At 38.5% G+C, this 115343-nt stretch carries 93 protein-coding genes (2 of these 93 cut by a window edge); 33 read left to right on the forward strand and 60 right to left on the reverse strand.

The genetic code is table 11. The features are described 5' to 3' along the window. The 33 genes from A33Q_RS13685 to A33Q_RS13845 form a co-directional block, all read right to left on the reverse strand. Positions 1-684, reverse strand: the 5' portion of a protein-coding gene (locus tag A33Q_RS13685) for a glycosyltransferase (protein ID WP_009033423.1). It extends 405 nt beyond the left edge of the window; 684 of the gene's 1089 nt are visible here — the first part of the coding sequence; it begins with the start codon at positions 682-684; the stop codon falls past the left edge of the window. 7 nt (positions 685-691) lie between these two features. Next, a complete protein-coding gene (locus tag A33Q_RS13690) occupies positions 692-1837 on the reverse strand; it encodes a glycosyltransferase (RefSeq protein WP_009033424.1) in 1146 nt (381 codons plus the stop codon). 8 nt (positions 1838-1845) lie between these two features. Beyond that, on the reverse strand, positions 1846-2997 hold the full coding sequence (locus A33Q_RS13695; RefSeq protein ID WP_009033425.1) for a glycosyltransferase family 4 protein: 1152 nt from the start codon (positions 2995-2997) through the stop codon (positions 1846-1848). Positions 2998-3010: 13 nt separating this feature from the next. Continuing rightward, positions 3011-4384, reverse strand: a complete 1374-nt coding sequence (locus tag A33Q_RS13700) for a hypothetical protein (protein ID WP_009033426.1) — start codon at positions 4382-4384, stop codon at positions 3011-3013. A gap of 1 nt (position 4385) precedes the next feature. Beyond that, positions 4386-6077 carry an asparagine synthase (glutamine-hydrolyzing) gene (asnB, locus tag A33Q_RS13705; protein ID WP_009033427.1) on the reverse strand — a complete coding sequence of 564 codons (1692 nt, stop codon included), beginning with the start codon at positions 6075-6077 and terminating at the stop codon, positions 4386-4388. Between the two features lie 6 nt (positions 6078-6083). Continuing rightward, on the reverse strand, positions 6084-6785 hold the full coding sequence (locus A33Q_RS13710) for an acylneuraminate cytidylyltransferase family protein (protein WP_009033428.1): 702 nt from the start codon (positions 6783-6785) through the stop codon (positions 6084-6086). Between the two features lie 68 nt (positions 6786-6853). Next, entirely contained in the window at positions 6854-8008 is a 1155-nt protein-coding gene (gene neuC / locus A33Q_RS13715) for a UDP-N-acetylglucosamine 2-epimerase (RefSeq protein WP_009033429.1), read from the reverse strand. Between the two features lie 18 nt (positions 8009-8026). Then, the gene (locus tag A33Q_RS13720; protein ID WP_009033430.1) at positions 8027-9025 is read right to left on the reverse strand and encodes an N-acetylneuraminate synthase family protein; all 999 of its coding nucleotides are present in this window, start codon (positions 9023-9025) and stop codon (positions 8027-8029) included. Continuing rightward, on the reverse strand, positions 9022-10905 hold the full coding sequence (gene asnB, locus A33Q_RS13725) for an asparagine synthase (glutamine-hydrolyzing) (protein WP_009033431.1): 1884 nt from the start codon (positions 10903-10905) through the stop codon (positions 9022-9024). Before asnB (A33Q_RS13725) ends, A33Q_RS13720 begins: the two co-directional genes overlap by 4 nt. Before the next feature lie 5 nt (positions 10906-10910). After that, entirely contained in the window at positions 10911-11948 is a 1038-nt protein-coding gene (locus A33Q_RS13730; RefSeq protein ID WP_016255265.1) for a glycosyltransferase family 4 protein, read from the reverse strand. A 44-nt stretch (positions 11949-11992) separates the two neighbouring features. Further along, the gene (locus A33Q_RS13735) at positions 11993-13795 is read right to left on the reverse strand and encodes an ABC transporter ATP-binding protein (RefSeq protein WP_009033433.1); all 1803 of its coding nucleotides are present in this window, start codon (positions 13793-13795) and stop codon (positions 11993-11995) included. A 30-nt stretch (positions 13796-13825) separates the two neighbouring features. Further along, positions 13826-16105, reverse strand: a complete 2280-nt coding sequence (locus A33Q_RS13740; protein WP_235062804.1) for a GumC family protein — start codon at positions 16103-16105, stop codon at positions 13826-13828. Between the two features lie 83 nt (positions 16106-16188). Further along, a complete protein-coding gene (locus tag A33Q_RS13745) occupies positions 16189-16938 on the reverse strand; it encodes a polysaccharide biosynthesis/export family protein (protein WP_016255266.1) in 750 nt (249 codons plus the stop codon). A gap of 187 nt (positions 16939-17125) precedes the next feature. Further along, positions 17126-18430, reverse strand: a complete 1305-nt coding sequence (locus tag A33Q_RS13750) for a nucleotide sugar dehydrogenase (protein ID WP_009033436.1) — start codon at positions 18428-18430, stop codon at positions 17126-17128. Positions 18431-18698: 268 nt separating this feature from the next. Then, on the reverse strand, positions 18699-19571 hold the full coding sequence (gene rfbA, locus A33Q_RS13755) for a glucose-1-phosphate thymidylyltransferase RfbA (RefSeq protein WP_009033437.1): 873 nt from the start codon (positions 19569-19571) through the stop codon (positions 18699-18701). 104 nt (positions 19572-19675) lie between these two features. Continuing rightward, positions 19676-21076: a UDP-glucose 6-dehydrogenase gene (locus tag A33Q_RS13760; protein WP_009033438.1), complete on the reverse strand. Its 1401-nt coding sequence runs from the start codon at positions 21074-21076 to the stop codon at positions 19676-19678. 97 nt (positions 21077-21173) lie between these two features. Continuing rightward, complete coding sequence (locus A33Q_RS13765) at positions 21174-21983, reverse strand: glycosyltransferase (protein ID WP_009033439.1); 810 nt, start codon at positions 21981-21983, stop codon at positions 21174-21176. 97 nt (positions 21984-22080) lie between these two features. Next, the gene (locus tag A33Q_RS13770; protein WP_009033440.1) at positions 22081-23754 is read right to left on the reverse strand and encodes a capsule assembly Wzi family protein; all 1674 of its coding nucleotides are present in this window, start codon (positions 23752-23754) and stop codon (positions 22081-22083) included. Between the two features lie 22 nt (positions 23755-23776). Beyond that, positions 23777-25180, reverse strand: a complete 1404-nt coding sequence (locus A33Q_RS13775; RefSeq protein ID WP_160169353.1) for a right-handed parallel beta-helix repeat-containing protein — start codon at positions 25178-25180, stop codon at positions 23777-23779. A 164-nt stretch (positions 25181-25344) separates the two neighbouring features. Continuing rightward, on the reverse strand, positions 25345-26217 hold the full coding sequence (locus tag A33Q_RS13780) for a glycosyltransferase family 2 protein (protein ID WP_009033442.1): 873 nt from the start codon (positions 26215-26217) through the stop codon (positions 25345-25347). Between the two features lie 4 nt (positions 26218-26221). Continuing rightward, positions 26222-27343, reverse strand: coding sequence for an O-antigen ligase family protein (locus A33Q_RS13785; RefSeq protein ID WP_009033443.1), 1122 nt, complete (start codon positions 27341-27343; stop codon positions 26222-26224). After that, positions 27343-28506: a glycosyltransferase family 4 protein gene (locus A33Q_RS13790; protein WP_009033444.1), complete on the reverse strand. Its 1164-nt coding sequence runs from the start codon at positions 28504-28506 to the stop codon at positions 27343-27345. Before A33Q_RS13790 ends, A33Q_RS13785 begins: the two co-directional genes overlap by 1 nt. Continuing rightward, a complete protein-coding gene (locus A33Q_RS13795; RefSeq protein WP_009033445.1) occupies positions 28499-29578 on the reverse strand; it encodes a Wzz/FepE/Etk N-terminal domain-containing protein in 1080 nt (359 codons plus the stop codon). The genes A33Q_RS13790 and A33Q_RS13795 overlap by 8 nt, the downstream gene beginning before the upstream one ends. Before the next feature lie 4 nt (positions 29579-29582). Continuing rightward, complete coding sequence (locus A33Q_RS13800) at positions 29583-30503, reverse strand: glycosyltransferase family A protein (RefSeq protein WP_009033446.1); 921 nt, start codon at positions 30501-30503, stop codon at positions 29583-29585. 3 nt (positions 30504-30506) lie between these two features. Then, the gene (locus A33Q_RS13805; RefSeq protein ID WP_009033447.1) at positions 30507-31385 is read right to left on the reverse strand and encodes a glycosyltransferase; all 879 of its coding nucleotides are present in this window, start codon (positions 31383-31385) and stop codon (positions 30507-30509) included. After that, complete coding sequence (locus A33Q_RS13810) at positions 31382-32524, reverse strand: polysaccharide pyruvyl transferase family protein (protein WP_009033448.1); 1143 nt, start codon at positions 32522-32524, stop codon at positions 31382-31384. The genes A33Q_RS13805 and A33Q_RS13810 overlap by 4 nt, the downstream gene beginning before the upstream one ends. A 1-nt stretch (position 32525) precedes the next feature. Next, complete coding sequence (locus A33Q_RS13815) at positions 32526-33881, reverse strand: Coenzyme F420 hydrogenase/dehydrogenase, beta subunit C-terminal domain (RefSeq protein WP_009033449.1); 1356 nt, start codon at positions 33879-33881, stop codon at positions 32526-32528. Next, positions 33881-35296: a lipopolysaccharide biosynthesis protein gene (locus A33Q_RS13820; protein WP_009033450.1), complete on the reverse strand. Its 1416-nt coding sequence runs from the start codon at positions 35294-35296 to the stop codon at positions 33881-33883. Before A33Q_RS13820 ends, A33Q_RS13815 begins: the two co-directional genes overlap by 1 nt. 66 nt (positions 35297-35362) lie before the next feature. After that, the gene (locus A33Q_RS13825) at positions 35363-37999 is read right to left on the reverse strand and encodes a polysaccharide biosynthesis/export family protein (protein ID WP_009033451.1); all 2637 of its coding nucleotides are present in this window, start codon (positions 37997-37999) and stop codon (positions 35363-35365) included. A 161-nt stretch (positions 38000-38160) separates the two neighbouring features. Beyond that, positions 38161-38670 (reverse strand): hypothetical protein, encoded by a 510-nt coding sequence (locus A33Q_RS13830; protein WP_009033452.1) that lies wholly within the window; start codon positions 38668-38670, stop codon positions 38161-38163. A 152-nt stretch (positions 38671-38822) separates the two neighbouring features. Continuing rightward, the gene (locus tag A33Q_RS13835; protein WP_040490462.1) at positions 38823-39197 is read right to left on the reverse strand and encodes a hypothetical protein; all 375 of its coding nucleotides are present in this window, start codon (positions 39195-39197) and stop codon (positions 38823-38825) included. 6 nt (positions 39198-39203) lie between these two features. Next, complete coding sequence (locus A33Q_RS13840; protein ID WP_009033454.1) at positions 39204-41621, reverse strand: penicillin acylase family protein; 2418 nt, start codon at positions 41619-41621, stop codon at positions 39204-39206. Positions 41622-41751: 130 nt separating this feature from the next. Next, positions 41752-42327, reverse strand: a complete 576-nt coding sequence (locus A33Q_RS13845) for a DUF2911 domain-containing protein (protein ID WP_009033455.1) — start codon at positions 42325-42327, stop codon at positions 41752-41754. A gap of 272 nt (positions 42328-42599) precedes the next feature. On the opposite strand from A33Q_RS13845, the gene A33Q_RS13850 reads away from it, so the two are divergent. Further along, complete coding sequence (locus tag A33Q_RS13850) at positions 42600-43943, forward strand: M24 family metallopeptidase (RefSeq protein ID WP_009033456.1); 1344 nt, start codon at positions 42600-42602, stop codon at positions 43941-43943. 345 nt (positions 43944-44288) lie between these two features. After that, positions 44289-45368 (forward strand): endonuclease/exonuclease/phosphatase family protein, encoded by a 1080-nt coding sequence (locus tag A33Q_RS13855; RefSeq protein ID WP_009033457.1) that lies wholly within the window; start codon positions 44289-44291, stop codon positions 45366-45368. On the opposite strand, the gene A33Q_RS13860 is transcribed toward A33Q_RS13855, so the two are convergent. Then, entirely contained in the window at positions 45362-47614 is a 2253-nt protein-coding gene (locus tag A33Q_RS13860; RefSeq protein WP_040490463.1) for an efflux RND transporter permease subunit, read from the reverse strand. The genes A33Q_RS13855 and A33Q_RS13860 overlap by 7 nt on opposite strands. Positions 47615-47691: 77 nt before the next feature. Here A33Q_RS13860 and A33Q_RS13865 point away from each other — a divergent pair, with 77 nt between their 5' ends. Beyond that, positions 47692-48486 carry a thymidylate synthase gene (locus A33Q_RS13865; RefSeq protein ID WP_009033459.1) on the forward strand — a complete coding sequence of 265 codons (795 nt, stop codon included), beginning with the start codon at positions 47692-47694 and terminating at the stop codon, positions 48484-48486. Between the two features lies 1 nt (position 48487). On the opposite strand, the gene A33Q_RS13870 is transcribed toward A33Q_RS13865, so the two are convergent. Continuing rightward, a complete protein-coding gene (locus tag A33Q_RS13870) occupies positions 48488-49306 on the reverse strand; it encodes an aminotransferase class IV (RefSeq protein WP_009033460.1) in 819 nt (272 codons plus the stop codon). A 167-nt stretch (positions 49307-49473) separates the two neighbouring features. Here A33Q_RS13870 and sdaAB point away from each other — a divergent pair, with 167 nt between their 5' ends. From sdaAB to A33Q_RS13885, 3 genes are read left to right on the forward strand one after another with little or no spacing between them, the layout of a single operon-like run. Then, positions 49474-50151, forward strand: coding sequence for an L-serine ammonia-lyase, iron-sulfur-dependent subunit beta (sdaAB, locus tag A33Q_RS13875; protein ID WP_009033461.1), 678 nt, complete (start codon positions 49474-49476; stop codon positions 50149-50151). A gap of 1 nt (position 50152) precedes the next feature. Continuing rightward, positions 50153-51496, forward strand: coding sequence for a TolC family protein (locus A33Q_RS13880; protein ID WP_009033462.1), 1344 nt, complete (start codon positions 50153-50155; stop codon positions 51494-51496). Positions 51497-51505: 9 nt separating this feature from the next. Then, complete coding sequence (locus A33Q_RS13885) at positions 51506-52810, forward strand: efflux RND transporter periplasmic adaptor subunit (protein WP_009033463.1); 1305 nt, start codon at positions 51506-51508, stop codon at positions 52808-52810. An 80-nt stretch (positions 52811-52890) separates the two neighbouring features. On the opposite strand, the gene A33Q_RS13890 is transcribed toward A33Q_RS13885, so the two are convergent. Continuing rightward, positions 52891-53511 carry an AAA family ATPase gene (locus tag A33Q_RS13890; protein WP_009033464.1) on the reverse strand — a complete coding sequence of 207 codons (621 nt, stop codon included), beginning with the start codon at positions 53509-53511 and terminating at the stop codon, positions 52891-52893. A gap of 416 nt (positions 53512-53927) precedes the next feature. On the opposite strand from A33Q_RS13890, the gene A33Q_RS13895 reads away from it, so the two are divergent. Genes A33Q_RS13895 through A33Q_RS21595 form a run of 3 tightly spaced genes read left to right on the forward strand, consistent with a single transcriptional unit; the run spans position 53928 to position 56249 of the window. Then, positions 53928-54758: a BKACE family enzyme gene (locus tag A33Q_RS13895; RefSeq protein WP_009033465.1), complete on the forward strand. Its 831-nt coding sequence runs from the start codon at positions 53928-53930 to the stop codon at positions 54756-54758. Positions 54759-54811: 53 nt separating this feature from the next. Further along, positions 54812-55402, forward strand: a complete 591-nt coding sequence (locus A33Q_RS21590; protein WP_016255273.1) for an acetyltransferase — start codon at positions 54812-54814, stop codon at positions 55400-55402. A gap of 1 nt (position 55403) precedes the next feature. Next, a complete protein-coding gene (locus A33Q_RS21595; protein ID WP_016255274.1) occupies positions 55404-56249 on the forward strand; it encodes a glycosyltransferase in 846 nt (281 codons plus the stop codon). 155 nt (positions 56250-56404) lie between these two features. On the opposite strand, the gene A33Q_RS13910 is transcribed toward A33Q_RS21595, so the two are convergent. Genes A33Q_RS13910 through accC form a run of 3 tightly spaced genes read right to left on the reverse strand, consistent with a single transcriptional unit; the run spans position 56405 to position 59777 of the window. Next, positions 56405-56986 carry a Maf family nucleotide pyrophosphatase gene (locus A33Q_RS13910; RefSeq protein ID WP_009033468.1) on the reverse strand — a complete coding sequence of 194 codons (582 nt, stop codon included), beginning with the start codon at positions 56984-56986 and terminating at the stop codon, positions 56405-56407. Next, positions 56983-58284 (reverse strand): DUF1015 domain-containing protein, encoded by a 1302-nt coding sequence (locus A33Q_RS13915; RefSeq protein ID WP_009033469.1) that lies wholly within the window; start codon positions 58282-58284, stop codon positions 56983-56985. The genes A33Q_RS13910 and A33Q_RS13915 overlap by 4 nt, the downstream gene beginning before the upstream one ends. Next, positions 58284-59777 (reverse strand): acetyl-CoA carboxylase biotin carboxylase subunit, encoded by a 1494-nt coding sequence (accC, locus tag A33Q_RS13920; RefSeq protein ID WP_009033470.1) that lies wholly within the window; start codon positions 59775-59777, stop codon positions 58284-58286. The genes A33Q_RS13915 and accC overlap by 1 nt, the downstream gene beginning before the upstream one ends. Positions 59778-59958: 181 nt before the next feature. Here accC and A33Q_RS13925 point away from each other — a divergent pair, with 181 nt between their 5' ends. Beyond that, complete coding sequence (locus A33Q_RS13925) at positions 59959-61209, forward strand: aminotransferase class I/II-fold pyridoxal phosphate-dependent enzyme (protein ID WP_009033471.1); 1251 nt, start codon at positions 59959-59961, stop codon at positions 61207-61209. Positions 61210-61307: 98 nt separating this feature from the next. After that, positions 61308-61484 (forward strand): histone H1, encoded by a 177-nt coding sequence (locus A33Q_RS13930; protein ID WP_009033472.1) that lies wholly within the window; start codon positions 61308-61310, stop codon positions 61482-61484. A gap of 133 nt (positions 61485-61617) precedes the next feature. Here the strand turns inward: A33Q_RS13930 and A33Q_RS13935 are convergent, their stop codons facing one another. After that, on the reverse strand, positions 61618-63483 hold the full coding sequence (locus A33Q_RS13935; protein WP_040490464.1) for a M1 family metallopeptidase: 1866 nt from the start codon (positions 63481-63483) through the stop codon (positions 61618-61620). 217 nt (positions 63484-63700) lie between these two features. Here A33Q_RS13935 and A33Q_RS13940 point away from each other — a divergent pair, with 217 nt between their 5' ends. Further along, complete coding sequence (locus tag A33Q_RS13940) at positions 63701-66886, forward strand: VPS10 domain-containing protein (RefSeq protein ID WP_009033474.1); 3186 nt, start codon at positions 63701-63703, stop codon at positions 66884-66886. Between the two features lie 101 nt (positions 66887-66987). On the opposite strand, the gene A33Q_RS13945 is transcribed toward A33Q_RS13940, so the two are convergent. The 3 genes from A33Q_RS13945 to A33Q_RS13955 all read right to left on the reverse strand — a co-directional run bounded on the left by A33Q_RS13945 (position 66988) and on the right by A33Q_RS13955 (position 69638). Beyond that, positions 66988-67752 (reverse strand): TIGR02757 family protein, encoded by a 765-nt coding sequence (locus A33Q_RS13945; protein WP_009033475.1) that lies wholly within the window; start codon positions 67750-67752, stop codon positions 66988-66990. Continuing rightward, on the reverse strand, positions 67753-68310 hold the full coding sequence (locus tag A33Q_RS13950) for a hypothetical protein (protein ID WP_009033476.1): 558 nt from the start codon (positions 68308-68310) through the stop codon (positions 67753-67755). 131 nt (positions 68311-68441) lie between these two features. After that, positions 68442-69638: a LysM peptidoglycan-binding domain-containing protein gene (locus A33Q_RS13955; protein WP_009033477.1), complete on the reverse strand. Its 1197-nt coding sequence runs from the start codon at positions 69636-69638 to the stop codon at positions 68442-68444. Positions 69639-69806: 168 nt separating this feature from the next. Between A33Q_RS13955 and A33Q_RS13960 the strand changes: the two genes are divergently transcribed. After that, positions 69807-71165, forward strand: a complete 1359-nt coding sequence (locus A33Q_RS13960) for an NfeD family protein (protein WP_016255276.1) — start codon at positions 69807-69809, stop codon at positions 71163-71165. A 162-nt stretch (positions 71166-71327) separates the two neighbouring features. Here the strand turns inward: A33Q_RS13960 and A33Q_RS13965 are convergent, their stop codons facing one another. Beyond that, the gene (locus tag A33Q_RS13965) at positions 71328-71561 is read right to left on the reverse strand and encodes a hypothetical protein (protein ID WP_009033479.1); all 234 of its coding nucleotides are present in this window, start codon (positions 71559-71561) and stop codon (positions 71328-71330) included. An 88-nt stretch (positions 71562-71649) separates the two neighbouring features. Then, positions 71650-73326, reverse strand: a complete 1677-nt coding sequence (locus tag A33Q_RS13970; RefSeq protein ID WP_009033480.1) for a membrane dipeptidase — start codon at positions 73324-73326, stop codon at positions 71650-71652. Between the two features lie 201 nt (positions 73327-73527). Between A33Q_RS13970 and A33Q_RS13975 the strand changes: the two genes are divergently transcribed. From A33Q_RS13975 to A33Q_RS14025, 11 genes are all read left to right on the forward strand, one after another. Next, positions 73528-73905, forward strand: coding sequence for a globin domain-containing protein (locus tag A33Q_RS13975; RefSeq protein WP_009033481.1), 378 nt, complete (start codon positions 73528-73530; stop codon positions 73903-73905). Further along, positions 73902-74642, forward strand: a complete 741-nt coding sequence (locus A33Q_RS13980) for a lysophospholipid acyltransferase family protein (RefSeq protein ID WP_009033482.1) — start codon at positions 73902-73904, stop codon at positions 74640-74642. The genes A33Q_RS13975 and A33Q_RS13980 overlap by 4 nt, the downstream gene beginning before the upstream one ends. Before the next feature lie 20 nt (positions 74643-74662). After that, positions 74663-74950 carry an Asp-tRNA(Asn)/Glu-tRNA(Gln) amidotransferase subunit GatC gene (gene gatC / locus A33Q_RS13985; protein ID WP_040490465.1) on the forward strand — a complete coding sequence of 96 codons (288 nt, stop codon included), beginning with the start codon at positions 74663-74665 and terminating at the stop codon, positions 74948-74950. Positions 74951-75069: 119 nt separating this feature from the next. Then, positions 75070-77754, forward strand: a complete 2685-nt coding sequence (locus tag A33Q_RS13990) for an APC family permease (RefSeq protein WP_016255277.1) — start codon at positions 75070-75072, stop codon at positions 77752-77754. A 174-nt stretch (positions 77755-77928) separates the two neighbouring features. Next, positions 77929-78651: an ABC transporter ATP-binding protein gene (locus tag A33Q_RS13995; protein WP_009033484.1), complete on the forward strand. Its 723-nt coding sequence runs from the start codon at positions 77929-77931 to the stop codon at positions 78649-78651. A gap of 85 nt (positions 78652-78736) precedes the next feature. Further along, positions 78737-79285 (forward strand): cob(I)yrinic acid a,c-diamide adenosyltransferase, encoded by a 549-nt coding sequence (locus A33Q_RS14000; RefSeq protein ID WP_009033485.1) that lies wholly within the window; start codon positions 78737-78739, stop codon positions 79283-79285. A gap of 143 nt (positions 79286-79428) precedes the next feature. Next, positions 79429-80496: a branched-chain amino acid aminotransferase gene (locus A33Q_RS14005; protein WP_009033486.1), complete on the forward strand. Its 1068-nt coding sequence runs from the start codon at positions 79429-79431 to the stop codon at positions 80494-80496. An 86-nt stretch (positions 80497-80582) separates the two neighbouring features. Further along, entirely contained in the window at positions 80583-81134 is a 552-nt protein-coding gene (locus tag A33Q_RS14010) for a hypothetical protein (protein WP_009033487.1), read from the forward strand. A gap of 48 nt (positions 81135-81182) precedes the next feature. After that, positions 81183-82284 (forward strand): peptide chain release factor 2 gene (gene prfB / locus A33Q_RS14015; protein WP_152527414.1). Its coding sequence is split into 2 segments (ribosomal slippage): positions 81183-81242 and positions 81244-82284, totalling 1101 coding nucleotides; the frame shifts between segments, so codons are not numbered across the junction. Between the two features lie 90 nt (positions 82285-82374). Then, complete coding sequence (locus A33Q_RS14020; protein WP_040490467.1) at positions 82375-83562, forward strand: MFS transporter; 1188 nt, start codon at positions 82375-82377, stop codon at positions 83560-83562. Positions 83563-83914: 352 nt separating this feature from the next. Then, positions 83915-84646, forward strand: coding sequence for a lysoplasmalogenase family protein (locus tag A33Q_RS14025; protein ID WP_009033490.1), 732 nt, complete (start codon positions 83915-83917; stop codon positions 84644-84646). 11 nt (positions 84647-84657) lie between these two features. Here the strand turns inward: A33Q_RS14025 and A33Q_RS14030 are convergent, their stop codons facing one another. From A33Q_RS14030 to A33Q_RS14055, 6 genes are all read right to left on the reverse strand, one after another. Then, complete coding sequence (locus tag A33Q_RS14030; protein ID WP_009033491.1) at positions 84658-86010, reverse strand: M24 family metallopeptidase; 1353 nt, start codon at positions 86008-86010, stop codon at positions 84658-84660. A 15-nt stretch (positions 86011-86025) separates the two neighbouring features. Beyond that, a complete protein-coding gene (locus A33Q_RS14035) occupies positions 86026-86580 on the reverse strand; it encodes an acyl-CoA thioesterase (protein ID WP_009033492.1) in 555 nt (184 codons plus the stop codon). 41 nt (positions 86581-86621) lie between these two features. Continuing rightward, positions 86622-87995, reverse strand: coding sequence for an MATE family efflux transporter (locus tag A33Q_RS14040; protein ID WP_009033493.1), 1374 nt, complete (start codon positions 87993-87995; stop codon positions 86622-86624). Between the two features lie 32 nt (positions 87996-88027). Next, on the reverse strand, positions 88028-88567 hold the full coding sequence (locus tag A33Q_RS14045; RefSeq protein WP_009033494.1) for an NUDIX domain-containing protein: 540 nt from the start codon (positions 88565-88567) through the stop codon (positions 88028-88030). A 64-nt stretch (positions 88568-88631) separates the two neighbouring features. Further along, entirely contained in the window at positions 88632-89114 is a 483-nt protein-coding gene (locus A33Q_RS14050; RefSeq protein ID WP_009033495.1) for an Lrp/AsnC family transcriptional regulator, read from the reverse strand. Between the two features lie 210 nt (positions 89115-89324). Continuing rightward, complete coding sequence (locus tag A33Q_RS14055) at positions 89325-90518, reverse strand: tetratricopeptide repeat protein (protein ID WP_009033496.1); 1194 nt, start codon at positions 90516-90518, stop codon at positions 89325-89327. 76 nt (positions 90519-90594) lie between these two features. Here A33Q_RS14055 and A33Q_RS14060 point away from each other — a divergent pair, with 76 nt between their 5' ends. Continuing rightward, positions 90595-91245, forward strand: coding sequence for a hypothetical protein (locus tag A33Q_RS14060; RefSeq protein ID WP_016255279.1), 651 nt, complete (start codon positions 90595-90597; stop codon positions 91243-91245). A 90-nt stretch (positions 91246-91335) separates the two neighbouring features. Beyond that, positions 91336-93360, forward strand: coding sequence for a M3 family metallopeptidase (locus A33Q_RS14065; protein ID WP_009033498.1), 2025 nt, complete (start codon positions 91336-91338; stop codon positions 93358-93360). 44 nt (positions 93361-93404) lie between these two features. On the opposite strand, the gene A33Q_RS14070 is transcribed toward A33Q_RS14065, so the two are convergent. Both A33Q_RS14070 and A33Q_RS14075 read right to left on the reverse strand, forming a co-directional pair. Then, positions 93405-94853 carry an amidohydrolase gene (locus tag A33Q_RS14070; RefSeq protein ID WP_040490468.1) on the reverse strand — a complete coding sequence of 483 codons (1449 nt, stop codon included), beginning with the start codon at positions 94851-94853 and terminating at the stop codon, positions 93405-93407. Between the two features lie 510 nt (positions 94854-95363). Further along, entirely contained in the window at positions 95364-96356 is a 993-nt protein-coding gene (locus A33Q_RS14075) for a cation diffusion facilitator family transporter (RefSeq protein ID WP_009033500.1), read from the reverse strand. Between the two features lie 137 nt (positions 96357-96493). Here A33Q_RS14075 and A33Q_RS14080 point away from each other — a divergent pair, with 137 nt between their 5' ends. Beyond that, positions 96494-97567: an AI-2E family transporter gene (locus tag A33Q_RS14080; RefSeq protein WP_009033501.1), complete on the forward strand. Its 1074-nt coding sequence runs from the start codon at positions 96494-96496 to the stop codon at positions 97565-97567. Next, positions 97564-98502, forward strand: coding sequence for a tetratricopeptide repeat protein (locus A33Q_RS14085; RefSeq protein WP_009033502.1), 939 nt, complete (start codon positions 97564-97566; stop codon positions 98500-98502). Before A33Q_RS14080 ends, A33Q_RS14085 begins: the two co-directional genes overlap by 4 nt. On the opposite strand, the gene A33Q_RS14090 is transcribed toward A33Q_RS14085, so the two are convergent. From A33Q_RS14090 to A33Q_RS14110, 5 genes are all read right to left on the reverse strand, one after another. Further along, positions 98490-101540, reverse strand: coding sequence for a PAS domain-containing hybrid sensor histidine kinase/response regulator (locus A33Q_RS14090; protein WP_009033503.1), 3051 nt, complete (start codon positions 101538-101540; stop codon positions 98490-98492). The genes A33Q_RS14085 and A33Q_RS14090 overlap by 13 nt on opposite strands. Before the next feature lie 139 nt (positions 101541-101679). Further along, positions 101680-102894 carry a porin gene (locus A33Q_RS14095; RefSeq protein ID WP_040490469.1) on the reverse strand — a complete coding sequence of 405 codons (1215 nt, stop codon included), beginning with the start codon at positions 102892-102894 and terminating at the stop codon, positions 101680-101682. Between the two features lie 211 nt (positions 102895-103105). Beyond that, complete coding sequence (locus tag A33Q_RS14100; RefSeq protein WP_009033505.1) at positions 103106-105367, reverse strand: aconitate hydratase; 2262 nt, start codon at positions 105365-105367, stop codon at positions 103106-103108. A gap of 124 nt (positions 105368-105491) precedes the next feature. Continuing rightward, complete coding sequence (locus A33Q_RS14105; RefSeq protein ID WP_016255281.1) at positions 105492-106790, reverse strand: TIGR00366 family protein; 1299 nt, start codon at positions 106788-106790, stop codon at positions 105492-105494. A gap of 116 nt (positions 106791-106906) precedes the next feature. After that, positions 106907-107920: an acyl-CoA reductase gene (locus A33Q_RS14110; RefSeq protein WP_016255282.1), complete on the reverse strand. Its 1014-nt coding sequence runs from the start codon at positions 107918-107920 to the stop codon at positions 106907-106909. A gap of 149 nt (positions 107921-108069) precedes the next feature. Between A33Q_RS14110 and A33Q_RS14115 the strand changes: the two genes are divergently transcribed. The 5 genes from A33Q_RS14115 to cas6 all read left to right on the forward strand — a co-directional run bounded on the left by A33Q_RS14115 (position 108070) and on the right by cas6 (position 112226). Next, positions 108070-108417: a 4Fe-4S binding protein gene (locus A33Q_RS14115; protein ID WP_009033508.1), complete on the forward strand. Its 348-nt coding sequence runs from the start codon at positions 108070-108072 to the stop codon at positions 108415-108417. A 182-nt stretch (positions 108418-108599) separates the two neighbouring features. After that, positions 108600-108929, forward strand: a complete 330-nt coding sequence (locus A33Q_RS14120) for a DUF3276 family protein (protein ID WP_009033509.1) — start codon at positions 108600-108602, stop codon at positions 108927-108929. 118 nt (positions 108930-109047) lie between these two features. Beyond that, positions 109048-110130, forward strand: coding sequence for an AI-2E family transporter (locus A33Q_RS14125; RefSeq protein WP_040490470.1), 1083 nt, complete (start codon positions 109048-109050; stop codon positions 110128-110130). 17 nt (positions 110131-110147) lie between these two features. Then, a complete protein-coding gene (ychF, locus tag A33Q_RS14130; RefSeq protein WP_009033511.1) occupies positions 110148-111245 on the forward strand; it encodes a redox-regulated ATPase YchF in 1098 nt (365 codons plus the stop codon). A 102-nt stretch (positions 111246-111347) separates the two neighbouring features. Then, a complete protein-coding gene (gene cas6, locus A33Q_RS14135; RefSeq protein ID WP_009033512.1) occupies positions 111348-112226 on the forward strand; it encodes a CRISPR-associated endoribonuclease Cas6 in 879 nt (292 codons plus the stop codon). Between the two features lie 44 nt (positions 112227-112270). On the opposite strand, the gene A33Q_RS14140 is transcribed toward cas6, so the two are convergent. Together A33Q_RS14140 and A33Q_RS14145 are read right to left on the reverse strand one after the other, a co-directional pair. Further along, positions 112271-113533, reverse strand: a complete 1263-nt coding sequence (locus A33Q_RS14140) for a type IX secretion system plug protein (RefSeq protein WP_009033513.1) — start codon at positions 113531-113533, stop codon at positions 112271-112273. A gap of 18 nt (positions 113534-113551) precedes the next feature. Further along, positions 113552-115343, reverse strand: the 3' portion of a protein-coding gene (locus tag A33Q_RS14145; RefSeq protein WP_009033514.1) for an ABC-F family ATP-binding cassette domain-containing protein. 134 nt of this gene lie beyond the right edge of the window; 1792 of the gene's 1926 nt are visible here — the last part of the coding sequence; its start codon lies off the right edge, out of view — the gene reads right to left on this strand; it ends in the stop codon at positions 113552-113554.

The following is a 115343-nucleotide window of genomic DNA, read 5'->3' on the forward strand; positions in this document are numbered from 1 at the left end:
CTTTATTTCCTGGTAAAGCTCCTCATCCATGATCTGTCCGATAAGCTTCAAACGAAAATCAAATTGTTGACTTATCAGAATTTCTACAGCCTTAAGAAGATTTAGGTGACCTTTCTCCTTTCTGAAATTAGCCACATGTAAAATAATTGGAATTCTGTTTGACACTTTTTCCCCCTCAATATTCAAAAATGGGAAATTTTTGATATATCTTATTTTTTTTGGCGAAAAGTCAATCGTCTTTATCCACCAGTCTCTTATCTCAGAGTTTACCGTGATTATTCCATGGAAAAACTTGCTGAGTATCTTCAACTCATTTCTAGGATTTTCTTTAATCACTTCCTCATTCACTCCAAGATGATCATGCCATACCAATTTCAGTTTAGGAAAAAAGAGTCGGACTGCTACTGCCCAATAAATGGAAGTGGAGTGGGCATGAAGCACATCAGGTTCAATATCTTTTACCAGTTTTATCAGTTTTTTGAAAGCTGCAAAATCTAAAGATTTTCTTTTTCCTAGGCAAAAAAAGCCCACTTGTGGCAGCAAAAATTTTGCAAGTGGTCCCTCCTTTCTGGAAACAACCAAAAAAGACGCTAATCCGTCTTCACTAAGTGCATTAGCTATATTGACAGCCATTCTTTCCGCTCCGCCCATTTCCAATGTATCAATAATTTGGAGAATCTTCATGCCTGAATCAGTTACTTAGGATGTTTATTATTTCCGATTCAAACTTTTCAAGGGTAAATTTTCTGGACCATTTCATGGCATCCAGCGCTTTTAAAGTATAGGTTTTAGGAGATTCCAGGTAATTTTCGATTTTTGAGACTATTTCTTCTACATCATCACCTACCAAATCTCCCCTTAGGTCATTTCCCAGCATATAAGGAACGCATGAAACAGGAGAAGTCAATGGGAGACAAGCCCAGAACATAGATTCGGCCACAACTTTTGGCCAACCCTCACTTTCAGATACAAAAATGAGGAAATGAGCATTTTGAAATCCATTTTTCACTTCCCGAGCAGGAACATTTCCATGAAAACTCACTACATCAACCAGTTCGTTTTCTAAAGTATATCTGTTCAAGCGATCTAATTCTGATCCTTGTCCATAAAAATCAAGCAGAACACTATAGCCTTTTTCCACTAAAACTTTACAAGTTCTTAAACTAAGCATAGGGTTCTTGGCTTTTTGTAGCCCACCCACAAAAATCAGCCGAATAGGCAAGTTTTTCTGTAGAATTCTGGGTTTACAGGCTTCCATCTCTTTTTCAGAATATGACGCCGTGAAAAAAGGTATGAGATTGGGGTTTCCCGGTTCCCAATCTCCATAAGTCAACACAGATATGTTCTTGCTCAAGACTGTGTTACTAACCAGTTTCTGCTGAAGTTTGTAGGTGAAAGGCTGGCGACTTTTGGGATCCCAGTTTGCCGCATACTTGACCGTCTTGGACTTCTTGGGGAAAAACAATTGAGCGATTGCCCCAAGCAATCCCATATTTCCTGGACATCTCAGGTGAATATGGTCAGCACTATTCATCTGATAACATAATTTCACCATAATAAAAGGTACATTCAGAAGTGCCTTTAGTATGGACTGAACACCTATTAAGTCAAAACTTTTAACTGACTCAAAATTAATCTGCGCGTGCTGATAGCTCAAATCAATCGGGTCGGGCTCTTCATCATTGCTCAAAGGGGCAACTATGGTAACTCTTTCAACTTGTTTGAGCCAAATATTCATTTCTTTAACATATGGCCCATAAGCCCAGTATTGACCATTTCTCAACACGTGAGGGACATGTGTTACTATCAGAAAATTTGAAACTTGCTTCCCTGCCATGGGAACAATCAGTTTTGTTTGTTTTGAACCAACTTTGAATAATATGCAATGCTCTGGTCGGCTATGGTCTCCAAGGAAAACTCTTTCAAAACCTTTTCTCTGGCATTTTCTCCCAACCGGACTTTCAATGCCTCATCCGACAATATCTCCATAATTTTGGAAGCAAGTTCATCATGGTCCAAGGGGTCTGCCAACAATCCGGAAACCCCATCATCAACCAGTTCAAAAGCAGGGCCTATTTTAGTAGCTACAAACGGTTTACCCATACTCATTACCTCAATCCATGCCAAAGGCATAGCTTCCATATGTGAGGGGTAGACACAGATTTCACTTGACTCTATCCATTGGGGCACATCTAAATTGGGCAATACTCCTAAAAAATGGATGGAAGACTTGATATCCTCCTCAATAATCTCTTTGATTTTTTCAGTATATGAGCTACCGTCAGGATAAGTCCAATCCCTTCCAGCCAAGTAAAGTTCTGTATGTGGAAATTTTCTTTTTACCTGATGGAATGCTTTGATGATTTGCCGGACTCCCTTCTTTTCACAAATAGTCCCTGCAAAAAAGAGTCTTCCGGAGACTGCCTTTTCGGGATCTGCTTTGTAAAAATTTGTAAAATTGGCTGGGTTAAAAATCACTGGGCCTTGCTTTTCTGAAAAATCAATATAATTTTTAGTATGCTCTATTACATAATTACTCACCCCGCAAACTGCATCTGCATTCTCAAATGACCTTTTTTCTTGATAGGCCTTCCACCTGTCTACCCTCCTTTTCTCAGCCTCGGAAAAAAAATGATGGCCGCCGTTCATCCTGATCAGATACGTTACACCCGGTATTTTTCGAATGAATGAAAATGACATTTCAGGTCCTTCGACCACATCTATTTTCAATTGTCTGTGAATTTCTTCCAAGGCATTGTTGATTTTTTTGAAATTAAACAGAGCCTTCACTTTAGGTGTTTTAGAGAAAGGAATGGTGATTACCTTTACGCCTTCCACTGTAACTGACCGAGTCTGAGAAACATCTCCAAGACCCAAAACTGTTACCTCATGCCCTCTTCGTGCAAGCTCGGGACAAAGAAGTTTTAAAAAAGTACCAACTCCTCCATGAATGACACCTTCAAGCGGATATTCATTCGACAGAAAAACTATATGCATAATGCGTGATAAATTACTGTGTTAGTGATCGGACAATCCTTTCGGAAGAAGTATGATTATTATCAGGCTCCACAATTCTATGAAACCACTTTAATCTGTCGGGACCGATACTTTCGGGCCTCTCTAATGCTGAATTGACTTTAGAAAGAATATCCTCTTCAGCATCTATCCAACCTACGGGATCTAAGCCCTTCATGGTCGAAAAATGCTCGTAATTATAGATATGTTTTACAAGCCTTTCTTTTTCATATGGCTGGTCATATCTCAGATAAAGTCCATTGCTATTGAAAACTGCAAAATCCAGTGCCATTGTAGATCCTAGGTTGATGACTACATTACAGTGATAGGCTAAGTTTACCAAAAGCCTGATATCACTAGGCATAGGAAAAAAGCTGCCCCATTGAGAACTTTTTACCCATTCAGGAGATATATTAATGATTTCAGGATGCTTTTCAAAAACTTTTTGAAACCTTTTATTGGATTCAACTGGGACCTCTCTAAAAATCAATTGCACATTTTCATTCTGTCTAAGAGCGCGTGCTATCTGCTCCAGGTAATCCGGATCATGGGGAGAAGAAATACTATCGGAACCAGAATAACACACCCATTTTCTGGTAGGATTTAAGCCATACTTCTGGGCAAATTCTTCCCTGGAATAAATTAGTTCTTTTTTTCTATAAAAATCAAACTGGGGAGTACTTGTAATTTCAATTTGATTTTCATTGATATCTGGATAATAAGTAAGCAACTCATTTTTCATATACTGAGACCAGACCAAATATTTATCAGTTCTGAAAGGCAGTCGAGCTTTGGGGAGATTATCCCAGGAGAAAATTGCTGTGTAGGTTTTAATGCCTATCGCTTTGGCTGCCATCAATGCTGAGGTAACAGAAGGTACTCTTTGGTGGGTACAGAAAAGTATATCAGGCTTTTGCTCTTGAAGAAAAGATTTTGCCTCCTGAAAGGAAATGCCTGTTTTCGATTTTTCAAAACCATATTCCTCCCATCTACTGATTGCTGAAAAATCCTTGAGGTAGTTTGAGACAATCTCAACACCCTTATAAAAAATTTTGTTTTTCCAGCCCTTTTTGGAAGGGTTCCAGTTACTTAAAATAGTCGGGTTTGACCTTATTTCCCTGTTTTTCCTCAGTCTTGCTAAAACTGCTGATTCCCTGATGAACTTGACTATAGGTGCTTCAGGTCTGTGGATGAAGTCGAAATCCTCAAAATCCACATCAATATATTTCTTTACTTGAAGGATAAGATCTTTGCCCAGACTATGCCACACAATAACCTCATGGCCTTGTTCAATAAGCCCCTTTACAACGTCGCTGTACAAATAATTCCGGATACCTACCCCGTCGGGGATTAAAAAACAAACTTTCATACTAAATACAATGTGCTGCGTTCACCAGTTGCCAAAGAAAATAACTATTTTCCTGATCACCTTTCATGTAACTGTCCACGGCAGCTTCTGTCTGATTTTTATTAAGCCAACCAGTTTTGTACAGCAAGTTGACATGGTCCATTACCCAAGGGGACAATTCATTTCCCAGCCATTCTCTCTGAGGTGTCTGAAGAGGTCTCTTTGGTGCATAAGAAATCTGATTGTTTAAAAATTTGGAAGAAATATCCCTTAAATAAGATTTTTGCACACCATCCTTAATCTTAAAGTCCATAGGTAGATTGAATACAAACTCCATAAGTTCATGGTCAAGAAAAGGCTCTCTCAATTCCACAGAATTAATCATACTTGCCATATCATTGTATTTCAGAGCTCTGGGCAATTTTGAAAAGAAAATGTCTCTATACTGAAGATTTAAAATACGGTTTTCAAATGGCTTGACGGTATCTGGATATTCAGAATGCATCAAAAACTCTTTTTGAAGCAATTCCGGCTTTACCGGTGACTTTTTACTCCCCTGCACCAGTTTATCCTCGGGTTGCAGGTAATAATCATAACCTGCCCAAACCTCATCAGAACCTTGACCGTCCAAAAGCACCAAAACCCCCGATTCTCTTGCAATGGAGAATAGCTTGGAATAAGCTAGTGTGGGAATTCCGCCAAATGGTTCACATAAATGATCGGACATTTTTTTTGTTAATGCTGGAACCTCTTCACTTTTCAAAAGGCATTTATTAAGCTGAAAACCAGTATTTTCCAGCATTTTTTCAACCCAGACTAACTCATCATACCTTTCATCTCCTGTAAAGAAAGTAAAAGCTTGGATATTTTCCTTTCCATAAAACTTCAAAACCATTGAAAGCAAAAAACTGGAATCAACACCCCCGCTTAAATTGAAGCCTACTGGTACATCAGCACGAAACCTGAGTCTAATAGTTTCTTCATAAAGCTCCATTAATCTCTCTGTCACATCATCGCTTTTGGCAGATATACCTTTTTGGTTGACGTTTTGAACAAAGTCATACCATCTCTTAATCCGTAACTCCTTGTCTTTGTATATCAAGTATGATCCCGAGGGAAGTTGATAGACATCTTTCCAAAATGAATCCTTGCCTGTCCCATTAAAGCCGTATGCAAAAAAAGTACTCCAGACTTTCTCATTGGGGTACTTATGTATGCCCGCTTCAAACAGAGCTTTGATCTCAGAGGCAAAATAAAAACAGTCGTCTTGTCGCGAAAAGTAAAAAGGCTTGACACCAAATCTATCTCGCGCAGCAAAAAGCACTTTTTCATGGCTGTCCCATACTGCGAAGGCAAACATTCCCTTCAGTTTATCCAAGCATGCTTCACCCCACTCCAAATAAGCATAAAGCAAAACTTCTGTATCGGATTGTGTTTTGAAAGTGAATTTATTTTTAAGCTTAGATCTCAGTTCAATATAATTATATATCTCTCCGTTAAAAGTCAGGAAGTAACGCCCATCATCAGATACAAAGGGCTGGTTTGCAGCCTCTGTTAAATCCAAAATACTTAATCGGTTATGTCCCAATGCACAGACTCCGTTCACAAAAAAGGTCCCGGTATGATCTGGACCTCTATGATTTTGGACTTTGAGCATTGATTCTAAGGCGTGAATATTGGCCCTGTGACCAATAATTCCTGCAATTCCACACATATGATATTATGAATTATTGATTTTTTTGATGATTTTTTCTGCCTCATCCCAGTCTTCCAATGTATCTAAATTGACATGGAATTTTGGGTCCCCCAAGATGTAAGTTAACTTTTCCCCAAATATTGAGTGCCTTTCCTTTATTACTGATGATTTGGTTAAATAGATTGCTCCGTCCCTGAAGAATGCTTTTGGTAATTTTTGCCTTTGTGAAATCAAAGCTTCATCTCCCGTAGATATGAAAAGAAAGCCCTCTTCATTTTCCTCAAAAATCCAATGTGGGTTATATTCATGCGGGACAGGAAGCACTGAAACCAAAGTATCTGCACCCGAACTGCTGAATTTATGAATCGCTTCATCTATCATCCCTCTTCTTCTAAATGGGCTGGTAACCTGTAGGATGCATACTGCATCAAAAGTTTCTCCTTTATTTTCAAAGTAATCCAGACAATGTATAATCACTCCCAATGTAGGCGCCTGATCATCTGCCAGAGATGATGGTCTTTTAAAAGGCACATCCAAACCCAAGTCCAGAGCAACTTTACTGATTGCGTCATCATCTGTACTTACCACAACCTTACTGAGTAAAGAGGATTCGTCTATGGATCTTTTTGTATAAGCAATCAAAGGTTTCCCTCCCAGTAATTTAATGTTTTTGCCAGGAATCCCTTTTGAACCTCCCCTAACTGGAATTATGCCAAGGATTTTCATTCTTTATTTTTGATTTTTCGGATTTGATCAGAGTCTTATATGTTGATCGCAATATTTCACAGCGATTCCTAAAATGTAATGGTCTTATGGAACACCAAAGGAAGTGTTGACAACAGTTTGGCAATTTGTTTACCTGCATCTCCCCCACCGTAAATATGGGAAGTTGATGGCTTATGACGGGTATGGGCTTTTATAGCATGAAGTATTTCATCTTTTGAATAACCAACATCTATGACGTTGTTCCCCCTGTCTCTTTTGTTTTGCCTACTTCCAATATTGACTACAGGGACACCTAAAAAAGCACATTCCCTGATACCTACACTGCTATTGCCGATTAATCCCTTGCTATTGCATAAAACACGTAGAAAGTCTAAAGGCTCCATATTTTTGAAAAAATGGAAATGATCCAGCTTGTGGGTTTCCCTGAAAGATCGGATACCTGTACTTGTCCCATCTGCTCCAGCATCTACATTTGGCCAAAACATCAAAACTGGTTCCTTGATTTCGTACATGGCATGCAAAGTTTCCTCAATCTGTTTTCTAGAAAGCGACACTTCTGTAGTAACCGGATGCTGCATGACCACCCAATACCCATTTTTCAAATCAGGAGCAGCTCCTACTCCACCATACTTTTGATAAGGCTCAAAATCCAGGCGGGGATTTTCTTTTACACCCGCAGCCAAATCTATACTTGGGCAGCCCGTATTGAATACAAATTCAGGGTTCTCCCCGAGCTTCACTACCCTTTCGTAAGCTCCATTAGAGGCCACAAAGTGGTAATCGGCCAATTTAGTGATAGAATGTCTTACTTTTTCATCAATATTACCTGTAACCTCACCACCCTGTATGTGGGCAAGTGGAATATTCATATAAGATGCGGCAATAGCAGTAGCCATAGTTTCAAACCTGTCTGCTACGGTGACCACTATATCAGGAGCTAGGTTGTCAAAGACAGTGGAGAGCTCAAGTATCCCAATTCCTGTAGTCTTTGCTGCGGCAGTCAAATTTTCACCTTCAAGGATGTTGAAAACTTTTGCTGAGATTTCAAAACCATCTTTAACCATATAATTGACTGCTGAACCATACCTGTCCAACAATGCAGAGGCAGCAACTACGAGCTGAAGTTCAAGATCAGGGTGTTTATTGATTGCCTCTAGGGCAGTTTTTATCCGTGAATAAGACGGCCTAGCTGTAATTACGACACAGATTTTTCTTTTTGCCATTGTTGAATTTTTTTAGGATCAATTTCCTGAAAGCATTTCACTGGTGATAAATTCCCATTGTTGAATATCTCTTAAAGCTTTCTTACCAACAACAGAAGCATAGTTACTGGCAGGAATACCTCTATTTCCGGGTTTTTTTGCTTCTAAATCTTCTATTAAAATCCGTTCTCCTTTTCTTTTGGCCTTGTTGAGGGATAGACTTTTTTCAAAAATCTGTTTCAACTCTGAAAATTTAGAATTATCATTTTTATCTATTGGGTTTTGGGTAGCCATTTGAATCTGCTTGATTCCCCGACAGAGTTTTGCCACATCATCAACCTGAAGGCTAGATGCAGAATCAGGGCCAAACTGCCTCTTGTCAAACACAACATGAAACTCAAATATAGTGGCCCCCAAGCTGGCAGCAGCAAGGCATGCAAAAATATCTCCACTATGGTCTGAAAAACCCACAGGAACATTGTACCTTGAAGAGAGTTCATTGATAACATTTAGCCCCCAAAGACCCGGGGATGTTGGATAAGCTGTTGTACATTGAAGAATACTTATATCTGCACCTCTATTTTTGAGGAATTCAACGCTTTGGTCTAATTCTGCGTAGGAACTCATGCCCGAACTCAGCATAACAGGTTTTCCTGTTTGTGCTATTTTTTCCAGCATCAAAAAATTACTAACTTCCCCAGAGCCTATTTTGTATCTTTTAACCCCAAGTTTTTCCAATAATTCAACAGCCTGAATACTAAAAGGTGATGAAATGAACTCCATCGCTTTTTCTTCACAGTGCGCTTTGAGCCCTGACCACTGGTCAAAGCTAAACTCCATTCTTTTCCAGTAATCGAACCTGGTAGCGTCCTGATAGCTGAATTTTACTCTGAAAGGTTCATACGGAGAACTCTCTGCCTCAGCAATATGGGTCTGGAATTTAACAGCATCAACCCCTGTGCCTGCAAGGGCGTCAATAAATGCATGAGCCTGACCAAGGCTTCCGTCATGAGCCTGTCCTATTTCTGCTATTATCATATTTTTTGGGTTAAGAAATCATGAGGTACCTTGAGGTGAAATACTCTTAGCCAAATTTCCAATACCAATATTCCGAACAAAACCCTAGCTAGTGTTGGTGTAGGCGAGGTTCGGTGCTGCTTGATCAAGCTTATTATACCCTCCCTATTAAAATCAAAATATATGGAAGATACTCCTTCAAGAATCATGCTTTCAAGCAGCTCTCCCCATTCATTTTGCATAAAACTTGCATAGGGTATAGAGAAACCCTTTTTAGGACCATGCTTTACCTTTCCTGTAAAATCCTCCAAAATTGATTTTGTAAGTTCTTTGTCAATCCGGTTCGGCATCATAGAATCCACAGGAACTGACATCAAGTAATCTACTAGTGTATGGTCTAAAAAAGGGGCTCTAACCTCAACGCTACTGTGCATGGCCGCAGAATCAATCTTATACAGAAATGCACCTGGAAGTTTGGTCGCATAGTCTACATGAAAGCTGATTTTGGAGTGATTTTCACCTAGCTCTTTCTCCAATTCTACGAATTTCTGCCAAGTCGCATGAATATTTTTACTTTTGTTAAAAACTTTGGAAACAAGTGAGTTATTCAAGTTGTGTCTTCTGTAATAACCACTCCATCCACCAAGGGTCATTCTGTTTCGGTCATTTAGCCGTGTTGCAAACTGCTTTTCAACCCAAGAATTGTGATTCCCAAGAACCTTTTCTATAACTTTATTACCTCCTAGAATACCACGGAATTTCACACTCTGGTAAAGGTTTGTCCTGTTGTAAGAACCGAATAATTCATCCCCTCCATCCCCGGACAACATGACTTTATACCTGCTTTTTATTTGATCAGTCACCATAAATGAGGGAATTAGCGAAGCATCTGCAAGCGGCTGAATATCCTTCAAAATATTTCCAAGCCTACTCAGTGAATCAATATCAACGGGAACGACCTCATGATTAATGTTCAGTTTTTTGGCAAATTCCTTCGCACCTGAGGTTTCATCCATATTTTTATCACTGGTTCCCATTGTAATGGCCTGAATTCCTGGCTTTAGGTCATTTGCAATAGCTGTAATGAGAGAAGAGTCAATTCCAGAGCTCAAAAAGGAGGCTACGGGAACATCAGCATGCAGTTCTCTTTGTATGATTTTATAGAGTTTATCTTTGGTGTGCTTTTTAAGCACATCAAAAGGGATATTTTCACCCAACTCCGAAGGAAGTTTATAGTATTGCGATAATTCAAACTTATGCTTTCCTAAAAGATAATGTGCCTTAGGGAATTGATTAACTTCTCTGTAAATCGTATGGAAATCACTGATATAAAGGTTTTCAATAAGGTCTACCACAGCATCTTGATTTATGGTAAGATCTCTTGGGTAAATGCTTGCCAATGCAGAAAGTTCGGAGGCTAGGTAAATTTTGTCTTCTCTGTCAGAAATGTAAAAAATAGGTTTTTCTCCAAACCGGTCTCTTGCAACAAAAATCGACTTCTGCTTCTCATCGTAAATCAAAAAGGCAAACATGCCTATTAGTTTGCTGCAGACTTTATTCCCATACGCTTTGTAGGCCACTAAAATTACTTCAGTGTCTGAGTCGGAATGAAATTCAAACCCCTTTTGTATCAACTCCCTCTTAAGCTCGCGATAATTGTATATCTCTCCGTTGAAGATTATTCTGTAACCTAAATCAGGTCTGTAAAATGGCTGGTTGGAACTATCTGAAAGATCAATAATGGAAAGTCTATTGTGCCCCAGAACCACGTGATCATCACTAAAAACACCTGTTGCATCTGGCCCCCTGTGATTTTGGAGCAAGATCCCCCTATCCATCCTTTCCTTATCTCTTGATGAGATGTTTCCGGAAGCCGAGAAAATTGCAGCTATTCCACACATATATCTTAAGCCTCTATAGCCGATTTAAATTTCAACTCCCAATTTTCATAGTTATGGAAATTATTCAATTCTTCATTTGATAGCACTTCAAATTCCATTTCCCTGAGTTTTTCAAATGATTCGACCCACGCCTGCACTTTGTTAGGTTCATTAACCTTCAAAACGCCCTTGGAGCCTTCAATCACTTCTTCTATTCCTCCATTAATTGAAGTGAGAACCTTCAACCCACACTTTATAGCCTCCACTAGAGATAAACCGAAACCTTCTTTCCAAAGGGAAGTAAAGAAGTAATAGTCTGAAATCTGTAAATAAGTAGACAATCGGTCATGAGAGACTTTACCAATCTGATAGATTTTTGCATTCCCTGTATTTATCTCTCCTGTATTGCCTATGATTATAAATTTGAGCTTTGGATACATTTCTCCAAGTTTCTCTATCACTTTTAGAAAAATATGAAGTCCTTTTGCTGGTCTGGCATTAGCCATCCAGACAACCAATTCATCTTCAGGTTCAAAACCCATTTCTTTTTTAAGCTGAAGTTTTTGCTTGGTTCCCAAAGGAAAAAAGAGATCAGATTTTACACCATTGCCAACAATAAATACTTCCGGGGAAAATATTTTATTTACGGCCATGGATTCCAGATAACCTAAGTTGGTCAAAAAGAAAACTTTGTCAATTTTATGTCCGAATCTTTCAGGTAATTGTAGCTGATGCCCATGATATGAAAATATCAATTCTATGGGACAGGACATTTTGTATTTAAGGCTAGCCAAAGCCTCGCATAGCACTAAATCATCCATCACTACCAGTTTGATGCTTTTTACTCCTTTACCAAGCTTTTGAACCGCACGGATAAAATCCTTTGCTACCCAGTTGCCTAGCTGAAAATCATAGAAAAAAGGATGATACGTAATCCATTTTCTTTTTACACAGACCACATTCTTTTGAGGAATTGAATCCCCTGGGGAAAGAATAAAATCGAAGAATTCAGGGTCATTCTGGATCAAAACAGAAATTCTGTTATTCCAACTACCTAGTTTCACGGAAGGAATTTCAACATTTGAAACAAGAATTTTTAAATCCCTTTTCAAAACTCCTGTAATTCTACCATCCTTTTAAATTTCTTGCTTTTATCAATCAGCTCATCGAATGTCCCCTCATCCTTGATATTACCTTTTTCCATAAGATAAATGGTATCGGCTTTTCTGATCGTACTCAACCTATGAGCGATAATGATTATAGTAAACTTGCCCATCAGGTTGTCAATATTTGTCTGAATTGCCTTTTCTGTTTCGGAATCTAAGGCCGAAGTTGCTTCGTCAAATATCAAAACATCAACATTTTTATACAGCTCCCTAGCAATCGAAACCCGTTGTTTCTGTCCTCCACTGATCAAGACTCCGTTATCCCCAAGGTAGGTATCTTCTCTTTCAGGGAGTCCTGATAAAAATTCTTGCAGGTTTGCCAACTGAATTGCTTCCCCGAAACGTTTTAAATTTAAAGGAGACTTCTCGGCCCATAAGGTGACATTATTAAAAATTGTGTCATTGAAAATGACCGGCTCCTGGGTGATATATCCAAAACGTTTCCTATAAGTGGAAATATTTACATTCTTTCTTGCTGCTCCGTTTACTTCTATTAAGCCATCGGTAGGATTAATCAAGCCAATAATTAAATTGACCAAAGTTGTTTTACCGCTACCGCTTTCTCCAACAAAAGCATATGTACTCAAAGGCCTTAAGTTGATGTCAACATTTTCAAGCACACGAAAACCATTTGGATAGGAAAAAGAGATGGATTTCAATTGCAGACTTTGAATTTGATCTACAGTTGGCTGTTCTTTGATTTGCTCTCTTCCTAGTTTAAAATCTCTTATCAGGTCTACTGAAGCCAGCAGTCCGCCAATATTTGAAATGAAACCTTGCCAACTTCCCTGCAAGGTGACAATGTAATTCAGCGCCCTATAAAGGAAAATTAAACTTAGAAGAATAGATGACATAGTTCCTCCTAATACATTTACCTGAATTAGAATAATCAGAACCACAACTGCAAGAATAATAGGTTCTCTTGCACTGGACATGATAGCGGAGTAAATTCCTATTTTTCTCTGATTATGTTCAATTTTATCTATGACATCCTTCAATTTCAATTTATAGGATGAAAAATAATCAGTAGCCTTAAGGTACTTGAAATTGTATACAGCCTGTACCAAGAATGATTGGAAAGTATTTCCAAGTTTTGATAGACCTATTGATGCTTTTTCAGTATTGGTAAAAAGGTATTTAAATACCAGGTTGGAAAGATATCCGCCAATACTAACCAAAATCGCAAACTGGAAGTTAGAAAGCATAGCCAAACCAATATAAACCAATAGCAAAATTGCATGCTGTAAAGAGTTGAAATAAGCTAAAAAACCGTAGGTAAGTTTGATTCCCTCCGATGCGAGTGTATTTTGGATTTTGCCCGAGTCAAAATTCAAAAACTCCTTGTACCCCAGGTCACTTAGTCCATCTACAAGCTGGTACCTTAACTTTTTCACAAATTGATTCTGAAGTTTGATTTTAAAATAACCATCCAAAAATCTCATAATTGCTTTTAAAACAAAAAGAATGACCATAAATGTAATGACAACATTCAGATTGAGATCAAAACCTAGGCCTTCTATCCAGGTCAGCAAAAACCGGAGTTCACCCATAGAGTCAGCTTCCGCCCCGGTTATGTCGGAACCATCAGCTGCTATTTGGAAAACAGGTATAAAAAGGGCCAGTCCAAAACCATCCAGCAAACCTACCAATAAACTTGATACAAGCAGAATGATGATTTTGTACCCTAAAAAAGAATAAAAAAATAGAAAATGCCGGAAATACTTTTCGAAAATTCTCTTGATCATCTTGGAGATATGTAAACTGAAAATTCTCTCTTATTTTTTATCATCTTCATAGTAGCCATAACCATAGCCATAAGTATACCCATAGCCATATGTAACTTTACTTGAATCTACACCATTAAAGACAGCATAAATATTTTTTAAGTTTTTACTTGATTTTAAACCATTCAATGCCTCTACGAAGGCTCTCTGACTGTAATTTTGCCTAAACAAGAACAGTGTAAAATCAACATGGGCCAAAAGGTCTAATGTTTCACTTACCAAGCCCACAGGAGGGGTATCCAGAATGACAACATCATATTGTTCTTTTAGCTCCTTCATTAGAATGTCAAACCTTTCCGTAAATAGCAACTCCGCAGGGTTTGGTGGAGTTGGCCCCGACACAAGAATATCAAGATTATCAAATTCAGTATGATTGATGACTTTTTTCCAATCCTTTTCTTGCCCACTCAGGTAAGTGGAAAGTCCTTGATTATTAGAGACTTTAAAATCTCCAAAAATCTTGGGTTTTCTCATATCACAGCCAACCAAAATCGTTTTCTTACCGGTCAGAGAGTAAACGGAAGCTAAGTTAATAGCACAGAAAGTTTTTCCTTCACCTGAAATGGTAGATGTCACCATCAGGGAAATTTTATCCTCGTTGGGCTGTAAAAATCTCAAGTTTGCTCTTAATGATCTGAAGCCTTCAGCAATTCCGGATTTCCCATGCTTGAGAACTACCAAATTGTCTGCAGTTTTGTTAAGTAAGATTGTAGCCACCACAGAAGTTTTCAAAAACTTCTCTAGGTATTTGACATCCTCAATTTTTGTTCTGAAAAACTCTCTGGAAAGTACAATTAAAACTGGAAACAAAAATCCCAAAAGAATGGAAGCCATATAATTTCTTACTGGTCTTGGAGCCAACTGAAACCCTCCATCAGCCGGTTCAATGATCTTATTATTAGCTGTATTTGAAGCTTTGGTTATTGCAGCCTCTGATCGCTTTTCCATTAGAAAAGTATACAGGTTTTCATTTAATGTGAATTGTCTTTCAATTCTTATAAGGTTCTGTTCTGTCTGTGGTAGGTTCCTAAAAGAGCCTTCTATTTCTGTAATTCTTCTTTCTAGCTCTGAAATCAGTCGTTGGGCGTTTTGATCAACATTAGTAAGCACCTCTCGGATTGAACTATTAAGGTTATCAATTTTCCTGTTGACTTCTCTAACTGCTGGAGAAATTTCCTTTTGGGTAGCCAGGAGTCTTGATTTTTCAACCTGAAGAGAAAGCAAATTTTCTATTTGTGCATTGAGAATAGGATCTTCAATACCTATACCAGAAGGCACTACCAAATCCCTGTAATTTTCTCTTACTAGATAGTCTTTTAAGCTTTGATAATAAGTCCTTTTGAATTTCTCCTCGCTTAATTGTGATTCAAGTTCGGATAGCTGTCCAAACACAGCAGAACCTTCTGCACTCAAATCAAAAAACCTATTCTGGGATCTAAAGCTTTCCAGTTGTCTTTCGAAAAACCTCAATGAATCAGCTATTCCCGAAACCTGACTGTCTATAAAAGATATGGTATTGGCATACACTTCATTTTTTTCCTGAAGCTCTTTAGCTAAATAAGTCTGCATTAGAGTATTCAAATAAACTTCACCAACAGCTACATTGGTGGTGTTAATGGAGAGGTTCATAATTGAGGCTCCCCTTTCGACCGCAGAAACCTTCAAGGCACTTGAGAACTGATTGGTAAGTGATTTCAGATCTCTTACTTTAAATAGGATGCTCCCTGATTTTTCAGGATCTACTTTGGCGATGTTCAACCTAAAGTGATTTGTCTCAATCCATTCTCCAAATGGAAACTTTTCGGGTTCGGGAATATTTTTAAAAGCGGTTGAAGTTCCATCAGGGAGATATTTGGTATAATTATCATCGTCAAAGGTGAGTGTAAAATGAGTATCATTTTCCCATGATAAATTGACTAGCCCATTGGTCACCTGGGCACTATTCCAGTCGACCTGGATTAGTACAGGGGTATTTTTATAGAGTCTATGATCTATAAAAGTCCCTCTTCTAAAATATTCAACATCAAAATCCAGATTTTTCAAAGTAGCTTCTGCTGTAGGCTTGGATTTCAGAATGATTACTTCGTTTTGAAGTCCTACATTTCCCACCTCTGTGATGCTTGGTTTTTCGAAAAGCGCTAATGCTGATTCCTTCTCTTTAATAAAGAACTTTGAAGTAACATTATACGTGGGTACAGTGGTCTTTGTCCAATAATAACCCGAAAAGAAAAAAACAACTATAGAAAGTAGAATCCAAGGCCATATTTTCATGACTTTTGGTATCAGGCTTTTAATATCAAACGAGCTTTCTGACCGTTCAGAAAATTCGTTTTCATCGAATTCATTCATATAAATTAATTTCTAACAAGTGTTGCTGTAATTGCAATTGCCGTAATGGTAGATGTAATTAAAGTGAGGGTTTGAATAAAGTTGGTGGCAGTACCAACTTCTCTAACTCTCAATGGCTCTGCATAAAGTACATCATTGGGTCTTATAAAATAATACTCAGAACCTAAAATATTTTTATCGTTTAAATTTATTCTATGGATTTGGGATCCATCTGGATATTGCCTAACCAAAACAAGTTCATTTCTCTTAGCAATAATGTTCATATCCCCTGCAGCAGCGATTGCTTCAAAAATAGTAACTCTGTTTTGCAACACAGTCAGCTTTCCGGGGACATTAAACTCCCCCAAAGCACTAAATCTAATTCCTCCGAGTCTTACTCTAACAAAGAACTCATCCTCATTTACATATTTCTTCACCTCTTCTTCTATCAGCTCCTTAGCTTGTTTGGTAGTATACCCTACTAGACTAAGTTCTCCTATTAAGGGCAATTCGACTTTTCCTTCATCATCAAGTGTATAACCATTCATGAAAAAGATATCCCCTCCTCCTTGTCCTCCTCCCATCATTCCCATATTGTTATTGCCATCACCACCAGTTACCACTGCGAAAAGTTCATTCAATTCTGGACTTGTGGTTTTAATATTTATCTCAATGATATCATAGGACTGTAATAAATATTCATCAAATTGATATCTGATTTTCTCACCTGTGAAGATCATTGGATCAGAGTCATCTCCAAAGTCTTGCATGTACATGATTCTTTTGTTGGAAATGCACGAACTGATCAAAAGGAGTACCAAGAAGTGAAGGAATAGGGCTCTACTATTTTTTCTTAACATTTTTTCAAACAAGAATTAGTCGTCTTTGATTTAGATCGTTTCAAATATATGTATTTTTTTCACAAAGAAACTTAATGCTACACTCAGTTAAAACTGCACCAATTTAAAGTCTGGCATCAACTTGGTTTTTATTCAGAAACCCTTTGACATCGAATACTACACAATTCTCACTTTTTTGAATTTGCAGTTTGGAAAACTCTTTATGAGCTACTGCCAAAATAATTGCAGAATACTCATCTAGATTTGGTCCAATTTTACCGCCTAGTATGGTTATTCCATATTCATGCTTTACTTCTGCTTCACTTGCCCAAGGATCATAAACATCAACATCCATGTCAAAAGCCTTCAATTCCTTATAAATGTCAATTACTCTGGTATTGCGCACATCCGGGCAGTCTTCCTTGAAAGTGAAGCCTAGAATCAAAACCTTGGAATCAATGACCTTAAGGTCCTTCCTCATCATATGCTTGATGACCTCAGTAGCCACATGCTTCCCCATACTGTCATTCAGCCTTCGTCCAGCTAGGATAATTTCTGGATGATAGCCAACTTCCTGAGCCTTTTGTGCCAAATAAAAGGGATCTACACCTATGCAATGCCCCCCAACTAAACCTGGCTTAAATTTAAGGAAATTCCATTTTGTACCTGCCGCTTCCAATACTTCATGGGTATCAATACCTAGGAGGTTGAAAATTTTTGACAGTTCATTTACAAATGCAATATTTATATCTCTTTGAGAATTTTCTATCACTTTTGCTGCTTCTGCAACTTTTATGGAAGAAGCCTTATGGGTACCTGCTGTAATAACTGACTTGTACAAAGCATCTACATAGTCTGCCACCTCAGGTGTACTGCCTGAAGTTACTTTGAGAATTTTTGCCACAGTATGCTCTTTATCCCCTGGATTGATTCTTTCTGGAGAATAACCCGCATAAAAATCTTCATTGAACTTAAGACCGGAAAATTTTTCAAGAACTGGTACACACTCCTCTTCAGTCACCCCTGGGTAGACAGTTGATTCATAAATCACCACATCCCCCTTTTTGAGCATTTTCCCGATTGTTTCAGAAGCTTTAAGCATGGGTGTAAGAACAGGCTTGTTATGTTTATCGGTTGGTGTAGGTACAGTTACAATAAAAATATTCGCATCTGACATATCCTGAAAGTCATTGCTTGGTAATAATCCTGGACCAATCAACGACTTCACCAAAACTTTCTTTAAATATTCATCTTCTACCTCAAGAGTTTTATCAATACCACTTGAAAGTTCCTTTACTCTTACGGCATCAATATCATAACCAATGGTTTTATACTTTTTAGCAAACTCCACTGCAAGCGGAAGACCTACGTATCCCAGGCCAATTACAGCTATTTTTACCTCTTCAAGTGGATTTATTGATTTATACATGTTATTAATAATTACAGCTTCGCCCTTTCAGTCCCATCAGGAAAACTTAGCTATTTGACGATTTAACAGACATAAAATTCCCAAACGCTTTCCAGCGAAAGTTAAATTGAATTATAAAGGTGAATGGAGTTATTGTATTAACAAAGGGGAATATACATTCAAATTGAATCGGAAAATTAATTGATTTAAAGAAGCCAACAAAACAATTTAACTAATTCACCAATTAATTGGCAACATTAACAAAATATAAGGATTTCAATTTCTCTATTTATTTGATTTTCTTTTTCAGATACTGGCCATATTCAGTTTTCAATAATGGCTCTGCCAGCACTTTCAAATCCTCTACTGTTATGTATCCCATATCGAATGCAATCTCTTCTAAACATGCTACTTTAAGCCCCTGTCTTTTCTCAATGGTTTGAATAAAATTAGAAGCTTCCAGCATTGATTCATGAGTTCCTGTATCAAGCCAGGCATAGCCTCGCCCCATCAATTCTACTTTCAATTCTTTCTTTGTTAAGTAAACTTGATTTACAGTAGTAATTTCTAACTCTCCTCTTTTACTGGGTTTTATGGATTTTGCAATTTCAACAACAGAATTTGGATAAAAATATAAGCCAACAACCGCATAATTACTTTTGGGATTTTCTGGTTTTTCATCAATGGAGAGTGCATTCCCATCCTTGTCAAAATCAACCACCCCATATCTTTGAGGATCCTGAACAAAATAACCAAAAACTGTAGCCTTGTTTTCGTTCTCTACTGCATGCACAGCATTCCTCAATAGTTGCGTAAACCCATGTCCATAAAATATATTATCCCCTAAAACCAGACAAACATTATCTGACCCAATAAATTCATCTCCAATAATAAAAGCCTGTGCTAATCCATCGGGTCTTGGCTGTTCTGCATAAGATATGGTCAATCCAATATCAGATCCATCACCGAATAATTTTATAAAATTTGGAAGATCTTCTGGAGTGCTGATAATCAAAATCTCTTTAATCCCAGCCAACATCAACGCGCTCAATGGGTAATAAATCATTGGCTTGTCATAAATCGCCAATAACTGTTTCGAAGTACCCTTTGTAATCGGATATAACCTTGTTCCAGAACCTCCTGCTAAAATGATGCCTTTCATCTATATTATGATATTAAATGGTCTCAAATTAAAAATCATATTATACAAAAATCAACATCAAATAAAGAAAAAACTGGCTCATACGTTCGTATGGCCAGTAATTATCAAATATTTGATTTTCCAATTGCACTTACCCGGAAACCAATTTTCTTAAGATCTTGATGTGGTAAAATATTCCTCCCATCAAACAGCTGTGCGGGTTGTAGCATTGCATTATATATTTTAGACCAATCGTATGAAACAAATTCATCCCATTCGGTCAACAAGGCTATAGCATGCGAATCCAAGCAAGCTTCATAGGGATCGTTAACAACAGTTACATATTTTCTATTATCTTCTGAAGACCTTGTGTTGAGGTAGTCTAAATCAGCATAAATTTTCTCTGCACTAACCTTAGGATCATAAACACAGATCTGGGCTTGCTCATTCAAAAGATGATCTGCAACATAAATAGCTGCTGACTCCCTCGTGTCATTAGTATCTTTCTTGAAAGCCCATCCCAGGAAAGTTATTTTCTTTCCATTAACAGTGTTATACAAAGACCTAATTATATTTTTTGCGAATCTTGCTTTTTGATGATCATTCATTTTGATCACCTGCTCCCAATAATCAGCCACTTCATGCAAACCATAACTTCTGCTGATGTAAACCATATTGAGAATGTCTTTTTGAAAACAAGAGCCACCGAATCCTACAGAAGCTTTTAAGAATTTTGAGCCTATTCTGCTATCAGCACCTATAGCTCGGGCAACTTCAGAAACATCAGCCTCTGTGACTTCACACAGTTCGGAGATTGCATTTATGGAAGACACCCTTTGTGCCAAAAACGCATTAGCGGTCAACTTTGAAAGCTCAGAAGACCAAACATTAGTAGTCAGGATTCTATCTTTTGGAACCCATGATGCATAAATTTCTACCAATGCATTAATTGCCTCTCTTCCTTCCGGGGTATCATCTCCTCCGATCAATACTCTATCTGGGTCAAGCAAGTCTTCCACGGCAGTTCCTTCGGCCAAAAATTCAGGATTAGAGAGGATCTGGAACTTTAAACCATTACCGGTATTGTCCAGAATATCCTTTACTGCTTGGGCTGTTCTTACAGGAAGGGTAGATTTTTCCACCACGATCTTATTCTTTTCAGAAGCTGCCGCGATCTGCCTTGCACAAAGTTCAACCCATTTCAAATCTGCTGCCATTCCCTTTCCCTCACCGTAAGTTTTGGTAGGAGTATTTACCGAAATAAAAATCATTTCAGCTTCCTTGATTGCCTTGTTGACATCAGTAGAGAAAAACAGATTTCTTCCTCTCGCTTCTGCCACTACTCTATCCAGACCTGGTTCATAAACCGGAAGTTTATCCAGATCTTCACCATTCCAGGCATCTATCCTGGCCTGATTGATATCTACTACTGTAACTGTAATTTCAGGACACTTCTGTGCTATGACTGCCATGGTTGGGCCACCTACGTAACCCGCACCAATACAGCAAATTTTAGATACTTTCATTTTGGAATTTTAATTTTAATCTATAAAAAACTCTATTTAGTAGAGCAAAAATTTTATTTCAATATTTAGTTGACAATATTAATAAAAGTGAGTCAGATTACCGCAATACATGTTGGTAAAAGTACCTTCTAAGAAAATTGGGTAGTATCCTCACACTTCCTCTAATAAAATAGTTTCTCATAAATTCAAGTTCAGAGATAAATCCAATTCTTAAAAAATCTTTTTGGACCGCTACTTCATTTTTAAAATATTCAATACCTCCGCGTCTTCCGAATAGCTCATTGTCAGCTCTCATAAACAAAAGTACTGTTGGAATATTAGCAATTTTAAAACCCGAATTCAACAATCTACCCCAAAGGTGATAATCCTGCTGAAACCTAAAGTTATCATAACTCCCTACAAACAGCACATCTTCTTTCCTATACATGACAGTAGGATGATTGAGGGGGCATCTCTTTTTGGCAAACTTAAACAACAAATCAGGTTCGGAAGGCAAAGTCCTGTAAGTATTGATGTTGTCAAGCTCTGCTGAAAATTCAGCAATCCAACTCCCCACAACAGAAATCTGAGGGTTGTTTTTAAGATAATTAAGCTGCATTTCAAATCTTTTTGGATGTGAGATATCATCTGCATCCATTCTTGCGACTATTTTTTCAGAACATGCCTCTAAACCCAACTTTAAGGAATACCCAAGGCCAAGATTTTTTTTATTGATAATCCTTTTAATCGGAAGCTTATCTTCCCACAAACTAACTACTTCTTCAAGCTCCGAAGTAACTTCCCCATCCTGAATTAAAACAATTTCTGAAGCTTGAACAGTTTGGTTTTTTAAACTTTCTAATGCGTCATCTAAATACTTGGGGTCGTCTTTTGAATAAAAAGACATTAAACAAGAAAACTTATCCATTCTCTAAATATTTGATTTTGGATGATTTAGTACAAATCTACAACATTGATTTTAAGTCGAAACGATTGTAGCAAGAAATATGCTACATGTCATTTAATTATTTTCTTTCTTTTTTTATAAAATAAATTAAATGAACCTGAGAATACACAGAAAACAAATTCAATCCTTTTGAAAAAGTCTCTTGACGTGAATCGGCCAATTGCCATTGGTAATTGTGACCATTAATCATTTGCACTTTTGATCCCAATAGAAAATTGTTCCACTTTTGATCCCAAAGAAGTCCCACACTTAAATCAATCCATGGTTTAACTGAATTTTGCTGACCGAATGCACGATAATAGAAGTCTTGATGGTTTTCAAGTCTCTCTATGAGAACACCTTTTTTGTTTATTCCATCAACTAAAGCAAACTCAATTGTCTGTGAATTGGATCCTACCCCAATTCCAACTCCTAATGGCTGTCCATAATTGACAAAGCCTCGTGAATTCCAATGGGTATGCCAAGTCACATTTCCTCCCAATCCAAGATACCTTATGTACCTATTTACTGACTCTTGTTGATGGACAATCTCACCTCTTACCTGCAAATCATGGCTGGAATTTTCCAATGAAAATATTTTATTGAACCCTACAAGGTATGCCCTTGCATGTTCGGGGTTTAGAATAAACTCCCTCCAATTCAATGCATGGTCTCTCCTTCCATATTCAAAATATAATTCAGTTTTAGCTTTTTTATTCAAATACCTTATAAATCCGGTAAGTTGTTGATCTCTACCTTCTCCATCTCTATCAAATCCGAAATTTTCTTTTTGAAATGGATCAAAAATCGGAAACAGGTTTCTTAACCCTGGTTCCTTAGACTCAGAGTATTGCTGATAAGACCTGTTGACCCCTACAAATAATCCATCTACCCATTTTGGAGAATATGTTATGCTAAGTGCGTTGAGAAATCTCCAGTCTCCTGTAAGTCTACGACCAAACTGTCTGTTTAATTCTGGATGTTGAGTAGCAGGTAACATTGAATTTTCCAATCTACCTACCACAAGCTGCCCCTCAAAATTGCCCAAAAAAGTCTTAGCTGGCTTATGTGTTTTTAAGGTGATATGAGGAAATCCTTGAGCATTATTACTAAAAATAAGCGCATTAAATTGACCTGGGCCCCACCAGATATTTTCTGTAGATATACCTGCTTCGAAAGCTCCAAAAACTGCTGAGACCTTGGACTGTCCCCACCAATAATTTAATGATGGACCACTTCCAAACCTTTCAGGGAAATCCCCTGTATTCCAAAACCTAAACCTACTGAAAGTAATATTATCGGAAAAAGTATTCGGAAAACCTTGGAATCTGCGGTTTTCTGCAAAATGTAACTCTGGCTGAAACCTAAACCTTAAAAACTTATATTTCCCTGAAACACCTCCGCTTAAGTACGTCTGAAAACCAACATTTGGGTGCATTATTCCATTACCCCATCCATAGGGTCGCCTGGAGTTAAAAGCCGTAGAATTAATGACAGGCAATACACTTATTTTAAAGTCTTTATCCGTTCCACGAGTCTGTTCATCCCGGAATAGATCAAGGTATTCGAATGAACGGATACTCTCACCACTCATAGGTCTCAGTAAAAATGATCTTTCCGCAGATGAAGTATCCATTAATTGAAGTCTTCTTTCATACTCCTCCAAGACTGGAAAGCCCGCCGGTATATCCTGTCCATTAGCAATGGTCAAAACAGAAAAAAATAATAAAAATAAAAACCTGGCTCTGAACATCCCTTCTTTCTACTTGACTTGATCAATCATTATTTCTGATCCTGTGGTTTCTATTTTGGCTATTGCTTATGATGTTGATCCGACCGATTTTATTATTAGAAATTTCGGCCTCCTGAGCTCTGTTTAAAGTCAGTTCACCTTTAATTTCATTATTTTTTATAACAGCACCCACCAATCTATGAGAGGAAGTTTTGGCGTTAGTAAGTAAACTATCAACACGGTTTTTTTCAATATAAACATCTCTTTCTCCTTCAATGTAAAGGGAAGCCCTCCTAGTATTGTGTGCAATATTGTTAATAATGTATAAATCTCTCAGCCTCGCCCGGCTTTCAAGTTCCTCTGTTCTCAAATTGGCCAAAGAGGTACTCCGTATCCCATAATTGTTATCTGAACAGTCGTTTTCCTCCACCCTTATATTTTCAAGTGGAGCCTGTAGATAGATCCCAGCATTCGTTGTATCTTTTTCATCCTTTGAGTTTCCGATGCAGATATTTTTCTTAATTACATTGTTAAACCCTAAATACGGATCTCTTTGCATCTTTGGATGTTCAAAAAGGTTTGAAGTATAGCTTGCAAGTTTGATTCCTGATCTATGGTTTTCAGAGACATTGTTATTTTCAATTAGGCTACTGTCACCTTGAAAATAAATACCATGTTCACCTGACTTGGTAATGTCATTGTGATGAATATGCAGGTTGGTTACATTTCTTTGCGCCAATATCCCATCGGCACCAGAGTGATGGTTAACATCATTTTCAAAAATATGGTTGAAAGCAATTTCTGAACCATTAGATGAGGGTCTCAGAAGTAATCCTGTAATACAATGACTCACTGAACAATCTAAAATCTTATAGTTCCCTTCCAAACTGGCTCCGATTCTACCATTTACGAACTCACATCTTCTCACTTGATTTCTTTGCCCTTGAGGGTTTCTGATATATAAAAACCTATCTGAATAGATTACCCTATTGGAAGTACTCTTATTGGCTTTATAAAACTTACAGTTTTCTACCAAATTATCATTTCCATCTAATTCCAACAATCCACGACAAAAAGTTTTCTCGAAAAAACTCAAACCTGAGACTATATTTCCATTTCCATTTATCCTTAACGTTCGGTCATTCTGCCCTGGTTTTGGAATTATCGTGCCTACACCCCAAAAGTATTGGTCATCGCTATGGATCACATCTGCAAATTCAAATTCACCCTCTGGGAAATACACAGCATATTCAGGTTTTTTTTCTGAATGATTGATTTCAATGATCCTTTTTACTTTTTGTTCTGGTAAATCATCACCTTTTATCCAATCTAAATTTATAGAAGTGGTCTTCAAAAGCTTCCAATCACTCTCTTCTCTTTGATATAAGCCATCCTCTTCATTTCCAGCCCAAAGCAAGGCATATTTATACCCATCAATTTCCGACATCTCATTTTTGCTTTCAATAAAAAAAACCGGTTCAGAAATTAAGTCCGGTCTAGAGGAGGAGGATAAATTGGATGACTTTATATTAATACCGTCACATGAAGGATAAAAAAATACTCCAGCCGCAAATAAATTTGATTTTAACAAAAAGTTTCTTCTATTCATTTTCAAAATGGTTTGTCTGCTGATACAATCAAGAACAGTGTTTTGAACGAAGGTTTAAGCCAAAATGATCTTAGGATCCATGGAAGAGCCTCTCTAAAATCTCTGCTTCTGACTGATTTTGCTATTCTAAATAGAAACACCCCTTCTCTCTTCTTCAGTGAAATACCATTTGATAGAAAATCTTCCCTATATTTTTTCATCAAAATCTTGCTGGCCTTTTCCTGATTATTTCCAGAAGTACTGATTTGCCCTGCTTTTTTCTTTTTGTTGACGGTATAATTGACATGGTAGGCACCATCAGCTTTTACTAAGGATTTACGACACACCCTTATCCAGAGGTCATAATCCTGCATTGCGGGGAGACTTTCATCAAAACCTCCAGCCTCAAAAAAAGCTGAACTACGTATAGCAACGGATGATGTGGTACCTATAATATTGTATTCCAGTATTTTTGGATACAACATACCAGACTGTGAGCAAGTAATCTTGTATTGAACTCTAGACTTATCATAATCGTAGACAACAAGCTTCCCTGAATATACGAGGCCAATTTCCTTTTCAAATTCAAGAATTTTGCTTTGCACTTCAATCTTTTCAGGAAGCCAGGTATCATCATCGTCCAAAAACATCAAAATGTCACCGCAAGCTAGCTGAGCTCCCCGGTTGCGCGAATAATTTGCACCGGATTTCGTCTCATTATGCAAGACTTTGATTAAAGCACTTGAATTTGAAAGTTCCTCAAAAATCGCTAGTCTATCTCCATCATTGACAATGATAATTTCTTTAGGCAGCACCGTTTGAGCTAAAACACTATTTACTGCATCCTTAAGGTCATTTTCCCTATTGTAGGTGGGTATGATTACGCTTATTGTCAAATAGTTATTGTTTTAGTGAAAGAGATAAACCAACAAAAGGAATTGTAGACGTAGCAAGATCATGTGAAGTATTCCAACTTAAAAAAAAGTAAATACCTACAGCAGAAACCGCGACGTAATGGAAATTCTTATCCAGGTTTTTTACAAATCGGTTCCCAAAAACTGCCAACATTCCCATTAATAAAAGAAGTCCTACAATCCCGAAGGATAATGTGATTTCAAGAATAATATTATGAGGATAATGAATCAATAAATAATGGTAAGCATCAGTTCCATGACCAAAGGGGTTGATCAGAATCTGTTCAATAGCAGGAACCCACAAATTTAACCTATCGTCCTCTCCTCCAGACTCTACCAATGCGATAACCCTTGCCAAGGATTTAAATGACTCAAGGTTGGCCAATACATATGATCCTACAATCAGTAGTAATATGGTCCCAAAAACCATCACTTTCACTGCCGGCTTTTTATTATTGCCAAAAAAAAGTGCTGTAATAATCACTATACCAAAAGTAAGAAAAGGAAAAATGATTGAAGACCTACCCCTTGAAGTCAGTATGACAAAAATATTCAATAGTATCAGCCCCCCATAAAAAACCACTTCCTTCCAGCTCAACTTCTTAAATACCTGAGTCAGCAAAAGCATCAACGAACACCCAATAGGCATTCCATAGGTCAGGTAAGTTTGACCTTTATCAAAATTAAGTCGGATTCCGATGGTTAGTTTCCAAATACACAAAACAATTCCCCAGGCAATAAGGAGATTTACCAAAAGCCTGATATCGACCTTTTCTACAAAAGTAGCCGTTACTATTACTGCTATGAAGACAAAGAAATATTTGACGTACTTGTCCAGGGAATAATGACTGTAAGGAAAAATAAAATACGAAATAAAAATAAATGAAATAAAAGATAAAAATAAAGTGAGAAACACTTTTTGCACTTTAGATAACTTCACAGGAGATACAGTATAAAAATGAAGCATGAAAAATGCAAATATGCCAATTAAAGCTGCATTGAGTAAAGGGCTAGAATAGATCAGCTTAATACTGGGTAGAGAAAGTGTGATAAAAACCACCCATGTAAAGACTTTAATTTCAATCTTATTTAGATCAAGTTGCAACATTATATCTCAAAGAGATTTAAATGATCTTCTAAAATTTTCTTCGAATTAAATTCCTCCTGAATTCTTTTCCTGGCATTATGTCCATGTTTTTTGGCTTCATCAGGGTTCAATAAGTAAAATTCTATTTTTTCTGCAAAAATCTTTGAATCTCTTTCAAGGACAAAGCCCATTTCCCCATCCAGAACTACATCTCTAGTCCCTGAAACAGGTGTGGCCAAAACAGGTAGGCCAGAAGACATGGCTTCCAAAAGTGAATTGGACATGCCCTCATTCAATGAAGGTAGGATAAATAGATCTGAGACATTGTAGTATTTTTCAATGTCATGCACATGGTCCACTATTTTGATATGGTTCTGAAGTAAAAGATTCTCCTTGATATGGGATTTGATTTTTGACATTTCTTCGCCGTTATCCCTTTCAGGCCCAATCAGTAAAAACTCCAAAGAGGAAAACTTTTGCACCAAGCCAATCATACTTTGGACAATCACTGAAGGCCCCTTTCTGTGTGATAATCCTCCTGTAAATATGAGCCTGAATTTACCAGATTCGAGGCCAAGTTCCTTTTCAAGAAAAATCCTGCTTTCTTTATTCACAGGAGCAAACCTTTCGGTATTTACACCATTCGGAATTCTTTTGATTTTTTCAGTTGGAATATCAGCTTCTCTCAACTCCTCAACAATTTCTGAGCTCAAGGCGACAAACCCATCTATTTCCACAGCAGCCTTCTTTCTTTGCCTTGGCAATCCTAGAAGCGTAGAAGCTAAAGAATTATCATTAAAACCGTCATTTAATGCTGTCATCTTGATGAATGACTTTTTACCTCCGTATTTCTTAAACCAAAAAGCAGGCATAATCCCTATGTGATGTGGAGAAAGGCTATACAAAACATCGTATTCGGCAGCATGTTTTTTAAGCCATTTTTTTGAAAAAAACAGGTATTTGGACATGCTCCATTTGTTTTTGAAAATCAAATGGTGGATAAAATTCTGACTGTCAAAAAGAGGGTACTGACGCTGCTGAGGAAATCCGTGGGCAAGATGTATTTCATGAGTGTTTTTATCCAATCCCTGAAAAAGGTTATATGCGCTGATCCCAGGCCCCCAATAATGAAGCCCTGATCCCAGTGGTGCCCAAAGTAATATTTTGGTTTTGGGGCTATTCATCTATACCCAAAATCACAACTTTGAAATAAACGGCAGAAAAAGAAACCACAATCCCTACAAATATCACTCCTGCAATAAATAGTAGCAAATTCGGTTTGTGTGAGGAACGTGGTAACAGAGCTGGCTCTATAATATTGAAAACTGGTGTATCCTCTTGTACCTTTACTTTGGCCAATTCCAATTGTTGGGCCAAGTTATTGAAAATTCCACTTGCCTGATTGAATTCTGCCTGAAGCCTTTCTTCTCTAACCTTTACAGCAGCAGATTGTACATTGAAATTTGAATCCCGGAATTTGGCCAGTGCCTCCTGCGTTTTGAAAAAGTTGGCCTGTGCCTCATTGAATCTTTTCTGTACAAAATTCAAATTCTGGGTAGCTTTTTGGGACCTATATTCTATCAAAAAGTCAATAATAGCCTCTGTACTTTTCTCGGCCATTTCCTTCGCCATCATGGGATCATAAAACGAAACACTTAAGCTGACTGTCCCTAGATTTGGCTTGTATGAAACCGAAAATTTATCTTTGATATCATTGATAATGACCTGATCCATACTTTGAATGACACCCTTTTCATCAAAATCACCTCTTGCTTTGGAAGAATCTATCCTAACAGGCCTTTCCCTAAATTGTCTATGCAACTGAATAGTGTATTTTTTTAAATTGGTGAAAATATCGTCGCGTTTATGATCATCGTAGTAATCCCTTAAAGAAATCTTTCCCAATTCCGAATGCCAGTAGCTGTCTTCAATCAGACCAAACAGAAATGGAGAACTTGTCATAATTTCATTATAAAGAACTGGGTCAATAAAGTCATTGTTCTGTCTTGCCCCCAAGCCACCTGCAAGAAGCCCACCAGCTGCCCCTCCACTAAGTTGGCGCAACATGTTGTTAGGATCTTGGTTGGCCATTTCAGGCAACACTTTTACTTCAACTTTATATTCAGTGGGAGTTCCCAAATAAATGACCGTTGCCAGAACGGCAATCACTACAAAGCATTTAATTATCAATTTTTGATTTGCTTTGAGATGGCCGAACAATTCGGCTAAACTGGTTTTCCTTTCAGTTTTTTCCATGTATCTATCTTAATACCTTATATAGCAATTTGTAGGCCGGTGGGATCTTTCCTATAATATTGAACATTAATCTTTCTTTTATACCCCAACTGAAAGCTCCCAGTGACCTTACTGATTTCACCAATTCCAAATCCCCATACAATAGGGCATGGTTCATCGCTGTCACAGCTGCTTTCTTTAAGTTGGTTTGGTATGCTTTGCATTTTACGTAAAGTGCGGAGTTTTTCAAAAGCCCCTTGAGTTTATAAAATTCCGTCAAATGGCTGTTTTGGGATACGCTTCCGGGAACATTTTTCCTATACAATGAACTCTTGTGTTTGTCCAAGATACACATTTGCCCATGTATCAGCCTCCACCACATTTCTACATCGTGACGCTTCTGAAACTCCACATCAAATCCTCCAATCTGTTTAAATCTTTCAGTCGACACGACACAGGCAGACATGCCTACAAAGTACTTATAACTTATATAAAATGAAGCATAGTCACAATCAGACATTAATGCAAAATCTCCTTCAAACTTCCAGGGACAATTTCTTTCTATCCTGTTACCTTCAAGATCTAAATGGTCAAAGTAATTGATATATCCACTTGGAAATTCATTTTTAGCCAACAGTTCGGCCACTCTTGACAAGTGATCTTTACACCAAATGTCATCTGCATCCAAGAAAGCGATGTAATTTCCCTTAACCAGATCTTTTACGTGATTTCTGGATGCAGCTGCATTTTTGAAATTTACTTTGAAATATTGGACGTCAAAATCTCTGATCTGATCCTCTAGGTTGTCATCTGAATTGTCATCAATTACAAAGACCTCCATTGGTGCATATTCTTGCTGGAACACTGAATCAAGAGCCTTCTTGATCCACTTGCTGGAGTTGTGGGCAGGGATTATGATCGAGAATTCTACTATTTTATTCTCCAAAACTTAAATGTTTTCCGCAGATTTTCCAGAAACTTTTATTATGAATTGTTCGATGGCTTTTACAGATCTAAACCAGTACCTAATCCACCATACATTTAGTTTTTCCGAAAAACTCAATTGCCTTGAAGAAAAAATCTTTCTCACTTCAAATAGCGGTGGCCTCAATTCAAAAATAAGCGTTGATAAAGCCTTTAAGTAGTCTTCCTTTTTGATCTGACTACCAAACTGACCTGCTGCTACTCTCTTTGCCTTATTACGAAGCTGTTTGAAAGTATTTCTAGCTGGATGTTTAACTACTGTGTTTTCAGAGTAGATAATTTTGCTTCCCTTTTTTGAAGCAACTCTGTTCCATTGGTAGTCCCCCCCGGAAAAAAGATTCTCATCAAAACCTCCTATGTCATCGAACAAGGTTTTTCGGGCAAAAAAATTGGCTGTGACAGCCAATCCTTTTCTTGCATTGTCTTTTTGGTCAAAAGCATAGACTGTTTCATAACATTCTACTGCTGATTTTTTATCACGCTCGAAGGTCAGTTCAATTTTACCTGCAAGTCTGTCAATTTCTCCATAGGCAGAAAACAAGTCCAATGCTGCCTTAAGCCAATTTTCATCTACCAAACAATCTGAATCTGTGAAGGCCAAGATTTCTCCCTTTGCATAATTGAGACCTGTATTTCGTGCAGCATAGGAGCCTGGCTTGGGCTCGTTAATGATTCTGGCATTTTTGGGGAGGTCTATTTCAGGAACAGGTCCATTTGGCCAATTATTGACGATAATGACCTCAAACTGCTCGCTGTCCAAAGTCTGGAGTCTAAGGGACTGAAGACAAGCGTCTAATCTATCCCAGTCTCTGTAAGTCGGAATGATGACAGAGATTACTATCAATTTTTAAGCACGTCAAATACTTTTGCCCACATCTTCTCAGTTTCAGCTTTCTGTTTGGCACTTTCAACCTTAAGTTTTTCCGAAATTGCCCTAGCAGAATCCAGTTGGAGAATCATTCTTATTTTTTCCTCATAATACTCTGGTGCTTCTCCAAGTTGACACAAACCATCTTTGTAATCATAATCTTCGAACAACATTTCATATTTATGGGACCAACCGGTGGCCAAACAAGGAATATTTTGGGAAAGAGCACTTACCAATCCGTGAAACCGAGAAGTAACCACCGCTTTACTTTTTCCTATTATTCCCTTCACTACCAAAGGGTCTTCTTCATGCACTATGGGAATTGGAGAGTCAAGTTGATTATTGATTTTTTCGGCTATTGCCCTATCCATTTTCGATTCATGTATCAGAAAAAACGGCTTCCTATTTTTCCTTTGGATCAATTGGATAGTTTGTAACAAAAAAGGTAAGTAAAGTTCATTATCCTGTTTGCTTTCGGTTTCAAGCATCTTTTGATTTGGTATTATAGCAACATCAAATTCAAATGAAACATATTTGGGCAGCACTGTTCCTTGAACCAAATTTGTGAAATCAGGAGCAAGAAACAGATTTTTTTCACCGACCTTAAGGTCTTTTAAGTATTGGAATGAAATTCTATCTCTTGCAAAAACAAGATCTGCATGACTGAGAATGACCTTCATTTTATCCGCTAGTATCGGATCCGAAAAAGGACCGAATGCCTGTGGAAGCAGAATCACTTTTTTCCCACTCTTTTTCCACTTTTCAATGAAATTCGCACATCGCTTACCTGCTTTATCAGCTCCCCACTTATCTCCAAAAGCAAAACCTGACCCATCTATTACCGCATCAATTTCAATAGCCGAGGCAAACCCTAAGCTATTCCTTAAAGATTTTGGCAAAGCATTCAATAACCTTTCCCATTTGATTCCCTTTCTCTGGATATTGGTTTTGGCTAAAATGCCTTCAGATTTTAATTTATCAAAAGGTGATCTCGAGTTAACCTCCATCACAAAATTGACTTCTTTCAATTCATTGCTTGCCTTTTGTATTATGGCTTGGAGCATCAATTCAGCACCTTTATTGACAAACTCTACACCTCTTAATTCTATATTCATGTTACTTTTTGAAAAAACTGATAAGTTTTAAATAAAATCTGGTTGCAAACGGAGGTCTATTAAGTTTTTTAACCAATGGATTCATTTTTGATAAAAAAAACTCAATGTCATCTCTTTCCTTTGCCAGTTTAAAATACTCATGAGAGGCATCTCTTATTTCCTCCCTAACTTTAAACATCCATTGCCTGCGTAAACTAAGATTCTTCCCCTTCTTAACTCTTTTTTTTGGCAACCAAGATTTCTGGTGGAGGTGGAGCCTATAACTTAGGCCTTCTCTTCTGTGCCTAAAACCACCTAACTGAGATGTTTTTACAGTTTCTGGAGGTACTTCAGTTAACATCAACTTATTCTTTTCTATACCTTCTTCTATGATTTCCAGAATTTCCTGATTCCTGACAACCAAAACGTTATTTCCAAGATGGTCATCCATATAGTCTTCAAGCCATGCATCTCCAACCGAAACATCTGATGTTTCCCCTACTACATCGTCACAAAAATCACAACCCTTATATTTAAAGAATCCATGCCCCCAATTTCCCCCGAACAATTCTTTAGAGGATTTCGTGGGACTTTGCTTATTATCAATATCAATTGCAAAAACACCTTTGTCATTTGCTTTCTTACCCTCTAGCTTACCCCTGAACTCTATTTCTTTAAGAAGCTTTGGCTTTACTCCCACTTGCCATCCTAGCAATTCCGCAAATGCCGGTGACTTAAGGTGTCCGCAAATAATCCCAATGATAAACTTGATCCTTTCTTTATAAACTATATTTTCATCTGCGAGATTCCGAAGAGCTTTACTGAAGCATGGAATAGCTGTAATTGCGTATCTACCTTCATTGGATTTAATGAACTCCAAAGAATTGGTCAATGTGATTGGATAGTAAGCTGATTTTGAGCCATTTATAACTGAATCTCCTTTTTTAAACACTTGATATGTAAAGAGTTCTCCCGCTTCAACGGCACTCACCACTTGAATAACGTAATCAACCTTATCTAATAAGATCAACTGATCTAAAATCCATTTTCCTCCACCTCCAGAACTTCCTTTTATCCTATATTCACCTTCTATGGCATGTCCGACGTAGTTTTTGATGTATTTTCCAGTGGCTTCGTTCTTATTCTTTATATGACCAAAAATATCTTCTGAAATCTCATCTTCATCCCTAGCTGAACTTGAAAATGGGCATACTTTTAACAGCTTTTCTTCACTTTCATGAGTTTCCTTTTTAGGAAAAGCCTTAAGCATTCCAAATTGATCAGGTTTGATTTCTATACTTGGTTCGATAGCATTGCATACTCCACAACCTGTACAAAAATCATTTTTAATAACTGTAGTTTGTAAACTTTCTGACATTAAAAAACTAATTTTTTTGATTTGAAATTTTTAATCATATTTCTAAGCTCCCTTCCCATGAGAAAGTAAATACCCCCTACATATATCGCCATAAACAAAATTGCATTGATAGCGAAGTTAATACTAAACAGAGATTTTATTACCAGAGCGGCCACTACAGCAATAAGCGAAACGAGAACTACCTCTCGCATAGCCTCAAAAAGATCTTTAAAGGTATAATCTATGAGCTTTTTGAGATAATATTGAACTATAAAAATTGAGATGAATTTTATGATGAAAAATGCCCATGCTGCTCCTAAAATTCCGTAAAAGTAAATCATGACACTGAGCACTGGGACGTACAGAAAAATAGACTTAAAGAATTGTAGCTGTAATTCCAGCTTTGGTTTGCCCATTCCTCTGATGACCATTGTATTGCTATTGACCATCATGTGAAACAATATAGATCCGGAAAGTATCTGAAGTGGTACAATCGTATCTATCCATTTTTCCCCAAAAAAAGTAAGTATAATACCTTCTCCTTCAAGGATAAAAATCCACATCATAGGAAAAATTATCAAACTATTGAATTTAACAACCATGATATAGAATTTTTTAAGTGCCTGCTTATCATCTTGAACCCTGCCATATACTGGATACATGACTTTATTGATAATCCCCATAACCTGACTTCTAAACGTATCTGTCAATACAAAAGCCAATGTATAATTGCCCAATGCAGCGGCTGACACTAACTTACCTATCAGGAGGTAGTCAAGCTTATTCATTAGGTTATTGAATAAATTTGTACCAGTTGTATAAACTCCAAAACCAAAAACATCCTTAAAAGCATCCTTATCCCAAATTATCTTAGGCCTCCACTTTGTAGCATTGAAATACATGGGCATTGCTATGATAAATGTTGCTACGGAGTTAAAAACCAGTGACCAAACACCTGCACCTAAAAATGCCAGAATGAGTGATAGAATTCCCGAGAAAATACTTGAGAAATTATTGATAAAAGCCAGCTTTTTAAAATCCATTTTCCGCGTCAGCTGAGCCCGATGTACCAGATTAACAGGACTGGATAAAATCCCAAGAGAAAGTACTGGAATGATTTTTCCTAACAAGGGCTCTGTGTAAAAATTAACTGCAAATGGAGCCACTAAAAAGACCATTACAAAATAAGTGACAATAGACCAAGCAACGCCAGTCCAAAAGGCTGTATGGAAATGCTTTTCTGTTAACTTTTCTTCTTTTCTTTGAACCAGTGCAGCAGCAATTCCCAAATCATTGAGCACTTCTACAAAACTAGTGAAGACCACAGCCATACCAACAAGGCCAAACTCTGTGGGAGCAAGAATTCTTGCCAATACCAGTTTGATTACAAACCCAAAGGACCTGTTTACAAAAACCTGAAGTGAGCTCCAAACCACCCCACTTACAATACTTTTTTTAAGATCTGAAATAAAAATTGAGTTTAGCCTTCAAAAAAAGGTTTGCTAGTCCACCAAATTGGTAATCAAAAGGGCTAGAGTTGCCATACTGGAGGCCAAGCCTATCCATGCCTGAGCGGACATGGGTTGTCTCGGTGGCTTCGCAGGTACATATATTTCCGCACCTGGTTCCATGTGAGGGTAAAATTTCAACCCAAGGAAATTCCTTGTTCTACGGACGTCTCCATTGGCATAAACCACATACGATTTGCTTCTTCTGGCATCTTCAGTAAAACCACCGGCTCTGGAAATGTAAGCCCTGAATCCTCTTTCTGCCTGGTATCTGGCAGTAGTAGGAAACAAAACCTCACCACGCATTCTTACTGTCTGAAGTTCTTTGGGTACGCTTATCACATCACCCTCCATCAAAATCAAATCCTGAGCAGATCCCGGGTTTCTCATGATAGCATCCAAATTGATCCCGATCAACTCTTGTTCCCTAATTTCCGCACGAACAGCAGCAGTATCCGCAACATTAACATCCAGTAATCTATCTGTTCTAAAATCAGCAATTCTTGCTTGCTCTTCAAGTTTTTCTCTTTCTTTCATCCGCTCGATCTCTTTTTCTTCCAGTTTCTTCTTTAAGCGTTCCAAGAAGATTTCTTCAGCTTCATTGATGATCATTCCTTCTCTTTGAAGACGCTCCATTACTGAAAGAAGGTTTTTCTCTTTCAGTTCATCCTCACTCTTCTCTTTATAATACTCCGTTCTCCTAATCAGCGTAGCACCCTTGGGATAAGCAAACTGGTTGAGCCCCCCGGCACGGGAAATAAGGTCTGAAATTCTTTCATTGGCATTGCTCAAAGCAAACTCACCGGGATAAAAAACTTCCCCCTGAACCTCCACCAATCTCTCTCTCTGAAACCCAGGGCTCCTTCTTACAAAAATATGGTCAAAGGGTTGGAGCCTAACACTGGAATCCTCCGGTCTCAGATTGAGTTGGCTATCTACATCGAGATTGATGATCTCAGCTACTTTTCCGGAAACATCATCACGTACTCTTCTGGCTATTTCTATATAAGAATTGGAAGCAGCATCCTTGAATCCTCCCGCTTTGGTAATCAAGTCTGCTACAGTCAGGTTTTCGGCATAGGCATAGGCTCCGGGGATGTTTACTTCTCCTGTAATTCTGATGTAATATTCCTCTTTGAGGTCATACCTGCTTGGAATGCTGAGCACATCTTCTCTTCTTAAGGCAATATCCGGACTTGTTCCATCCAAAATTCCCTTTATATCCACTGACATGGATTCCAATGTCAAATCTTCTTTAGTCCTGTATAATATCGCACGACCAGTAAAAGCATCTCCCCTTAGTCCTTCAGCCTTTTCAATCAGATCCTTTACTCCTATCCCGGTCTCAGGAATACTGAATTCTCCAGGTCTGAAAACGGCACCGGATATTTGGACCCTATTTTCAAATCTATTTAACCTTTCCCCAACTGTAATTTCATCACCATCATGAAGTGTAAATGCTTCAAACTCTTCAGCACTTAGATCCTGAACTTTCATTTGATTTCCCGTAGCTCTTCTCAATGTCAGCCTTTCCTTATATGCCATAGAAGAAAACCCACCGGCAAAATTGATAAGGTCAGCCACACTCTCCTCAGGTTTCATTTCAAAATATCCTTCCCTTCTTACTGGGCCTTTCAGTTCAACTCTACTTTTGAAAGGTTGCACGATGACCACATCATTGTCCCTTAGGGTAACATTACTTCCGTGATCTCCTTTGGTTAGAAAATCATAAACATCCACTTCTGTTAGAAGTTTGCTATCCCTATAAACCTGAATATTTCTAAAAGTACCATTTTCATTAGGACCACCAGCAGCATAAAGCGCATTGAATACCGAAGCAAAAGAAGGCAAAGTATAAGTACCCGGCTTGATCAATTCCCCAACCATGGAAACAGAGATAGAACTGATATTTCCCAACCTCACTTCCAGAAAAGTGTTTGGGTTTGAACCCAAAAGTCCTGAATATATCCTTCCAAGTTGTTGCTTGATTCTTTGTCTTGCGGCGTCAACAGTAGATCCGCCAACAGAAATAGGACCTAAATTGGGAATCATTATTCTTCCCTCAGGGGTGACCATCAGTTCATAGGATTGTTGGGATGCTCCATATACATCAATGATTAACTGATCTCCGGCCCCTATCACATAGCCTCCTGGTGTAGGAATATTAAGACTTGGACTAAAAGTAAGGTCTCTGTTATGGAAAATTTTGTAACCGAATATCTTCTTTTGTTCTGGGGTCAAATCAAAATAGGGGTCTGCCCTGCGAATGGAATCAAAAAGTGCCGGATCCATATTGAATCCTGAAACCTGTCTTACTTGTCCTTGCTGTTGTCCGGGCCTCATCTGCTGTTGCCCAGGACGCGCACCTGATCTTAATTGTTGGATTCTTTCTCTAAGTTTATTTACCTCAGAAGCAGGCATTCCCCTCTCTCTGGCATAAGCCTCCAGTTGAGACTCATTCATTCCTGCAGATTCAGCACGTTTGATGAGTTGTTCAATTTGAGCATCTGAAAGATTGTCAACTTTTAAGTTTTGGATGTCATTCATGGATTGGGAATATCCCAATTGAATTAACATGAATAAAGTAATGAACAGAAAAAACAATGCTTTTTCCAAGAAACCCCCTTGCATAGATGTATTCAATGATTTCACGAATTAACGTAGTTTTTTTTAAGTATTGAGAATTTTGAACGAAATATCATAATGTCCTGATACAGCTTCGCCCTTTCAGTCACATTGCCGCGCTTATTTGGTATTACATTGATAAGATTATTTGCCCCTATTTTAAGCAACTATTCTTTACTATAAAGAACTAACCCTTTAGGATCAGGTATTCCGTCATTAAGATGAAACTCCACCTTCTTTTGAATTACTTTTTCAATTCTGGCACTTAGTTTTTCCAAGTACTCCTCATTGAGTTTTTCGCCCACAATATCCACAGTGACCACTCCTGTATTGTTTCCTTTGGCATAATCTCCCGTCACAACAACTTGTGAAACATTCCCCATTCGCTCCAAAATCGCTTCCAGGAGCTTATCAAATCCCAGGTACTTCCGGATGAGTTCGTGAAGGTTTAGATATAAAGGGTGATCGGTATTGGCTTTATATTCTATTTTATTTTTCTCTGACTGCTTCACCAAAAACCCTGCCTCCGTGAGGTGATTCAGTTCTTTTCTGATAGCATTGGTGGATTCTCCAAATTCCTCTGCAAGACCTCTGAGATGACTTTGATTATTCTCATTGACAAAAAATTTGACCAACAACTTCAGTCTTGTCTTTGATGTGATTAAAGATTCTAACATAAAAATACAGCTGGGAAATGAGCAACAAAAGTACTCGTCTTACTTTCAAAAGCAAAATATTTCCAGCAGTTTTTAATTTGTAGGGAGCATCAGACTAGGAATATGAATTTTACTACAATTTATATAACACACATTCTGAAAAACTCTATACATTAACTTCTGTAAAAACCAGCATCTTTTCTTTCAAACACCTTTCTGAATAAGGCTCCTGTCATACCAGAAAAGCCTCCGAGTAGAAATCCCAACACACCTGTTGCAAACCATAGCAAATTATCATTTTTCAAGCCCATTAATTCAGCCATCTGCATGGGCAATGCTGAACCTGACTGAATGGAAATCCAAATCGTGAGAGAAAACCAGCTCAATCCAAAAGCCAAACCTGACCATAAAAAAGAAGCTCCAGGACTTGCTCTCAATAGAAAGGCGATTAAACCTACAGCAATCATCAATATCCAATAGGATGCGATTTTCCCAATCAAAATTACTGTTAACACAGTCAATACAAATAAGATAAGTGTTTTAGCCATCTTCTATCAATAAAACTCAGTGGAAAACAAAAGCCCATTTTTATCATTAACACTCCTAAAATCAAAATTCACATATTCTCCATTTGCCCAGATTTTGATAAAATTATCATAAAACTTACTACCGGGATTTCCGGACTGGCCACCAGGGTAAATTCCATATGCCTTTACTTTGTCTCCCATTTCAGCAACGTAACGCCAACTTGCTCCATGGCGGGATCCGGTTGCGTTCAAAATCCCTGACCCTCCTCCAGTGTAAATACCTTTTCTACTGAAAGATTCAAAATTGGGAACGAGATGGTTGATACTCGTGGACTTGTAAGTGGCCCAAGTAAATTCTCCCTTTTCATCTTCCCAGATTTTCATTTCTTCTACCATTTTCTCAAAAGCAACTTTTACATGGTCAACTGCCGTCTTTTTTACATTGTCGTTCATTGCAAAAATACTGCTTTCAGGTTCCTCTCTGAGCAAGCGTACGGTTTGGTATTTATTGGGGTAAGTAATAGGCAAACTGTCCCTTTCCATAAACGTCCAAACAGATTTATAAAGGTTGTTCCACCAAACCTGAAATAAAGTAGGAGCTTCCTGATTTGGGAAAGTATTGAAATTCCATTCCTTTAGATACTCAAGGTATTTTGCAGTACTCTCATCGAGATCCTGCATGTTTTCTACATCCATAAGATTGAGCATCACAGGAAGGGCTTCTGCCGCGTGCAGGTGAAAGGAGTCGAATTGGAGAGATTTCATATCTTCCAATGTAATTTGATCCATCTCTCGAAGCTTATTATTCAATCGTCTATTCCTATAGTGTTCATAAGAATTATCAAAAACATAATAAGGATAAGATTGGGAAACAGCATGTTGGTTGGCTGAGGAGACAAAACCCCTAGCCGGATTTAGAGTTGCAGGATTGTGTGCAGAGGGAATAAACCCCTGCCATTCATACTTTGGATCATTCCCGTCCATGAGGAATTTCCCCTGCCCTTCCCATTTGAGAGGAAATCTTCCCTGAACTTTCATAGCTATATCTCCGGTGGTAGAAGCAAAAACAAAATTTTGAGCAGGAGAAGTGTAGTGCTCCAATGCTTCGATATAATCTGCATGGGTCCTTCCTTTATTGAGCAAAAGAAAAGTTTTTTGCTCGTTAGACTCCAAATGGGCAGTCCACTTCAAAGCAAAATTCACATCCTGCCTCTCCGCTCTGAAATTTTTATCAAAAACCACAGGACCATGGTGCGTGTATACCACAGTATCCTTGACAGTGGGTTGGCCTTTCACCTTAATCTCTTCTATTCTGAAATTACTTTGGATCCATCTGTCATTATAAAGGTATTCTGTTCTTTCGCTGTTTCTGAACTGGATTTTATACCAATCCCTCGTGTCCCTGGTTGCATTGGTGACTCCCCAGGCTATGTTCTCATTGAATCCTGAAATAATACCCAGTGCGCCTGGAAGCGTGGCTCCTTTAACTCTAAATTCCGGTGTGCTGAGCTGCATAGCATACCAAAGAGAAGGTAAATTCAAACTCAAGTGTGGATCATTTGCGATCAGTGCATGGCCGTTTTTTGTCTTCTTAGGTGCCACAGCCCAGTTATTAGAGCCTATACCGGGCTCAGGCCGAGGCAACATACTAAGTAGAATATCTTCACTTGGATAGTCGATATCCTCTGGTTTCTCAATCTTCAAAGGACTGAAATTCCAATTTCTTTCTGGCTCTATAACAGGATCCTGATCTTCGGGAAAATCAGGGTAAAGTTTATTTAATAATGTTTCACCCAGAATTTTTCTAAGATTGGAATACTGAAGATCTGAATCTCCTACCAGCATATCTGCCATGTATTTAAGAAGTAAAAAACTTTTGAAAACCGACCAAGGTTCAGGTCGGTAATTGAGGACTTTGTATTCCAAAGGTAATTGAGCATAATCCAATTCTGCAATATATTGGTTTACACCATCAGTGTAAGCCTCCACCAAAACGAGCATGTCAGGATCATTTTGTTGAATAAATTGCGTTGCATTTTCAGCGCTATAGGGCAAGCCTTTTCTTCTCGCCAATTTATCCACATCCAATGCAATCGGCCCTACGATTTCCGAAATCCTTCCTGCAGCGGCCATTGTCTGAAACTCCATTTGCCAGAGTCTGTGTTTGGCAGTAATGTAGCCTTGAACACGGAATAAATCTTCCTCGTTTTCTGCAAACACATGGGGAATCAAGTGCTCATCGTAATGAACTTCGACGGCAGAACTCAGGTTTTCAAGGGCAATTTTCTCTTTGACTGTGTAGTCTTCACTGAAAGCATTCTGCCAAAAACCCTGATTCGGATCCAGCAATTTCCCTAAAGGAGGAACAGTTCCAAACTGTATGGATAACGCAACCCCTAATGACAGGGAGGCAAGCAAAGAGAACAGAAAGGCGAAGTACCGCATACATCAAAGGTTTTGAACCAAACTCTTAATTTAGAAAGAATACCAATACATGACATCTTTCTCTTTTGATTTATTCAAAAAAAAATCCCCCATCGCCATGGCAAAGGGGGATTTGAATTTCATTCATCCGTTATTCAATAACAATTGGAAGCACTAACTTTTCCCATCTCACCACAATTCCAGGAGACTCTATAGCAATGGTAAGCTGCTCTTGACTTGAATCTACAAACTGAGGGGTGGATTCAACCCTTAGTACGTCATTTTCTTCCTTATATTGAAAATGTCCATGTTCTAAATCCCACTCTGAGTTGAAAATCACAGTCCACTTACCAGATTGCTTAGGAATAGTGAAAAGGGAATATCTTCCTGCTTTCAATTCTGACCCTTCAACTTTCACATCACTATCGAAATCAACATAAGTGGATTCATTGGCACCAGTCCTCCAAACTTCATTGTAGGGAACAAGGTCTCCCCAGATCACTCTGCCTTTTACTGAAGGGGCTCCGTATTGAATCTCGAGATTTGCATCTCCGACTTTACCCTCAAGTTTTCTTAATGGGCTTGGCCTTTGACTAGTCTCTTCGGCAGTAGTTATAACTTCTTCTGTGGTGTCGTTATTTTCAGCACTTTGGTTTCCTCCACAGCTTGCCACGAATAAAGAACTGGCAAGAATTGCAGCAATCATCAAAAGGTTTGTTTTTCTCATCTGTTTATAGTTGTTTAAAATGCCTCATTAAATCTTCCATATTTCTAAAATCAGGAAGGTGGATTGTCATTACAATGATTTTATGAATTCGAAGATATATAATTTTTCGCTTTAGTTTTCAAAATCCCATCAAATGCAAATCTTTAAATTAAATTTTGGCATTTCACTTCATTCAAAGTAAAAAGAGTCACAGTAGGAAAAAAGATTTTCATATCTGTCTTAGAAATTGTTATTTTTCAACTTTAACAATTTAACAATTTATATAACCCTATATGAGAGTAATCCCATTCAGTTTGAAGTCAGGAATAATATTGCTGCTTTCGGCAATCATCTTAGCGTCATGTCAGAATCAAGAAAAGGCCCAATCTTCAATAGACAACCCTTTTGACGGTCCCAGTCCTTGGCCCGAAATAAGGAAGGAAAGACTGGAAAGACTACTTCCTCATGCTATGAAAGAAGCAGAAGTTGATGCTTGGATAGTCATCTGCAGAGAAAACAACAATGATCCCATCGCCCATCATATCGGAGGAGAAAATGCAGGGGGTACGGCAATGTTTCTCTTTTATCTAGAGGGTGACAAAGCCATTTCAAAAGTATTTTCACCTGTTGGTGAAGCTACAGCCCTTGGTGAATTGAAAATCCATGATGAGGTCATTCCCGTAGAAAGGGGGAAATCGGCAATCCTACAGGGTGCTGAGTACATCAAAAGTCAAAATTTCAATAAAATAGCCATTAATAGTTCCTTCGATGAGCTTTTAGCTGACGGATTGAGCTATACCCAAAGAAAGACTTTGGAAGAAGCTTTGGGAAATCAAGCAGGAAAATTGGTTTCAGCAGAGGAATTGATTTATGAGTTTTTGGCAGTCAAACTTCCTGCTGAAGTTGAAATCATGACCAAAGCAGCTGAGCTTACCGCCCAATGGCAAGAAGCAGCCTATGCACAGGTTATCCCTGGAAAAACGACTGATGCCGATGTGGCCAAATTCCTAAAAAAGAAAATGGAGGAATACGGTGTAAAGGATGGTTGGTCTCCTGATCAAAACCCTAGCGTAAACTCCGGCCCAGATAGAGGTCACTCCCACCCAACAGATAAGGTGATCATGCCAGGGGATGTTATCCAGACAGACTTTGGAATCCGTGTTTATGACATGTGGGTATCAGATATTCAGCGATTCGCCTACGTGTTGAGGGAAGGGGAAACCCAGGCACCTGATTCAGTTCAATTCTACTTCGAGTCCTCCATAGGTGGCAATAGAATAGCTTTGGCAGCCATGAAGCCAGGTGTATTGGGTTATCAGGTTGACAAAGCTCAGCGGGATTGGATGGATGAAAGAGGGTCTGAGTATGTGATGTGGAGTACCGGACATCCTGTAGGCTATGTAGCCCATGATATTGGCCCTAACCTCGGGGCTGGAAATTTACCTGATCCTTCAGTCCGCCCAGCTGCGATGAAACCTTTGAAAGAAGGAATGCTGTTTGCATTTGATGGATTTCATGCCTGGAAATTACCTGAAGGAGGCACCAAAACCATGTCAGTAGAAGAAACAGCCGTAGTTACCAGCGATGGAGCGAGGTATCTGATCAAACCTCAGGAGGAATTGATATTGATCAAATAACCTGAAAACTGCCGCGTGGATATTGCGGCAGTTTTTTACTTAAAAAATCACACCTCTCCCATTAATTCTTTTTGACGCTACTATCGATTTATTTGAGATCGCAGGCCTTGAAGTTTTGAGGTTTTCAACTCAAAAGAGTATTTGAGTTGGAAGTATATCTAGGAAAGGTTTAAAAATTGCCAGAAATTAGGCTAGCTTTAATGATGATTTAGTTTTCTCCAATGCTTCAACGATAAAAAGTAGAGCAATCATCTTTTTAGCTTTACACAAGTTCCCTACTTTATCCTTGCACACTATTTGTTTCAAAAGCGTTTTACATCTAATTTCGCTTCAAACAAGCACTAAATGGTAAGATTTATCACTTCTTTATTTTTCATTTTTTCTCTGGCATTGTTTTATAGTGTCTATATATCTCCCGAATTTTTTCCATACGTCGGCTTAATTACTTTGACTATTCCAGTTTTGCTTATCATCAATGGGGTACTTTTTCTGAGCTTGCTTTTGGCCAAAAGGTGGCTGGCAATATTGCCATTGATTGCGCTGGTTTTGGGATGGAAATTTATCGGTGTCACTTTTCAGATACCCAATATTTCCTCTGATCCACCGGAAAGCGGCCTTTCTGTCCTCAGTTACAATGTTGCACTTTTTTCATACCCAAGAGATAAAAACAGTGAACCACCTACCCAAAACATGATCAAATGGTTGCAGGATAACAATTCTGATATCAAATGTTTCCAGGAGTTCTACCAAGACTATTCCACCCCTTCCAGAAATGCCATCAAGCTTCTTGGAACTGAAACAGGCTATGAACATACTTATCAGATCATCGAGGGTAGTCAGAGAAACAAATCGTACGGCATGGCTATTTTTAGCAAATACCCCATAGTCAATGAAGGGAGGGTGTTTGATACCAAAAGAAATAATGGGGTAATTTTTGCTGATATCAAAGTTGATAAAGATACAATAAGGATATACAATGCCCATCTGGAATCCATGAGTATCCAATCTCAAAACCTTAACAACCTTGACGGAATAAAGGAAAACTACAGGGAAACATTGGGGAAACTCAAAAGAGGACAAGTTACAAGAGCTTCCCAACTTGGAATTTTGGAAGAACACATGCGCAACAGTCCCTATGTCAACATCCTAGTGGGAGATTTCAATGATGTCCCCTACAGTTATACCTACTTCACTTTACGGAAATTTATGGAAAATGCCTTTGAAAGTGCCGGAAGCGGCCTTGGCTTTACTTATAATAGGGTTTTGTTCTTTCTGAGGATCGATAATATTTTTTATGAAAAACCATTACGTGTTTTCAATTTTAAAACGCATAAAGAAGTGGATTACTCAGACCATTATCCAATTTCAGCGATTTTTGATTGGGATAGGCCTCTAGAGAAAACGCTGCTACCTGAAAATCAATGATTTTTTTGATTCCATACTTTATTTAAAGGAATCAATAACAAGGGTAAAAAAAGCAAATCAGCCAGCAGGGCAAATACCAAAGCCAAACTGATCAAAAGTCCGGAATAAAAAGTCACTCCAAACTGGCTCAAAGTAAGAACTGAAAACCCTGAAACCAAAATCACAGTAGTCAGAATAATAGCCTTTCCTGTTTCCAGATAGGTTCTTTTAAGCGCATACAACCATGGTTTTCCCTTTGCCAACTCTAACCGCATCTTTGACATAAAATGGATGCTGTCATCTACGGCTATCCCAAAAGCAACTGTAAAAATGATAGCTGTTGTAAGTTTCAATTCAATACCCAAAAGCCAAATCACTCCGCACATCCATAGCAAAGGGATAATATTAGGAAGTAAAACCACCATGGAAATTCTCCAAGACCTGAATAAGAATCCTGCAACTATTGCAACTATCAGGAATGCAAGCCCAAGCCCGCGCGCCATCTGGGTTGTGACACTTTCATGACTTATGTCAATCAAGTTGGATGTTCCTGTTAGTCTGACTTTCAAAAGATCGGAATTGATTTCGTCCTTCAGAAAATCTTTTAGTTTTACTTTCAGATCATGACTTTTTAAACTACCCATATCGGCAGTTCTGGTGGAAAGCCTTCCCTCACTGTAATCATCAGAGATAACTTTCAAAGGGGCATTTTCCAAGGCCTTAGGAACAAAATCCTTCATTCTTTGAAGCTGTCCTTGGGAAGGGAGCCTATAGGCATTTTCGCTACCTGAATTCTGTGCTTTGTTGATACCTTTGATCAAAGCCAAAGGAGATAAAATTATGGCACTTTCAAATTCATTTCGCACGAAATCCTCCAGTTTTTCAATCTCTACTAATACTTCCCTTTGTAAAAGGTTATTTGCATCTGGGCCTGAATTGAGAGAAAGTTCAAGCGGCTTGGATCCTCCAAAATTTTGGTCAAAAAATTCAAACTCCTGAACGAGTTCATGATTTCTTGGCAAATTATCCAGGATGTAGCCATTGACCTTCAGCCCACTTAAAGCCAAGCCAGAGGCTAAAGAAACAGAAACGAAGCAAAAAGCTATGACCCTCTTATTTCTAGTTACCCATAGGAAAGCAGACCGCATACCTACCCTCCATCGCTGAGCCAGTTTCCCAGAGTCTGCCACTTTCAGAGGTGCAAAAATATAAAGCAAACCCGGAGCTATGCTAATTACGGCAAAAAACATCAGGAGGACTCCCACACCGGTGTAAAGCCCAAATAATTTCAAGGCAGGAACAGTAGTCAGGTACAAACTCATGAAGCCCAGAGATGTGGTCAAAGCTGTTAGAAAAACTGCCAGAGACAACTCCGAAAAAGACTCTTCAATCGCATCTTCTTTGCTCTTCCCTTCCCTGAGCATATTTAAATAATGATTAAAAAAATGAACCAGGGCCGCCAAGCCTATCACAGACAAAATTGTAGGTTGCATCACTGACATGACGTCCAAAGGCTTACCCATAAAAAGTGAAAAAGCTAAAGTCCATATTATACCCAGCGCAAGAATCAAAAGCGGAAGTAATACGCCCCACCAAGTTCTGAAAATAATAAAAAGCAAAACGACGATCAGCAAAAATGAAATGCTCAAAAAGAATGCAAACTCATCCTGAAGCAGGCTAACAAACTCACCTTGTGCTTTAATCTTTCCTGCCGACCTGACAAAGGAAATCTTGCTTTCTTCCAGTATGGAAGCTATTTCTGCATACAGTTCATCACCTTCCTCTTTGCTGATCTGTTGCTTGTTATTGACTATGATCAGCAAATACTCACCAGATAGATCTATCAGATTTTCAGACCACTGAGGAGAACTAAGAATTTTCTCCTTTTGCTTCTGAAGGTCCTCATCCAAATCCAGTACAGCCCTGTTTCTCACCCCCATTGGTCCTATGATCGGTTCTTCCATATCCAAAAGTGAAACAGTACTTTCAACAAGATCCAGCTTCTGAATAGCCTGATTGATTTCTTTTGCTTTTTTTAGAAAATCCTCTTCAAAAATCTCTTCCCCTCCTAAGGCTATCAGAAGATAATCATTGTCGTTCCCAAACTTTTCCCTGAAATCCAAATAATAAGAAAGTTCCTCATCATCTTGGGGGAAGAAGCTTTCGAAATCATAATCGAAGATTATTTTGGGTGGAAAAAGCAACAGCAGTATGGTGATCAAAACAGCTATTGCTAATCCTAAAAATGAGTTTTTCTTTGTAAACATAGGCAATGAAAGATACATACTAGCTTTCAAATTGTTTCATATATTTCTAAATTGCCGGGAATAAATTCCTTGAAGACATGAAGCAATACCACGATTTGATGCAGCATATTTTGGACAATGGTGTCAAAAAAGAAGACAGAACCGGAACAGGTACAATCAGTGTGTTTGGACATCAAATGCGCTTTGATTTACAGAAGGGTTTTCCTTTGGTGACAACCAAGAAGCTTCACCTCAGATCGATCATTATTGAATTACTATGGTTTTTGAAAGGGGACAGCAACATCAGATACCTGAATGAAAACAAAGTCTCTATTTGGGATGAATGGGCCGATGAAAACGGGGACTTAGGACCGGTATATGGATACCAGTGGAGACATTGGCCTGATGGAAAAGGAGGTGAAATAGATCAGATCAAAAACCTCATCCATCAGATCAAAACTAAACCTGACAGTAGAAGACATATCGTAAGTGCCTGGAATGTGGCTGATGTAGACAATATGGCTTTGCCTCCTTGCCACACCATTTTTCAATTTTATGTGGCTGATGGCAAGCTTTCTTGCCAGCTATATCAAAGAAGTGCTGATGTATTCCTGGGTGTCCCCTTCAATATTGCTTCTTATGCCCTTTTCACGATGATGGTAGCCCAGGTGTGTGGGTTGGAGCCTGGGGAATTTGTACATACTTTCGGGGACGCCCACTTGTACAGCAATCATCTGGACCAGGCAAGACTGCAACTCAGCCGAGACCACAGACCATTGCCCACCATGAAAATCAATCCTGAGGTGAAGGATATTTTTGATTTTAAATTCGAAGACTTCGAACTGGCCAATTATGATCCACATCCACATATCAAGGCTGCAGTGGCTGTTTAAACTATTCAAAAAGATTCAACAGCTCGAAAGGCAGTCCCTCTACATTGAATCGGCTGCCTTCGATTTTTTCCACCAAACTGATTCCGGTCACATTGGAAACGAAAACAAGGTCTGCCTTCAAAATATCCTCTTTTTTATACAAACCTTGTTCCACAGGCAATTTCATTTGCTTCAGTTGAGTTAAAATCACATTTCTGCTTACTCCATCTATACATGAAGCCTTGAGGGAGGGGGTGAAGTACTTTCCGTCTGTCTTCCAAAAAATATTGGATGCTCCGGCTTCTGAAATATGACCTTCATGATCCAATAAAATAACATCATCAAGCCCTCTACGCTTTCTTTCAAGATTAGCCAACACATAAGGCAGTGCACTCAGCGTTTTGCAATGAGTAAACGGGGTTGGGAAAAGTTGAACATCTTTGGCAAAGGCAATATTTTCTTTAATAGGTTCAGGCTTTGAAAATGATCTGACTTGAATAGACTCCAAAATAAGATTTTTCTCAGGCGTATATTTCCCTTCTCCAGCTCTGAAAATATTCCACCGCATCCTAAGTACAGAGTTCTTGGGAAATTTTTCAGAAAACATACTTTCCAATTCTGAAATCTGGGTAAGTCCATCCCTCTCCAACTCCAAAACCTTACAAGAAGTCATTAGCCTCCTTTGATGAAACTCTTTGAACATAATTTCACCATTCTTAAAAACCATTGTTTCAAAAATCCCATCACCGAATAAAAACCCCCGGTTATGAAAATCACAGGGCTCACTGCTCCAAGTTCCCGATTGAGATTTAAAAAAAGAAACTGTCTCACTGACGTACATAATTTTGTTCGATTTCGTACAGATTTGAGTTTTGAATAAATGTTGATTGGTTAAAAATAATTAAAACTTTAAGATTTTATCTACTGAATAAGGCAATTGGTCGATAAACATAGAGTCCAAAGAAATATATTGTTACTTTTAGCACACTAATTGAAAAAATTGGATCTATGGGAACAAAAAGTAGTGTTTTTGACATGATCGGCCCCGTGATGATAGGACCTTCTTCATCGCATACAGCAGGTGTGGTAAGAATTGCCAGAGCTGCAATTAAGGTTCTGGGGGGCATTCCTGAAGAAGCAGTAATAACTTTTTACAACTCCTTTGCAAGAACTTATGAGGGTCATGGAAGTGATCTAGCTATTTTAGGTGGTTTGTTGGATTTGAAAACCGATGATTCTAACATCAAGAAATCGTTTGAGCTGGCCAAGGAAAAGGGCCTGAAGTACACTTTCAAATCCATAGGTAATGCTTCAGTGTACCATCCAAATACCATTAAACTAAACCTGACCAAAAACGGGAGAAAAATAGAAGTTATCGGAGAAAGTCTTGGAGGTGGAATTATCAACATAGCAGAAGTAGATGGATTCCATGCCAATTTTTCGGCCCAATCGCATACACTCATTCTGAAAGCCCAGGACATCTCTGGGGCTATTGCTTTTATATCCTCAGTGATAGCTCAGGAAAAAGCCAATATTGCAACCATGTCCGTTTCCCGTAAAGGGAAAAATGACATTGCATGCCACGTGATTGAAATGGATTCAGGAATTCAACCCATTACCATAGAATATCTAAGGAGTCTTCCTTGGGTAAAAGAATTGATTTACATACCAGATATAGATTTATAAGATGAAAATTCAATTAAGCATAGGACTGCTCTTGGTCTTTTTTTTCGCCTTAGACAGTAGCGCACAGTTTTCGGATATCAGTAACCTAGACCTGGAAACCTGCATTGAAACGGCCTTGGAGAATAACCTTCAACTGAAACGTAGCCAGGTTAATTTGGCCACACAAGAAGCCAATTTGATAGGAAATGTTGGGCAGAGAATCCCAACACTTTCAACCGGAGGGAGCTCAGGTTATAGATGGGGACGTTCCATCAACCCTGTGACCAACCTTTTTGAAAACAACCGAATCGGTAACGTCAACCTTTTTGCTAATGCCAACATGACACTTTTTGCTGGCCAACAGATCACAAATTCCATCCGGCAGAACAAAGTAGATATTGAAGCAGCCCAATACAATGTATTGGCAACAGAAAACAACATCACACTTGAAGTCATCAACCTTTTCATCAATGTGGTCTTTGCCAAGGAGCAGTTGAAAATTGCCGAAAATCAGTTGGGTACTACCAAGGAGCAGTTGATCAATACCACAAAACTTGTGGAAGCCGGCGCTTTGCCTCTTGCAAACAGACTGGATATTCAAGCTCAAAATGCTACCAATGAGCTGGAAGTGATCAATGCACAAAACAACCTGAGAATTGCAAAACTCAACCTGGCACAAGCCATGCAGATACCATTCAGAGAAGAATTGGACGTGGTAGCCCCTGAATTAGATCCTGAAAACATCATCATGACTGAAAGGGATGTAGATGAAATCTTTCAGGTGGCATTGGAATTGATGCCTGAAATAAGAGCCGCTGAACTGGGAGTGGAAAGTGCAGATTATGGTGTCAGGGTGGCGAAAGCAGGTTATTACCCAACCTTAGGAATTGGTGCAAGTGCATTCTCAAATTATGTAGATCAATTTTTCCTAGGTGAGAGAATGGAATTCGGTACGCAGATCAGAAACAACTTTTCCAATTCAGGAAACATTCAGCTGAATATTCCTATTCTTTCCAATTTCAGAAATAGGGCCAATGTGCAGCGTGCAAGACTACAAAAACGACTTTCTGAAATACAAGAAGAAGAATCAAGAAACATCTTGAGGCAGGACATAGAGTCCGCTTATACCAATGCCAACGCAGCAAGACAATCTTTCAGAGCCTCTGAAATCAGGGTTTCTTCTTTGGAAGAGTCTTTTAGGATTGCAGAGCAACGGTTTGATGCCGGAGCTATCAACTTTGCAGATTACCAATTGGCACAGAATAACTTCTTCAATGCTCAAGCTGATCTGGTAACATCAAAATACACTTACATTTTCAGAGTAAAAGTTCTGGATTTTTATCTAGGCAACCCACTTAAATTATAATAAACATCAATGGCAAAGAAAAAGTCTAACAAACTCATCTACATACTCTTAGGTGTTCTTGGAGTAATCATCCTATTTGCAATCATCGGAAAATCTGCCGGTTGGATAGGTGGTGAAAAAGAAGTAACTGTAGAAACCAAGAAAGCGGGTAAACTTTCGATTACAGAAAAAGTGAGTGCCTCCGGGGTTATTGAGCCTGAGATTGAAGTCAAGTTAAGTCCTGATGTAGCAGGAGAGATCATCGAACTCAACGTGATGGAAGGGGATTCTGTGAAAATCAATGATCTATTGGTAAAAATCAGACCTGACAACTTTATTTCGGCTTTGGACAGAGCACGAGCTAACCTCAACCAAAACCAAGCGAACCTTGCACAGTCCAAAGCAAATTTAAAAAGAGCAGAAGCGCAATTTGTAAGGGCCGAACTTGAATACAAGCGGAATGAAAAACTTTACAAGGATAAGGTGATTTCAGATGCGGATTGGGAACAAATTCAATCCACTTTCCTAACGGCACAAAATGACCTTGATGCTGCCGAACAATCTGTTTTGGCTGCAGAATACATCATTAAATCTGCCCAAGCCACCGTCAATGAAGCAGCGGAAAACTTAAGATTGACCAATGTTTATTCACCTGTAAATGGAATTGTCTCTAAGTTGTTGGTCGAAAAAGGCGAACGTGTAGTGGGAACACAGCAAATGGCCGGTACCGAAATGTTGAGACTTGCTGACCTTTCCAGAATGGAGGTCAGGGTGAATGTCAACGAAAACGACATTATCAGAATCAGTTTGGGAGACACCACATTGATAGATGTTGATTCTTATAGTGCTGCCGGAAAAAAATTCAAAGGAGTAGTGACTTCTATTGCCAATTCAGCAAATGAAAAAGCAAGCGCTGATGCAGTTACCGAATTTGAAGTCAAAATCAGGATTATCAATGAATCCTATCAAGAGTTGATTACAGATAGAAACAGGTTCCCATTCAGACCTGGTATGACCGCAAGTGTGGATATCATCACGCAAAGAAAAGATAATATTTTAGCTGTGCCCCTAGCAGCGGTGACGACCAGAGAGGAAGAGACTACTACCAATCCTGACGGCAGTACCAAATCAAAAGAGTTGGTCTTTGTCAATGATAACGGAAAAGCAAAAATGATCGAGATCAAGACAGGGATTTCTGACTTTGACAATATTGAAGTCTTGGAAGGTATATCAGAAGGACAGGAAATCATCTCAGGGCCATACTTTGTAGTCAGCAGACAATTGAAAGATGGGGATTTGGTAAAAGTGGAAAAGGAGGAGGAGAAGAAAAAGTAATCAATTCCCGGAGAATTTGAGATTTAATAAGAAGCCCTTGTCGAAAATTTCAGACAAGGGCTTTTGTTTATTGAATTATTCTAGAATCCAATTTTTTTATTTTTATCAGGCTCCTGATAAACCCTTTCTTTCATGTTGTAAATCTCAGAAACAGACATCGGGCGATCGATTTGAATTCCCAATCCTAATCTTTCAGAAAGTTTTTTGGCTTTTTCAATCTCCAAATCCTTAAACTCATAATTGGCAATTAATCTTCCTTTCCTGACCAAAGCTTTATCAATATTGGTAATCTCAGTATTGAATGAACATATCACCTGTATATTTAGAAAATCTGAAAGTAAGCCATCTGAAATATTCAATAAAGATGAGACTGCTGAGGTCCCAGAATTTTCTCTGTTGGTAATAATATTCTCTGCATCTTCAATGACCAAAATGGTATTGGGATTTGATATAAGAAATTGAACAAAGTCTGGCTGAACGATCTGTGAAGCTAGATTGGGCGGGAAAAATATTATATTCTTCTTGATTGAGTTTATAAGGTATCTTAAGTAGGTCGTTTTTCCTGTTCCTGGTTTTCCATGAAGCAATAATATCCCCTTATCATTTTTTTTATTGAGCCTTTTCTTTATTTGATTGTGAACGTCAGGGAATTCAGGATTATAATTATCTAGAATTTCCAGTTTAGGTTTTATAATGGGCATTTATTTCAGCTTAAAGCCTTCGTCTGTCTTCATCAAGATAGAAATTGTTGACTTTCTCCTCTTTACTATTTTAAAATTTAGTAGCCTTTCCCTGTAACTATTCACCATATTATCATCAGAATACTTATAATAAATCCTACAGATATCTCTTAAGCAATCAAGGTTAATCATGATGTCCTGTTCCAAAAAATCAATAAGGATCAGAGAGACACACAAACGAAATTTAAAAACCTAAGGACTCAAGCCTTTAAACATAGTTTAATTAATAATATTTATTAGTTAAATTTAATTTTCATCAAGTAATTATTAGTGAATTTAAAATGGAAGTCAATACATCTTCTTTTTGTTTAAATATATTAATAAGGTCCTTATATTAGATTTTCGTTTCAAATAAATCCAAAATTTTCAAAAATTAAATGAATTCAAAAATTATAATAAATTTTTGCCCGACGGGTATGGTTCCCACCAAACAAACAACGGCTAATGTACCCATCTCCCCTCAAGAAATTATTGAACAAACCCATGAGGCATATGAGCTTGGAATAACCATTGCTCATTTGCATGCCAGACAAGATGACGGGGTTCCGACGTACCAGAAAAATGTATACCAGGAAATATTTGAAGGAGTTCGGAAACATTGCCCGGAATTGATTATTTGTGGTAGCACTTCAGGGCGAAATTTTCCTGAATTTGAAAAAAGGTCTGCTGTAATTGAGCTTCAACCTGACATGTGTTCGCTCACCCTTTCTTCGCTAAATTTTGCTAATCAGGCGTCAATGAATACACCTGAAATGATAAAACGATTGGCAGAAAAAATGCAACAATACGGTGTTGTGCCAGAGTTGGAATGTTTTGATATGGGGATGATTAACTTTGGTCATTACCTAATCAAGAAGGGGCTCGTCGAAGGGCCTTTCTATTGGAACATTCTTTTTGGAAACATCGCAGGCCTTCAGCCAAAATTTAGCCATATTGGATTGGCTATCAATGAAATTCCAAATGAACATTATATTGCAATGGCTGGCCTAGGTAGCCATCAATTATCTGTAAATGCAGCGGCCATTGCTCTTGGTTACGGTGTTAGGGTAGGCATAGAGGATAATATCTGGTGGGACCATAACCGCAGTAGACATTGTACCAATTTAGAATTGGTAAAGAGAATTCACCAGCTTATCGAAATTCATGGAAAAGAATTTTATCACCCGAAAGATTTTGGAAATAAAGGTTTTTACAATAGAAAACGATGAAATCTACCAAACTACTAGGTATATCTAAGGATACCAGCACAATCCTTTTTGATATGTTTCAAGAGATATATGGTATTTCAAGATTTGAATTCTTTATCAATCAAGAGCAGTATTTAGAACCTTTTATGCCTGTTCTTCAATATTCTTATGAAGCTCATCCGATGAATTCATACTCGGAAATTTCAGGTGCTGTCTTTTTTGGAACATCAGGAGCTTCTAATAAGAGAGCTATTTTTGATTACTTCTTTTCTGAATTTCAGGTTGATAAAGAAAGATATCAACAATTGGTTCACCCTACAAGCTATTTGGCACTTTCATCAAAATTGGAAAAAGGAGTACTTATTGAACCAAAAACTGTAATAGGATCTCAATCTTCCATAGGATTTGGGGTATTTGTAAAAAGAGGGGCCTCAATAGGCCATCATAATTCCATTGGGGATTTTACTGATATTAACCCAGGAGCCGTTCTATCAGGAAAGGTTAATGTCGGTCCGGGCTGCACTATAGGGTCGGGAGCAGTTATCAAAGACAATATAAATATTGGAGCAAACACAGTTATCGGTATTGGAAGTGTGGTTACCAAAGACATTCCTGCTAATTGCATAGCTTTTGGAAACCCTTGTAAAGTAGTCAAAGAAATTTAACATGGAATATCTTGGGTCCGATAAGCCAATATCTAAAATCCAACCTACTGTATCTGTTTTAGTTTCGACTTTTCAACATGTAGATTTCATATCAACCTGTCTTGATAGCATTCTCAGCCAAAAGACTGATTTCGCATTCGAAATTATTGTAGGAGAAGATGCCAGCACTGATGGAACCCGTGCGATATGTATTGAATATGCAGAAAAACACCCAGATAAAATTCGTCTTTTTTTAAGAAAAGAAGAGGATAAAATCTTCATAAAAGGAAAAAAGGTTGGCAGATTTAACCATTTAGAAAATTTCAAGTGTGCTAGAGGCAAGTACATAGCCTACTGCGATGGAGATGATTATTGGATAGATGAAAACAAACTTCAGCTTCAATTTGATTTGATGGAAAAAAATCCTGAAGCGAACTTATGTCTGACAAACACTTTACTAGAGAAATCCTCAGGGGAAAGTGCAAAACCGTTGGTTGACACCTTTTCCATTAAATCCCCAAAGGAACTTAGAAATGTTGCCTATCTCGGACATATTTCAAGCTGGTTTTTTAAAAACGATATGAATGATTTTTTAAAAAATAAGGTAACAAGAAAAGCCCCTGTAATGGATGTAATATTGTTTGTTTATCTAAAAAACCGTGGCAAAGTAATATCAACACCTGAAACCACCTCATTCTACAGGTATAATAGAAATGGTTTATATCGGCTTAAATCAGTAAAGAAAGTTCACATGGAAAGATTTACCCTCAATTGGCTGATCTTTATTTACCTTCACAGGAACCCTGCTCTATTTCTAAGAAACTTCACTTATCTCCTCTGGAGATATTATTTGAACTTTATAAAGTGAACACTTTAGTAAACTCCATGCTACCCCCAATTCTAATAATCAAGTAGTATTTTATTTTCTAATATTCAACCTAATGGAAAACAAAAGACAGCACGCAGGTCGTAGGAGTTTGCTATCCATCCCTTTGGCAATAAATAAAATAGATATTTAAACAATTACCCCTCCCACTCCTTCAAAACATCGTAAACCAAATGTACAGGAAGCCCCATGACGGTAAAGTATGAACCTTCTATTTTCAGTACACCTATGTAGCCTATCCATTCCTGTATTCCATAGGCTCCGGCCTTATCCAGAGGTTGGAAAGTCTCTACGTAATAATCAATTTCTTTTGCTGTCAGGGATTTGAAACTTACCTTGACTGTATCGGATAAACTTACAGTTTTATGGGTAGACTTGAAGGTAATGGCCGAGATTACCAGATGCTCTTTCCCGGAAAGAGAACGGATCATAGCCCTGGCTTCTTCCAGATCTCCAGGTTTACCTAAGACTTTGTCACCTACAATGACCACTGTATCTGAAGTAAGAAGGATTTCATCGGAGCGTAAATCATCCTGAAATGCTGCGGCTTTTTTCTCAGACAAGTATTCCGCCACTTTTTCCACAGGCATTTCTTCTGGAAAATCCTCCTTAACATCCTTGGTCCTGACCTCAAAATCCAATCCAAGCCCCTTCAGCAATTCGGCTCTTCTTGGGGACTTGGATGCCAGTATAAGTTTTTTTGATCTTAAATCTATCATCCTTTGAATGCTTGATAGGGAAATGCAAAGTCTTCTTCAGCAACGGATGCAAAAATCAACCCTGATAGCGTTTTGGGGTAGAAATAGGTGGATTTTTGGGGCATGGTAAACCCGCTTTTGCACACATCCAAAACCTGAGTCATGGCCACATCTTTAGTAATTACAGCAAAAGAGGCTATCCCTTTTTCCACTTTCCCTAAACAGCGTCTTAAATTCCTTTCGTATTCTATCTTATCGGAAAAACGTTGCTTATCCAAAGGTACACCCAGAACTTTATCAATAAAGAAATAATGCAGCACCATCATATCGACTTCCTTGACAACTTCTGGAATTGAAAGTTGCATTTCATGAATTTTTTCAGGAATGAGACGGATCTTATATGCATTTTCCGAGAAAATCAAACCGAATGCCCACTTCCTCTGCAGAATCAATTCTGAGATTTCTTCGACGTCATTGAGCTTTTTGATAATAAACCAAGGCTCAAGTTTTTGAAGGATTTCGCCTTCAGCTAAATCTATATTTAAAAAAAGTCTATGAGTCGGTAAAATCCTGAGATTTTTAGATAGTGCATTGGTGAAATACATCATGTGGTAATTATATCCTTCCTGCCCTGTATGATCCGGATTTTTTCCAGTCATCTCTTTTCTGAAGGCTATGGCGCCCTCATACCTATGGTGCCCGTCGGCCAAAATCACATGCTTTGATTCCAAAACTTTCAAAAACTTGCTGATTATATTGGCATCATGAATTACTGCCAAAACCTCTCTTACACCCTGATAATCTTCCAAATCATAGATAGGGTCTTCAATAGCCTCATCCATGTACGGTTCCAGTTCATGAAGTGGGTCTTCGTACAATCCGTGGGTAGGACTGCTTTGTATTTGGGTGGCCCTGAGTAAATCTATCCGGTCATTGACTGCTTTGGCTATGGTGTTTTCATGCCGGAGCACTACTTTTTCATCCCAGTCATAGGCTCGGATCTGCGCTATGAACCCCTTTCTGCAGGACTCTTCTTCTTGGCCTGGAAATTTAAAATATTGATAATAGACATAAATACCTGGCAAATCGTCCTGTTTGAGGATTTCTTTATCCTTCCAGTTTTCCAGAGTTCTTGAAGCATTCTGAACAGGATCAGGACCCAAAGGAACTGAAAGATGAATACTGTTGATAGGATTGGAATAGAGAGCTTCTCTCTGCTTTTGTGAGACCACATCGAAAAGCGGCGAGGTCAACTCCTCTATTTTTCGACCTAGGTTATCATGGTAGCGCCAGGCCTTGATTGGTAGAATTTCCGCCATTATATCAAACGGTTTTTCCAATTGGTCTTTTTACCGGCAGCATCCATTTCTGGAATCATTTTAGCTTTATTTCTTTCAAATAACTCCACTGCCAAACCAGCCAACAATTCCATTTCCTTTTCTGTCCATTTGATTTCCAGCATTTCAGGACTGAAATATTTCTCCACAAACTTAGTATCAAAATCTCCTGATGTAAATGCATCATGCTCTAAAACAAACCTGCAAAAACCCAAAGTAGTCTCAATGCCCGTTATCTGATAGTCATCGATGGCATTGATCATCCTCTGAATGGCCTTCTCTCTGTTTTCATCATGAACAATCAATTTGGAGATCATAGGATCATAATAAATCGGGATATCCATTCCCTGTTCAAAACCATCATCCACCCTCACACCCGGTCCTTGGGGCTTGATATAAGTTCTGAGGTTCCCAATGTCCGGAAGAAAGTTGTTTTTGGGATCTTCTGCATATACCCGAACTTCAATGGAATGACCATTGATCTGTAAGTCTTCCTGGGAAAAACTTAAAGGCTGACCTTCAGCTACCAAAATCTGTTCTTTCACCAAGTCTTTCCCCGTGATCATTTCGGTAACGGGATGCTCTACCTGCAGTCTGGTATTCATTTCGAGGAAATAAAAATTAAGCTTCTCATCCACTATAAACTCTACTGTACCTGCACCTGTATAATCGCATGCTTTTGCAACTTTTACAGCAGCTTCTCCCATAGCCTTTCTCATTTCCGGTGAGACTACTGCAGAAGGAGCTTCTTCTATCACTTTTTGATGCCTTCTCTGAATAGAGCATTCTCTTTCGAAAAGGTAAACGATATCCCCATGTTGATCACCTAAAACCTGTATTTCAATATGTCTTGGTGAGGTGATAAATTTTTCAATAAAAACCGCACCGTCACCAAAAGCGGATTCTGCCTCAGAAATAGCCCTCTGCATTTGCTCCTCAAACTCAGCTTCTGATTCAACGATACGCATGCCCTTTCCACCACCACCTGCACTTGCTTTGATCAGGATAGGATACCCGATTTCCTGTGCTTTGACTTTTGCTGCGGGTATATCAGTAATGGCTTCGTCTGTACCTGGCACCATAGGAATCCCATATTTGGAAACAGCATTTTTAGCTGCCAGTTTGCTCCCCATCACTTCAATGGCTTCCGGAGACGGCCCTACAAAAACAATCCCTGCATCCGATACTTTTTTAGCAAAGCTTGCATTTTCTGAAAGGAATCCATACCCAGGGTGAATGGCATCCACTCCAAGCTCTTTACATGCCGCTATGATTTTATCAGAAAGCAAATACGATTGATTGGATGGCGGAGGCCCCAAAAGTACCGCCTCATCTGCAAATTTAACATGTGGGGAATGTCGGTCAGCCTCGCTGTAGACTGCCACCGTAGTGATCCCCATCTGCTTGGCAGTTTTCATGATTCTTAATGCAATTTCTCCCCTGTTTGCGATCAGGAGCTTTTTTATTTTACTCATATATGGGTCTATTTCTTAAAAATAAGCTTAACTCACGAAGTAAATAAAATAAAATGAGGATTAGAAAGAATATTTGAAATGGAGGTTGATTTTTGCAAGGGTGGTATAATTGTGTTAGTTTTGCCCGATTTACGGGAAGTCTTTACCCGCATAAAATTGTAAAACATAAACGTCTATAGTCTTGGATTTATTTGCAAAATTAGAAACAAACCTTGGCCCTTTGGGTAAGCATTCAGAACTTGCTGAAGGATATTTCGCATTCCCTAAACTAGAAGGAGAGATTGCTCCAAAAATGAAGTTCAAAGGGAAAGAAGTGTTGACTTGGAGCCTTAATAATTACCTAGGCCTTGCCAACCATCCTGAAATCAGAAAAGCCGATGCAGAAGCTGCTGCAAAATGGGGAGCAGCATATCCAATGGGGGCAAGAATGATGTCCGGACAAACAGATCTTCACGAGCAATTGGAGAGGGAGTTGGCTGAATTCGTGGGCAAAGAGAGCTCATATTTGCTCAATTATGGTTACCAGGGAATTATGTCAGTGATAGATTCACTGCTTGACAGAAAAGATGTGGTGGTATATGACAGTGAATGCCATGCCTGTATCATTGATGCTTTGAGGATGCACATGGGCAAAAGATACGTATTCCCCCATAATGACATAGAAAGCTGTGAAAAACAACTCCAAAGAGCTACTAAGCTGGCTGAAGAAACCGGTGGTGGTGTATTGGTAATTACAGAAGGTGTATTTGGAATGACTGGAGACCAAGGCAAGCTTGCTGAAATCACCAAATTGAAAGCTAAATACAGTTTCAGACTTTTGGTAGATGATGCCCATGGTTTCGGTACTTTGGGAAAAACAGGTGCCGGTGCCGGTGAAGAGCAGGGTGTACAGGATGAAATTGACCTTTACTTTTCTACTTTTGCCAAATCCATGGCTTCCATTGGAGCATTTGTAGCTGGAAATACGCAAGTGATCAGATACCTGAAATACAACATGAGGTCTCAGATTTTTGCCAAATCTCTACCAATGATTTTTGTAGAAGGAGCACTGAAAAGATTGGAATTGCTCAGAACAAGACCAGAACTGAAAGACAACCTTTGGAAAATTGTGAATGCGTTGAGAAACGGGTTAAAAGAAAAAGGTTTCAGCACTGGGAATTCCAATTCTCCTGTAACACCGGTTGTTTTGAACGGAACTGTCGGAGAAGCTGCAACTTTAAGCAAAGACCTAAGAGAAAACTATAATATCTTCTGCTCTGTGGTGATCTACCCGGTAGTTCCTAAAGGTATGATTATCCTTAGGTTAATCCCTACCGCAGTCCATACCCTTGAAGATGTAAAGGAAACAATTTCAGCTTTTGAGGCGATTAAGGAAAAATTGCTTAGCGGTTACTATAAAACCACAGAATTGGCCATTTCTTTTGGGGAATAAAAGTCAAAAAAGGCCTTTCTGCTGTTGTTTTATAAACATTTTAACTATATTGAACGGTAAATCAAAACATATCATCAACCTTAAAAATAACTTTTATCATGAGCAGATTTGACGAAATCAAAGATCTAGTAATGGGTCTGGAAGGAGACTTTGATAAGTTCTACAACAAAGGCAATCAGGCTGCGGGCACGAGAGTGAGAAAAGGAATGCAAGACCTTAAAAATATGGCACAAGATATCCGGAAGGAAGTGCAGGACAAGAAAAACGCAGGTTAATATTAGAAAAAGAAATAAAAAAGGTGGCTTAATAAACCACCTTTTTTTATGTGCCTAATTTTATTTCAAACACTTATCAATCCAAAAAAACCGGAACTTAAATCTTCCGGTTTTTTTTTGGTTAAGCTCAACTTTATTTTTTCTCCATCTCTACAGATACTTCGAATTTATTGTTAGCCCTATTAATATCAGCCAAGCGCTGACTTGGATCAATTTCTACTGATTTGATATCAGAGATTGGCCTGTCAAGGGTAATATCCTTAGAAAGGTCAGTCCAAGGCCATTTTACAGTTTTTAAACGTGAAGGCATTCCTTCTTCTTCCGGCTTTTCGCCCCGCATGATAACCAAAGGCATATAGATAGTCTCTTGGCTTCCATCCTGATAGGTCACTACCACATCAAGTGGCATGGGGGTCAAACCAACCCTTTCCAAAGCTATATTGGTTTTGTTATCTCCAGCTGCCTCCACTTTTTTGATACCGTAGTCGATTGTTTTGGTGGAAGCAATAAAGTAGTCATAATACCAATCCAGTTCCAATCCACTTGTTTTTTCCATCACACGGATCACATCATTGCCATTGGGATGTTTGAACTTGTATTCATCCCACAGTCTCAACATGGCTATATCAAAGTTTTCCTTACCCATAATGTATGCCAGCTGTTCTACAAAGACAGCACCTTTGGAGTAAGTCCCTGGTCCATAGGCTGAATTCAAATTGTAATGATCCCCATGCGTTGTCAATGGCTCTTCATAGCCTGCATTGGCCAGTCTAAAGTATGATCTGTAATTTCCGTCCTGGATGAAATTCTCACTTTTATCAAATACTGCATCCATTACCACATTGGTCCCCCAAGTAGTGAAGCCTTCGTCCAGCCAAGGCTCAGATGACTCATTGAATCCCAACACTCCATAATACCAGCTATGTATCAATTCATGAACTGTCACCCCCACAAGGCTTCTTAAATTTCTATGGCCTGTGATCAAGGTTGACATAGGATATTCCATACCTCCGTCACCACCCTGAATTACAGAAAACTGATCATAAGGATATTTCCCAAAATTATCGCTCATAAACTTGATGGCATCTACGGTGTAGCCCATAAGCTTTTCCCAATTCTCTTCTGTTTTTTCATTCTTGACATAAAGCAAGTGGACCATCGGTCCATTTTCCATTTGGTATTTGTCATGGGTGAATTTTGGGTCTGCAGCCCACATAAAATCATGCACATCCGGAGCGTAAAAATGCCAGGTCAAAGTATTTCCAGTGGGTGCCGGAACACTTACCTCTTCATCCTGATAGCCATATCCAATTTCATTGGCGTTTTGCAGATAGCCAGTCCCACCAAGAATATAATTCTTATCAATGGTTATCTTAACATCAAATTCTCCAAAGTTTCCATAAAACTCCCTTCCTATATATGGGTTGGCATGCCAGCCCCTGATGTCATAAGCTGCCATTTTAGGATACCACTGAGACATGGAATACCTAATCCCTTCAGCATTGTCTCTCCCTGCTCTTCTTACCTGCAATGGTACTTGTCCTTCAAATTCCATCTCAAAAACCACAGTCTCCCCAGGCAAGATTGGTCTGGGAAGATCTACCTCAAGAATAGTTTCTTCGTGATGGATTTTTGCCTGCTGACCTTCCATTTTCAAAGAATTCACTTTCAAAATCCCAATTTCCTCAGGCTTAAGATTCAGGATTCTATCCCCTACTCTTCTATCAGGATCTGCGATTGTTCTAGACCTAACATCCATCATGCTGTTGGGCTGAAAGGCATTGTAGTAGAGATGATAAAAAGCTCTAAATAAGGTATCCGGAGAATTGTTGATATAGTGTAATTTTTGGATTCCTTTGTAAGTATTGGCCTCTACATCCATACTGACATCCATCTCATACTTGACCTTTTGCTGCCATCGGTCTTTTTGGGCATTTGTAAAGGTAAAAGCTGCTGATACAACCAATACCAAACTCGTCAAACCTAATCTCTTAATCATATAATATTTGGTTTTTTCGGTAAAATAAAGCAAAAAGCTTTAGCCCCCAAACCTACCGTAAAATTCCCGAAAGTTTCTCCAAGAAATAAACCCATATATCCTGTCAGCTCTGTCAAACCACTTGTAAATGATATTGTCCACTAATATTGAAAAACATATTTTCATTGGTATTTAAATAAGTATTTGAAATATTATACTTGTACTATCAGCGATACTTATGAAAACAAAATTTTACTTAGGAAAACAATTCCAGGTAGCAGCCCTTTTATTACTGCTGTTTGGTTTTATTGGCATTGACCTGTTTGCACAACAGGTAGATATGGCTCAATTTGAAGTCATGAAAGCAAGGGCCATTGGCCCGGCAGGAATGAGTGGGAGAATCACGGCAATAGATGCGGTCGATGACAACCCAAATATTATTTATGCAGGATCTGCATCAGGTGGCTTATGGAAATCCACCTCAGGCGGAATCACTTGGACTCCTATTTTTGATGAAGAGAAAGTGCATTCTATAGGTGCAATCTCCATTTACCAAAAAAATCCAAATATCATTTGGTTGGGAACAGGTGAAGGGAACCCGAGAAACTCACTTAACATGGGCTATGGTGTTTACCGGTCTTTGGATGCAGGAAAGACCTGGGAATTAATGGGCTTGGAAAAAACCCGGGCTGTCCACAGAATTATCGTACACCCAGATGACCCGAATACTGTTTTTGTAGGAGCAATTGGTTCACCTTGGGGAGAACAAGAAGAAAGAGGTGTTTACAAAACAACTGATGGAGGCAAAACCTGGAGTAAAATCCTTTACATAGATACCAAAACAGGAGTGGGAGAAATTATCATGGATCCTAACAATCCGAATAAAATCTTTGTAAACATGTGGCAACACAGAAGGTATCCATGGTTTTTTGAATCAGGTGGACCTTCATCTGGATTGTATGTAACCCATGATGGAGGAGATAACTGGAAAAAACTCGACGAGAAAAACGGTTTACCAAAAGGAGAGCTTGGAAGAATGGGTTTAGCGATTTCCAAAGCTAACAGTGAAAAAGTATATGCTTTGGTTGAATCATCCAAAAATGCTCTTTATGTATCCAATGATGGGGGCGACAATTTTAAAATGGTCAATGACAAACCTGAAATAGGCGACAGACCTTTTTACTATTTTGAAATCCATGCAGACCCAAAGAATCCTGACAGACTTTACACGCTTTATTCTAGAGTAGGGATGACCGAAGACGGTGGTAGAACATTTGAGCAGTTGTTAACTTATGCTGGCGTCCATCCTGATCATCATGCTTGGTATATTAATCCACATGATCCTAATTTTATGGTTGATGGCAACGACGGAGGATTGAACATCACCAGAGATGGAGGCAAGACTTGGTATTTTGCAGAAAATATCCCCGTAGGACAGTGGTATCACATCAACGTTGATAATGAAGTGCCTTATAATGTCTATGGTGGACTTCAGGATAACGGCAGTTGGGTAGGTCCAGCTTATGTTTGGAGAAGAGATGGAATTAGAAATACTTATTGGCAGGAAATTCAATTTGGAGACGGTTTTGATGTTGTTTCTGACCCTGAAGATTCCCGGTTTGGATATTCAATGTCTCAAGGCGGAAACATTACCCGATTTGACAAACTCACCGGACACAAAAGAGTAATCAGACCAACCCATCCTGATAAGGATGTATTTCTAAGATTTAATTGGAATGCCGCATTGGCACAATCTCCACACGATGCTGGCACCATTTATTATGGTAGCCAATTCTTACATAAAAGCACAGACAGAGGAGAAACTTGGGAAGTCATTTCTCCGGATTTAACCACCAATGATCCTGAAAAACAAAAGCAGCAGCAAACAGGAGGTCTTACATATGACATTACCGGTGCAGAAAATCATACAACGATCATAGCAATTGCTCCAAGTCCAATTGACCCCGATGTAATCTGGGTAGGTACAGATGATGGAAATGTGCAAGTTACCAAAGATGGGGGAAAAACATGGACAAATACCGCCTCCAAGCTGACAGGGCTCCCCCAAGCCAGCTGGATTCCACAAATCCAAGCATCAAAATATGATGCAGGTGAAGCATGGATTGTAGCAAACAATTACAGGAACAATGATTTTTCTGCCTATGCATACCGAACAAAGAACTATGGTAGCAGCTACGAGCGAATTGCTGATGATTCCAAGGTTTGGGGTTATACCATTTCGATAGTTCAGGATCCTGAAGAACCAAACTTGGTCTTCTTAGGAACAGAATTCGGACTTTATGTGAGTTTTGACAATGCCAAGACCTGGAGTCAATGGAGGCATGGTTATCCAAATGCAGTTTCTACTTATGATATGGTCATTCAGGAAAGAGAGGCAGATTTGGTAATCGGGACTTTTGGAAGATCCATCTATGTATTGGATGACATCAGGCCTTTGAGAGCATTTGCTAAAAATCAAGGCAAAACACCGGACGCAAAAATCACAGCTATCACACCTTCAGATGCTTATCAGGCAGAAATTCACCAGCCTCATGGAGAAAGATTCCCTGCTGATGGAAAATATGCCGGAGAAAACAGGGAGTTTGGGGGAAGACTTCATTTTATACTCAATGACCCTGGTAAAGAAAAGTACGATTCTGTCACAGTAAGTATTTTCAATTCTGCAGGCGAACAGATCAGGACTTTGAAAACCGTCCCTAAGCATGGTGTCAACAGAGTCATCTGGAACCTTGACCGCAAATCTTCTGTAGACACACCAATGGGAAGAGGTGGATCTGGTAGAAGTAGCAGAAGTGGATTCAATGAACCAAGTGGAGGCCCGGCTCTACCAGGCACCTATAAAGTAGTATTCACCTATGGAGATGAAAGCTCAGAAACCAACATCAATGTCAATCTTGACCCTAGAATAGAAGCTTCAATTCAGGATTTGAGAGCAAGGGAAGAGTTTATCAAATCTGTAGAACAGCTAGGAGCTGAAGTCATGAAGGCTAGTAGACAGCTCGAAGAAGCCAAGCAAACAGCTGACAAGATTTTGGCTTATACCAAAGATCTGGAAGGCGATGAAATCAAGGCACTCAACGAAGCCGCGACTGAAATCAAGAAGAAAATTGATAAAACCAGAGAAGCTTTCTATGGGCCAACTATGGAAGGACAGGGAATTGTAAGAAACCTTTACCCTACCACAATGAGTAGACTTTTTGCTCCAAGGAGTTATGCTGGTTCTTCATATGGAGCTCCAGGCGATACAGAGAGACGTTTACTTGATCATGCAAAAGAAAGTGCACAAGAAGCTATCTCTGTATGGAGTGAGTTTATCCAAAAAGACTGGAAACAGTTCCAAGACAAAGCAAACAGCACAACGATTGATATTTTCAAAGAAATTGAAAAAGTAGATATCAAATAAAAGCAACTTCAAGACAAAATCCCTGATCAAAAAATGATCAGGGATTTTTTTTCATAAAATTCTACAATTCAAAAACCATAAAACAAAGCCAACAGGCTTTCCTAAAATTTTTCTTCAATCCCCAATCCAAACAAGGCAAAATCATATTTCACCGGATCATCAGAATCAAATTCCCTGAGTCTGTCTGTAAGTTCCATAGCAGTCTGCCAATCTGTTTGTTTTCTGGTAATCAGGCCCAACCTCCTTCCTACCCTATCTACGTGCAGGTCACATGGACAAATCAACTGAGAAGGTTGGATGGTCTTCCAGATTCCAAAATCCACCCCTCTGGCATCATCTCTCACCATCCAGCGCAAAAACATATTGATTCGTTTACAAGCAGCTTTTCTTTTTGGAGTTGCAACGTGCTTCCTTGTTCTTTGGGGTGCTTCAGGCAATTGGAAAAAATAATCATGGAAGTTCCCCAAGAGTGTTTCCATAATATTTTGCTTAGGATTATATCCAATTGTAAATGCTTCTTCTAAACTACCATGATTTTTGTAAAACCAAGAGAAAAAAGAAATAAAATACAACGTATCAATATCATTAAAAGTCCGGTGCTTGAAGCTCAGAAAAGGTTTTAAATCAAGCTCAGAATGGTTGAGGAGAAAATCGTGTGGAGAATTATCCATCATTTCAAAAAGCTCCAAACATTTATTGATAATTGTTTTTCTCTGGCCCCATGCCAAAGTAGCTGCCACAAAAGCTGTAAATTCTATATCCTGCTTTTTCGAATATTGATGGGGAATAGAGATGGGGTCTAACTCTATAAATCCAGGTCGGTTATACTGATCAACCTTGGAATCCAAAAAATCTTTCAAATCCATTTACAAGGCAACTTTTACTTCACCGCCCTGAGTTCCGTCAAACCACTTAAAATGAAGTTTGTTTTCTTCCCTTTCTGACAAATGCCAATCAAAACATTTGATATTGGTCAAGGCTGTCAATTTATCATAATCTGGATCGTATAAACAAATATCAAAATCAGGCAAATCTTTGGAATCTAAAGCATTCCATTTTTCCAACAAGATTCCCTCGTCTATAAATCTCACTTTTCCACCAAAAATATGATCTTCTAACACCGAAGGAACCCCATCCTTTCTTCTCAACTGAAAACAAGCAGGACCAAACATAATCTGCTTATAAACTTTGGCCTCCAAAAAGTCATGGGTATTGGGTAGAATTTCCCAGCTGCTTTTTAATACTTGAGGTACTTTATCGGCATTTGGCCTTATCTTAGTCAATAACTTTGACAATGCAGAAAAAACATAAGTCACTCCAACAAACAACAGCCCAAAAGTAGCCAACACAGGATATGAAATGATAAAAATACCATTCCAGATATACCTGAATATATGATGAAATAAAATGGAAAGTTTGTTCATAGGAAGAAAATACTGCCGTAAAGGTATAAGCTTAGGCTTGGAATAGCAAAAATCAGTTTTCGGTATGCTACCAAGAAAAAGCCTGACCTACAGGATATTTAGGTCAGGCCTTGGTAAAAAAGTTCCCAAAATCAATAAGAAATCTCTACCGGAAAACGTGTATTGACGGCTCTTAGCTGATCATAAGCCGCCTTGGATAATTTAATAACCAATCTGTTGTTATCACCTGTATCAGGTAGCTTCCCAACCACTCTGGCAAAGATAGTCTGGTCATTTTCTTCATTCCTAACCCTCATGATGGTGCCTACTGGTGCATCTCTGTGCAGTACCAGATATTTCTTATGATTACCTGTCCCTTCAATTACCTCAGCCAAACCGGTTTCTTTGACATTTTTGTAGGCAGTACTTTCTTCACTGGATTCATTGGTAACAAGCTTGGCTTCCTTTTTCTCATTATTTACCACAATGGGAACTGTTGAAGCTTCAACCTTTTCTCTTCCTACTTTCAACTTTTGACCAGTAGAAAGGTTGTTCGATGAAAGGGCATTCCAGGAAATGATATCGTCAATTCTCGCTTCATAGCGCTTGGCAATGGAAAATAAAGTCTCTCCTTGCTCTACCGTATGCGTAATCCAATCACCGGGTAAGGCTTTGGATGTATTTGGACTGGCCGCACCCGAGGCGGGTGTAGGCTTGGCCATTTCAGTTTCTTTGACAAATACCTCCTTTGGTTCTTGTTTTGAAGCTTCGGCCAAGGGCTTCGCTGCAACTTTTGCTTCTTCTATGACAGTGGCTGTTTCAGTTTTTTCATTCGCAGGAGCTGCTACTTGAGCCGGAGGGTTAGCGGGTGAAACGGTCTGAGCCGGTGGAGCAGCTGCAGGAGCAGTGTTTGCTTCTGCTACATTTGGTTTTTTTATAATTAATGCCTGACCTACACTAAGATCATTTCCTTTCAGCTTGTTCCACTCCATCACCTCACTTACGCTGACACCATATTTTCTGGAAACTGCGAATAAAGTTTCACCAGGTGCTACTTTATGAAGTGATGCACCTTCAGGAAGTGCTTCTTTTGCTACATAAGGAATACGTACTCTTTGGCCCATTTTAAGTCCATCCTGCAACTGCGCATTATTTTGCAAGATATCGTTTACAGCAACCTCATATCTTCTTGAAATCCCGAAAAGCGTCTCTCCCTGACTTACTTCATGAATAATGAAGGTTTTGTCACCTACTTTCTCCACCCCTACTGAGTCCATAGGTACATGGTCGTAGGCATACACTGAGCTAAAGGAAAATAACACAAAACTGAGAATCAATAACTTCTTCATAAACTTTTATTGGGTATTATTAAGGCACAAATTTCAGATTAATTTTATGAATTGCAAGGAAATGAACAAGCATTGCGGGGATTCGTTTCCTTTACATTCCAGTAACGTAGGATATGAAAATTGGATATCCACGAATATTAGTATATTTCAATAACAAATCGCTATACAATGAATCAAGTTCTGTTTTCCCTGATTTTTTCTATCCTATTATTTCCTCTTCACTTGAATGCTCAAGAAGCCGATAGTTTGGATAAGAGAAAAAAAACTGTCTACACCTTCAAAATAGATGACAATATAGATCCCCGAATGAATAGAAAAGTGCGTTTGGCACTTGAAGATGCCAAAGCAAAAGATGCAGATGTTATTATCATAGAAATGGACACCTATGGGGGTGCTGTAAACGATGCAGATGATATCCGAACCATGATATTGGAAGAAGAAAAACCCATACATGTATGGATCAATAAAGACGCAGCTTCTGCTGGTGCGTTGATTTCCATTGCATGCGATAGCATATATATGGCTCCAGGAGCCAGTATTGGAGCTGCGACTGTAGTCATGGGCGGTGGAGGAGAAGCAGCTCCAGATAAATATCAATCCTACATGCGCTCCATGATGAGGAGTACAGCTGAAGCCAAAGGCAGGAATCCCAAAATTGCAGAAGCCATGGTCGACGAAAACCTAGAAGTGGAAGGGGTAAGTGAAAAGGGTACCGTAATTACCTTTTCTGTTTCTGAAGCAATAGCCAATGGCTTCAGTGAAGGCCAGGCCAATTCTTTGACTGAAGTCATCCAAAAGCAAGGAATTGAAGACTATGAGTTGATCGCATATTCCACATCTTCCGTTGAAAGCATTATTGCATTCTTTCTCAATCCTGCCGTAAGCGGCTTTTTGATTCTGATCATATTTGCAGGGATATATTTTGAAATCCAGACTCCAGGTGTTGGATTTCCACTTGCTGCATCCATCATTGCCATTGTCCTTTATTTCATCCCTTATTATTTAATAGGTCTTGCTCAGAATTGGGAAATTGCCGTGTTTATTGTGGGTTGCATTTTTTTACTTGTTGAAATATTCGTTTTGCCTGGATTTGGAATTTTCGGAATTTTGGGAATTATCGGAATCCTGACCGGTCTCACTTTGGGTATGGTCCCTAATGATGCTTTTGACTTTACTTTCGTGCCTTCAGGGGATTTGTTTGCAGCGCTATTGACCGTAATACTGGCTGCTGTAACAGCTATTGGGCTGATTTTCTTCTTTGCACCTAAGGTGAATCAATGGAGTGCTTTTAGCACAATTGCGCTTGCCTCCACTCAAAGGAGAGATGAAGGGTATACTTCTACTTCTTATGCAGATAACCTATTGGGAAAAGAAGGTATAGCACATACCAGACTGATGCCCAGCGGAAAAGTGGAAATTGAAGATGAAGTCTATGATGCCTATTCCAGGGGGGAATTTATTGACAAAGGAGAAAAAGTAAAAGTCATCAGCACAGAAGGCACTTCATTGAAAGTCAAAAAAGGCTAGAAGTTATACTATTTTTTATTCATTAAGTTTTTAAAAGTCTGTTTTAATAATATGTTATAACATGCTTAAAAATCAATTCCTTAAATAAAATCCTAAAACCATAGGAGGATAAATCACCTCAAAAAGGGTAATTTATCCTCCCAGTTATTTTAGAAAAGAAGTTTATTCTTTGTTTTTGTCCTTTTTTTCGTTGTCTACCTCTTGACCAGTATTTCTTTCTTTGTCCTTTCCTTTTTCATCCTGAGCATTTTCGTAATCTTTCTTTCTTGGAGGTCGAGCCCCATCAGCATCCCCAGGATTGTCTCTGTTAGACCTTTTGTCAACTCCCTTTTCGTTCTTTTTCCCAAATACCACAATTGGAAAGTTATTTATAGCGCTATTTTGTATAATGATCATAATCTCCCTTTTTTGATTTCACTTTAAATTAAGTCAACAATCATTCCAGCACTAGGAATTGAAAAAAATTATCTGACCTATATTAAAACTAAAGTCGTTTCAAAACAAAGTCCCTCCCATTTTCAAAGAATATCCTATCTGCAGCTTTTTCTATACTAATACCCTCTGGCAATTCAATTTTATGCTCTTTGAGTATTCCGGGAAAATCCTGAATGAATTTTTTCCTCAATAAATGGATTTCAGTGGCATCCTTTGCGGAACTAATGCTCTCAATCATTCCGTCATAATCAGACCCTATACAAAGAATCTGGGTAAGCATTTTTTTGACCCCATTTTTCGAGTCAAAGAATTTTCCCAAAACCAAACAATGGAGAATATGGAATGCAAAATGGAGGAAATGTATTTCTCTCACATTGTTGATATTCTTATTGATCAGGCTGTCCAAGGCATCTGCATCTACACAGTTCCTCCATGCAAAACCAAAAGGCCTATCGCTCTTGAATCCCCTATCCTTAAATTCCTCCAATGAAACAAAATCCGTATCAGTGACCCAATGGATACCGGACCAAATTCCGGCCGAGCCTGTCAGTACATTGTTGGTAATGTGCCCCGTCCCGGTTTTGAATACTCCCGAATATCCCAAGACTCTTTGGTCCAAAGAAATACCCAAAAGTCCATCCGAATCAAAAATTTCTTTCACATCTTCATTGAAAAGATTGATCGTACTGGCATTAAAGCCTATCTGATCATACACTTTCCCTTTTTTGTATTTGACAGGTTTACCAAGCCTCATCCTTTGATGTTCGCCGATTTTCCGGGTTTCCAAAACATAGTCTGTAAACTTCTCGTCAGATTGATCAAACCAAATCCCAGTGAGCCCCCCGTGTGAACAGACAATGGGGGATGTGATCCCCTCTCTTTTTCGAAATTCATAAAATTCCTTCCTTGCCACCACACTCATGTGCTTGGTGTCTGTCAAAATACCCCTTTCATCCAAGGCTTTGATCATTTTCTTCCCTTCGCCGGTAAGTCCATTGCCTACTGGGCGTAAATCTACCTCTCTAAAACCATTTGCCCGCATACCATCCATGGCATAAGCCTGGTTGCTGAATACCTGATTGCTATTGTCAATATGCGTGATATTGATTGAGATAATTTTGATAGGGTTCTCTTCCAAAAGTTTATCCAGATTTTTGATGGTTTTATCAGCTCCGTTTGCCAATTGGCCTTCTTTCAGGTCTGAAGCCAGGCAGTGCAGGCCCTCAATGGTGAAAACCAAGTTTAGAACATCTTTCTTATCAGGGTGAAATTCAGCTTTATTTTTGAGTAATTTATATTTTCTCCCTTTTGGGTCTTCCAGCTTTAACAATTCAAGGTCATTCTTCACCACATTCAACGGGTGCCTTTCATTGATTAATTCTTGAAATCTTTTGAAACTAAGGATTTTCCCAAAGCCTGTACCCTGCTTTTTTTCAAGAAGGTTCATAAACATCTTCTTCTCTTCAATAGCTTCAAGAAGTCCTTTGTCCGGATAAAACAAGGCGACCATAGCCAACTGGTAATTTGCATTAAGCAATTGGTCCGGAGAAGACTGGGAGACAAAAGTTTTTTCAAACATAGCTTTGCCCAAGCACTTGGTCAAAAAGCTAAGCCCCTCGGAAAGGTCTGCAAAAGTGATAGTTTCCCAGGGGTTGGTCGGATCATCCTGTTGGGAAAACTGACTTTTCATAGTAATGTGAAGATGGGAATCAAAATACTTTTCCATAGAAACAAAATTTAAGGAAACAAACAATTGAATATCAAATACTTGACTTAATCAAATTTACAGATTTTATATTTAAAATAAACAGTCAATGAACAAAGCTTCTGTTTGAATGAGCATCAACTCAAATCTTACCCTTATTGGTCAAGGTGATCAGGTCAATATTTATTTCCTTAAAATCTAATCATTGCCTACATTCGGCCTATGAATTCGGGACAGAGTATTTTTGAATCATTGGGGGAAAGTAAAATACAAGCCTTGGTCAAAGAGTTTTACGAACAGGTAAAACAAACCCCTGATCTAAGGAAACTATACCCTGAAAAAGACCTTTCAGCGGCTGAGGAAAGACTATATTTGTTTTTAATACATGTATTTGGAGGACCTCATACCTATCTGGAAAAAAGAGGTCATCCCATGCTGAGAAGGAGACATTTTCAATGGACCATAGATGGGGAGATGAGAAATTTGTGGCTCAACTGTATGTTTCGAGCTATGGACAGTATTGAGATGGATACCAATATTAGGGAGGCCATGATGTCCTATTTTATCAAAGTAGCCAATCACATGATCAATAAAGAATGATAATACTGCGAGGTCTTTACACGCTTTATGCAGGCATATTATTCCTGCTTACTTTTCTTTTACTGTTTCCTGTTTTTGTGAGTTGTATTTGGATTCCAGGTTGGGAACCTTATGGAAGAAAGGTAAATCAGTTTTGGGCAAAAATTTATTTCACATTGATTTTTATGCCCATCAAAATCGAAGGAAAAGAAAACATCAAAAAGGGTCAGGCTTATATTTTTGCAGCCAATCATTTTTCCTATTTGGACATAGCCATGATGGGGTTCATTCCCGGAGATGTAGTGTACATTGGAAAAAGCTCAATCAGGAAAGTCCCTTTATTCGGATATTATTTTAGGAAGCTCCATATTGCCGTAGATAGAAATAGCCTCAAGAGCCGGGGTGAAGTATTAATTAGGGCAAAAAAGCATATCAGTAAGGGTAGCAGCATAGTAATATTTCCAGAAGGAGGTATTACTTCAACCCAACCTCCTACCATGAGTAAGTTTAAAGATGGTGCTTTCTCCTTGGCTGAAGACAAACAAATCCCCGTAATTCCTGTCACATTATCATATAATCACTTAATTTTACCGGATGATGGGAGACTCTTAATGAATTTTAAGAGTGGAAAAATAGTTATACATCCTGCTTTAAGTACTGCGGGAATGAATTCGAAGAATATTCCGGAACTGAAACAGAAATGCTTCCGGACAATCCAAGAGCAGTTGATCAAAGACAATCCTGAAACAATAAAGTAGAAGATTTATCGTAAGGTTTTATGCAAATAGATTTAAATACCGTTAAGAAAATGGCACACCTTGCCCGTCTTGAATTTGACGAAAAAGGTGCTGAAAAAATCAAAAATGACATGACCCAGATATTGGACTGGGTGGAACAGCTCAATGAAGTGGATACTGAAGGAGTTGAGCCCCTGACTACCATGTCTTCTGAAGTCAATGTACTGAGAGAAGACAAAGTTGGTGAACATTTGTCACATGAACGTGGGCTTGCCAATGCCCCACAGAAAGATTCTGATTACTTCAGGGTGCCAAAGGTTCTCGAATAATGTCAAAAAAAAACCACCTCTCATTAGATTTCATTTTGTTTAAAGGCCTCCCTATCGCGTTAGTTGCGGTCGGAGGCCTTTTCAGCTTATTCAGTTTTTTTATATGGGACCAAGGTATTATGCCCATCTTACCAGGTCTTTTCACAGAAGCTACAGAAATACCTCTAGATTATATCCAACTTGGATATGAGCTTATTCCCATAGAGATCGATAATTTTCTGCTCTTTCAGAATTTTGAATCATTGCCTCCGGGATTATTTCCTTGGGTAAGCATTACTTACGGGATGATTTTTTGGCTTTTGCTAAATCTCGGTATTACCCTGATCTCCGGGCTCAAAAGGATGTATTTTATAGGAGCTTCCGCATTGCTTATATTTTTATGGACTTTCAGTAATATCAATGGCTTAAATATTGGTGGCTTGTCTAGCAATTACGCCCTGATAGGAATCATTTGCGGAACGACTATTCCGTTGGTCTTGATCTCATTTTTTGCTCAAAATTGGGGGTTCCGAAGTCGGTTTGCGTTGATTTTCTCTATAAGCACAATCAGCATGACATTACTGATTTATTTTTCAGGTATTGAACAACCCGTCTTATGGATCTCAGAAAATTTAAGTCTTCCTGCTGCGATCATTGCTACTCTTTTTCTCCTGCATATTGGAAATGCTTTCATCACTGGAGTGACTGTTTTTCTGATCAAACTGAATAAGGGTACTTCATTAAAAATCAGCTGGCATATACTCATTGTTTTTTCATTGTATTTCCTTCTGGTTCTATTTACACTTTTGGATATTATGGGAGAGGTAAGTCTGCCCTTCCCCACTCTTCCTCCTATCATTCTGATGTTGGTTTCAGGTGTGTTGGGATATTATGTACTCAAGCTCAAGCTGAGCCAAACAGCCAATGATTTTGGGAACCCTTTCATTGCAATGAGTGGCTATCTACTTGCCTTTGCCATTACTCTTTGGACCTGGGCAATGGCAGGTTTCTCTGAAAATCAGCCACTCTATGAGTTTTTCAACCATGTGTTCCTCTACGGCCAAATAGCCCTTACATTACTTTTTTTTATTTACTTGATGTCCAATTTTTCACAGGTACTCAATTCGGGAACAGATGTAGAAAAGATAATTTTCAAACCACAATTTTTCGCCTATTTCCATATGAAAATAGGATCAATAATGGCATTAGTGATTTTGGTGGTCTTTGCAGATGCCATTATTGCAGTGCAGCTTTCCGCGGCAAGCACAAATATTCATGCACAATATTATTATCAGACTGGAAAACCGCTACAGGCTGCTATACTGTATGAAAACAGTTGGGAACAATTTAGGAGAAATAAAAAAGCAAAAAATGCCGCTGCGCATCTTCGTTTTCAATTAAATGAACCTAGTTTGGCCATGGACAACTTATATGAAAGCTTTGATATGGCGCCAACGGTTCAAAACACGCTTTTGATCAGTTCCAGACTTCATCGCATGGAGAAAGTATTTGATGCTGTTTTTTATCTAGAAAAAGGCTTGGAGTTTTTTCCGGAAAACCCCTATTTACTCAACAATCTGGCCTTACTTTATTCCAAATTGAACAGACCCGTGGATGCGATGGCAATCATGGACCGACTCTCCGGAAAAAACAAAATTTCTCAAGCCAATGCCATAGCCCTAAAAGTAAAGCATGGACTTTTCTACGATGAAGTTGAAGCCGAATCCTCTGATCAGATTTACAGAGTTAATTTCCTTACCTATTCCAACAAAAGAGGTGATTTTGCGCCATTTGAATTAGACATCAATAACCTTCCGGAAAATTTCCACCTCAAAACATCCATTCTCAGAAACCAATGGAGTAACCAAGTGAGTACACCGTTGGAAAAAGATTTGGAGCTGATGGATACCTTGATTGCTGCTGAGCAAATGAGTTTTGAGGAAAGAAACTTTAAGGAAACCCGTTTGCTGAGAACCTATCAGGAAGGAATGGTGAATGAAAGTATCAAACAACTAGGAGGCATGGCAATGTCTTATCCTGGTTCTGCCGGTTATTACCATGCCTTGGCAGCAAAAGTTTTGGTGTCACAATGGGATCTGGAAAAGGCAGCCATTGATATTTTAGTTTCAGTTGAAAAGGGTTTTGAAAACCTCCAACCTTATCATCTTGCAGTTTTGTATTACGGTGGCAAGCCTGTAGAGGCCATTGGCTTTCAGAACAATTTCGAACTCTCATTCCCTGATTGGATGAGGTGGGATGGAGATGGCAAATTAGAACCAAACGACCTGACTGATTTTTTCGATAAGGTAGGAAGGTTTCATCATTCTCTTCCGGAACAGTTTATCAAGGATTTTAGGCAAATCAAAGATTCTACTTTGAAGAGGCAGTATGGATATGCGATTATGAAACATAAAATCCATTGGTTTAGCAGCTCCGAATTTGAAAAGCTTTTAGATGAACTGGCAAAAGCAATGGAGGGGATTTTCACAGAGAAGGATTTAATATCATGGTTTGATTTTGTACATGGAAATTCAAATCTCACCCCGGATGTTTCTCAAGAATTGCAAGAAGAAAAAGGCCTGACCAGAAATGCCTACAACGGTCCATTGATTTGGAAAAAATACCTGGAGAGCGAAGACGAAATGGAAAAGTATGAACTTTTACAGGAGGCCATCCAATTCAACAAAGACCCGAAAATCTGGATAAGCTTTGTCAAACAAAGTCGGAAGTTAGGACTAGACACTTATGCCAGCTCAGCAATTTCAGCTATGCAAGGTTGGCTTTCAACCGATCAAATCGAAAAACTTCAAATGGAGAACCTATAGAACCTCTTATCGTTATTTCATTGTTTCACTTTAACAATTAGTCATTTTCTGCTATCTTCATCACGAAATTTCCGTAACAAGTCATATCTTGCTTTTTGACTTAAAATGAAGGAAGTCTCATAAATCCGGAACAGCTTAAATGGTGATGGCCACTGGCAAACAAATTATAGATTCATGAAGAAAATTATCGAAACCAAGGATATACAGAAAATTTACAAAATGGGCGCTGAAGAAGTAAAAGCTCTTAAATCTGTATCAATTGATATTCAAAAAGGTGAATATGTAGCCTTCATGGGTCCTTCAGGCTCCGGTAAATCTACTTTGATGAATATTATTGGCTGTCTGGATACGCCAACCGCTGGAACTTACATCCTGAACAATAAAGATGTAAGTGATATGAGTGAAAATGAATTAGCTGAAATCCGGAACAAAGAAATTGGTTTTGTTTTCCAGACATTTAACCTTTTGCCTAGGGCTAGCTGCTTGGAAAATGTAGCCCTGCCTTTGATCTACGCAGGGTTCGGGAAAACAGAAAGAGAAGAAATGGCATTCAATGCCCTTGACAGTGTTGGGCTGGGGGATAGAGTTCATCACAGACCAAATGAACTTTCTGGTGGGCAAAGACAACGTGTTGCTATTGCGAGGGCTTTGGTCAATAATCCAAGTATTATTCTCGCTGATGAACCCACAGGAAACCTGGATACCAAAACTTCCTATGATATCATGGAGCTTTTCCATGAGCTTCATCAAAAAGGGAATACCATCATCATGGTAACCCATGAAGATGACATAGCACACTATGCTCACCGAATAGTCAGGCTAAGAGATGGGCTTGTAGAAACAGATACCATTAATGCAAATCCAACTAGAGGAAGGGCGGCTTTAGCAACGGAATAGAAACAGATTACACTTTTTGTAAATAGATTGCTATTTTTGCGCCTGTAATTCCAAGCATTTTAATTTTCCAATTGGAAGTTCTATTATGAAGATATATACAAAAACTGGTGATACGGGCAAGACTTCACTTTTGGGTGGAAAGAGAGTTTCCAAAGCAGATCTTAGAATTGATGCCTATGGAACTGTTGATGAATTGAACAGCTACATTGGCTTACTCAGAGATCAGGAAATAAATCAAAAAAGAGAAGCTCTGCTTAAGGAAGTTCAGGATAGACTTTTTACAATTGGAGCAACTTTGGCTACCGAACCAGGTAAGCAAAACGTAAAAAGACCTGATTTGCATGAAGAAGATCTGGAACTTCTTGAGCGTGAAATTGACAATATGGAGTCCCAACTTCCCGCATTGAAGCATTTTATTTTGCCAGGCGGACATCAGGTAGTCTCATTTTGTCATATTGCCAGAACAGTCTGTAGAAGAACAGAACGCTGTGTAATTGATCTGATGCAGATAGAAGAAGTAGATGAAATCATTGTCAAATATTTAAATAGACTTTCGGATTACTTATTTGTTTTAGGTAGACTGATTTCCCAAGATTTAGGGGTGGAAGAGGTCACTTGGAAGCCAAGGGTCTAAATTCTATTAAATCGAACTGGCCGGATAAAGGCAGATATAAATCATAAGTATAGGAACACTTACTGAACTGAATGTTGTCAAAAAATATTCTTCCCTACATAATTTGGTACAGCCTGGTGATCATTGAATAAAAAAATAAACACATGAAAACGACCTTACAGATAGACATCAAAAAAACTGAAAAATCAAAATTACCAAAGACTGATTTTGACAATTTGGTTTTTGGCCAATCCATCAGTGACCACATGTTTGTGGCAGATTATATCAATGGTGAATGGACAGACTTTAGAATAGAGCCTTATACTCCACTTTCTTTAAACCCTGCCAATGCAACACTTCATTATGGACAGTCAATTTTTGAAGGAATGAAGGCATACAAAAATGTATCTGGAGAAATACTTCTTTTTAGACCAGAAGCCAACCAGAAAAGGCTCAATGAGTCAGCTGAAAGAATGTGTATACCTGCTGTACCTGAGGAAGTATTTATGGAGGGTCTTTTTCAATTGTTGGATTTGGATAGGGATTGGGTACCGGCAAAAGCCGGAGCATCGCTATATATCAGGCCATTTGTCTTTGCTACAGATGACTACCTGGGAGTAAGGCCTTCTGAAAAATACAAATTCATGATTTTCACCTGCCCAGTTGGAAACTATTATTCCAAGCCGGTAAGTGTCAAAGTAGAATCAAAATACACCCGAGCTATAGAAGGCGGCACTGGATATGCTAAAGCAGCCGGAAACTATGCAGGCTCTCTTTACCCAGCTTTACTAGCGCAGAAAGAGGGATATGACCAACTCCTGTGGACAGATGGGAAAAATCACCAGCACATAGAAGAAAGTGGCACAATGAACGTAATGTTCATGATTGATGATACCATTGTGACGGCTCCTACTAATACAGGTACAATCTTAAAAGGAATAACCAGGGACTCAGTATTAGTTCTAGCAAAAGAAATGGGTTACAAAGTGGAAGAACGCTTCCTCAAAGTTAGTGAGTTGGAAAATGCTTTGAAAGAAGGGCAATTGAAAGAAGCCTTTGGTACAGGGACAGCAGCGACTATTGCACACATTGCTAGAATTAATGTAAATGGAGTGGACTACACATTGCCAGAAATACCTGGAAATGCATTTTCTAACCAAGTACTTCGCAAGTTAGATGCAATCAAGTACGGGCTGGAAGAAGACACTCATGGTTGGATTCAGAAAGTTTAAAAATTTGTCCATAATTAATCTAATGAAAGGCCGTTCACAATTGTACGGCCTTTTAGTTTAAAATACCAAATGAACAGTTTGAAGTTATGAGATCAGCAAGCTTTATAATTCTTACCCTTGCTCTGTTTATATTTGCAGGATCAATTTCCCCAACAAAATCCTTTGCTCAAGAGATCTCAGAAAAATTCATTCTTTTAAAAAAAGGAAAAAATCAGAAGACCCAAATTAAATTCAGGGTTGGAGAAAGCTTTTCATATAAAGTCAAAGATTTTGATTTTTTCTTAGAGGATATAATTGTTGATATTCAATCTGACATTATTGTCTTGAGGGAAAATATCCTTCGCCCCGAGGATATATTGGCAGTAGATATCCGGCATAAAGATGAGCGCAATCAAACCTTAAAAAACATCTCCTTACTAGGTATGGGGGGAGGAGTGCTTTTTTTAAGTGGATTCACCTTTTCAAGTCTTATTCAGGAAGGCAATTTATCACAACTTGAAAGCTCTTGGCCGATTCCCGTTGCACTTTTTGGAGCCGGATACGCCATGTCATTTTTAAAATATAAGACTTTCAAAAACAGGGGGAGAAATAAAATCCAATTGGTAATTCTCTACGAGGATCAAATAGAAATAGGTTAAGACCAATATTTTCACGAATTTCGCAACTCTTAAAAAACAAAATCAATTATGACATCAGACCAGTTGAAAGACTTGAAAGCCCGCGTTTCGGCTTTGAGGAGGTATCTTTGACTACGACAAGAAGAAAGCTGAAATAGAAGATTTAGAGGCTGTATCAGCGCAGCCCGATTTTTGGAACAATCCCGAAGAAGCAGAAAAAACGATGAAGCAAATCCAGCTAAGAAAAGGCTGGACCAGTTCATTTGAAAATGTAGAGACATTGACCCAAGACTTGGAAGTGCTCTATGATTTCTACAGCATGGATGAAGTATCAGAGGAAGAAATAAAATCCGAATACAAAAAATCACTGAATGCTGTTGAGGAGCTTGAACTGAAGAAAATGCTCGGCGGAGAGGAGGATCAACTCAATGCCATGCTCGAAATCAACCCTGGAGCAGGGGGTACTGAGAGTAACGATTGGGCATCTATTCTCATGAGAATGTATATCATGTGGGGAGAAAAAAACGGATATAAAGTCCGTGAAGTAGATCTACAGGAAGGTGAAGTAGCAGGAATCAAGTCCGTGACCTTGGAATTTGAAGGTCCGCTGGCCTATGGATTTCTTAAATCCGAATCAGGTGTACACAGACTCGTAAGAGTATCACCTTTTGATAGCAATGGAAGAAGACACACCTCATTTGCATCAGTCTATGTCTACCCCGTGGTGGATGATTCCATTGAGATTGAAATCAACCCCTCTGATGTGGAACTTCACACATCCCGATCAGGTGGAGCCGGTGGACAGAATGTCAATAAGGTAGAAACAAAAGTACAGTTGACGCACAAACCAACTGGTATCGTAGTAGTCTGTCAGATAGAAAGGTCTCAGCTTGCCAATAGAGAAAAGGCTATGCAAATGCTTAAATCCAGACTCTATCAAATGGAAATGGAAAAACGCAATGCAGAAAGGGCTAAGATCGAATCCGGAAAAATGAAAATTGACTTCGGTTCACAGATCAGAAACTATGTTTTGCACCCCTATAAATTAGTCAAAGATGCGAGGACTGGACATGAAACATCAGATGTGCAAACTGTTTTGGACGGTGGCCTTGGAGAGTTCATCAAATCCTACCTCTTAGCACAAAGCGAAGAAGAAGCTGAGAAAAATTAAATTAACTACTCCGGGGTCATTATGGCCCCGGATTGTTTTTTTGAAAATATCGAGTAAAAAACACTACCCTATTCCTCCTTCAGGTACTCCATGAGATTTCTCCCGACTTTTTTTACATTAAATTTCTTTGTTCTCTGCCTGAGTTCATTTTTATTTTTTGCCAGCTTCAACATGATCATCCCGGAACTACCGGCTTACCTCACATCTTTGGGAGGAGAAGATTATAAAGGGCTTATCATATCTCTATTCACATTGACAGCAGGGCTTTCAAGACCTTTCAGTGGTAAATTGGCAGACAAAATAGGCCGAATTCCTGTTATGGTTGTAGGAGCAAGCATTTGCTTTCTGGTCAGTCTTCTATATCCTATCATCACATCTGTAGCAGGATTTCTTTTCTTGAGATTTATACACGGGTTTTCCACTGGATTTACGCCCACCGGAACTTCTGCCTACGTAGCAGACCTAGTCCCATTTAACAAAAGGGGCGAAGCAATGGGTATTCAATCTTTATTTGGCTCTTTGGGTATGGCTGCTGGACCTGCTCTCGGAGGCTATATTGCCAGTATCTGGGGGATCACCCCTTTATTTTATACATCTGCTGGTTTTGCAGTGTTATCCGTCTTGGTAATTATCAGGTTAAAGGAGTCTGTGGAAAACACAGAAGCTATGAGCATTAGACATTTCAGGTTGAACAGACATGAAATTATAGAGAAAAGGGTGCTGGCCCCCTCCTTGGTATTACTGCTGACAGTTTTTTCCTTCGGGACAGTACTTACGATCATCCCTGATTATTCTGAATTTCTGGGCATAAAAAATAAAGGTCTGTTTTTCGCTGTATTTACCCTTTCATCATTGGGGATTCGGGTAATTGCGGGAAAGACTTCTGATAGGTATGGAAGAATCCCCGTCATGAAAGTAGCTACACTTTCCATGGCCTTGGCCATGCTCATCATCGCATTTGCTCAAAGTAAAGGCATGTTACTCTTCGGTGGAGTAATTTTTGGAGCCTCTGTAGGAATGAATTCTCCCACAATTTCAGCTTGGACAATTGACCTTTCTTTAGATGCTTTTAGAGGAAGAGCACTTGCTACCATGTATATAGCTCTTGAGGCAGGCATAGGTATTGGGGCCCTGGCATCAGGTTACATCTTTGCCAATAAAACCGAAAATTTTCCTGTCGTTTTTTCAATCGGAGCTGTAACTTCCATTCTGGCCTTTATATATCTCTTTACACTTCCAAAAAATCAAAAATATTTAGTCCCTACAGACAAATCATGATGAAAATTTAACATCTGAAATTTGATTTCATACCCCTTAAATTGTTTATTTAAAATGAATCTAGAAAAACCGTTTTCTTTGTGGAGAGATATACATTTTAACCGAATTTCCCCCGCATCTCCTAACAAAAGACCAACCACGACAATAAGTTCCCTCTAAGCCTTGAAAATATTACATGAATGGCAGTACTATCTGCTATTTGAATTTTCATATTTTAATGATCCGGAAAAGTGTTTGAAATAAAAAAAACTCACATAATCATTTTTATAAAAAACCTCAATATTTAACTGTATTTCAAAATTTTATAAAATTAATTTTTCAGTCTATTTTAAGAGCCTGTTTGTTTAACGCTATGCTAAGCTGGAAAAATCATACCATTAAAACCTACTTGATTTTTGTGCTCTTAAGCCTGGTTTTGCTGTATTCTGAAAGATATGAGGCTTTTTTAATCAGCAAGCTTTTTATAGTACCCTCACTTCTTGTATTGATTTTTCAATGGTATAGAAAGTCCAATCACAGGCTCATCCCCATTTTACTGGTATCAACCTTTTTTTCATTCCTTGGAGATGTATTTATTGCCATAAAAATAAATGAAGATTTCTTCAAACTGATCAGCCTTTCTACATTTCTTGTAGCTCAATCAGGTTACGCAGCAATGTTCTACATCTCCTCTAAGTACAATAAAAAGAAGGACACTGTTCACTGGAACCAAAGGTGGCCTGAAGCTCTGGGAATTTTGATAATACTGAGTTTTATATTCATAGTAACACCTCAAATGGGAGATTTCCAACTTTTAGGTATACTTTATGGCATAATCGCCGGCGTGAGTTTTACATTAGCCTTGGATAGGAGATTTACAGTCAGCTTCAAAAGTCACACGCTGGTTATAGTAGGCCTTATTTTTTTCTATATCAGCGATATTCTGGCGGGATTGGATATTTATATGACTGATATCATAATCCATACGGCAATTATAATTTCTTATGCCTTAGGACACTATTTGATAGTAAGTGGTATTTTACATCAAATAGAAGAGGAAACAGAAAAAAAAGAGGCATCCGGAAAGGATGCCTTCATAGAGTAAATCAGCTAATTTCAATTTTTCAGATAAAACTGACTTCTGGGTATGGGCATGATTTCCGATTGCCTTCCATTGAAATAAATGACTTTTTCTCCATCAAAAAAAGCTCCTTCTTCAAGCATTACCCGAACATCCTTGTTCCATTCTTCCACATAAACTACAGCATTTAACTCTATAGCATAAGCCGTATTGGGATAAAGTGGATAATCGCCAGCACCTGGGGTATCTCCTTGATTATCCCACATGCCTATGGTAGGTCCTGAAGCATGCCCATGTGTACCCAGTGGATGCGAATAAATGCTGCCCTTTATCCCTTCACTTTCCATGATTCTTCTTGTTTCACGCAATATTTCATTGCCTGTTCTTCCAGTTTTAAACTGAGAAGTAAGAATATCCTGCAACCTATTTCCTACCTTAAAGGCATCTACCAAATACTTTGGAACTTCATTTTCTCCAGGTTTCAAAACATAGGCAAGTTGCTGGGTATCCGTATTCAGTCTTAGGTAGGTTATACCGAAATCAATATGAAGCATATCACCAGGCATAATCACCTGGGCATCTGGGTTTACAGCAAAGGATCTCAAATGCTCTTTGGAACCTTCATCAGCTCTTTGAATATCCACGGTGGGGTGAAACCAAGTGTCCAACTTTAATTCTTTGATTCTTTCTCTATACCACCATTGAACATCTTCTGTAGTGGTCACACCAGGGGTAATGACGGCCTCTGAAAGTCCCTCTTGAATAATGCTGTTGGCAATTGACTGAATGTGTCTGTAAGTAGCCATTTCGGAGGGAGTTCTTGTTTCCAACCAACCCACAGCAAGTTTTTCTGCTGAGGTAACCTTATCGTGAAAATCATCCGGAAGGTATTTCATGAACTGATTGTACTCCGTCAGGTTGAGACCATCTGCATGCCCATAACTTCCAGAAGTATTCAAACCTATTTTATTGGGGTTTCTTTCTACAATCAGGTCAATCAATGCCTTCCATTGGTCTGGCTGACCTTCAGGGTCCCAGGCTTTTTTAAATGACTTCCCCACATCATACCTGGCAACTGCCAGAGTTTCTACCTCTGAGGAGCCTGGAGATTTGTACATCACAAGCATAGTCCTTCTTCTTGCGGCATGCCAAGTGCCTGGTAAAAAGGTACGGATTACCGGATCTTCGTTATACTCCCTGGAAATCAATATCCACATGTCTAAATCAGCTCTATCCATGAGCTCGGGAAGGATAGTTTCTATTCTTTCTTGGAGCCACTGATCGACCACAGCTGCCTGCTGCCTTTGTGTCAAAACGTGATGCTTTTGCGCAAAACCAAAATGGGTCACAACAAAAAGCAGTGAAATAAGTAAGGTGATTTTTTTCATAAATTTTCGCTTATTTTAAGATTCTATTATACATCTTTCATTTTCCAGGAGTTTGGACATTTCCTCCTTGTCCCAGTTTTGTTTCATTTTCTCCATACTACTGGCATGATCTTTTTTGAGTTTTTTCCTAAAAATAGCTTCCAGAAACCTTCTCACATCCCTTTCATTTTCCAAAATCAATTTAGGGACTTGAGTGGGCTTATCATCTTCACCTTTTGCTACCATGGTGAAATACGAAGTATTTGTGTGCTTAACTTTACTGTTTTTCACATCTTCTGCAATCACCTTGATTCCCACCACCATAGAACTATTACCTACATAATTGACCGAGGCTTTCAAGGAGACAAGCTCACCAACACTTACAGGCTGCAAAAAATCCACTATATCCACTGAAACAGTCACGCAATACGCACCGCTATGTTTACTGGCAGCTGCAAAAGCCACTTTATCCATAAGGGAAAGTAGAATCCCTCCATGGATTTTTCCGCCAAAGTTGGCATATGAAGGGATCATTAATTCTGTGATGGTCGTTTTTGAAAAACTGACAGGTCTTGCTTTTTTCTTTTCCATATATTATTCTGAAAATAGGAAAGAAAAGCAGAAATAAAAAACTAAAGTACAGGACTGAAATCACTCTTTTGATGGGTATTCAGCATTTTTTTACTCAAAGTATGAAATCTATAAAGCAAAAGAATACCGGTCACGGTCAAACCGATCAATAATCCATACCAAATCCCTACTTCCTGCATTCCCAATGTAAATGAGAAAAAATAACCCAAAGGTAAACCTATGACCCAGTAAGCTATTAAAGTCACAATAGTAGGCACCTTTACATCGGACATCCCTCTCAAGGCACCTAGCCCAACTACCTGAACACCATCAGAAAGTTGAAAAAAACCTGCAATAACCAATAAAGTTGCACTTGTTCTTATTACTTCCAGATCATCAATATACAAGGATGGTAGATATTCCCTGAAGAGTATAAAAATGACTGCGGAAATACTCATAAAGATCGCCACCATAACAAATACAGTAAACCCTGCATCTCTCAAGCTTGGTATATCTCTTCTCCCCAATTGGTTTCCGACCCTAACCATAGCGGCTGCAGATAAACCCGAAGCCATCATATAACTTACAGAAGCAAGGTTTATGGCAATTTGGTGCGCTGCCAGGGCATTTACACCAATCCATCCCATCATTATGGCAGCAGTACTGAAGGCTCCCACTTCAAAAATATATTGAAAACCGGTAGGAACACCTATTTTCAGCATTTTGGATACCATCGGGAAATTCAATTTCTTGATTCCATAACTCAATTGAAAACCCTTATACCTTTTTGATTTGATGACATAATAGGCCATTATCAAACCCATCAACACTCTTGAAATTAGAGTTGCCCAACCGGCACCATTTAAGCCCATAGCAGGAAAACCAAGATTTCCATAGATTAAAACCCAATTCAAAAACACATTCAGTCCATTGCAAAGCAAAGTGATATACATGGCTTGCTTTGTCTGTGACAGACCCTCTGCAAATTGCCTGAAGGTTTGAAAAAACATGAACGGAAGTAAAGAAAGGGTAATAATTGCCAAATAAGGAATGGCAAGAACAACCACCTCTTCAGGTTGATTCATGTAGTTGAGCATGGGAGAAAAAAACACAATCAGCAAAAACAACATGACTCCTGTGAGCATATTGATGATAAATCCATGATTAAAAATGCTAGCAATTTTTTTGAAATTCTTGTTTCCATCTGCCATCGCGACCAATGGCGTAATAGCCATAGAAACGCCAATGCCAAACATCAGCACGACAAAGAAAATACTGTTTGCAAGAGATGCAGCCGCGAGAGGTTCGGCACCTAAGCGACCTACCATCATACTATCTGCTACTCCTACCAATACCTGCCCTAATTGACTTAGCATAACAGGGTAAGCCAAGTCAAAAGTTTTTGAAAAATTATCTTTAAAATTAAGCAAAGCCATCTACAAATGTAATATTAAGTCTTAAGCTAAAATCAAACGTTCATCAATCTTGCAACTTTAAGCAATCCTGCAATTGAAATGCCATCGGTAATTTCACCTGACATCACTTTTTCAACCGCCTCTTTCAAGGGTAACTTAATCACCTTTAGTTGCTCGGTTTCTTCAAATTCCGTTTGGCCCATGGTCAATCCTTCAGCCAAAAACACAAAACCTTCTTCGTCAGTAACTGAATTGGAAGTATGAATCCTCATGATTTTGGTCCATTTGATCGCAGTAATTCCTGTTTCTTCCTTTAGTTCTCTTTGAGCTGATTTCAAGACATCTTCATTTTCAGGACCTCCACCCATTGGGATTTCCCAGGAATATTCATCCAAAGGATATCTATATTGACCTACAAGCCAAGTATTTCCTGATTCATCCAAAGGAATGATACCAAGGGCTTTGTTTTTAAAATGAACTTTTCCATAGATACCATCTTTTCCACTTGGTATCACGACCTGATGTTCTTCAAGTTTTATCCAGGGATTGTCGTAAATATCGAGTACTGATTTGGTTTTCCAAGGGTTTTCCATAATACATAGACCAATAAAAAAGGGTGACTGGAAAGCCACCCTTCAAATTTAAAGAATAAATTTCTTAAGCTGGGATAGGCAATACTTTACTATCTTTAAAGGTAGAAAGAATAACCATGGACTGCATTGAGTCTACCTCTCTGATTTCAGACACTTTTTCAAGCATCAATTTTTGATAAGCTGTAATATCTTTTGCAATGATTTTAAGAATAAAATCACCAGTACCTGTAATATGATGGCATTCTATAACTTCAGGAATCTGGTTTATTTCGGTCATAAAAGCATCAATATTTCCTTTGTTGTGTCCGATCAAGCTCACAAGCACAAAAGTACTGACACCTAAACCAATTCTTTCAGGGTCAAGCTTAGCATGGTAACTTTTGATGATACCGGACTGCTCAAGTTTTTTCACTCTTTCCAAAGTAGGAGCAGGAGAAAGACCTATATCTTTTGAAAGCTGGGCATTGGTTATTTTTGCGTTTGCTTGAAGTATTTCAAGAATTTTACGGTCTATTTTGTCGAATTTTATTCTTATGCTATTATCCATGATAGTGTTATTTACAAAATTTTATGTTGCGCAAAGTTAATATTTTTTAATATTGTTTTAAAACAAATACCCACAAAAAACGAGGGAGTTTTCAAAATATTGTTATTTGATAAGTTGATTTTAATTGATATAACAGAGAAATATTTCCAAGGAATTGAAAATATTCAAATTATCTCCTGATTTTATATTTGTCCATACGGAAACCCTGCATTAAAGTTTATTCTTTTTTATATAATCTCTGGCCTCTTTGTGAGCAGGGTGTTTACGCTTTGCATATTTCTTTACTTGGTTGAAATATGCCTTAGCTTCTTTCTTATTTTTTACCTCATTGGCCATTTTTCCCAAAGCGATTAAGGAATATAAATAATATCCGCTTTCCTGACTTTCGGATTCTTCCCCATAAGAAAGTGTTTTCAAATAATATTTTTTCGCTTCTTCCTTGTTATTTACCCGTTCGTGGAATTGCGCAATATAAAATGCTGCATACCGACCACTGTTTGACTCGTAGCCCGTCCACTTTTGATCTATTCTATAAAGTATTTCTTCAGAGACTTCCTTTGCATCCAATATTCTGCCTACACTATACAGGTGTCTCGCATGAGATCTGTGAAAGTATGGGTTGTTGGGGAATTTTTGGTTGAGGTATTCAGTAATAGCCAGTGCCTTATAGGGTTGCTTTTCTTCAGAACCATATAGCCTAAATAAAAAGTATTGAGCCTCCACTCTTGCATAAAAGGCATTTTGCGCAACATCTTCCAGTTGCTTCAAACCCAAATTTTTATCCCCTTTTGGAAACAATGCTACCACGGGTTTTAAAATCGGGTAGTTTTCAGGGATCCAAACTGAAAAATAATTGAATAAAGCATCCCCGAGCAAAAGTTCAGGATTTAATTCATCATCTCCCCTACTCAAGTTAAGGTATTTAAGGGCATTCTTGCCGGCAAATGTCGCTTTAGTCCAGCTTTTCCTTTCACTCAGCAGCCTCCCCTGAAATCCATATGCTCCGGCAAGAAAAAAAGCAGCCTCTTTATTTTCGGGATCTTCATCAAGTATTTTCTTAGCTTTATCTATGACTATATCCATCTGCTTAAGGAAAAGGTTATCATATCGCTTATTTTCAACATCAGGGGCTATTTTCCACCAAGTACTCAACCCATTCAGAAAATAAGGCAAGGGATGTTCCGGGTATTGATATTGCATAACCTTAAAGCCTCTTTCGGCTTTAGCAAAGTCAAAATTGTAAAGCGCATTAACATTTTCAGTGATTCTGAATTGTAAGCCTTTATCCAACAGAAGATACTCAGGTCCTTCGGTAATAACCGAGTCCAAAGGCAACTCTTGGCTATGTGCCAAGCTAAGTGAGTTGATTGTAAATGCCAGGATGATAAGGCGTATTTTCAGCATGCTTATTCTAATTATGAGGCGAAATTATGGCGTATTCCAAACAATCGTTTAGATTTGACAATATTTATTTATAAAAATGTCAAAACTACACAGCCCTATCTCACAACGTTTGGAAATGTTTTTAGATTTCGACAAAAGGCTGTTTTTTTTAATTATTGTGATTTTTTTCCTTGTCATCAGGATAATGACAGACAATATCATCCTTCAATCCATCCCGGGCTATGAAGAATTAGATGAGGAAGGAACTTTTACTTATATGTATATCTTCAATGCGCTCAATTACATTTGGACACCTTTTTCTCTACTTTGGAAATTTACAGTGACTGCTTTCATCATCTGGACAGGAAGTTTCGCATTTGGATATAAGATTGATTTTAAACAGATTTGGCAGGTCGTGATGGTAGCGGAACTGATATTCATTTTGCCGGAATTGTTGAAGTTTCTCCTGTTCCTAAACCCTCCAGCAGACATCTCTTTTATTGAAATAAAAAATTATTATCCTCTTTCACTCCTTTCCCTTTTTGAGACTACAGACATAGAAGGGAAATATCTTTACCCGTTAAGAGCAATCAATTTATTTGAATTAATTTACATCATATTCTTGGTTTTGGGGTTCCATACGATCAGCAAAAGGCCTATCAAAGAGTCTGCTTGGGTAATCACTTTTAGCTATACCCTATGCTTTTTGCTTTGGTTGCTTTTTTATGTTTTGGCTTATAAAGGTTGATGTTTTGGCTTCAAAGCCTTTCCAAACTTATTTAACTTTGCCCCTGTTACAAATAGAATCAGAAAAATTAAAATTCTAAAAAACGCTTTTATGAATCCACTCTTGGAAAAATTTAACACCCCATTCGATACAGCTCCTTTTGACAAAATAAGGACGGAGCATTTTTTACCTGCGATCAAGGAGGCAATCTCTTTAACAAAAAAGGAGATTGAGGTGATAAAGTCTTTGCCTGCTAGCTTTGACAACACAATAGTTGGGCTTGACAATGCAGGAGAAAAACTCAATGTAATATCCTCCATTTTTTATAACCTCAACAGTGCTGAAACAAACGACGACATTCAGACTTTGGCCAGAGAGATCTCTCCAATTCTAACTGCACATAGCAATGATATCCTTTTAGATGAAGTACTTTTTGCAAAAATTGACGAAGTTTTTAAGCAAAAATCCAATCTGGAACTAAATACAGAACAAAGCAGGCTTCTTGAAAAAACTCATAAGGGTTTTGTTAGAAATGGAGCCAATCTCAATGGGAAACAAAAACAAAAGCTCAGAGAAATTGACAAACAGCTTTCCCAATTAGGCTTGAAGTTTGGTGAGAATGTTTTGGCTGAAACTAATAAGTACGAGCTGATCATTGAAGACGAATCTAAACTTAAAGGTCTGCCTGAAGCTTTAAAAGAAGCTGCAGCACAAACGGCAGAAGAAAAAGGGTATGACGGCAAATGGGTATTTACATTGGCTTTTCCAAGCTATATCCCATTCATGACGTATGTGAAGGACAGAACACTGCGGAAAGAACTATTTCTGGCCTATAATACCAAATCCAACAAAGGAGACGAATTGGATAATAAGCCGCATATTAAGGAAATGTTAAAACTCAAAGCAGATCGTGCCAATCTGTTGGGTTATAAAAACCATGCTGACTTCGTATTGGAAGAAAGGATGGCTAAAAGCCCTGAAAAAGTGATGAGCTTCCTCCAAGAACTTCTAGAAAAAGCGAAACCTAAAGCCAATGAAGAAATAGAAGAACTTACAGCATTCGCGAAAAAACTGGAAGGTTTGGATAGATTGGAAAAATGGGATTTCGCTTACTATTCCGAAAAATTGAAAATGGAAAAATATGCCATTGATGACGAATTACTAAGACCTTATTTTCAACTTGAAAATGTGATTGGTGGAGTATTTCAAACCGCTGAAAAACTTTTTGGGATCCATTTTGTAGAAAACAGAAACATCCCCAAATACCATAAGGATGTAACAACCTACGAGGTTCGGAATTCAGAAGGAAAACATATTGCGGTCTTTTATGCTGATTTTTTCCCGAGACCCGGCAAAAGAAACGGAGCTTGGATGACGAGCTACAAAGGGCAAAAAAAAACAAATGGGGTGGATATCAGGCCTCATGTTTCTATTGTCTGCAATTTTACCAAGCCTACTAAAACCAAGCCCTCTCTATTAACTTTCAATGAAGTAACCACCTTATTTCATGAATTCGGACACTCACTTCATGGCATGTTGGCGGACAGTACTTATGAATCCTTAAGTGGAACAAGTGTCTATTGGGATTTTGTAGAATTGCCTTCTCAAATATTTGAAAATTGGTGTTATGAAAAAGAATGTCTTGATCTATTTGCCAAACACTATGAAACTGGAGAAAAAATCCCAGTGGAATTGGTGCAAAAAATCAAAAAGGCTTCCAATTTTCATCAAGGGTATCAGACAGTAAGGCAAATCAGTTTCGGTTTGTTAGACATGGCTTATCATGGAACAAATCCTGCAAACATCAATGACATTGCAGAGTTTGAAAAAAACATCATGTCAGACACGAGGCTTTTGCCGGATGTTGAAGGTACTTTGATGAGTACTTCCTTCTCACATATTTTTCAAGGGGGTTATGCTGCAGGATATTACAGCTATAAGTGGGCTGAAGTACTGGATGCAGATGCTTTTGAATTGTTTTTGGAAAAAGGAGTTTTCGACCCTATAACAGCTAAGTCTTTCAAGCAAAATATATTGGCTGCAGGAGGGACAGAGCATCCTTCAATACTATATAAAAGATTCCGGGGAAGGGATCCAAAACCAGAGGCTCTTTTAAAGAGAGCTGGTTTAATTTAAAATAAAAAGGCCTCTGAACTTGAGCTTCAGAGGCCTTTCACTTCTTACTTCACTTTATTCTGAGCTTTTCTAAAGTCAAGCGGTGGATCTATGTCCCCTATCAAGGCTTCGTACACATAGCCGTCCAATCTTTCTTCAAATTCCTTTTTCGCTTCTTGAATAAGCAAGGGGTTTAAGATCAAATCTTTCCCTGTAAGTGCCATCGTCTTAGCTGCCACCATCATTCCTTTGTACCCAATACTCATGCCATCGGCAGCAGTTGCTTGCCAAGTATGGGCCGCTGTGCCCGGAACCCAAGTAGCTGTTCCTAACCCAACTGTTGGAGTAACATAACTTACATCCCCTACATCAGTAGAAGCTGGGAAATGTGTCAACTTATATGGCTGGATTTCTTTTGCTACAGATAATGGCGGAACCTTGGGCAAGTTTAGAGACTCTTGAAGCTTTTTGGCAAAAGCTATCTCTTCTTCATCATATTCTACACCACCGACAGCAGTGAGGTTTTTATGCATGGTTTTAGCCAATGTTTCATTGGGCAGAAGCCCATAGATACCTGACACCAATTCTACTTCCACCTGCGTACCTGTTCCTAGTGCAGCTCCTTCTGCAGCTTTGATCACACGTTGCCAGATGTCCTTGACTTCCTTTACATCTGGATGCCTAACCATATATTCCACTACAGCATAATCGGGTACCACATTAGCGGCCATACCACCATTAGTAATCACATAATGTATTCTACTCTCCTGATCCACATGCTCACGCATCATATTTACCATTATATTCATGGCCTCCACCCCATCAAGTGCAGACCTACCTCTTTCGGGAGAACCTGCAGCATGAGCAGTCTGTCCACGGAATTTAAAGTATCCCTGCATTACAGCGGTGCAGGTTGAAGCATTTGCTGCATTTCTATCGGAAGGATGCCAGTTGATTACAGCGTCTACCCCTTCAAAAAGACCATCCCTTACCATAAATGCTTTACCTGCACCACCTTCTTCTGCAGGAGTGCCAAAAATTTTGATGGTCGCATTTAGGTTGTTTTCACTTATCCAATCTTTCAAGGCTACTCCTGAAGCTACAGCTGCTGTACCAAATAAATTATGGCCACAACCATGCCCGTTACCACCTTCTACCAGTTCCATCCTAAAAGGCACCGCATCTTGTGATAAGCCGGGTAAGGCATCATATTCTGCCAAAAATCCTATCACAGGACCTCCTCTGTCATAGGTAGCCACAAAAGAAGTGGGCAAACCCGCGACTCCCGTTTCCACATCAAAGCCAGCAGCTTGAAGTTCCTCTATCAGGATTTTGGAGGAAGTAAATTCCAGATAACCCAATTCAGGATTTTCCCAGATTTCCCGGGCAATCTTTGAATACTGCTCAGTTTTTGAGTCCAGTTGTCGGACTATAAAATTTTCATGATTTGGCTCCTGTGAGTATACCGGCTGCCAAAGCATAAGGACTAATGCAATTAGTAATGTTTGTTTCATCTGTTCAATATTTGTTTATGAATGGTTTTTATTTTTTAACATCTTGCGTACACCAAACCTCAATTCACTTAAGTTGGCAATTAATTACTAAGGATTGAAATTGAATTTCAGGATACCTGCCATTTTTACCCTATTCGATAATAATCGAACCTTTACTTCGCTTTGATAAAAATAAGATAAGGAATTCTGAAAAGAAAATAGAATAATCAATTGTAATGACCGTTGATAAAAATAAAAAAAGGATATGTTTTTACATATCCCTTTTTGAAATCTTTAATCCATTTGAAAAGCATTAGCTGTTTTTTTAGCTTGTGCACTCTTGGGATCCTGTCAGATCACAATGAGAAACCCAACAAGGATCAACCAAACTACTGACGAAACCGCCAGTAAGATCCGGAATTTTTTGTCCTCGTTCATAGCTGTTTTTTTGATGAATATACAAACTATTCTGTTTCAATTCAATTTATAGAGAGATTATTTTGAAAAGCAGGCTCTTACCAATTAAAGAACTTAGTCGATTGTCTCATGATAATGTTTTTGATTCTTTGACATATTCACAGCTGTCCATTCGATTTTTTTATCCATTGGATATTTCCTGACACCACAATCTTTGATCTGACAATAATGACAACACTTGTCAGGAATACAGGGATCTGCATGGACAAATACTTCCATCACTCCTGGCCAGTTGTTTTCCAATACACTTTCAAGCTTTTCAACCTCATCATGAACTTCCTGCAAATTCAAGTAATAAGGTAAAGTCAAATGAAGATCAATATGCCTGTCTCCCCCATATTGCTGTACACGCATATTATGGATATCAATCCAATTTGACCTCCTGTTTTCATTGATCAAACTGACTGTACTTGTCACTGCGATAGGATCAGCCTCATCCATCAGTCCTGCCACTGATTTTCTTACCAAACCATATCCTGTAAAAACAATATAGATCGAGAAAACAATTGCAATGATAGAATCTAAAAACTCCAGATCTGTCAGGTATATAATCCCTACACCCAAAACTAACAGAAGACTAGTCATGGTATCTGTCAGGAGATGTTTACCACTTGCTTCTAAGGTAAGGCTATTCAACAATTTACCCTTCTTTTGAAGCAACATTCCCAGAACGCCATTTACAAGACCTGAAAAAGTCACTAACAGAATCCCCTCAAACAAATTCTCCAAATCATGGGGGAAGAAAAAATTATAAATTGCTTGGTAAATGATAAACAAACCTGCAAGAATAATCAATGTACCTTCAACTCCAGCGCTAAAAAATTCTATCTTTCCGTGACCATAGGGGTGGTTATCATCTCTAGGCCTTGAACTGAGATAAATACTAAAAGACGCAAAAGCAGCAGCGACCACATTTACTATACTCTCCATCGCATCTGTTAGGATTGCAGTAGAGTTGGTGATATAATAAGAGTAAAATTTAATTACCAGCAACAGGATACTGATAATAAATGAAAGTCTGATCCAGCGCGCTTTTTCCTTTTCCACTATTCTTCTTTAAAGTTCAAAAATAGAATTTATTTGATAGAAAGTTTTTTGAAAGCAGATTATTTAGAAATCAATCTTATAACTTACTGTTTCATAAAAAAAATTCAATTTTAGAAACTCGGCTAACTTTTATCGGAATGGAACAAAATAAACTTCAGTTACCTGCTATTTTAAAAATTCTGATTATCCTTTTGCTGATCATTGCAATCGTTTTTATAATGGTTGTAGGCAGACATTTATTGATCCCTTTATTGCTAGCAGGGTATATTTCTGCGTTATTGACCCCTATTAGTGATTGGATGGAGAGTAAAAAACTTTCCAGAACTTTAAGCTCCATCATAGCATTATTGACAGGATTGGTTGGAATTTTGGGACTACTAACTTTTATAGGTTTTCAGGTTGCCAGCTTTACTCGAGATTTGGATAATGTAGGAGACAAGCTCAATAAGTATCTTGAAGACATTGAATCATTTCTTTCTGATAAACTTCAAATAGAGACAGGGTTAGGAAAAGGGATAGATAAAGAATCAATTATAGATTTACTTGAAACCAACTCCGGCAGTGTTGCTGATATTATCTTCAGCACGCTGGGCTCATTGACATCATTTTTATTGCTGACAGTATTTATTTTCTTTTTTCTTCTGTTCAGATCCCATCTGACCCAGTTCGCAGCCATGTTATTCCATAAGCATGATCCTGAAATGGTGAAAGGAAAAATAAGGGATTTGAAAAAAGTAGTCCAAAGGTACATCATAGGTGTAATTAAAGTGATGGCTATTCTTGCAATAGTCAATACGGCCATTTTGCTGGGACTTGGGATCAAACACGCTGTTTTTTTTGGTGTATTTGCAGGGATCTTAAATATCATCCCGTTCTTGGGCCCATTCTTGGGAGCTGTATTGCCCACGATCTTTGCTTTTCTTACCAAAGACAGTCTCTGGTATCCCCTGGGCGTAGTGATTTCATTTCAGATAGTACAGATCATTGAAAGTAACTTTCTCACTCCAAAGATTGTAGGAAGCAATGTAAACCTAAATGCATTTATCACATTTTTAGGCTTGATGGTAGGCTCGGCCATTTGGGGCATTGCGGGTATGATTGTTGTCATCCCAACTTTAGCTTTATTGCGAGAAATTTTCCTTTTGGATGAATCAACTGAGCCCTTTGCGTTGTTATTCGGAGAAGAAAAAGAAGAGAATAAAAAAGAATGAAGAATCAAAAAGCGATTTATTTGATTATTGCTTTCCTTGTTGTAGTACTCAGTGGATGTGATAATACTGAAGATAAAAAAGGGAGATTTTTATTAAAAGGAAACGAAAAATTAAAAGAAAACGACACCAGGTCGGCTTTGGAAATGTATTCTGAAGCTTTAAAAATTGACCCTGATTACAGAGACGCAAGGCTTAACCGTGGCATTGTTTATCAAAGATTAGCTAGGCTGGATGAGGCCATTCGCGATTACTCCTATATCTTGGCCCAGCTTCCAGAGGATAGCCTGACCCTGTTTCAAAGAGGGTTGGCATATCTTGATAATGGTGAGATTTACAAATCCCAAGCAGATGCAGAAACCATTCTCGAATCCTATCCAGAGTATTGGAAAGGATATTTTCTTCATGGTTTGGTTCAAGAACAATTTAAAAATCACGATTCGGCCTTGGATTCATTTGGAAAGGCCCTTTCCCTGGAACCAAATAATCCTGACCTCATGGTCAACCAGGCTACAATATTTTACTACAAAAAAAACTATGATGAAGCTATTCGAATATTGACGAAAGCAGAGCAACTCAACCCAAAGGAAGCCAATATTTTCAATTTAAGATCGATGATCGCTTTTGAAAATAAAGCCTATGAAGAGGCTTTAGACTGGGTAGAAAAGGCTATTGCCAACAATCCAAGACAGGCTTTCTTTTACAACAATAGAGGTCTTTACAGGTTATTTACATGTGATTTGGAAAAAGGGCTTGACGACATTAACTACAGTATCAAGCAGGATCCAAAAAACCTTTATGCATTGCGAAATAAAGGAATTTATTATGTAATGAAATCTGAAAAAGAGCTTGCCTTGAGGTACCTTGAAGATCTGTATTCCAAAGTACCTGAGATGGAAATGGTCCAAAATTATTTAGAAAAAGCTCATGCACTTTGACTAACGATATGAAGCACTTCTTTGATTTTCTTCAGCAGTTCTGAAGCGTCTATAGGTTTGGCTACATAACCATCAAAACCTGTCTTGTCTATTTTATCCATAACTTCAACCTTGTCGGCAGCAGAAAGTGCTAAAATAGGAATATTTGAAAACTCCTTAATCTTCTCTGTTGCTTCAAAACCATTCATTACGGGCATTTGAATATCCATCAGCACACAATCATAATCTCCTTCTTTCATGGCTTCAACAGCTAACTTGCCATTGTTTACCCGATTATATTGGATACCCCATTTTTTAATGATTTTCCCCAATACCAAAGCGTTCACATCGTTGTCTTCAACCATTAAAAGTTTAACTTCCGTGATTTTGGTAGGCGAGCTTGGTTTCGCATGAGAAGAAGTGGCTGATTCCTCTGTAGAATTGGGTATGTTGGTCATCCCGTTTTCTGCCGGCTTGGCATGAGTTATTTTTGAAAGCGAGTCGCTTTGGACCGTTCTAGCATATACCTTTTCAAATTCAATTTCGAAAAAGAAAGATGAGCCAACATTCAATTCAGAATGCAAATCAATTTTACTTCCCATCAAGTCCAGAAGCTTCTTGGTAATTGACAGCCCCAATCCTGTACCACCATACTTTTTGCTGAATGAATGTTGAATTTGGTCAAACTCATTGAAGATCCTGAGCTTATGCTCCTCTGCTATACCTATGCCGTTGTCCCTTACTTCAAAGTAAACTTTCACTTTGGAGTCGGATTGTGATTTCATTTCTAAAATCACTTCTACATTACCATTATGGGTAAATTTAAGGGCATTTGTAATCAGGTTATTCAAGACCTGCGCAATTCTGACTTTGTCAGCTTTTACCTCAATATTAAGTTCATTTTTAAATTGAAGTTTAAGTTCATTTCCACTATCCTTGGCATGATACTGTAAACCATCAACAACTCTTTTGACTACATTTTCAAGATTGATAGGGCTCTTGTCCAAAGTCAATTTTCCAGCTTCTATTTTCTGGAAATCCAGCAAGTCATTGATCATAGTGATCAGATTTTCCACTGCAAAATTGATAGTATTGAAAGCTGACTTCTGAATTGGGGTGTGATCATCCTGAAGGAGGGAGTAAACAGACCCGGAAATAGCATTTAATGGCGTTCTTAGCTCATGGCTGATGATAGAGAGGAACTCTGATTTGACCTGGCTGGCCTTCATCGCCTCTTCTCGTGCATCATGCAATTTATCCTCAAACAATTTCTGATCTGTGATGTCCGTGAGATATCCATACCAGACAACATCCCCGTTTTCAAGAGCTTCAGGTTTTGCAGCTCCCTGCACCCATTTAAAATCTGAAGTACCAGGATCCTGAACCCTGAACTTACAGGTCCAAGGACTTAGTTTTCTTGCCGAAGAAACTGTGGAGGTCAATACTTTTGCTATATCTTCAGGGTGAACTTTTGAAATAGCTTTTCCTACGTCGTTGAATTCAGAAAATTCTCCTTCTTCCAAATCTAGTAAGGTCTTGATTCCAGGACTCAAATAGGAGAATTTCATCTCTCCATCCTTATCCAGTACAAACTGGTATAGAGCCCCTGGTATATGTTCTGTCAGATGATGTAAAAAATCAACTGCTCCGGATGATTCCTTCACAGATAGCTCCCTATCAGAAACATCCCTAAATACGGACACCAACATACTTTTCCCCTGAATCTGAACAAACTTGGCATTTACTTCAACTGGAATTTCTAATCCTGAAGAGTTGATAATGGCACTTTGATAAATTTTATTTCCTAATGAAGTCAGTTGCTCTACATGGGAGTCCCAAATTTCCTTTTCTGCCAAAATAGGTTCAAAGCCAGCAATACTTTCTGGGAATGGGATTTGACTATCGGGAGCAAATTTGGTTCTGGCAGCCTGATTGGAGTATAGGATTTTTCCGCTCAGGTCTGTAATCATACACGAATCAGGCCCTAGGTAAAACAACTCTCTGAAAACATCAAGTTTATTTTGTTCTTCGTATGTCTTGGTAATATCCTGTATAATCCCAAAAAGCCTTGACTGTCTGTTATTTTTACTGTCAGACCTCCCTGTCATTTTCACCCATCGCGAAGAATTGCCCGAAGCAGCAACCTCAAGGGTAAGATCTATATTTTTCCCTTTGGATATCAGGTCAGCAAAGGCCTCTTTGAGGATTGGTCTGTCTGACTCTTGAAAAATGTTGATGGCTTCTTCTAAAGTAAGCTCTGTGTCTTTTTTTGTGCCAAGGAATTCCTGCAAAGAACTTGTCAGATAAATTGTATTGGATTGAGCAGAGATTTCAAAAAACCCCAACTCTGAAGATCCTTCGCAGAGCTGATAGAGTTCATTAAGATTGTCTTTTTCTATTATTTGGGATTTGACATCTGTGATATCCCTTCCCATAGCATAAAATTTACCAACAATAAAATGAACATGGAATTCAAACCACCTGTATTCTCCTGCCTTAGTAAGTAATCTTGCAATAAAATGACTGTTTTTCCTCTCTTGCCGGATGTCAAAAGTGAGTGACCTGACATGCTCTATGTCATCTGGATGAAAATATGAACAAAGTTCGATATTGATTATTTCTTCCGGAGCATAGCCTAGCATTGGTTTTACTGAATTACTCACCCAGGTAAGGTAAGTTTCCTGACCTATTGCTACCAAGTCTACAGTATTCCTAAAAAAATATTGCGAATCCTTCTTGGTGGGGAGCCCCTGCCCTCTCATTTCCTTTCCTTTATAAAAAAGAAAATAATTAGATGCATTTTCCTGAGGCAATTCAAGATAAAAGGTGTAATCAACCCCCATGAAATTTAAAATCAACTCCTCATTGAAGATGTAAGAGTTGATATCCAAACCTAAACCAACCAGGCTTTTTTCATCCAAAAACTGGCCTATCAGATTTTCAAATGCCTGATTGCTATAAAAAATATTATAGGGATAGGTATCATCCGCCAAGAAAACCATCTCACTGGATTCATAGATGATTTTCTTAAAAGTACTATTAATACCTCTTTCTTTCATTGAAAGGCAGTTTATAAGTTTACAATTTGGAAAATTGAATTAGGGTGATGCATATTCAATACTTCGTAAACATACAGTAATTTGTTTTTTATAACAAATAAATTGCTTTTAAAATTATAAATTTTGTTTTTCACACTATCTAAATCCCGAATTCAACCTGAAACATACCGGTCCAGGAATTACCGGTATTTTCAAATCTAGCCAGTCCTTCCAGCCATTTATATCCAAGGTTTACTTGTACCTTGATCCTATGGCCATTTACATAATGCGTAAAACCCAATAACGCTTCATCTACACGCTCTTGAAACTGAGTAATGTTTGCATTAGGATGCACACTTGAATAGCGGACAGCCAGTTCATTTTTCCGATCAAGCATTTTACTCACTTGTGTATTGATCCCCCATCCAACCAAAACATACCGGATATCTCCCATAGCATTGGTAGTGACCGGATCTTCTGATGCCCGGTGAAAATACTCAGCTAAAACCGCGTACCCCAGATGTTTATACGTCCCGTCTACTATAAAGCTATTCATATTTCTCGACTCAAACAACTCCTGTCCCAGTTGGCCTCCGGTCCTTGTTGCTTTTTGATTTTCAGAGTAGGTGACTCCTATTGCAAGTTTGGGATTGGGTTCAAACTCAAAGTCTCCTTCAGAGTAATCGCCGCTATTTGTAAATCTTCCAAAAGGCAAAAACTCTAGCCTACCAGTATAAGCAAGTCCATCATTGATAGCTGAAGCATTTCTGCCATCTCCTGTGGATATTACCCCTTTAAGTTGCAGGATTGACTGATTTTGAAAAGGAATAGTCTTGTATAAAAACAGACCGAAATCCCTGTCCAAGGTGAAAATTGCATTGGCCGTCGACCTGTCTGCAAACTGAAGGTTTCCAGAACTGATTACACGCTGCCTATTGCCCGGTAATTTGGATTGACCAAAGCCTAAATAAAAATTTTCATTTACAAAATAATACAAAATCGCATCTCTCACTGGCTGTGCAATTAGTCCAGTTTCCAGGTCTAAATCTGCTTTTGAAAAAGCCAGTTGGATATAATATTGAAATCTAGGATTCCCCACAAACCCATCAAAACGCAGCCTGAGTCTTCTCACACGCATCTCATATTCACTTACTTGAAATGCATCTCCTTCCAAAGTATTAAAGCCTGCTCTGTTTTGCATCCTAAACCTTAGATTCATCAGAAAGAGAGAATCCTTAGAAAAGCTAATCCCTTCACTTTCCCCCACGTTGAGTAAAGCTCGTTCATCTGATTCTACAGTCTGGGCTAAGGAAACATGATTCAAAAAAACCAAAAACAAAAGACATAATAAACCGAGGCTGGATATCTGCTTCACAGGCTTTCCTTCGTTAAATTTTAGTACGCAATGACAAAAGCCTTTAAATATAATCGAATTTCTTTTAAGAAGCCTAAAAATCACTTTTCCGGAAAGGTTTTCAGTTTATCTATCAGCATATAAGTCTACATTGTGCTTAACAAGTTATAAAATGAAAAAAGCCAGATGGATTGACCACCTGACTTTTTTAAAGAAATTTATCATCGAGGGTTTAAACCCCCGCTTTGATCAAATTCAATGCTGAACCAGCTTTGAACCATTCAATCTGACCTGCATTGTATGTATGGTTAACTTTAATCTCATCCTTGCTCCCATCAGCATGGTTAAGGATCACTGTCAGAGATACTCCTGGTTTGAAGTTGGTCAAGCCTACAATATCAATGGAGTCATCTTCCTGTATCAATTCATAATCTGCAGGATTGTCAAACGTAAGTGCAAGCATTCCTTGTTTTTTGAGATTGGTTTCATGAATTCTTGCAAAAGACTTCACCAAAATCGCCCTCACTCCCAAAAACCTTGGCTCCATAGCCGCATGTTCTCTGGAAGAACCCTCACCATAGTTTTCGTCACCTACTACAATAGAGCCAACCCCATGCAGTTTATACTGACGTTGTACAGCAGGAACCTCTGCATATTCACCGTTCAATTGATTTTTTACTTTATTGGTTTCATCATTATAAGCATTAACTGCACCGATGAGCATATTATTGGATATGTTATCCAAATGACCTCTGAATCTCAACCAAGGCCCTGCCATTGATATATGGTCTGTAGTACATTTTCCTTTAGCTTTGATCAACAACTTAAGGCCAGCAAGATCAGAACCTTCCCAAGGAGCAAATGGCTCAAGCAACTGAAGTCTTTCAGATTTGGGATCGACGATTACCTCTACTTTTGATCCATCCTCTGCTGGGGCTTGATATCCGGCATCCTCTACAGCAAAACCCTTACTTGGCAATTCAAGTCCGGCAGGCTCATCCAATTTGACCTGCTCACCATTTTCATTGGTAAGGGTATCTTTCATTGGATTAAAAGTGAGGTCCCCTGCAATAGCCAAAGCAGTTACGATTTCAGGGGAAGCAACAAAAGCATGGGTATTCGGGTTTCCATCAGCACGCTTTGCAAAATTTCTGTTGAAAGAGGTGATAATAGAGTTTTTCTCCTGCTTGTCAGCACCATGTCTGGCCCACTGCCCTATACAAGGTCCACATGCATTGGCCAAAACCACTCCCCCCATTTTATCAAAAATATCTAAGAAACCATCCCTGTCAACAGTGAACCTAACTTGTTCAGATCCGGGGGTAATTGTATACTCAGATTTGGCAAGTAGTTTTTTGTCTACTGCTTGTTGTGCCAAAGAAGCTGCTCTTGATATATCCTCGTAAGAAGAATTGGTACAAGACCCTATCAAACCAACCTCTAGCTTAGCAGGCCATCCGTTTTCTTTTACTGCTGCTGCAAATTCAGAAAGAGGCCAAGCCAAATCTGGCGTGAAAGGCCCATTGATATGAGGCTCAAGCTCTGATAGATTGATTTCGATCACTTGATCAAAATACTTTTCAGGTTGAGCATAAACTTCAGCATCTCCGTTCAAATGTTCTTTGATGCCATCGGCCATTTCCGCAATATCCGCTCTGTCAGTACCTTTCAGGTAAGCCGCTGATTTTTCATCGTAGCCAAATATTGAAGTGGTAGCTCCGATTTCTGCACCCATGTTACAGATAGTTCCTTTGCCGGTAGCAGAAAGAGAATTGGCTCCTTCACCAAAATATTCAACTACCGCTCCGGTTCCACCTTTTACGGTTAGAATTCCTGCAACTTTAAGAATAACATCCTTGGCAGAAGTCCATCCGGATAATTTGCCAGTCAATTTAACCCCGATCAATTTTGGAAACTTAAGTTCCCAAGCCAATCCGGCCATAACATCACAAGCATCTGCACCACCTACTCCAATAGCAATCATTCCCAAACCTCCAGCATTTGGAGTATGCGAATCTGTACCAATCATCATTCCTCCAGGAAATGCATAATTTTCCAAAACGACTTGGTGTATGATACCTGCTCCCGGCTTCCAGAAGCCTATTCCATATTTATTGGATACTGAAGAAAGAAAATCATAAACTTCTCTGTTTTTATCTTTTGCTTTACTTAGATCGGCATTGGCACCTACTTCTGCCTGGATCAAGTGGTCACAGTGGACTGTAGAAGGAACTGCAACCTGGTTTCTACCTGCCTGCATAAATTGCAAAAGTGCCATCTGAGCTGTCGCATCCTGCATGGCAACCCTATCAGGTTTGAAGTCCACATAGGAAACTCCTCTATCAAATGCCTGTGTAGCATCGCCTTGATCCAAATGTGCGTACAATATTTTTTCAGTCAATGTAAGAGGTCTTCCTACTGCTTTCCTGGCAGCTTCTATCCTTTCAGGATATTTTGAATATACTGCCTTGATCATTTCTATATCAAATGCCATTGGGATTTTATTTATAATATGTTGAAAAGGTTTCTAAATTGTCCGCAAAGATAAAAATATAGGCCAAAAATGGAAGTAATGAAACTTTATACGGTAGTATTTATACAGATTATAAAAAGCCTGATTACACGAATAACCAAATAGATATACCGAAAATCAACAGTGCTATTAAAAAAAAGTAAAAGGTATAGCCTAAAAGTGATTTTGCCGACAATCCTGTGATGGCCAGTAATGGAAGCGCCCAAAAAGGTTGAAGCATATTACTTACTTGGTCCCCATAGGCAAAAGCAATGATCATGTTCGGTACACTGATATTCATCTGATTTGCAGCTTCTACGATTACCGGACCTTGTATGGCCCACTGTCCTCCACCAGATGGCACAAAGAAGTTGATTATAGCAGCACTGAAAAAAGAAAATAATGGAAATGAGCCAGGCCCCGAATGTTGAACTATCCCATCTGCTATTAAAACCAATAAGCCACTATATTTCATGATACCCAAAATTCCTGCGTAAAATGGGAACTGAATCAAAATGTCAGTAGCACCTCTTACTGCTTCGCTGAGCGATGACACATACCGACTGAGGCTTCCAAATGCCAAAAGTCCCAGCCCTAACAGGATGAAATTGACAAAATTCAGATCTAAAAACCCCCATCCTTCCTCATAAACTTTACTGAACTCAGATACACTGAGGGCCAAAATAATCAGGCCAATAAGATAGCCCAATTTATCTTTACTCTCATTTACCACCTTAGTGCTTCTATTTTTTGTGACTTCAACCTGTTTATCTATAGGTTTTTTGGAAAGAAATAAAAGCAATAAAATTAAGCACAATATCAAAACCACATTTGTCCAAATATTGAAATCGGAAAAAATAGTTTTATTGATAGTGACAACCCCGATTTTATCCATCAAAAAATGATTCTCTTCTGCAACCTTCAAAGTGGATGAACCAGATAAGCCGCCATGCCAAACCAACATTCCCAGATAACCGGAAGCCGCTACAAGAGGATAATTGACGGCTAGCCGCTTTTCAGTAGCAATTTCACCAATTTTTCTCGCCAATACTGCTCCAAGAATCAAACCAAATCCCCAATTCAAGTAACCTCCGGCCATGGATACCCCCCCTGTAAAAAGTACGGCGTGGGTATTGGTCTTCACATAGAAGGCAACTTTATCCAGAAAATTATCAACAGGTTGAGACATCGCTAAGGTATGTCCAAAAACCAATATCAAAATCATTTGAAGCGTAAATTCCAGCAGTTCCCAGAATCCACTTTTCCAAAATTTCAAAACCTGAAATGAATAGAGAAAAATTGATTCATTAGTAGGTAAAGTAAAACCAACTGCTAAAACATAGACTATCAAGCTCAAAAGTAAAGCTATCTGAAAAGAGGAAGGGAAGTTCAAATTTATTTTCATTGCTAGACTGCTTGATCGTGAGCTCTCTCTCTTACCTTGTATCAGAAACAAAAATCCAAAGTGAATTGAACAAAGACAGCGTAATTGGTTTTCGTTTGGAAAAAGACATTTCTAAATCATAGGTTTTCGAGAAACTCAAGGGTATCCACACCATCAGCATAATCATCTAATGCTGGACATTGTGCACGTCCGAAGTCAAAACTTCCTTCATACCAAGCATTCTTACTTACTATACACTGGGTTTTATCTGATACTTCCGCCAATTTATTTTTTAAATCATGCAGATCTAAATACTTTTCGTAATACAAAACCGAAATTGGAGAAACCATTTCCTCACTCTCTTTCAAGAGTAAAAACCCATTGTCAAGATGGGCCTCTTTATTGACGAGATAAATTGACTTGTTATAATCGTAATTATTCAGGTATTTATGATGATCCGCCATCTGTTTATATCCTTCAATAGCATCCAAAAATTGAGTGAATTCGAAATTTTCCTGCACAAACAATTTGGAAACATTTCTACAACCCAGTCCGAAATATTGAAAAATATCTCTTCCCAAGTTTATAAAGTCTTCCCTTCCTTCACGCCCATCCAAAACTGCAAGGGAAGTCCTGTTTTTTCTGATGATATGCGGGTATTTGCCAAAGTAATAATCAAAATATCTGGCAGAGTTATCACTTCCAGTAGCTATGTAGGCATCCTTATTTTTCAACATTTCTTCAAAAGACACCATAGACTTGAACCTTGGCTCAATTTCCAAAAGTTTATCAACTAACCAGGTAATGGAAACCGTATCACTTGAGCTTAACTTTATCGCCGCTTTATGCCCACTAATCAGGACACAAAGCAGGTCATGAAATCCAACTGCAGGAATATTCCCTGCCATCATGATACCGATTGTTTTCGGATTATTTACTTTATCCAATTCATAAGATTTTGCCCAATGCTCAAGCTTGGATCTTTCTAAGTATTCACTAATTCCACTGATTGCCGCTTGAACATTGGCAGTAGTAAACCAATTATTATTATTGCCAACCTTAACAGCTAGCGCTTCAAATTCACTATTTGTCAAAGATTTTAATTTCTCTCCGAGTGAGGCAAAGGCCTGTATCCTTTCTTCTAAAAACATAAATTTTTCATTTGAGCCACAAAGATATTGATTAAAAAAGAAAGACCCTTTTTGATAGAATGAATATAAATTAGTTAGCATGACAACTTTTTTTTGCATGATTGGTTATTTGGGTATTAATTTTACATCGAATAAAATTTGAATTTGATATGGCGATAATGATAACTGACGAATGTATCAACTGCGGTGCATGCGAACCAGAATGTCCAAATACAGCAATATACGAAGGCGGGATAGAATGGACCTGGGCCGGAGGGACCAATCTGAATGAGGTCACTAAGGAAGATGGAACTGTAGTTGACGCTCACGAAAAACAGGAACCTGTCTCAGATGAATTCTATTACATCGTTACTGACAAGTGTACAGAATGCACGGGATTCCATGAGGAGCCCCAATGTGCGGCTGTATGTCCGGTTGACTGTTGTGTAGACGACCCTGATCACAGAGAATCTGAAGAAGAGCTTTTGGCGAAAAAGATTTTCATGCATGGTGAATAAGAGGACTTTGATAGTCCTCTTTTTTTTGATGTGAGGAAAAATACCTCTGATATTTAACCGTTTACCTTAATTTTAGGCCTATTTATTTAAAAAAAGTCAAAATTCCCTTGAATATATTTTGTGAATTGATTTAACTTGGAAGTCTAAATATACCAAACACAAACAACAAAATTCTTTGGAAAGTGGAAGATAACAGAGGAAATGATAGAGAAGAAATCTTCTCTAGGAGAGTGAAAGCCGGTAAAAGAACTTATTTTTTTGATGTAAAATCAACCAAATCAAATGATTATTACCTAACCATTACCGAAAGCAAAAGGAGATTGAAGGAAGACGGTTTTGTTTTTGAAAAGCACAAGATTTTCCTCTACAAGGAAGATTTTTCAAAATTTTTGGAAGCCCTTCAAGATGCCGTAGACCATGTGAAAAATGACTTGATGTCAGACTTTGATTTCTCTCAGTATGAAAATGAGGAATCTGAAAATGAATTTGATGATGAATTGAAGTGGGATTAATCCCAGCATTTACGCATCTTTAGAGAAAGTAATTCAACGTTGGCGGAATTCGTTTTGCCATTGCATACTTAATTGATAAATTAGGTTTCGTTGAGTTCCTTTCTCTTTTTGTTTACTTATGAAAAAACCCATCTTATACCTTTTAATTATTCTGGTCCTCCTGTTCGTAATAGGTTGGTATTTTTCAAACATTACTTTTTACTTCGTTTTATCACTTGTAATTGCCGCTATACTCAGACCACTGACTAACAAAATAAATGGAGTACATGTGTTGGGTCAGAATATCCCCAGGTGGATTGCTATCATGCTTTCTTTCTTTGTCATCGCACTATTTATTTTTTTTATAGGCTTGTTATTTATCCCTTTGATCAGTGCACAAATCCAGATTATTGCAACCTATGACATGGACTACCTGTATGAACAGATCCAAAACCCTGTAGGTAAAATTGAGGATTTTCTGATCCAATACAATGTCGTACAAAGCGAACCTGGCTTTTTGATTACACAGGTGAGAGAGTCCCTGATTGCTAGTTTTTCAAAGATCAACTTTCAAGGTATCATCAATACTGTAGTCAATACAACAAGCTCTTTGTTCATTGCACTCATGGCTGTGAGTTTCATTACATTTTTCCTTTTACTTGAAAATGGACTCCTTCGTAGAAACATCATGAACCTCATTCCCAATGCTTATTTTGAATTGGCGGTTTCCACATTCAACAAGGTGGAAAGATTACTATCAAATTATTTGGTTGGATTGCTCATCCAATTGACCTGTATTTTCTCACTTGCCTCCTTGGGCTTGACCTTGGTAGGGATTGAATATGCGCTTACCATAGCCATGTTTGCTGCTGTAGCGAATCTGATACCTTATGCAGGACCTATTTTGGGTGCAACTTTTGGGGTAATTGTGGGCTTATCTACTGGTGAGTTTGACACTTCAAATGATATTATTTTAATGATTATCAAGATTCTCGGTGTGTTTTCAGTCGTTCAGGTCACAGATAATGTTGTGCTTCAACCGCTAATTTTCTCGAAATCGGTAAAAGCCCATCCACTTGAAATTTTTGTTGTTATCTTTGCGGGTGCAAAAATCGCCGGTATTTTAGGGATGATATTTGCCATTCCTGTTTATACCATTTTCAGAGTTTCATTCTTGGAATTCTTTAAAGGATACCGGGAATACCGAATCTTTAAATTTTAAAAAAACAACCATCTTCAATGGCATTACAATGTGGCATCGTTGGTTTACCCAACGTAGGAAAATCTACTTTATTCAATGCGCTTTCCAGTGCGAAAGCAGAAGCAGCAAATTTCCCTTTCTGTACTATCGAACCCAATGTGGGTGTGGTGACAGTACCTGACAGAAGATTAAAAATCCTTGAGTCATTGGTCAACCCCAACAAAGTAATTCCTACGGTGATAGAGTTTGTAGACATAGCAGGGCTTGTCAAAGGCGCAAGTAAGGGGGAAGGCTTGGGGAATAAATTTCTTGCCAATATCAGAGAAGTAGATGCTATTATCCATGTGATCCGCTGTTTTCAGGATGACAATGTAGTCCATGTGGCGGGATCTGTAGATCCTCTTTTTGACAAAGAGGTCATAGACACTGAACTTCAGCTCAAAGACCTTGAGTCAGTAGAAAAGAAAATCGCTAGAATTGAAAAAATTGCCAAATCAGGGGATGCGAAAGCAAAAAAAGAACTTGAAACCCTTCAAACGTTCAAAGAAGAACTCAAGTCCGGAAAAAATGCCAGAGCAATTGAGGTAGAAAAAGAAGACCTTGAAGCTGTAAAAGATCTCCATTTACTGACCATCAAACCTGTTCTTTATGTTGCCAATGTAGATGAAGGCAGTATATTGACCGGTAATGAATTTGTAGAGAAGTTGAAAGAAAATGTAAAAGATGAGCATGCTGAAGTAATAGTACTCTGTGCAGCTATCGAATCCCAGATTGCTGAGTTTGAGGACCCTGAAGAGAAGGCTTTGTTCCTATCAGAATATGGATTAGAAGAAAGTGGGCTTAATAAATTGATAGCAGGTGCATATAAACTACTAAACCTGATCACTTACTTCACTGCTGGAGTTCAAGAAGTAAGGGCTTGGACAATAAGGCGAGGCTGGAAGGCCCCTCAAGCTGCAGGTGTGATCCATACTGACTTTGAAAGGGGTTTCATCAAAGCTGAGGTGATCAAGCTGGAAGATTATGAGAAGTTTAAAACAGAAGCAGCTTGCAGAGAAAATGGTAAAATTTCAATAGAAGGCAAAGAATATGTAGTAAAGGATGGAGATATTATGCATTTTAGATTTAATGTTTAAGAAATCTTTAAAAAATATTTGTACTTTTGCTGGAAACCATATATAAAGTAAACCGTTAGTAAGTTAAGTTTAATAATTGTTTAAAATTTTATTTTTAATACCGTGAGAGTAAGATTGATATTTTCCTTAAAAAACAAAGGTGCTTATTTACCATTTCACCATCAGTACATCTTGGCGCAATTCCTCAAGGGGTTAATTGTAAAAGGTGGACGAGAGGAGTTTTTCAACTACAATTACTTCAACTTCTCTGGGCTCAAAGGTCAGACCAAAGTAAGTAGAAGTGGACTTCATTACTATTCCAGTTTAGTCACATTAGTGCTTTCATCACCCAATGAAGAATTTATCGACTATTTGCTGGAACAAGTTTTTGAAACCCCAAAAATTGAGTTAGGAAACCTCATCATTTCTCCTGAGTACACTGAACAGGAGTTTGAACCAACATTGGAAGCTTCAAACAAATTTGTTTGTATTTCTCCACTTGTGCTTCTCACTCCGTCTTTCAATGACGAGTCAGGCAAAAGATTCATCAACCCGGATACAGACGAATTTTCTGACCTGTTGTATGAATCAACCCTGACAAGAATGGAAAGATCAGGATGGTATTCTCAAGAGCAAATGGAGTCCTTCTACAAGTTTCAGGCAGTACCTGACATGAATTACGTGAATAAGCTAAGAGAACAGCAAAAGAAATTTGCAAGAATTTATTCTGTCTATGACATGGATGTGAAATATGAAGTTCGTGGATACACACTTCCTTTCACCCTCTATGCAGCTCCAGAAGTTCAGGATTTTGTTTTCAAATGTGGATTGGGTGCCTTTACACATAAAGGTTTCGGTATGCTAGACCTTGCAAACCATGCCCCAAGTCAGAGAACAGAGCCCTACAAGTTCAAAAGAGAAGGTTTTATTCCTTACAAGTCTCAACAAGACCGAGGAAAAACCCCACCTTCAGAAACTGAAGAAAATCAAGACGGAAACTAATCAAAAAAACCCGATCAACATTGATCGGGTTTTTTCATTTATTATTATAACCTTCGCTTATTCGGGTTGAGGTTGAAATAACTGATGATCTCATCATACCTGGAACCCATATCTCTATAATAAACGAAAACTTCATATTCATTTTCAGTTTCAAAAAAGCTCCCCTCAATCGGAGTTATATTCCAACCTTCTTTGCTTTTGTAAGCATACTGATAGTCATACCAGCCCTGTTTCAAAATCAAAGTGGCCTCATAAGTATTGGTATTTGGATTTAACTTCATCTCTGAATCAGGACTAAACCCCCAATGAGTGAGCGATCCGATAAGGTATGGGGTTTCTGTAATCCCCTCAGCACTTAAGTAAAATGTCGTAACAATATATTCACTTTCCCTTTCATGGTTCTGGCGTTCTAAGTTCATTACTGCATACTGCCCATTCATATCCAAGTATTCAGAATAGACACCATTTGGTCTAGGCTTATCCAACCCTGCTTCTGCATAAACCACATCATCCTCCATTTTGACAGATTTTACATTCATTCCACGGGCCCTGACAAATCTCAAATCCAAGAACCTGAACTCATTTCCTCCCATGAATGTATTGCTGCCGTCAAAAAGATTGTATTCTATCATTTTTGTATCCTCCCGCAGCATTGTTGGATTACCCAGGACTTTCACGTTATCCCATCTTTGATTTTGTCTGATGAGAACACGCATGTTATTTTTTGGGTCAAACAACTCCCTTCCTTTGTAATTGATATTCACATTAAGTTGCTGCACCTTTCTCCTGTCCTCAGACTGGCTTGGCGGCACAACTCTGCTTGCAAGTGTTACTGCTTTTTGGTAAACCATAAACCTTTTGGTAATTATAGGTTGGTTTTGATCTCTTCCCCTATATATTTTCACCACGTAGTTTCCTGTTTTTGTTACAGGGGGCAAAACAAAGTTGTAGTGAATGTAAGGAATCCTGGTATCTATTGAATAATCATAGTCCAGCACATTAAACTCATTGTATTGATTGAGATATTCATTTTCTTTGAGGTCTGAAGCCGTCCAATCAAAATTGCAATGGATGATTTTGGCAGAATACATATCTGGGTCATAAGCCAGATCATCAAAAGTGAGATTGAGAGGAACTCCGCTATTAAGCTCGATTACCGGTGAATTCATCTGGGAAGCAAAGTCCCCCCCTCTCGGAAAGAGCCTTACAGATTGTATATTTTCTTCATAAATTCTATCATAAAAGGCTTCCTGTGCCAAACAAAGCATGGAAAAAAACATCATAAGGATGGAAAAGAATAACTTCATAAGTATAAATTGGAATTTTCAGGAAACTGTTTCTTGAAGCGTACTTATCTCTTCAACCAAAAGCTCCCACATATCATTAAGGTTTTCAATTTCATTTTTGACTCCAGCATATTCAATATTAATGCTTTCGAGCTTAGCACTATCTGAAAAAACGTCAGGATCAGCCATTTCTTTTTCAAATCGGGATTTTCTTTCTTCTAATTCAAGAATATTCTCCTCAAGCGTCGCCAGTTCCTTTTCCTTTTTCTTCAAATCCCTTCTAGCATCGTCTATTTCAGTATTGGAATACCTTCTTTTTTCTTCCTTTTTATCCTTTTTAGAATGTTTTTCACCTTCTTTGGGCTGAGAGGATTGCAAGGATTTCCAATAAACATACTCATCATAGGTTCCTGGGTATTCCTTAATCTGCTGATTTTCAATATACCAAATCTTATTGGCAACTCCTCTAATGAAATGTCTATCGTGGGAAACTGTGATAAACGTACCTTCATATTGCTCCAAGGCTTGAATAAGAATATTCACGGATTGCATATCCAAGTGGTTGGTGGGCTCATCCAAAAGCAGGAAGTTAGCCTCCGAAATAAGAGTTTTTGCTAAAGCAACACGTGACTTTTCACCGCCCGAGAGCACCTTTATTTTTTTAAAAACATCTTCATTGGTAAATAAAAAGCATCCCAATACATTCCTAAGCTCTGTCTCTGTTTTTCCAGAACCAGCCTGATTCATTTCCTGAAGAATCTCATTGTCAATATTCAAGGCTTCCAGCTGATGCTGTGCATAAAATGACTTGATCACATTATGACCTTCAGTTACCCTGCCATTGACCCGTTCGGATCCGTCTATAACTCTTAAAAGTGTTGACTTCCCCTTACCGTTGGCACCTATCAGGGCTATTTTATCTCCCCGTTCAATCCTGGCTGTGGTATTAGAAAGAATGGTCAGGTCACCATAAGCTTTGGAAACATGATCAAGCACAACTACATCTCTCCCGGATTTTTGGGAAAATTTAAACTTGAAGTTCACTGAGACATTGTCGTCAACTACTTCATTCACTTTATCCAAACGTTCCAAAGCTTTTACCCTTGATTGTACCTGGTTGGATTTGGATGCCTTTGCTCTGAAACGCTCAATAAACCTTTCGGTTTGTTTGATCATTTGCTGCTGATTTTCATAGGCATTTTGCTGGATTTCCATCCGCTCTTTTTTCTCTGATCTATAAAAGGAATAGTTTCCGGCATAGGATGTCAATGTCCCATTTGAAACTTCAACAGTAACATCGATGCAATTGTCCAAAAATTCCTGATCATGGGATACGACAATTACAGCCCCTTCATACGTTTTAAGGTAATTCTCAACCCACTGTATGGAAGGAAGATCCAAGTGGTTGGTGGGTTCATCCAGCATCAAGAGTGATGGTTTTTCCAAAAGCAATTTGGCCAACATTACTCTCATTCTCCATCCACCGGAAAAAGTCTTTAGAGGCCTCGTCAGGTCTGCTGTTTTGAAACCTATTCCCTCCAAAATTTCCTCTGCTTTGGCTTTGATGGTATATCCCTCATTTGCCTCAAATCTATCCTGAAGCTTAGCAAGCCTGTCTATAACTTTTTCGGAATAATCCGTTTCCATTTGCTTCAGCACCTGATCTATCTCATTCTGCAATGCCAGCGTTTCTTTAAAAGCTTCCAAAGCAACCTCAAGTATGGAATCCTCAGATTGATAAGAAAGCAAATCCTGGTTCAAAAAACCGATAGTGCAATCTTTAGCTTTTTGTATCTCCCCAGAACTAGGTTGATATTCTCCATCTATAATT

Source organism: Indibacter alkaliphilus LW1, assembly GCF_000295935.2.
GTDB lineage: Bacteria > Bacteroidota > Bacteroidia > Cytophagales > Cyclobacteriaceae > Indibacter > Indibacter alkaliphilus.

Coding starts and splice junctions, on each gene's coding strand:
- A33Q_RS13690 (WP_009033424.1), bottom strand. CDS start 1,837: ATGGCAGGGAAGCAAGTTTCAAATTTTCTGATAGTAACACATGTCCCT.
- A33Q_RS13695 (WP_009033425.1), bottom strand. CDS start 2,997: ATGCATATAGTTTTTCTGTCGAATGAATATCCGCTTGAAGGTGTCATT.
- A33Q_RS13700 (WP_009033426.1), bottom strand. CDS start 4,384: ATGAAAGTTTGTTTTTTAATCCCCGACGGGGTAGGTATCCGGAATTAT.
- asnB (WP_009033427.1), bottom strand. CDS start 6,077: ATGTGTGGAATTGCAGGAATTATTGGTCACAGGGCCAATATTCACGCC.
- A33Q_RS13710 (WP_009033428.1), bottom strand. CDS start 6,785: ATGAAAATCCTTGGCATAATTCCAGTTAGGGGAGGTTCAAAAGGGATT.
- neuC (WP_009033429.1), bottom strand. CDS start 8,008: ATGGCAAAAAGAAAAATCTGTGTCGTAATTACAGCTAGGCCGTCTTAT.
- A33Q_RS13720 (WP_009033430.1), bottom strand. CDS start 9,025: ATGATAATAGCAGAAATAGGACAGGCTCATGACGGAAGCCTTGGTCAG.
- asnB (WP_009033431.1), bottom strand. CDS start 10,905: ATGTGTGGAATAGCTGCAATTTTCTCGGCTTCCGGAAACATCTCATCA.
- A33Q_RS13735 (WP_009033433.1), bottom strand. CDS start 13,795: ATGATCAAGAGAATTTTCGAAAAGTATTTCCGGCATTTTCTATTTTTT.
- A33Q_RS13740 (WP_235062804.1), bottom strand. CDS start 16,105: ATGAAAATATGGCCTTGGATTCTACTTTCTATAGTTGTTTTTTTCTTT.
- A33Q_RS13745 (WP_016255266.1), bottom strand. CDS start 16,938: ATGTACATGCAAGACTTTGGAGATGACTCTGATCCAATGATCTTCACA.
- A33Q_RS13750 (WP_009033436.1), bottom strand. CDS start 18,430: ATGTATAAATCAATAAATCCACTTGAAGAGGTAAAAATAGCTGTAATT.
- rfbA (WP_009033437.1), bottom strand. CDS start 19,571: ATGAAAGGCATCATTTTAGCAGGAGGTTCTGGAACAAGGTTATATCCG.
- A33Q_RS13760 (WP_009033438.1), bottom strand. CDS start 21,076: ATGAAAGTATCTAAAATTTGCTGTATTGGTGCGGGTTACGTAGGTGGC.
- A33Q_RS13765 (WP_009033439.1), bottom strand. CDS start 21,983: ATGGATAAGTTTTCTTGTTTAATGTCTTTTTATTCAAAAGACGACCCC.
- A33Q_RS13770 (WP_009033440.1), bottom strand. CDS start 23,754: ATGTTCAGAGCCAGGTTTTTATTTTTATTATTTTTTTCTGTTTTGACC.
- A33Q_RS13775 (WP_160169353.1), bottom strand. CDS start 25,180: ATGTCGGAAATTGATGGGTATAAATATGCCTTGCTTTGGGCTGGAAAT.
- A33Q_RS13785 (WP_009033443.1), bottom strand. CDS start 27,343: ATGTTGCAACTTGATCTAAATAAGATTGAAATTAAAGTCTTTACATGG.
- A33Q_RS13790 (WP_009033444.1), bottom strand. CDS start 28,506: ATGAATAGCCCCAAAACCAAAATATTACTTTGGGCACCACTGGGATCA.
- A33Q_RS13795 (WP_009033445.1), bottom strand. CDS start 29,578: ATGGAAAAAACTGAAAGGAAAACCAGTTTAGCCGAATTGTTCGGCCAT.
- A33Q_RS13810 (WP_009033448.1), bottom strand. CDS start 32,524: ATGAATATAGAATTAAGAGGTGTAGAGTTTGTCAATAAAGGTGCTGAA.
- A33Q_RS13815 (WP_009033449.1), bottom strand. CDS start 33,881: ATGTCAGAAAGTTTACAAACTACAGTTATTAAAAATGATTTTTGTACA.
- A33Q_RS13825 (WP_009033451.1), bottom strand. CDS start 37,999: ATGCAAGGGGGTTTCTTGGAAAAAGCATTGTTTTTTCTGTTCATTACT.
- A33Q_RS13830 (WP_009033452.1), bottom strand. CDS start 38,670: ATGTTAGAATCTTTAATCACATCAAAGACAAGACTGAAGTTGTTGGTC.
- A33Q_RS13835 (WP_040490462.1), bottom strand. CDS start 39,197: ATGGCTAAAACACTTATCTTATTTGTATTGACTGTGTTAACAGTAATT.
- A33Q_RS13840 (WP_009033454.1), bottom strand. CDS start 41,621: ATGCGGTACTTCGCCTTTCTGTTCTCTTTGCTTGCCTCCCTGTCATTA.
- A33Q_RS13845 (WP_009033455.1), bottom strand. CDS start 42,327: ATGAGAAAAACAAACCTTTTGATGATTGCTGCAATTCTTGCCAGTTCT.
- A33Q_RS13850 (WP_009033456.1), top strand. CDS start 42,600: ATGAGAGTAATCCCATTCAGTTTGAAGTCAGGAATAATATTGCTGCTT.
- A33Q_RS13855 (WP_009033457.1), top strand. CDS start 44,289: ATGGTAAGATTTATCACTTCTTTATTTTTCATTTTTTCTCTGGCATTG.
- A33Q_RS13860 (WP_040490463.1), bottom strand. CDS start 47,614: ATGTTTACAAAGAAAAACTCATTTTTAGGATTAGCAATAGCTGTTTTG.
- A33Q_RS13865 (WP_009033459.1), top strand. CDS start 47,692: ATGAAGCAATACCACGATTTGATGCAGCATATTTTGGACAATGGTGTC.
- A33Q_RS13870 (WP_009033460.1), bottom strand. CDS start 49,306: ATGTACGTCAGTGAGACAGTTTCTTTTTTTAAATCTCAATCGGGAACT.
- sdaAB (WP_009033461.1), top strand. CDS start 49,474: ATGGGAACAAAAAGTAGTGTTTTTGACATGATCGGCCCCGTGATGATA.
- A33Q_RS13880 (WP_009033462.1), top strand. CDS start 50,153: ATGAAAATTCAATTAAGCATAGGACTGCTCTTGGTCTTTTTTTTCGCC.
- A33Q_RS13885 (WP_009033463.1), top strand. CDS start 51,506: ATGGCAAAGAAAAAGTCTAACAAACTCATCTACATACTCTTAGGTGTT.
- A33Q_RS13890 (WP_009033464.1), bottom strand. CDS start 53,511: ATGCCCATTATAAAACCTAAACTGGAAATTCTAGATAATTATAATCCT.
- A33Q_RS13895 (WP_009033465.1), top strand. CDS start 53,928: ATGAATTCAAAAATTATAATAAATTTTTGCCCGACGGGTATGGTTCCC.
- A33Q_RS21590 (WP_016255273.1), top strand. CDS start 54,812: ATGTTTCAAGAGATATATGGTATTTCAAGATTTGAATTCTTTATCAAT.
- A33Q_RS21595 (WP_016255274.1), top strand. CDS start 55,404: ATGGAATATCTTGGGTCCGATAAGCCAATATCTAAAATCCAACCTACT.
- A33Q_RS13910 (WP_009033468.1), bottom strand. CDS start 56,986: ATGATAGATTTAAGATCAAAAAAACTTATACTGGCATCCAAGTCCCCA.
- A33Q_RS13915 (WP_009033469.1), bottom strand. CDS start 58,284: ATGGCGGAAATTCTACCAATCAAGGCCTGGCGCTACCATGATAACCTA.
- accC (WP_009033470.1), bottom strand. CDS start 59,777: ATGAGTAAAATAAAAAAGCTCCTGATCGCAAACAGGGGAGAAATTGCA.
- A33Q_RS13930 (WP_009033472.1), top strand. CDS start 61,308: ATGAGCAGATTTGACGAAATCAAAGATCTAGTAATGGGTCTGGAAGGA.
- A33Q_RS13935 (WP_040490464.1), bottom strand. CDS start 63,483: ATGATTAAGAGATTAGGTTTGACGAGTTTGGTATTGGTTGTATCAGCA.
- A33Q_RS13940 (WP_009033474.1), top strand. CDS start 63,701: ATGAAAACAAAATTTTACTTAGGAAAACAATTCCAGGTAGCAGCCCTT.
- A33Q_RS13945 (WP_009033475.1), bottom strand. CDS start 67,752: ATGGATTTGAAAGATTTTTTGGATTCCAAGGTTGATCAGTATAACCGA.
- A33Q_RS13950 (WP_009033476.1), bottom strand. CDS start 68,310: ATGAACAAACTTTCCATTTTATTTCATCATATATTCAGGTATATCTGG.
- A33Q_RS13955 (WP_009033477.1), bottom strand. CDS start 69,638: ATGAAGAAGTTATTGATTCTCAGTTTTGTGTTATTTTCCTTTAGCTCA.
- A33Q_RS13960 (WP_016255276.1), top strand. CDS start 69,807: ATGAATCAAGTTCTGTTTTCCCTGATTTTTTCTATCCTATTATTTCCT.
- A33Q_RS13965 (WP_009033479.1), bottom strand. CDS start 71,561: ATGATCATTATACAAAATAGCGCTATAAATAACTTTCCAATTGTGGTA.
- A33Q_RS13970 (WP_009033480.1), bottom strand. CDS start 73,326: ATGGAAAAGTATTTTGATTCCCATCTTCACATTACTATGAAAAGTCAG.
- A33Q_RS13975 (WP_009033481.1), top strand. CDS start 73,528: ATGAATTCGGGACAGAGTATTTTTGAATCATTGGGGGAAAGTAAAATA.
- A33Q_RS13980 (WP_009033482.1), top strand. CDS start 73,902: ATGATAATACTGCGAGGTCTTTACACGCTTTATGCAGGCATATTATTC.
- gatC (WP_040490465.1), top strand. CDS start 74,663: ATGCAAATAGATTTAAATACCGTTAAGAAAATGGCACACCTTGCCCGT.
- A33Q_RS13990 (WP_016255277.1), top strand. CDS start 75,070: ATGCCCATCTTACCAGGTCTTTTCACAGAAGCTACAGAAATACCTCTA.
- A33Q_RS13995 (WP_009033484.1), top strand. CDS start 77,929: ATGAAGAAAATTATCGAAACCAAGGATATACAGAAAATTTACAAAATG.
- A33Q_RS14000 (WP_009033485.1), top strand. CDS start 78,737: ATGAAGATATATACAAAAACTGGTGATACGGGCAAGACTTCACTTTTG.
- A33Q_RS14005 (WP_009033486.1), top strand. CDS start 79,429: ATGAAAACGACCTTACAGATAGACATCAAAAAAACTGAAAAATCAAAA.
- A33Q_RS14010 (WP_009033487.1), top strand. CDS start 80,583: ATGAGATCAGCAAGCTTTATAATTCTTACCCTTGCTCTGTTTATATTT.
- A33Q_RS14020 (WP_040490467.1), top strand. CDS start 82,375: ATGAGATTTCTCCCGACTTTTTTTACATTAAATTTCTTTGTTCTCTGC.
- A33Q_RS14025 (WP_009033490.1), top strand. CDS start 83,915: ATGCTAAGCTGGAAAAATCATACCATTAAAACCTACTTGATTTTTGTG.
- A33Q_RS14030 (WP_009033491.1), bottom strand. CDS start 86,010: ATGAAAAAAATCACCTTACTTATTTCACTGCTTTTTGTTGTGACCCAT.
- A33Q_RS14035 (WP_009033492.1), bottom strand. CDS start 86,580: ATGGAAAAGAAAAAAGCAAGACCTGTCAGTTTTTCAAAAACGACCATC.
- A33Q_RS14040 (WP_009033493.1), bottom strand. CDS start 87,995: ATGGCTTTGCTTAATTTTAAAGATAATTTTTCAAAAACTTTTGACTTG.
- A33Q_RS14045 (WP_009033494.1), bottom strand. CDS start 88,567: ATGGAAAACCCTTGGAAAACCAAATCAGTACTCGATATTTACGACAAT.
- A33Q_RS14050 (WP_009033495.1), bottom strand. CDS start 89,114: ATGGATAATAGCATAAGAATAAAATTCGACAAAATAGACCGTAAAATT.
- A33Q_RS14055 (WP_009033496.1), bottom strand. CDS start 90,518: ATGCTGAAAATACGCCTTATCATCCTGGCATTTACAATCAACTCACTT.
- A33Q_RS14060 (WP_016255279.1), top strand. CDS start 90,595: ATGTCAAAACTACACAGCCCTATCTCACAACGTTTGGAAATGTTTTTA.
- A33Q_RS14065 (WP_009033498.1), top strand. CDS start 91,336: ATGAATCCACTCTTGGAAAAATTTAACACCCCATTCGATACAGCTCCT.
- A33Q_RS14070 (WP_040490468.1), bottom strand. CDS start 94,853: ATGAAACAAACATTACTAATTGCATTAGTCCTTATGCTTTGGCAGCCG.
- A33Q_RS14080 (WP_009033501.1), top strand. CDS start 96,494: ATGGAACAAAATAAACTTCAGTTACCTGCTATTTTAAAAATTCTGATT.
- A33Q_RS14085 (WP_009033502.1), top strand. CDS start 97,564: ATGAAGAATCAAAAAGCGATTTATTTGATTATTGCTTTCCTTGTTGTA.
- A33Q_RS14090 (WP_009033503.1), bottom strand. CDS start 101,540: ATGAAAGAAAGAGGTATTAATAGTACTTTTAAGAAAATCATCTATGAA.
- A33Q_RS14100 (WP_009033505.1), bottom strand. CDS start 105,367: ATGGCATTTGATATAGAAATGATCAAGGCAGTATATTCAAAATATCCT.
- A33Q_RS14105 (WP_016255281.1), bottom strand. CDS start 106,790: ATGAAAATAAATTTGAACTTCCCTTCCTCTTTTCAGATAGCTTTACTT.
- A33Q_RS14110 (WP_016255282.1), bottom strand. CDS start 107,920: ATGTTTTTAGAAGAAAGGATACAGGCCTTTGCCTCACTCGGAGAGAAA.
- A33Q_RS14115 (WP_009033508.1), top strand. CDS start 108,070: ATGGCGATAATGATAACTGACGAATGTATCAACTGCGGTGCATGCGAA.
- A33Q_RS14125 (WP_040490470.1), top strand. CDS start 109,048: ATGAAAAAACCCATCTTATACCTTTTAATTATTCTGGTCCTCCTGTTC.
- ychF (WP_009033511.1), top strand. CDS start 110,148: ATGGCATTACAATGTGGCATCGTTGGTTTACCCAACGTAGGAAAATCT.
- A33Q_RS14140 (WP_009033513.1), bottom strand. CDS start 113,533: ATGAAGTTATTCTTTTCCATCCTTATGATGTTTTTTTCCATGCTTTGT.